At 63.8% G+C, this 115,343-nt stretch carries 112 protein-coding genes, 1 tRNA gene and 2 pseudogenes (1 of these 115 running past the window's edge); 60 read left to right on the plus strand and 55 right to left on the minus strand.

Features of this window, described 5'->3' with window-relative positions:
- Window positions 1–1,530: 1,530 nt before the first annotated feature.
- From CXY80_RS12290 to CXY80_RS19745, 18 genes are all read left to right on the plus strand, one after another.
- Complete coding sequence (locus CXY80_RS12290) at window positions 1,531–2,550, plus strand: hypothetical protein (protein ID WP_233195350.1); 1,020 nt, start codon at window positions 1,531–1,533, stop codon at window positions 2,548–2,550.
- Window positions 2,528–3,556 carry an HAD-IIA family hydrolase gene (locus CXY80_RS12295; RefSeq protein ID WP_092452839.1) on the plus strand — a complete coding sequence of 343 codons (1,029 nt, stop codon included), beginning with the start codon at window positions 2,528–2,530 and terminating at the stop codon, window positions 3,554–3,556. Before CXY80_RS12290 ends, CXY80_RS12295 begins: the two co-directional genes overlap by 23 nt.
- Window positions 3,557–3,565: 9 nt before the next feature.
- Entirely contained in the window at window positions 3,566–3,715 is a 150-nt protein-coding gene (locus CXY80_RS19735) for a hypothetical protein (protein WP_166787561.1), read from the plus strand.
- Between the two features lie 104 nt (window positions 3,716–3,819).
- Window positions 3,820–4,620, plus strand: a complete 801-nt coding sequence (locus CXY80_RS12300; RefSeq protein WP_092452926.1) for a TlyA family RNA methyltransferase — start codon at window positions 3,820–3,822, stop codon at window positions 4,618–4,620.
- Window positions 4,621–4,624: 4 nt separating this feature from the next.
- Window positions 4,625–5,545 (plus strand): NAD kinase, encoded by a 921-nt coding sequence (locus CXY80_RS12305; RefSeq protein WP_104132690.1) that lies wholly within the window; start codon window positions 4,625–4,627, stop codon window positions 5,543–5,545.
- Window positions 5,546–5,549: 4 nt separating this feature from the next.
- Window positions 5,550–7,271: a DNA repair protein RecN gene (gene recN / locus CXY80_RS12310; protein ID WP_092452845.1), complete on the plus strand. Its 1,722-nt coding sequence runs from the start codon at window positions 5,550–5,552 to the stop codon at window positions 7,269–7,271.
- Between the two features lie 29 nt (window positions 7,272–7,300).
- The gene (locus CXY80_RS12315) at window positions 7,301–8,998 is read left to right on the plus strand and encodes a CTP synthase (RefSeq protein WP_170851605.1); all 1,698 of its coding nucleotides are present in this window, start codon (window positions 7,301–7,303) and stop codon (window positions 8,996–8,998) included.
- Window positions 8,991–9,623, plus strand: a complete 633-nt coding sequence (locus CXY80_RS12320; RefSeq protein ID WP_092452848.1) for an NUDIX hydrolase — start codon at window positions 8,991–8,993, stop codon at window positions 9,621–9,623. The genes CXY80_RS12315 and CXY80_RS12320 overlap by 8 nt, the downstream gene beginning before the upstream one ends.
- A gap of 2 nt (window positions 9,624–9,625) precedes the next feature.
- Window positions 9,626–10,570 (plus strand): site-specific tyrosine recombinase XerD, encoded by a 945-nt coding sequence (locus tag CXY80_RS12325; RefSeq protein WP_104132691.1) that lies wholly within the window; start codon window positions 9,626–9,628, stop codon window positions 10,568–10,570.
- 167 nt (window positions 10,571–10,737) lie between these two features.
- On the plus strand, window positions 10,738–11,625 hold the full coding sequence (locus CXY80_RS12330; protein ID WP_233195351.1) for a ParA family protein: 888 nt from the start codon (window positions 10,738–10,740) through the stop codon (window positions 11,623–11,625).
- Entirely contained in the window at window positions 11,609–12,418 is an 810-nt protein-coding gene (locus tag CXY80_RS12335) for a ScpA family protein (RefSeq protein WP_092452857.1), read from the plus strand. Before CXY80_RS12330 ends, CXY80_RS12335 begins: the two co-directional genes overlap by 17 nt.
- Complete coding sequence (locus CXY80_RS12340; protein ID WP_092452860.1) at window positions 12,408–13,085, plus strand: SMC-Scp complex subunit ScpB; 678 nt, start codon at window positions 12,408–12,410, stop codon at window positions 13,083–13,085. The genes CXY80_RS12335 and CXY80_RS12340 overlap by 11 nt, the downstream gene beginning before the upstream one ends.
- A gap of 8 nt (window positions 13,086–13,093) precedes the next feature.
- A complete protein-coding gene (locus CXY80_RS12345) occupies window positions 13,094–13,903 on the plus strand; it encodes a pseudouridine synthase (protein ID WP_092452931.1) in 810 nt (269 codons plus the stop codon).
- Between the two features lie 27 nt (window positions 13,904–13,930).
- Window positions 13,931–15,013, plus strand: coding sequence for a prephenate dehydrogenase (locus CXY80_RS12350; RefSeq protein WP_092452863.1), 1,083 nt, complete (start codon window positions 13,931–13,933; stop codon window positions 15,011–15,013).
- Between the two features lie 3 nt (window positions 15,014–15,016).
- Window positions 15,017–15,706 carry a (d)CMP kinase gene (cmk, locus tag CXY80_RS12355; protein WP_092452865.1) on the plus strand — a complete coding sequence of 230 codons (690 nt, stop codon included), beginning with the start codon at window positions 15,017–15,019 and terminating at the stop codon, window positions 15,704–15,706.
- Window positions 15,703–17,214: a ribosome biogenesis GTPase Der gene (der, locus tag CXY80_RS12360; protein ID WP_092452868.1), complete on the plus strand. Its 1,512-nt coding sequence runs from the start codon at window positions 15,703–15,705 to the stop codon at window positions 17,212–17,214. Before cmk ends, der begins: the two co-directional genes overlap by 4 nt.
- Before the next feature lie 213 nt (window positions 17,215–17,427).
- Window positions 17,428–18,912, plus strand: a complete 1,485-nt coding sequence (locus tag CXY80_RS19740) for a hypothetical protein (protein WP_199182264.1) — start codon at window positions 17,428–17,430, stop codon at window positions 18,910–18,912.
- A 230-nt stretch (window positions 18,913–19,142) separates the two neighbouring features.
- Window positions 19,143–20,471, plus strand: a complete 1,329-nt coding sequence (locus CXY80_RS19745; protein ID WP_199182265.1) for a hypothetical protein — start codon at window positions 19,143–19,145, stop codon at window positions 20,469–20,471.
- Window positions 20,472–20,969: 498 nt separating this feature from the next.
- Here CXY80_RS19745 and CXY80_RS12375 read toward each other — a convergent pair whose 3' ends face one another.
- From CXY80_RS12375 to CXY80_RS12425, 11 genes are all read right to left on the minus strand, one after another.
- Window positions 20,970–21,158 (minus strand): ANTAR domain-containing protein, encoded by a 189-nt coding sequence (locus CXY80_RS12375; protein ID WP_104132692.1) that lies wholly within the window; start codon window positions 21,156–21,158, stop codon window positions 20,970–20,972.
- Complete coding sequence (locus CXY80_RS20775; protein ID WP_369828687.1) at window positions 21,155–21,565, minus strand: GAF domain-containing protein; 411 nt, start codon at window positions 21,563–21,565, stop codon at window positions 21,155–21,157. The genes CXY80_RS12375 and CXY80_RS20775 overlap by 4 nt, the downstream gene beginning before the upstream one ends.
- A gap of 135 nt (window positions 21,566–21,700) precedes the next feature.
- Window positions 21,701–22,795 carry an SDR family oxidoreductase gene (locus tag CXY80_RS12385; RefSeq protein ID WP_104132694.1) on the minus strand — a complete coding sequence of 365 codons (1,095 nt, stop codon included), beginning with the start codon at window positions 22,793–22,795 and terminating at the stop codon, window positions 21,701–21,703.
- 151 nt (window positions 22,796–22,946) lie between these two features.
- Window positions 22,947–23,861, minus strand: a complete 915-nt coding sequence (locus CXY80_RS12390; RefSeq protein ID WP_092452886.1) for a DUF808 domain-containing protein — start codon at window positions 23,859–23,861, stop codon at window positions 22,947–22,949.
- Window positions 23,862–24,084: 223 nt separating this feature from the next.
- On the minus strand, window positions 24,085–25,011 hold the full coding sequence (locus CXY80_RS12395) for a hypothetical protein (protein WP_104132695.1): 927 nt from the start codon (window positions 25,009–25,011) through the stop codon (window positions 24,085–24,087).
- Window positions 25,012–25,033: 22 nt separating this feature from the next.
- Complete coding sequence (locus tag CXY80_RS12400) at window positions 25,034–26,251, minus strand: M23 family metallopeptidase (protein ID WP_092452893.1); 1,218 nt, start codon at window positions 26,249–26,251, stop codon at window positions 25,034–25,036.
- A 34-nt stretch (window positions 26,252–26,285) separates the two neighbouring features.
- Window positions 26,286–27,080 (minus strand): M23 family metallopeptidase, encoded by a 795-nt coding sequence (locus CXY80_RS12405; protein ID WP_104132696.1) that lies wholly within the window; start codon window positions 27,078–27,080, stop codon window positions 26,286–26,288.
- Window positions 27,081–27,275: 195 nt separating this feature from the next.
- Entirely contained in the window at window positions 27,276–27,869 is a 594-nt protein-coding gene (locus tag CXY80_RS12410; protein WP_104132697.1) for a DUF305 domain-containing protein, read from the minus strand.
- Between the two features lie 93 nt (window positions 27,870–27,962).
- Entirely contained in the window at window positions 27,963–28,217 is a 255-nt protein-coding gene (locus CXY80_RS19155) for a hypothetical protein (RefSeq protein ID WP_146070728.1), read from the minus strand.
- Window positions 28,218–28,559: 342 nt separating this feature from the next.
- Complete coding sequence (locus CXY80_RS12420) at window positions 28,560–29,798, minus strand: MFS transporter (RefSeq protein ID WP_104132698.1); 1,239 nt, start codon at window positions 29,796–29,798, stop codon at window positions 28,560–28,562.
- Window positions 29,791–30,201, minus strand: a complete 411-nt coding sequence (locus CXY80_RS12425) for a metalloregulator ArsR/SmtB family transcription factor (protein ID WP_104132699.1) — start codon at window positions 30,199–30,201, stop codon at window positions 29,791–29,793. Before CXY80_RS12425 ends, CXY80_RS12420 begins: the two co-directional genes overlap by 8 nt.
- A gap of 363 nt (window positions 30,202–30,564) precedes the next feature.
- Between CXY80_RS12425 and CXY80_RS20780 the strand changes: the two genes are divergently transcribed.
- Window positions 30,565–30,744, plus strand: a complete 180-nt coding sequence (locus CXY80_RS20780) for a hypothetical protein (protein WP_369828688.1) — start codon at window positions 30,565–30,567, stop codon at window positions 30,742–30,744.
- A gap of 105 nt (window positions 30,745–30,849) precedes the next feature.
- Here CXY80_RS20780 and CXY80_RS12435 read toward each other — a convergent pair whose 3' ends face one another.
- Together CXY80_RS12435 and CXY80_RS12440 are read right to left on the minus strand one after the other, a co-directional pair.
- Entirely contained in the window at window positions 30,850–31,866 is a 1,017-nt protein-coding gene (locus tag CXY80_RS12435) for a hypothetical protein (protein ID WP_369828689.1), read from the minus strand.
- 70 nt (window positions 31,867–31,936) lie between these two features.
- Window positions 31,937–32,911 carry an alpha/beta hydrolase gene (locus tag CXY80_RS12440; protein ID WP_104132700.1) on the minus strand — a complete coding sequence of 325 codons (975 nt, stop codon included), beginning with the start codon at window positions 32,909–32,911 and terminating at the stop codon, window positions 31,937–31,939.
- A gap of 648 nt (window positions 32,912–33,559) precedes the next feature.
- On the opposite strand from CXY80_RS12440, the gene CXY80_RS12445 reads away from it, so the two are divergent.
- Together CXY80_RS12445 and CXY80_RS12450 are read left to right on the plus strand one after the other, a co-directional pair.
- Window positions 33,560–34,129: an RNA polymerase sigma factor gene (locus tag CXY80_RS12445; protein ID WP_104132794.1), complete on the plus strand. Its 570-nt coding sequence runs from the start codon at window positions 33,560–33,562 to the stop codon at window positions 34,127–34,129.
- Window positions 34,116–34,724, plus strand: coding sequence for a hypothetical protein (locus tag CXY80_RS12450; RefSeq protein ID WP_104132701.1), 609 nt, complete (start codon window positions 34,116–34,118; stop codon window positions 34,722–34,724). The genes CXY80_RS12445 and CXY80_RS12450 overlap by 14 nt, the downstream gene beginning before the upstream one ends.
- 783 nt (window positions 34,725–35,507) lie before the next feature.
- Here the strand turns inward: CXY80_RS12450 and CXY80_RS12455 are convergent.
- The 7 genes from CXY80_RS12455 to CXY80_RS12485 are packed head-to-tail and all read right to left on the minus strand — an operon-like array spanning window position 35,508 to window position 43,848.
- Entirely contained in the window at window positions 35,508–36,818 is a 1,311-nt protein-coding gene (locus CXY80_RS12455; protein ID WP_092451396.1) for an MFS transporter, read from the minus strand.
- 33 nt (window positions 36,819–36,851) lie between these two features.
- Window positions 36,852–37,772 (minus strand): 3-hydroxyacyl-CoA dehydrogenase family protein, encoded by a 921-nt coding sequence (locus tag CXY80_RS12460; protein WP_104132702.1) that lies wholly within the window; start codon window positions 37,770–37,772, stop codon window positions 36,852–36,854.
- Window positions 37,769–38,953, minus strand: a complete 1,185-nt coding sequence (locus CXY80_RS12465; protein WP_104132703.1) for a thiolase family protein — start codon at window positions 38,951–38,953, stop codon at window positions 37,769–37,771. Before CXY80_RS12465 ends, CXY80_RS12460 begins: the two co-directional genes overlap by 4 nt.
- Before the next feature lie 45 nt (window positions 38,954–38,998).
- Window positions 38,999–40,042, minus strand: coding sequence for a phosphotransferase family protein (locus CXY80_RS12470; protein WP_233195352.1), 1,044 nt, complete (start codon window positions 40,040–40,042; stop codon window positions 38,999–39,001).
- A gap of 56 nt (window positions 40,043–40,098) precedes the next feature.
- Window positions 40,099–41,382, minus strand: coding sequence for an acyl-CoA dehydrogenase family protein (locus CXY80_RS12475; protein ID WP_092451404.1), 1,284 nt, complete (start codon window positions 41,380–41,382; stop codon window positions 40,099–40,101).
- Between the two features lie 43 nt (window positions 41,383–41,425).
- On the minus strand, window positions 41,426–42,208 hold the full coding sequence (locus tag CXY80_RS12480; RefSeq protein WP_092451406.1) for an SDR family oxidoreductase: 783 nt from the start codon (window positions 42,206–42,208) through the stop codon (window positions 41,426–41,428).
- Window positions 42,205–43,848 (minus strand): class I adenylate-forming enzyme family protein, encoded by a 1,644-nt coding sequence (locus CXY80_RS12485; RefSeq protein WP_104132705.1) that lies wholly within the window; start codon window positions 43,846–43,848, stop codon window positions 42,205–42,207. The genes CXY80_RS12480 and CXY80_RS12485 overlap by 4 nt, the downstream gene beginning before the upstream one ends.
- A gap of 255 nt (window positions 43,849–44,103) precedes the next feature.
- Between CXY80_RS12485 and CXY80_RS12490 the strand changes: the two genes are divergently transcribed.
- Window positions 44,104–44,808 carry a TetR/AcrR family transcriptional regulator gene (locus CXY80_RS12490; protein ID WP_104132706.1) on the plus strand — a complete coding sequence of 235 codons (705 nt, stop codon included), beginning with the start codon at window positions 44,104–44,106 and terminating at the stop codon, window positions 44,806–44,808.
- 421 nt (window positions 44,809–45,229) lie between these two features.
- A complete protein-coding gene (locus CXY80_RS12495) occupies window positions 45,230–46,657 on the plus strand; it encodes an amidase (RefSeq protein WP_092451412.1) in 1,428 nt (475 codons plus the stop codon).
- Window positions 46,658–46,673: 16 nt separating this feature from the next.
- Here the strand turns inward: CXY80_RS12495 and CXY80_RS12500 are convergent, their stop codons facing one another.
- Window positions 46,674–47,633, minus strand: a complete 960-nt coding sequence (locus tag CXY80_RS12500; protein WP_092451414.1) for an Lrp/AsnC family transcriptional regulator — start codon at window positions 47,631–47,633, stop codon at window positions 46,674–46,676.
- 105 nt (window positions 47,634–47,738) lie between these two features.
- On the opposite strand from CXY80_RS12500, the gene CXY80_RS12505 reads away from it, so the two are divergent.
- From CXY80_RS12505 to CXY80_RS12520, 4 genes are read left to right on the plus strand one after another with little or no spacing between them, the layout of a single operon-like run.
- Window positions 47,739–48,494, plus strand: coding sequence for a DUF5058 family protein (locus CXY80_RS12505; RefSeq protein ID WP_092451416.1), 756 nt, complete (start codon window positions 47,739–47,741; stop codon window positions 48,492–48,494).
- Window positions 48,495–48,516: 22 nt separating this feature from the next.
- Complete coding sequence (locus CXY80_RS12510; RefSeq protein WP_092451418.1) at window positions 48,517–49,242, plus strand: hypothetical protein; 726 nt, start codon at window positions 48,517–48,519, stop codon at window positions 49,240–49,242.
- Window positions 49,239–50,477 (plus strand): amidohydrolase, encoded by a 1,239-nt coding sequence (locus CXY80_RS12515; protein ID WP_092451420.1) that lies wholly within the window; start codon window positions 49,239–49,241, stop codon window positions 50,475–50,477. Before CXY80_RS12510 ends, CXY80_RS12515 begins: the two co-directional genes overlap by 4 nt.
- The gene (locus tag CXY80_RS12520; RefSeq protein WP_104132707.1) at window positions 50,474–51,730 is read left to right on the plus strand and encodes a Zn-dependent hydrolase; all 1,257 of its coding nucleotides are present in this window, start codon (window positions 50,474–50,476) and stop codon (window positions 51,728–51,730) included. The genes CXY80_RS12515 and CXY80_RS12520 overlap by 4 nt, the downstream gene beginning before the upstream one ends.
- Window positions 51,731–53,006: 1,276 nt before the next feature.
- On the opposite strand, the gene CXY80_RS12525 is transcribed toward CXY80_RS12520, so the two are convergent.
- Genes CXY80_RS12525 through CXY80_RS12535 form a run of 3 tightly spaced genes read right to left on the minus strand, consistent with a single transcriptional unit; the run spans window position 53,007 to window position 54,045 of the window.
- Entirely contained in the window at window positions 53,007–53,300 is a 294-nt protein-coding gene (locus CXY80_RS12525; protein WP_146070729.1) for a hypothetical protein, read from the minus strand.
- 32 nt (window positions 53,301–53,332) lie between these two features.
- Entirely contained in the window at window positions 53,333–53,515 is a 183-nt protein-coding gene (locus CXY80_RS12530) for a hypothetical protein (RefSeq protein WP_104132709.1), read from the minus strand.
- On the minus strand, window positions 53,512–54,045 hold the full coding sequence (locus CXY80_RS12535; RefSeq protein ID WP_146070730.1) for a hypothetical protein: 534 nt from the start codon (window positions 54,043–54,045) through the stop codon (window positions 53,512–53,514). The genes CXY80_RS12530 and CXY80_RS12535 overlap by 4 nt, the downstream gene beginning before the upstream one ends.
- A 383-nt stretch (window positions 54,046–54,428) precedes the next feature.
- On the opposite strand from CXY80_RS12535, the gene CXY80_RS20785 reads away from it, so the two are divergent.
- The 3 genes and pseudogenes from CXY80_RS20785 to CXY80_RS12550 all read left to right on the plus strand — a co-directional run bounded on the left by CXY80_RS20785 (window position 54,429) and on the right by CXY80_RS12550 (window position 60,668).
- A complete protein-coding gene (locus CXY80_RS20785) occupies window positions 54,429–54,683 on the plus strand; it encodes a DUF4357 domain-containing protein (protein ID WP_104132711.1) in 255 nt (84 codons plus the stop codon).
- A gap of 85 nt (window positions 54,684–54,768) precedes the next feature.
- A pseudogene (locus CXY80_RS19755) lies at window positions 54,769–55,701 on the plus strand (virulence RhuM family protein).
- A 908-nt stretch (window positions 55,702–56,609) separates the two neighbouring features.
- On the plus strand, window positions 56,610–60,668 hold the full coding sequence (locus CXY80_RS12550; protein ID WP_146070731.1) for a helix-turn-helix domain-containing protein: 4,059 nt from the start codon (window positions 56,610–56,612) through the stop codon (window positions 60,666–60,668).
- Window positions 60,669–60,967: 299 nt separating this feature from the next.
- Here the strand turns inward: CXY80_RS12550 and CXY80_RS12555 are convergent, their stop codons facing one another.
- Complete coding sequence (locus CXY80_RS12555) at window positions 60,968–61,324, minus strand: hypothetical protein (RefSeq protein WP_104132713.1); 357 nt, start codon at window positions 61,322–61,324, stop codon at window positions 60,968–60,970.
- A 368-nt stretch (window positions 61,325–61,692) separates the two neighbouring features.
- Here CXY80_RS12555 and CXY80_RS12565 point away from each other — a divergent pair, with 368 nt between their 5' ends.
- A complete protein-coding gene (locus CXY80_RS12565; RefSeq protein ID WP_104132714.1) occupies window positions 61,693–63,633 on the plus strand; it encodes an ABC transporter ATP-binding protein in 1,941 nt (646 codons plus the stop codon).
- Window positions 63,634–63,738: 105 nt separating this feature from the next.
- Here the strand turns inward: CXY80_RS12565 and CXY80_RS12570 are convergent, their stop codons facing one another.
- The 15 genes from CXY80_RS12570 to CXY80_RS12640 form a co-directional block, all read right to left on the minus strand.
- The gene (locus tag CXY80_RS12570) at window positions 63,739–64,206 is read right to left on the minus strand and encodes an SRPBCC family protein (protein WP_104132715.1); all 468 of its coding nucleotides are present in this window, start codon (window positions 64,204–64,206) and stop codon (window positions 63,739–63,741) included.
- Between the two features lie 100 nt (window positions 64,207–64,306).
- A complete protein-coding gene (locus tag CXY80_RS12575; RefSeq protein ID WP_233195353.1) occupies window positions 64,307–64,774 on the minus strand; it encodes a hypothetical protein in 468 nt (155 codons plus the stop codon).
- Window positions 64,775–65,181: 407 nt separating this feature from the next.
- On the minus strand, window positions 65,182–66,087 hold the full coding sequence (locus CXY80_RS12585) for a hypothetical protein (protein WP_146070732.1): 906 nt from the start codon (window positions 66,085–66,087) through the stop codon (window positions 65,182–65,184).
- Between the two features lie 236 nt (window positions 66,088–66,323).
- Window positions 66,324–66,563: a hypothetical protein gene (locus CXY80_RS12590; RefSeq protein ID WP_104132719.1), complete on the minus strand. Its 240-nt coding sequence runs from the start codon at window positions 66,561–66,563 to the stop codon at window positions 66,324–66,326.
- 703 nt (window positions 66,564–67,266) lie between these two features.
- Window positions 67,267–67,401: a hypothetical protein gene (locus CXY80_RS20470; RefSeq protein WP_255411853.1), complete on the minus strand. Its 135-nt coding sequence runs from the start codon at window positions 67,399–67,401 to the stop codon at window positions 67,267–67,269.
- Window positions 67,402–67,887 carry a TOPRIM nucleotidyl transferase/hydrolase domain-containing protein gene (locus tag CXY80_RS12595; protein WP_146070733.1) on the minus strand — a complete coding sequence of 162 codons (486 nt, stop codon included), beginning with the start codon at window positions 67,885–67,887 and terminating at the stop codon, window positions 67,402–67,404.
- A 194-nt stretch (window positions 67,888–68,081) separates the two neighbouring features.
- Window positions 68,082–69,230 (minus strand): SPFH domain-containing protein, encoded by a 1,149-nt coding sequence (locus CXY80_RS12600; protein WP_104132721.1) that lies wholly within the window; start codon window positions 69,228–69,230, stop codon window positions 68,082–68,084.
- A 23-nt stretch (window positions 69,231–69,253) separates the two neighbouring features.
- Entirely contained in the window at window positions 69,254–69,829 is a 576-nt protein-coding gene (locus tag CXY80_RS12605; protein ID WP_146070734.1) for a hypothetical protein, read from the minus strand.
- Between the two features lie 611 nt (window positions 69,830–70,440).
- The gene (locus tag CXY80_RS12610) at window positions 70,441–73,008 is read right to left on the minus strand and encodes a S8 family peptidase (RefSeq protein ID WP_104132723.1); all 2,568 of its coding nucleotides are present in this window, start codon (window positions 73,006–73,008) and stop codon (window positions 70,441–70,443) included.
- A gap of 5 nt (window positions 73,009–73,013) precedes the next feature.
- Window positions 73,014–74,012: an AAA family ATPase gene (locus tag CXY80_RS12615; RefSeq protein WP_104132724.1), complete on the minus strand. Its 999-nt coding sequence runs from the start codon at window positions 74,010–74,012 to the stop codon at window positions 73,014–73,016.
- 704 nt (window positions 74,013–74,716) lie between these two features.
- Window positions 74,717–75,904 carry a tyrosine-type recombinase/integrase gene (locus CXY80_RS12620; protein WP_104132725.1) on the minus strand — a complete coding sequence of 396 codons (1,188 nt, stop codon included), beginning with the start codon at window positions 75,902–75,904 and terminating at the stop codon, window positions 74,717–74,719.
- A gap of 6 nt (window positions 75,905–75,910) precedes the next feature.
- On the minus strand, window positions 75,911–76,168 hold the full coding sequence (locus CXY80_RS12625; RefSeq protein ID WP_233195354.1) for a helix-turn-helix domain-containing protein: 258 nt from the start codon (window positions 76,166–76,168) through the stop codon (window positions 75,911–75,913).
- A 177-nt stretch (window positions 76,169–76,345) separates the two neighbouring features.
- Window positions 76,346–76,422 (minus strand) — tRNA-Pro (locus CXY80_RS12630).
- Window positions 76,423–76,744: 322 nt separating this feature from the next.
- Entirely contained in the window at window positions 76,745–77,434 is a 690-nt protein-coding gene (locus CXY80_RS12635) for a class F sortase (protein WP_104132726.1), read from the minus strand.
- Complete coding sequence (locus tag CXY80_RS12640; RefSeq protein ID WP_146070735.1) at window positions 77,421–78,320, minus strand: hypothetical protein; 900 nt, start codon at window positions 78,318–78,320, stop codon at window positions 77,421–77,423. Before CXY80_RS12640 ends, CXY80_RS12635 begins: the two co-directional genes overlap by 14 nt.
- 81 nt (window positions 78,321–78,401) lie before the next feature.
- On the opposite strand from CXY80_RS12640, the gene CXY80_RS12645 reads away from it, so the two are divergent.
- Window positions 78,402–79,163: an MOSC domain-containing protein gene (locus CXY80_RS12645; RefSeq protein ID WP_146070736.1), complete on the plus strand. Its 762-nt coding sequence runs from the start codon at window positions 78,402–78,404 to the stop codon at window positions 79,161–79,163.
- A 91-nt stretch (window positions 79,164–79,254) separates the two neighbouring features.
- Here CXY80_RS12645 and CXY80_RS12650 read toward each other — a convergent pair whose 3' ends face one another.
- The gene (locus CXY80_RS12650; RefSeq protein WP_233195355.1) at window positions 79,255–80,274 is read right to left on the minus strand and encodes an NYN domain-containing protein; all 1,020 of its coding nucleotides are present in this window, start codon (window positions 80,272–80,274) and stop codon (window positions 79,255–79,257) included.
- Window positions 80,275–80,375: 101 nt separating this feature from the next.
- Here CXY80_RS12650 and CXY80_RS12655 point away from each other — a divergent pair, with 101 nt between their 5' ends.
- Window positions 80,376–81,254 carry a helix-turn-helix transcriptional regulator gene (locus CXY80_RS12655; RefSeq protein ID WP_092451468.1) on the plus strand — a complete coding sequence of 293 codons (879 nt, stop codon included), beginning with the start codon at window positions 80,376–80,378 and terminating at the stop codon, window positions 81,252–81,254.
- A 179-nt stretch (window positions 81,255–81,433) separates the two neighbouring features.
- Here CXY80_RS12655 and CXY80_RS12660 read toward each other — a convergent pair whose 3' ends face one another.
- Window positions 81,434–82,501, minus strand: a complete 1,068-nt coding sequence (locus CXY80_RS12660; protein WP_104132729.1) for an NAD(P)-dependent alcohol dehydrogenase — start codon at window positions 82,499–82,501, stop codon at window positions 81,434–81,436.
- 121 nt (window positions 82,502–82,622) lie between these two features.
- On the opposite strand from CXY80_RS12660, the gene CXY80_RS12665 reads away from it, so the two are divergent.
- The 7 genes from CXY80_RS12665 (at window position 82,623) to rbsD (ending at window position 89,033) form a co-directional block, all read left to right on the plus strand.
- Window positions 82,623–82,823 (plus strand): hypothetical protein, encoded by a 201-nt coding sequence (locus CXY80_RS12665; protein WP_092451472.1) that lies wholly within the window; start codon window positions 82,623–82,625, stop codon window positions 82,821–82,823.
- A 318-nt stretch (window positions 82,824–83,141) separates the two neighbouring features.
- Entirely contained in the window at window positions 83,142–84,170 is a 1,029-nt protein-coding gene (locus CXY80_RS12670) for a LacI family DNA-binding transcriptional regulator (RefSeq protein WP_104132730.1), read from the plus strand.
- Between the two features lies 1 nt (window position 84,171).
- Window positions 84,172–85,686 (plus strand): sugar ABC transporter ATP-binding protein, encoded by a 1,515-nt coding sequence (locus tag CXY80_RS12675; protein ID WP_092451476.1) that lies wholly within the window; start codon window positions 84,172–84,174, stop codon window positions 85,684–85,686.
- 11 nt (window positions 85,687–85,697) lie between these two features.
- Window positions 85,698–86,669 (plus strand): ABC transporter permease, encoded by a 972-nt coding sequence (locus tag CXY80_RS12680; RefSeq protein WP_092451478.1) that lies wholly within the window; start codon window positions 85,698–85,700, stop codon window positions 86,667–86,669.
- Between the two features lie 71 nt (window positions 86,670–86,740).
- Complete coding sequence (locus CXY80_RS12685; protein ID WP_104132731.1) at window positions 86,741–87,682, plus strand: substrate-binding domain-containing protein; 942 nt, start codon at window positions 86,741–86,743, stop codon at window positions 87,680–87,682.
- A complete protein-coding gene (locus CXY80_RS12690) occupies window positions 87,679–88,653 on the plus strand; it encodes a ribokinase (protein WP_233195356.1) in 975 nt (324 codons plus the stop codon). The genes CXY80_RS12685 and CXY80_RS12690 overlap by 4 nt, the downstream gene beginning before the upstream one ends.
- Window positions 88,650–89,033: a D-ribose pyranase gene (gene rbsD, locus CXY80_RS12695; RefSeq protein ID WP_092451482.1), complete on the plus strand. Its 384-nt coding sequence runs from the start codon at window positions 88,650–88,652 to the stop codon at window positions 89,031–89,033. The genes CXY80_RS12690 and rbsD overlap by 4 nt, the downstream gene beginning before the upstream one ends.
- A gap of 151 nt (window positions 89,034–89,184) precedes the next feature.
- Here rbsD and CXY80_RS12700 read toward each other — a convergent pair whose 3' ends face one another.
- Window positions 89,185–89,649: a TM2 domain-containing protein gene (locus CXY80_RS12700; RefSeq protein ID WP_233195357.1), complete on the minus strand. Its 465-nt coding sequence runs from the start codon at window positions 89,647–89,649 to the stop codon at window positions 89,185–89,187.
- 5 nt (window positions 89,650–89,654) lie between these two features.
- On the opposite strand from CXY80_RS12700, the pseudogene CXY80_RS12705 reads away from it, so the two are divergent.
- The 3 genes and pseudogenes from CXY80_RS12705 to CXY80_RS19505 form a co-directional block, all read left to right on the plus strand.
- A pseudogene (locus tag CXY80_RS12705) lies at window positions 89,655–90,482 on the plus strand (DUF3387 domain-containing protein); the annotation flags it as partial.
- A 241-nt stretch (window positions 90,483–90,723) separates the two neighbouring features.
- A complete protein-coding gene (locus CXY80_RS12710) occupies window positions 90,724–91,269 on the plus strand; it encodes a helix-turn-helix domain-containing protein (protein ID WP_092451484.1) in 546 nt (181 codons plus the stop codon).
- Window positions 91,270–91,669: 400 nt separating this feature from the next.
- Entirely contained in the window at window positions 91,670–91,912 is a 243-nt protein-coding gene (locus CXY80_RS19505; RefSeq protein WP_158251645.1) for a helix-turn-helix domain-containing protein, read from the plus strand.
- 131 nt (window positions 91,913–92,043) lie between these two features.
- Here CXY80_RS19505 and CXY80_RS12720 read toward each other — a convergent pair whose 3' ends face one another.
- Complete coding sequence (locus CXY80_RS12720; RefSeq protein WP_104132733.1) at window positions 92,044–92,370, minus strand: hypothetical protein; 327 nt, start codon at window positions 92,368–92,370, stop codon at window positions 92,044–92,046.
- Window positions 92,371–92,377: 7 nt separating this feature from the next.
- On the opposite strand from CXY80_RS12720, the gene CXY80_RS12725 reads away from it, so the two are divergent.
- Complete coding sequence (locus tag CXY80_RS12725) at window positions 92,378–92,602, plus strand: hypothetical protein (RefSeq protein ID WP_146070738.1); 225 nt, start codon at window positions 92,378–92,380, stop codon at window positions 92,600–92,602.
- Here CXY80_RS12725 and CXY80_RS12730 read toward each other — a convergent pair.
- Together CXY80_RS12730 and CXY80_RS19510 are read right to left on the minus strand one after the other, a co-directional pair.
- A complete protein-coding gene (locus CXY80_RS12730; RefSeq protein WP_104132735.1) occupies window positions 92,593–93,090 on the minus strand; it encodes a hypothetical protein in 498 nt (165 codons plus the stop codon). The two genes, CXY80_RS12725 and CXY80_RS12730, sit on opposite strands and share 10 nt — an antisense overlap.
- Before the next feature lie 247 nt (window positions 93,091–93,337).
- Entirely contained in the window at window positions 93,338–93,493 is a 156-nt protein-coding gene (locus tag CXY80_RS19510; RefSeq protein ID WP_158251646.1) for a hypothetical protein, read from the minus strand.
- Between the two features lie 254 nt (window positions 93,494–93,747).
- On the opposite strand from CXY80_RS19510, the gene CXY80_RS12735 reads away from it, so the two are divergent.
- The 5 genes from CXY80_RS12735 to arfB all read left to right on the plus strand — a co-directional run bounded on the left by CXY80_RS12735 (window position 93,748) and on the right by arfB (window position 97,274).
- On the plus strand, window positions 93,748–94,668 hold the full coding sequence (locus CXY80_RS12735; protein ID WP_104132736.1) for a pseudouridine synthase: 921 nt from the start codon (window positions 93,748–93,750) through the stop codon (window positions 94,666–94,668).
- A 136-nt stretch (window positions 94,669–94,804) separates the two neighbouring features.
- Complete coding sequence (locus CXY80_RS12740; RefSeq protein WP_104132737.1) at window positions 94,805–95,512, plus strand: histidine phosphatase family protein; 708 nt, start codon at window positions 94,805–94,807, stop codon at window positions 95,510–95,512.
- 9 nt (window positions 95,513–95,521) lie between these two features.
- Window positions 95,522–96,061, plus strand: coding sequence for a DUF3090 domain-containing protein (locus CXY80_RS12745; protein ID WP_104132738.1), 540 nt, complete (start codon window positions 95,522–95,524; stop codon window positions 96,059–96,061).
- Entirely contained in the window at window positions 96,061–96,828 is a 768-nt protein-coding gene (locus tag CXY80_RS12750) for an SCO1664 family protein (RefSeq protein ID WP_092451494.1), read from the plus strand. The genes CXY80_RS12745 and CXY80_RS12750 overlap by 1 nt, the downstream gene beginning before the upstream one ends.
- Window positions 96,829–96,851: 23 nt before the next feature.
- Window positions 96,852–97,274 (plus strand): alternative ribosome rescue aminoacyl-tRNA hydrolase ArfB, encoded by a 423-nt coding sequence (gene arfB, locus CXY80_RS12755; protein ID WP_092451496.1) that lies wholly within the window; start codon window positions 96,852–96,854, stop codon window positions 97,272–97,274.
- A gap of 89 nt (window positions 97,275–97,363) precedes the next feature.
- Here the strand turns inward: arfB and CXY80_RS12760 are convergent, their stop codons facing one another.
- The gene (locus CXY80_RS12760; RefSeq protein ID WP_104132739.1) at window positions 97,364–99,235 is read right to left on the minus strand and encodes an FAD-binding monooxygenase; all 1,872 of its coding nucleotides are present in this window, start codon (window positions 99,233–99,235) and stop codon (window positions 97,364–97,366) included.
- 518 nt (window positions 99,236–99,753) lie between these two features.
- Here CXY80_RS12760 and CXY80_RS12765 point away from each other — a divergent pair.
- Window positions 99,754–101,022 carry an MFS transporter gene (locus CXY80_RS12765; RefSeq protein WP_104132740.1) on the plus strand — a complete coding sequence of 423 codons (1,269 nt, stop codon included), beginning with the start codon at window positions 99,754–99,756 and terminating at the stop codon, window positions 101,020–101,022.
- Between the two features lie 35 nt (window positions 101,023–101,057).
- Window positions 101,058–101,378, plus strand: coding sequence for a pirin-like C-terminal cupin domain-containing protein (locus tag CXY80_RS12770; protein ID WP_233195358.1), 321 nt, complete (start codon window positions 101,058–101,060; stop codon window positions 101,376–101,378).
- Window positions 101,379–101,456: 78 nt separating this feature from the next.
- On the opposite strand, the gene CXY80_RS19515 is transcribed toward CXY80_RS12770, so the two are convergent.
- The 3 genes from CXY80_RS19515 to CXY80_RS12790 all read right to left on the minus strand — a co-directional run bounded on the left by CXY80_RS19515 (window position 101,457) and on the right by CXY80_RS12790 (window position 103,244).
- A complete protein-coding gene (locus CXY80_RS19515; RefSeq protein ID WP_158251647.1) occupies window positions 101,457–101,942 on the minus strand; it encodes a hypothetical protein in 486 nt (161 codons plus the stop codon).
- Window positions 101,943–102,140: 198 nt separating this feature from the next.
- Window positions 102,141–102,638, minus strand: a complete 498-nt coding sequence (locus CXY80_RS12785) for a nucleoside deaminase (RefSeq protein ID WP_104132743.1) — start codon at window positions 102,636–102,638, stop codon at window positions 102,141–102,143.
- 51 nt (window positions 102,639–102,689) lie between these two features.
- The gene (locus CXY80_RS12790; RefSeq protein WP_174775287.1) at window positions 102,690–103,244 is read right to left on the minus strand and encodes a CGNR zinc finger domain-containing protein; all 555 of its coding nucleotides are present in this window, start codon (window positions 103,242–103,244) and stop codon (window positions 102,690–102,692) included.
- Between the two features lie 73 nt (window positions 103,245–103,317).
- Here CXY80_RS12790 and CXY80_RS12795 point away from each other — a divergent pair, with 73 nt between their 5' ends.
- Window positions 103,318–104,307 carry a DMT family transporter gene (locus tag CXY80_RS12795; protein WP_104132744.1) on the plus strand — a complete coding sequence of 330 codons (990 nt, stop codon included), beginning with the start codon at window positions 103,318–103,320 and terminating at the stop codon, window positions 104,305–104,307.
- A gap of 67 nt (window positions 104,308–104,374) precedes the next feature.
- Complete coding sequence (locus CXY80_RS12800) at window positions 104,375–105,028, plus strand: YigZ family protein (protein ID WP_104132745.1); 654 nt, start codon at window positions 104,375–104,377, stop codon at window positions 105,026–105,028.
- Window positions 105,029–105,068: 40 nt separating this feature from the next.
- Here CXY80_RS12800 and CXY80_RS12805 read toward each other — a convergent pair whose 3' ends face one another.
- Both CXY80_RS12805 and CXY80_RS12810 read right to left on the minus strand, forming a co-directional pair.
- Complete coding sequence (locus CXY80_RS12805) at window positions 105,069–105,725, minus strand: response regulator transcription factor (protein WP_104132798.1); 657 nt, start codon at window positions 105,723–105,725, stop codon at window positions 105,069–105,071.
- Window positions 105,716–106,993 carry a sensor histidine kinase gene (locus CXY80_RS12810; protein WP_104132746.1) on the minus strand — a complete coding sequence of 426 codons (1,278 nt, stop codon included), beginning with the start codon at window positions 106,991–106,993 and terminating at the stop codon, window positions 105,716–105,718. The genes CXY80_RS12805 and CXY80_RS12810 overlap by 10 nt, the downstream gene beginning before the upstream one ends.
- A 492-nt stretch (window positions 106,994–107,485) precedes the next feature.
- Between CXY80_RS12810 and CXY80_RS12815 the strand changes: the two genes are divergently transcribed.
- Window positions 107,486–107,866 carry a hypothetical protein gene (locus CXY80_RS12815; protein WP_233195359.1) on the plus strand — a complete coding sequence of 127 codons (381 nt, stop codon included), beginning with the start codon at window positions 107,486–107,488 and terminating at the stop codon, window positions 107,864–107,866.
- Between the two features lie 35 nt (window positions 107,867–107,901).
- The gene (locus CXY80_RS12820) at window positions 107,902–108,933 is read left to right on the plus strand and encodes an NADPH:quinone reductase (protein ID WP_092451516.1); all 1,032 of its coding nucleotides are present in this window, start codon (window positions 107,902–107,904) and stop codon (window positions 108,931–108,933) included.
- Window positions 108,934–108,986: 53 nt separating this feature from the next.
- Here CXY80_RS12820 and CXY80_RS12825 read toward each other — a convergent pair whose 3' ends face one another.
- Window positions 108,987–110,861, minus strand: coding sequence for a DEAD/DEAH box helicase (locus CXY80_RS12825; RefSeq protein ID WP_092451518.1), 1,875 nt, complete (start codon window positions 110,859–110,861; stop codon window positions 108,987–108,989).
- Between the two features lie 225 nt (window positions 110,862–111,086).
- Between CXY80_RS12825 and CXY80_RS12830 the strand changes: the two genes are divergently transcribed.
- On the plus strand, window positions 111,087–111,518 hold the full coding sequence (locus CXY80_RS12830) for a VOC family protein (RefSeq protein WP_092451521.1): 432 nt from the start codon (window positions 111,087–111,089) through the stop codon (window positions 111,516–111,518).
- A gap of 3 nt (window positions 111,519–111,521) precedes the next feature.
- On the opposite strand, the gene CXY80_RS12835 is transcribed toward CXY80_RS12830, so the two are convergent.
- Window positions 111,522–112,298 (minus strand): alpha/beta fold hydrolase, encoded by a 777-nt coding sequence (locus tag CXY80_RS12835; protein ID WP_092451523.1) that lies wholly within the window; start codon window positions 112,296–112,298, stop codon window positions 111,522–111,524.
- 171 nt (window positions 112,299–112,469) lie between these two features.
- Here CXY80_RS12835 and CXY80_RS12840 point away from each other — a divergent pair, with 171 nt between their 5' ends.
- The 4 genes from CXY80_RS12840 (at window position 112,470) to CXY80_RS12855 (ending at window position 115,113) form a co-directional block, all read left to right on the plus strand.
- Window positions 112,470–113,654, plus strand: a complete 1,185-nt coding sequence (locus CXY80_RS12840) for an ATP-binding protein (protein ID WP_104132747.1) — start codon at window positions 112,470–112,472, stop codon at window positions 113,652–113,654.
- Window positions 113,655–113,819: 165 nt separating this feature from the next.
- Complete coding sequence (locus tag CXY80_RS12845; RefSeq protein ID WP_104132748.1) at window positions 113,820–114,194, plus strand: cupin domain-containing protein; 375 nt, start codon at window positions 113,820–113,822, stop codon at window positions 114,192–114,194.
- A gap of 6 nt (window positions 114,195–114,200) precedes the next feature.
- Window positions 114,201–114,695 carry a phosphoribosyltransferase family protein gene (locus CXY80_RS12850; protein ID WP_104132749.1) on the plus strand — a complete coding sequence of 165 codons (495 nt, stop codon included), beginning with the start codon at window positions 114,201–114,203 and terminating at the stop codon, window positions 114,693–114,695.
- 16 nt (window positions 114,696–114,711) lie between these two features.
- The gene (locus CXY80_RS12855) at window positions 114,712–115,113 is read left to right on the plus strand and encodes an ankyrin repeat domain-containing protein (RefSeq protein ID WP_198415535.1); all 402 of its coding nucleotides are present in this window, start codon (window positions 114,712–114,714) and stop codon (window positions 115,111–115,113) included.
- Window positions 115,114–115,168: 55 nt separating this feature from the next.
- Here the strand turns inward: CXY80_RS12855 and CXY80_RS12860 are convergent, their stop codons facing one another.
- Window positions 115,169–115,343: the end of a hypothetical protein gene (locus tag CXY80_RS12860; protein WP_092451531.1), read on the minus strand. It continues 374 nt past the right edge of the window; the window shows 175 of its 549 coding nt (coding positions 375–549); its start codon lies beyond the right edge, outside the window — the gene reads right to left on this strand; its stop codon occupies window positions 115,169–115,171.

The raw sequence follows: 115,343 nt of genomic DNA on the forward strand, positions 1-115,343 counted from the left end.
GGGACCCTGTGGGAGAGTAAGACACCGCCGGACTTAACTTAGAAACAAACAAAAAGGCCACCCGAAAGGGTGGCCTTTTTGCGTTAACGAGCCAGCCCAGGGTGGCCGTTTCTCGTTAACACCACACCGCAAGCGGTCCCGCTTCGCACTCACCCATCCGTTGGTCGAGCATGCCCCGACCGCCATCGGCACGACCGGGGCCGGCTTCTGGGACGCGACCATGAACTCTTGCGGGGCGTCGGGACACTCGAGCCTCAGCTCAAACACTCGAACTCGTCACCCCGCAAAAATCCCTACGCCCCACCCACATGACCGACACGTGATTGACGTTGGAACCGCATCCACTTGGGTGAGGTTCTCAGCGCGATTTTGCGTGAGGGATTAGGCTTAGTACGTCTGTCGAAATGCCGGACTAATTACACAGGAGATACAGTGAGCCCTTCAGGACCCCGCGACGGCGATTCCCGTAACAACGGTCAGGACGACCGTCGTTCGAACCAGAGCGGCCGACCCTCGAATGGGCGACCTGCCGGCGGACGCGATGTCGCGAAGCCACCGTACCGCGGTAACTCCGACCGCCCGCAGCAGGGTGGCGAGCGACCTCCTTATCGCGGCAATTCCGATCGCCCTGCATACGGCGGCAACGACCGTGCTCCTTACCGTGGTAACTCTGACCGTCCCGCGCAGGGTGAGCGTCCCCCTTACCGTGGTAACTCTGACCGTCCCGCGCAGGGTGAGCGTCCTCCCTACCGTGGTAACTCTGACCGTCCCGCGCAGGGTGAGCGTCCTCCCTACCGTGGTAACTCTGACCGTCCCGCGCAGGGTGAGCGTCCCCCCTACCGGGGCAACTCTGACCGTCCTGCCCGGGGTGAGCGACCTCCGTATCGGGGTAATTCGGATCGTCCGGCTCAGGGGGAGCGTCCCCCCTACCGTGGCAATTCTGACCGGCCTTCCGGCGGGAACGACCGGGCTCCGTACCGGGGTAACTCCGACCGTCCTGCCCAGGGCGAGCGTCCCCCGTACCGTGGCAATTCGGAGCGTCCTTCCGGCGGGAACGACCGGGCTCCGTACCGGGGTAACTCTGACCGCCCCGCGCAGGGTGAGCGTCCTCCCTACCGTGGTAACTCTGACCGTCCCGCGCAGGGTGACCGGGCTCCGTACCGGGGTAACTCTGATCGTCCGGCTCAGGGTGAGCGTCCCCCTTATCGGGGTAATTCGGATCGTCCTGCCCAGGGGGAACGACCTCCCTTCCGTGGCAATTCGGAGCGTCCTTCCGGCGGGAACGACCGGGCTCCGTACCGGGGTAACTCCGATCGTCCGGCTCAGGGTGAGCGTCCCCCGTACCGGGGTAACTCTGACCGGCCCAGCAACGACCGGCCGAGAAGCGACAACGACAGCAAGCCGTGGACCCAGCGCGGCGGTTCGCCGAACCGCGCCGGCGCTCCGCGCGTCGATGCCGGCAAGAAGTTGTGGACCCGCGACGGCGCTCCGGCCCGTAACGATCGCGATGCCCGCGTCGTTGAAGAGGAGATGACCGAAGAGCAGCGCATGCAGCGCGAGCTGCGTTCGGTGCGTCCGCGTCACGACGACCCGGAACTTCCCGACGACATTTCGGCCAATGACCTTGACCGCATCGCCCGCAACGAGCTCAAGACCCTCACCAAGGAGAACGCCGAGACCGTCGGCCGTCACCTGGCGATGGCCGCCCGCGTCATCGACGAGAACCCGCAGCTGGCTCACCAGCATGTGATGAGCGCCGCCCGTCGGGCCGGCCGTATCGGTGTTGTGCGCGAAAGCCTCGCGATCACCGCGTATGCCACCGGTGACTTCGCGCTGGCCCTGCGCGAACTGCGCACCTACCGTCGCATCTCCGGCTCGAACGACCAGCTTCCCCTCATGGTCGACAGTGAACGTGGCGTCGGCCGCCCCGACCGTGCCCTCGAGCTTGGCCGCTCGGTCGATCGCAGCACGCTGTCCCCGTCCGTGCAGGTTGGCCTGGCCATCGCCATGTCCGGCGCACGGCTGGACCTCGGTGAAACGGATGCCGCGCTGGTCGAGCTCGAAATTCCGCAGCTCAACCCGAACACGGCTTTTTCCTACAGCCCCGAGCTGTTCGCCGCCTACGCTGAGGTGCTGAGCGAACTCGGTCGCGAGGACGAAGCGGACGAGTGGCTCCAGCGGGCCTCCCGCGCCGACGCTGCCATCGGGGCCTCCGGTGACGATGACGAGACCGTAGAAATCGAGGAAATGGAAGAGGACGACGACGTCGCCCTCGCCGCCGAAGCCGCCGACGCCGGAGACGAAGACGACGAAGACGACAGAGTGGCCGCCGGCGAAGCGGCTCGTGCCGTTGCCGAAGCCGGGCTCAACGCTGTCGCCGCGCCGATTACCGACGCCGACGACGCCGACGACATCGTCAACGAAGCGGCGGACACCGCCGAAACCGACGTTGAGATCGGCAACGAGGCGGAAACCGACGCTGCGGCATCCGTTTCAATTACGGACGCAGACGACGAGACGGAGCCGAATGCTGCATCGCCGAAAGCCTGAGTCGGTGACGCCGCTGGACGGCGTTGACGTTCTGCTGGCCGACTTGGACGGTGTGGTGTACGCGGGCCCGGCGGCGATTCCGTTCGCCGTCGAGAGCCTGAACCGTGCCGCCGAGACGATTCGCGTTGGCTACATCACCAATAACGCTTCGCGCACCGATCAGTCGGTCGCCGACCACCTCACCGAGCTTGGGCTGAGCGTCGCGGCAACGGATGTCGTCACCTCCCCCCAGGCAGCCGTTCGGCTGCTCGCCGAGCAGGTCGCACCCGGCGCGAGCATCCTCGTGGTCGGTGGCGACGGTCTGGTCGACGAGGTCATCAAAGCTGGATTTGTGGTGACCCGCTCGGCCGACGACAAGCCGGCCGCTGTGATCCAGGGCTTCTCGCCCGAGGTTGGCTGGGTGCACCTCGCCGAAGCGGCCTTCGCGCTCAACGCCGACGGTGTGGGCACGGGCATTCCGTGGATCGCGACCAACACGGACTGGACCATTCCGGTCGCCCGCGGCATCGCTCCGGGTAACGGCACGCTGGTTTCGGCCGTGCACACCGCGGTCGGGCGGCTGCCACTCGTGGCCGGTAAGCCCGAAGCGGCCATCTTTCTGGAAGCTACTCGGCGGTTTGGCGCGCAGAACGCGCTCTTCATCGGCGACCGCCTTGATACCGACATTCTCGGCGCGAACCGGGCCGGCATTCCTGCCGTGCTCGTGCTGACCGGCATCGACCGGGCTAAGCAGGCCCTGGCCGCCGACAAGGATTCGCAGCCAGCATTCATCCTTGACAACCTGCAGCAGCTGCACGAACCGTACCCGGAGACCGTGTTCTCCAAGGACGGCTCGACCGCCACGGTCAACGGGGCCAGCGTGCGCGTGCACGGCAATGACGTTCAGATTCTGAAAGACGGTGACGGCGCAATCAATCTGCTTCGCGCCGCCTGCGCTGCGATCTATCGGTCGGGACGGGCCATTTACGGGCTCAACGTTCCGGAGCGACTGTATCTCGCGCAGTAGCCTAGAGCTGTGAGCCCCGAACCCGTACCGGTCGATCTCGCCGGGCAACTGGCGAAGATCGAGACCCAGCCGCTCGAGGCGCGCGCCGCGGCGTTCGGGGAGCTGCACGAGCAGTTGCGCGAACGGCTCGAAGACGCCGACCAGGCTGGCCAGGCATGACCGGCACCAGCACACCCAACGACCAGGAACCAGACGCACCCGTGCCTGAGAATGACGCCGACCTTCCCGACGAGTTGAACGACACTGACAGCGTTCCAGAACGGATGCCAGCCTCCCGCCTCGACGCCGCCCTCGCGGACCGAGGGCTGGTGCGCTCCCGAACCGTCGCGGCCAAACTCATCGCCGACGGCCTCGTCACGGTAGACGGGCTGCCGGTCGTGAAGGCCAGCACCAAAGTGTCAGCGGATGCTGTTCTCGAGGTGGCCGCGACCGACCACTACGTCAGCCGCGGTGCCCACAAGCTCATCGCCGCCCTCGACGCGTTCAACCTGAGCGTCACCGGGCGCACCGTGCTCGATGCCGGCGCGAGCACCGGCGGTTTCAGCCAGGTGGTGCTCGAACGCGGCGCCGCCCAGGTGATCGCGGCCGATGTCGGCCATGGGCAGCTGGCAGCGCAACTGAAGACCGAGCCGCGTCTGAAACTGGTCGAGGGCTACAATATCCGCTATGCGACACCGGAAACCCTCGCCGGGGCATCCGGAATCGACACCCGACCCGACCTCGTCGTGGCCGACCTGTCGTTCATCTCCCTCACGACCGTGCTGCCGGCCCTTGCGGCCACGGCAGCAGAGGGCGCCGACTTTGTACTGCTGATCAAGCCGCAGTTCGAGGTGGGCCGCGGCGGCATTCGGGAGGGCATCGTGCACGACAAGGGCCTGCGCAGCGACTCGATCGCCGGCGTGCTGTGGGCCGGCTGGGACCTCGGCCTGAAAACCTGCGGCGTGATCGCCTCGCCCATCATCGGGGCGGCCGGAAATCACGAGTATCTGTGCTGGATGAGCGCCACGGCCGGCTCAAATCCGACAGAATGGATGGAACGGATCGAAACCGTGGTGGGGGCGTGACGAGTTGAGCGACACTCCGCGGTACTTTCTCATCGTTGCCCATACCGGTCGCCTCGACTCGGTTGAAGCCGCCTCGACGGTCTGCAAGCAGCTTCTCGCCGCGGGCGCCGTGCCGGTGCTGGCCAGCGACGAACGCGCCGACCTGCTCGCCGCCTGCCCGGAGCTCAACGGGCACATCGCCATTCTCGGCGAGACCGTGACAACCGCCGACCTCGAGCTGGTCATCGTGCTCGGCGGTGACGGCACCATTCTGCGTTCGGCCGAACTCGTGCGTGGTTGTTCGGCCCCGCTGCTCGGTATCAATCTCGGCCACGTCGGTTTTCTCGCCGAGAGCGAGCGGGACGACCTCGGTGAGGCCGTGCGCCGCGCCCTTAAGGGCGACTACGAGGTCGAAGAACGACTCGCCCTGTCGGTGCGGGTCAAGGTCACCAATGAGGTTGTCCACGAAACCTGGGCGCTGAACGAAGTCACCGTCGAAAAGGCCAGCCGCGAACGCATGATCGAGGTTGTCGTCGAGGTTGACGGCCGTCCGCTATCGTCGTTCGGCTGCGATGGCGTCGTGTTCTCCACCCCGACCGGCTCGACCGCGTACTCGTTCTCGGCCGGCGGCCCCATCGTCTGGCCAGGCGTTGAAGCGCTGCTGCTGGTACCGCTCAGCGCGCACGCCCTGTTCGCCCGGCCGCTCGTCGTCGGCCCCGATTCGTCCCTGGCCGTCGAGGTGCTCTCCCGCACCGGAGCCCGCGCCGTGCTGTGCGCCGATGGCCGCCGTACCCAGGACCTTCCGAGCGGCGCCCGCGTGATCGTGCGCCGCTCGAGCGTACCGGTGCGCCTGGCCCGCCTGCACATCGGCCCGTTCACGGACCGCCTGGTCAACAAATTCAACCTGCCGGTCACCGGCTGGCGCGGCCCGGTCGGCCGCGAGTAATCCGATGATCGACGAGCTGTTCATTCGCGACCTCGGCGTCATCGCCGAGGCGACGCTGCCGCTTGGGCCTGGATTCACCGCCGTCACCGGTGAAACCGGCGCCGGAAAAACCATGGTGGTCACCGCGCTCGGCTTGCTACTCGGCGATCGAGCGGATGCCGGCACCGTGCGGCAGGGCCAGCCGCAAAGTTTCGTGCAGGGCCGCTGGGTCATCGACCCCGGCGGTCCCGTCGCCGAACGCGTGCGCGACGCCGGGGGAGACCTCGACGGCCCCGAACTCATTCTCGGACGCTCCGTCTCGAGCGAAGGGCGCAGCCGGGCGACGGTCGGCGGACGCGGCGCTCCGGCGAGCGTACTTGGCGACCTGCGCAACGACCTCGTCGTCGTGCACGGCCAAAGCGACCAGGTGCGCCTGCGCTCCGCCGCCGCCCAGCGCGACGCCCTCGACCGCTTCGCCGGGCCCGACCTCTCCGCAGTGCTCGCCGACTACCAGCTCGCCTTCCACCGCTGGGAGGCCAACCAGACCGACCTGGACCGGCTCGTCACCGAACAGGATTTGCGCTCCCGCGAAGCCGACGACCTGCGGGCCGCCATCGCTGAGATTGAAACGGTCGCCCCGCAACGCGGCGAAGACGCCGAGCTCGGTGAACGGGCCGAACGCCTCGGCAACCTCGAAGAGTTGCGCCTGGCCGGGGAACAGGCCCGCCAGCTCATTTCCGCCGAAGATAACCCCGACGACCTGCCCGACGTTGTCGCGCTGCTCGAAACCGCCCGGCGCGCCCTCGACCGGGTCGCCACCCACGATGTGGCGCTGCCACCGCTCGTCACCGCGATCGCCAACGTCGGTTTCGTCGTCGCGGATATCGCCGCCGAACTCTCCAGCTACCTCGCCGGCCTCGACGCCGACGGTGCCCGCGAACTCGAAATCGTGCAGGAACGCCGCGCCGAACTGAGCATCCTCGCCCGTAAATACCCCGGCGGCCTCGACGAGGCCATCGAATTTCTGGATACTGGCAGCACCCGTCTGCTCGAGCTCGACTCCGACTCCGATCGCATCGAAACCCTCACCGCTGAAACGGATGCCGACCATCTGCTGGTCACCGATCTTGCCACCGCCCTCACCGCGCTCCGTGCAGCGGCAGCCGTGCGTCTCGGTGCCCTGGTCACCGCCGAGCTCGGCGCACTGGCAATGCCGGACGCCGTCCTCCACGTGGAGGTCGAACCGGGGGGCGAATTCACCGTCACCGGCTGCGACCTCGTGCGCCTACTGCTGCAGCCCCACGCCGGGGCCGAGCCGCGATCGCTCGCACGCGGGGCATCCGGTGGCGAGCTGTCTCGGGTCATGCTCGCGATCGAGGTCGTCATCAACGCGACCGACCCGGTGCCCACCTTCGTCTTCGACGAGATCGACGCCGGCGTCGGCGGCGCCGCCGCGATTGAAATCGGACGGCGACTGGCCCGCCTGGCCGAAACCGCCCAGGTGATCGTGGTCACCCACCTCGCCCAGGTCGCCGCGTTCGCCGTGAACCACCTCAGCGTGGTCAAGGACAGCGACGGATCCGTCACCGCCTCGAGCGTGCGCCAGTTGCGCGGCGAGGATCGGGCCGCCGAAATGGCCCGCCTGCTGTCGGGTCTGCCCGACTCGAAGAGCGGTCTCGAACACGCCAGAGAACTGCTCGACCTCGCCCAGTCCACCCCGCCCCAGCCAGCGACAAAAATCAGGTGATAGCATTGAAGCCCGTGGTGGAAAATATAATTGCGGACAGATCAGGACCGAGCAGGTCAAACGGCACAACCAAGCACATCTTCGTGACCGGGGGTGTGGTCTCCTCGCTCGGTAAGGGCTTGACGGCGGCCAGCCTCGGAAACCTACTCACGGCACGCGGCCTGCGGGTCGTCATGCAGAAGCTTGACCCGTATCTCAACGTCGACCCGGGAACAATGAACCCGTTCCAGCACGGCGAGGTCTTCGTGACCGACGACGGTGCAGAGACCGACCTCGACATCGGGCACTACGAACGTTTTCTCGACATCAACCTCGGCCAGTCGGCCAACGTGACGACCGGGCAGATCTACTCGCAGGTGATCGCCAAGGAACGCCGTGGCGAATACCTCGGCGACACCGTGCAGGTCATTCCGCACATCACCGACGAGATCAAACGCCGCATGCGCTTGCAGGCGAGCGATGAGGTGCGCCCCGATGTCATCATCACCGAGGTCGGTGGAACCGTTGGTGACATCGAGTCCCAGCCGTTCCTCGAGGCTGCCCGTCAGGTGCGCCACGAACTCGGCCGCGGCAACGTCTTCTTCGTGCACGTCTCGCTCGTTCCGTTCCTCGGCGCGGCCGGCGAGCAGAAGACCAAGCCCACCCAGCACTCCGTCGCGACACTGCGTTCCATTGGAATTCAGCCGGACGCCCTCGTGCTGCGCAGCGACCGGCCCGTCTCCGAGGCGAACAAGCGCAAAATTGCGCTCATGTGCGACGTTGACGAAGGCGCCGTGGTCAACGCCGTCGACGTCGCGTCGATTTACGAGATCCCGACCATGCTGCACGACCAGGGCCTTGACAAGTACATCGTCAACGCCCTCGGCCTCGTGGCCGACGTCGTCGACTGGTCCGGCTGGGAGAACCTGCTCGAAGCCGTACGCCACCCCAAGCACGAGGTCACGATCGGTCTGGTCGGCAAGTACATCGACCTCCCGGATGCCTACCTCTCGGTCACCGAGGCGCTGCGAGCCGGCGGATTCGCCAACCAGAGCAAGGTCAAGATCGTCTGGATCGGCTCCGACGATTGCGAAACCGACGAGGGAGCCGCGCGTCTGCTCGGCGAACTTGACGGCATTTGCGTGCCCGGCGGCTTCGGCATCCGCGGCATCGAGGGCAAGCTCGGCGCCCTCAAGTTCGCCCGCGAAAACGGCATCCCGGTGCTCGGCCTGTGCCTCGGCCTGCAGTGCATGGTCATCGAATACGCTCGCAACAAGGCCGACCTGCCCGGCGCCTCCTCCAGCGAGTTCGACCCGGAAACAGAGTTTCCGGTCATCGCGACCATGGAAGAACAGGTCGAAATCATCGCCGGCGGCGACCTCGGTGGCACCATGCGCCTCGGCCTCTACCCGGCAACGCTCGCCGAGGGGTCCCTCGTCGCCGAACTGTACGGCGCGAACGAGGCGTCCGAACGTCACCGTCACCGCTACGAGGTCAACAACGCCTTCCGTGACCAGATCGCCCTGGCCGGCCTGTGGTTCTCCGGAACCAGTCCGGACCGCCACCTGGTCGAATACGTCGAGCTCAAGCGCGACGAGCACCCGTTCTACGTCGGAACCCAGGCCCACCCGGAGCTGCGGTCCAGGCCGAACCATGCGCATCCGCTGTTTCGCGGGCTGGTCGCCGCAGCCCTCGACCGCCAGCAGGCCAGCCGGTTGTTCGAGGTGAAGGAAGAGCTCAGTGCCTGAACCACTGCAGGATGACGTGGCTCCGGTCACGGTGACCGCGAGCGAGGTCGTCTTCGACGGCGCCATCTGGAACGTGCGCCGCGACAGCTTCGAGTACAACGGCGCGAGCATCACCCGCGAATACCTCGACCACCCCGGCGCGGTGGCCGTGCTCGCCCTCGACGAGCACGACCGGGTATTGCTGATCAAGCAGTACCGGCACCCGACCGGCCTCCGCGGCTGGGAGCTGCCAGCCGGGCTGCTCGACGTGAGCGGCGAGCATGCCCTGATCGGTGCCCAGCGCGAGCTCGCCGAAGAAGCGGATGTCGTCGCCTCCGACTGGGCGCTGCTCACCGAGTTCTACACCTCGCCCGGCGGCAGCAATGAAGCCATCCGGGTCTACCTGGCGCGCGGCGTCTCGGCGGTTCCCGCCTTCGCACGCACCGAAGAAGAAGCCGATATCGAGTTGCGCTGGGTGTCCCTCGACGACTGCGTCGACGCCGTCCTGGCGCGGCGGGTCGAGAACCCGATCCTGATCGTGGGTATTCTGGCCGCGCACGTGGCCAAGTCACGCGGGTGGAGCACGCTCGCGCCGGCCGACCTGCCGTGGCCGCGGCATCCACTCAACCGGCACGTCACAGCCTAGGCATGACGATCGCCACGGCGGTAGATGGGTATCTGCGGCACGTGGCGGTCGAGCGCGGTCTCGCCGCGAACACCGTCGCTGCTTACCGCCGCGACCTCGGGCTGTACACGGCGTGGCTGGCCGGCCAGCCCGATGCGGACCTCGCCGACGCCCCGGCGCGCCCGATCACGAACCTGCGCGCCATCACCCGGCACCACGTGTCGGCATTTGTGCAATACCTCGGCCTGCGTCCGGAGTCGCCGCTGACCGCCGCATCGATCGCGCGCATCCTCTCGACCGTGCGTGGATTCCACCGGTTTCTGCTCGGTGAGGGCCTGGTCGAAACGGATGTCGCGCACGACAGTAAGCCGCCCAAACTCGTCCTGCGCCTGCCCAAGGCCATCTCGATCGAGCAGGTGGCCGCGCTGCTCGCGGCGACCGACGGCGACGATGTGCAGCGCCTGCGCGACAAGGCCCTGCTCGAATTGCTTTACGCGACCGGCGCGCGGGTGAGTGAGGTGGTCGATCTCAACGTCGACGACGTGCGCCTCGAAGACTTCGACTCGGTGCGGCTCACCGGCAAGGGCGACAAGCAGCGCATCGTTCCGGTTGGCAGCTTCGCCCGCGCCGCCGTCTCTGACTACCTGGTTCGGGCACGGCCGATGTTGTCGGCGCGCGGGCGGTCGACGCCGGCACTGTTTCTCGGGCTGCGCGGGCAGCGAGTGAGTCGGCAAAACGCCTGGCTCATCATTCGCGCGGCTGCCGAACGCGCCGGACTGACCGTGCCCGTATCCCCGCACACCCTGCGGCATTCCTTCGCGACGCACCTGCTCGCCGGCGGCGCCGACGTGCGCGTCGTGCAGGAGCTGCTCGGCCATTCGTCGGTAGCCACCACCCAGATCTACACCCTGGTGACAGCAGACACCCTCCGCGACATGTACACCCTCTCCCACCCAAGAGCCCGCTGATAATTGCGCGAGAGCGCAAAAAGTGCCCGTATGGCGAGTCCAAATGGGCACTTTTTGCGCTCTCGCGAGCAGTGGCAGGGGGTGCGCGGCGATCCTTGCGAAGACCGGGCGATCTAATCGCTAGAATCGACCAAGTGATGGGTGCAGGACAAATCAAGGGCGGGCCAGTGACGCGTAAGTTGAGCGAGCGGATTTCGCTTCCCGGTTTCGATGAGATACCGGTGGGCCCGACGGGACGCGAAAAACACGAATTCGCCGAACCAGAGCCGTTGAAAAGCCACGGTCCGGCCCGCATCATCTCCCTGTGCAACCAGAAGGGTGGCGTCGGCAAGACCACGACGACCATCAACCTCGGTGCCGCCCTGGCCCGCTACGGCCGCCGCGTGCTCGCGATCGACTTCGACCCGCAGGGCGCCCTTTCGGCCGGCCTCGGCGTTCCCACGCACGACGTCACCACCATCTACGACCTGCTGCTCAACGGCAAGGTCGACCCGAAAGACGCTATCCAGCCGACCTCGGTCGAGGGACTCGACGTTATCCCGGCCAACATTGACCTCTCTGCCGCCGAGGTGCACTTGGTCAACGAGGTCGCCCGTGAGCAGATTCTGTCCCGCGTGTTGCGCAAGGTGTCCGGCGACTATGACGTCATTCTCATCGACTGCCAGCCGTCGCTCGGCATTCTCACCGTGAACGCGCTCACCGCGAGCCACGGCGTACTGATTCCACTGGAGTGCGAATTCTTCGCCCTGCGCGGTGTCGCCCTGCTTATCGAAACCATCGACAAGGTGCGCGACCGCCTCAACCCGGCGATCGAACTCGACGGAATTCTCGCCACCATGTACGACTCCCGTACCCTGCACTCTCGCGAGGTACTCGAGCGAGTCGTCGACGCCTTCGGTCACAGCGTGCTCGAAACCGTCATCGGCCGCACCGTCAAATTTCCCGACGCGAGCGTGGCCGGGGTACCCATCACCGACTTCGCGCCAGAGCACGCGGCTGCCAAGGCCTACCTGCAGGTGGCCCGCGAATTGATCCACCGTGGCGCAGTCGCCTAGCGCGGCCGAGAAGCCCGCGTTTTCGGTCGCCCTCGGCGTTTTCGAGGGTCCGTTCGACCTGCTGTTGAAGCTGATCACCCGGCACGAACTCGACATCACCGAGATCTCGCTCAGCCAAGTCACCGACGAGTTCATCTCCTACCTGCGCGGCCTTGACGCGGCGGAAGAACTCGACCAGGCCACCGAATTTCTGGTCGTCGCCGCGACACTGCTGGATCTCAAGGTGGCCGGACTGCTTCCGCAGGGCGAACTCGTCGACGCCGAAGACGTCGCCCTGCTCGAAGCCCGCGACCTGCTGTTCGCCCGCCTGCTGCAGTACCGCGCCTTCAAGGAGGCCGCGACCTGGTTCAGCGGGCAGCTCGAGATTGAGACCCGCCGACACGTGCGCTCGGTGCGCCTCGAAGAGAAGTACCGCCAGAAGACCCCGGAGCTGGTCTGGACGCTCTCCCTCGCCGACTTCGCCGCGCTGGCAGCCGTCGCCCTCGCCCCGCGCGAGCTGCCCAGTGTGGGCCTCGACCACCTGCACGCGCCGCTCGTGAGCATCCGCGAGCAGGCCGCCTACGTCGTCGCCATGCTGCAGCCGGGGGAGCCGGTCTCGTTTCGTGCGCTCATCGCCGGCACCGACGAGAAGGGCGTCATTATCGCCCGCTTTCTCGCGGTGCTCGAGCTGTACCGCCATGGTGCCGTCTCCTTTGACCAAATCGAGCCCCTCGGTGAGCTCACCCTGCGCTGGAGTACCCAGTCCTGGACCGACGAAAACCTCGCCTCGCTCGGGGCCGACTATGACAATTGAAAACCCGACCACCGACACCCGGTCACGCACGCCGCAAACGGATGCTGCAGCATCCGCTTCACCGGCCGCCAGCGAAAAAGACCAAGACCAGAACGCCGCAGACCACTCCCTCGACCGCCAGCTCGAAGCCGTGCTCATGGTCGCTGACGAACCGCAGGGGCTCGTACACCTCGCGACCGCCGTCGGGCGGCCCATCGCCGCGGTGGCGGCATCCGTTGCCCGGCTGGTCGCCGATTTCGACGGCCTGCGCAGCACCGACGGTACCCAAACGGTGCGTCGCGGCTTTGAGCTGCGCGAGGTCGCCGGCGGCTGGCGTATCTACGTGCGCGCCACCCACGACGTACTCGTGACCGACTTCGTGCTCACGCAGAATCCAAGCCGGCTCAGCCAGGCGGCCCTCGAGACGCTCGCTGTGATCGCCTACAAGCAGCCGATCAGCCGCGGCCAGGTTGCGAGCATTCGGGCGGTCAACGTCGACTCCGTCGTGCGCACCCTGCTCGGGCGCGGCTTGGTCACCGAGGCATTCACCGACAGCGAAACCGGCGCGATCAACTACGCCACCACAGACTTGCTGCTTACCCAGCTCGGAATCAACTCGCTCGACGAGTTACCCCACCTATCGCCGTTGCTTGACGGCGGAACCGACGGATTCGAGGATCTGCTTTGACCGACAACATCCCCCAGGACCAGACGCCCCGCGACCCCAACTTCAACCCGGAGGCCGCCGCCGACGGCGTCCGCCTGCAGAAGGTACTGGCCTCGGCCGGCGTCGCCAGCCGCCGCGTCTCCGAAGATCTCATCACCTCCGGTCGCGTGCGGGTGAACGGCAAGGTTGTCACCGAGCTCGGTCGCCGCGTGCACCCTGAAATCGACCAGGTCGCCGTCGACAACGTGGCCGTGCAGCTCGACACCACCCGCCGGTACCTCATGCTCAACAAGCCGGTCGGCGTCGTCTCCTCGATGCAGGACGAGAGCGGCCGCCCCGACCTGCGCGAGTTCACCGACCAGTTCGATGAACGCCTGTTCAACGTGGGCCGGCTCGATGCCCAGACCAGCGGCCTGCTCATTCTCACCAATGACGGCGACCTCGCCCACGTGCTCGCCCACCCCTCCTTCGGTGTCTCCAAGACCTACATCGCCAAGGTGGAGGGCCGCGTCTCGCCGCAGACCATCGGCCAGCTGCAGAGCGGCATCGAACTCGAGGACGGCCCCATTCACGCTGACAAGGCCCGCATTCTGACGAGCCCGCCCGGCGGCGGCTACAGCATGGTCGAGCTGACCCTGCACTCCGGCCGTAACCGCATCGTACGACGGATGCTCGACGCCGTCGGTCACCCCGTGGTTGATCTGGTGCGTCGCCAGTTCGGGCCGCTGAACCTCGGCACCCTGCAGCAGGGCGCCGTGCGGGAACTCACCCGCGAAGAACTGGGCCAGCTGCTCACAGTGTCCCGCCAGGCGCCGAGCGCGCGCCCTGATGCTAACTAACTCCGCGCGAACTAAGGACTGAAATCCATGGCTGAAAGCCGCCTCGTCGGCCCGGTGCGCATCGTCGGCGTCGGCCTGCTCGGAACCAGCGTCGGCCTCGGCCTGCGTAACCGCAAGATCGAAACGATTCTTAGCGATGCGTCGCCGACCAACCTGCGCATCGCGATCGATTACGGCGCCGGCCGGGCCGCCCAGCCAGACGACGAGCCGCAGCTGATCGTGGTCTGCGTGCCGCCCGACGTCACCGCCGACATCGTCGCCCGCGAACTCGCGGCGTACCCCGGCGCGATCGTGACGGATGTCGCAAGCGTCAAGCTTGCCCCACTGGCCGAGCTGCGCGAGCGTGGCGCCGATATCAGCCGCTACATCGGATCGCATCCGCTGGCCGGTCGGGAGAAGGGCGGCCCGCTCTCCGGCCGCGCCGACCTGTTCATCGGCCGTCCCTGGGTCGTTGCCGCACACGACGCGATCAGCTACCAGCAGGCGGGAGCCATTGACGACCTCATCCTCGACCTCGGCGCTATTTTGGTCGAGATGACGCCCGAGGAACATGATCTCGGCGTCGCCCTGGTCTCGCACGTCCCGCAGGTCATCTCGACCCTGATGGCCCGCCGCCTCACCGGTGCCGCGCACTCCTCGCTGAACCTCGCCGGTCAGGGCCTGCGCGACGTGACCCGCGTCGCAGCGAGCGACCCCGATTTGTGGGTGCAGATTCTCGGCGCCAATGCCGGCCCGGTGCGCGATGTGCTGCTGGCCTACCGCGACGACCTCGACCGGTTCATCGATGCACTAGAAGACCCCGCCAAGCCGGGGGCGCAGCGTCAGATCGCTGAAGAACTCGGCGGGGGCAACGCCGGAGTAGCCCGACTGCCCGGAAAACACGGCCAGGACCGGCGTTTCTCCTCGATGGTGGTCATGGTCAACGACCAGCCAGGCCAGATCGCCCGCCTGCTCAACGACATCGGCGACCTCGGAGTTAACCTCGAAGACTTACGCTTGGAACACTCGCCGGGCGCCCAAATCGGCCTAGCCGAAATCTCCGTACTGCCCGAGGCCGTCACTCGCCTCACCGAAGAGCTGGCCGCCCGCGGCTGGCGGATTGCTGGTTAACGCATGGCACGTCACGCCCTCCCCACCCTCGTCGCCATCGACGGACCGGCCGGCAGCGGCAAGTCGAGTGTGAGCCGTGCTGCCGCACGCCGCCTCGGCTTCGCCTACCTCGACACCGGCGCCGCTTACCGGGCGCTGGCCTGGCTGGCTCTCGACCGCAACACCGACAGCAGCCAAGCGGATGCCGTCACCGCGCTCCTGAAAGACTTCGACTACTCGATCGGTACCGACCCCGACGAGTATTTCGTGACGGTGGGGGAGACCGACGTGACCGACGCGATCCGCTCGCCGGAAGTCAGTGCAGCGGTGAGCGCTGTCGCCCGCGTTCCCGAGGTGCGGGGTGCTCTCACCGAGTTGTTTCGCAGCCTCGCTGCAAACGTGGATCGGCCCGGCGTCGTGGTCGAAGGACGCGACATTACGACCATCGTCGCCCCCGAGGCGGAGGTGCGCATTCTACTCACGGCATCCGAGGAGGCTAGAATGACTAGACGCTCTGCGGAAATAACGACCCAGTCGGCTGAAACCGTGGCAGAACAGCTGCGATCGCGTGATCGCGCTGACTCACAGGTTGTCGATTTCATGAGCGCAGCAGACGGTGTGATAACCGTCGACTCCACCCATCTCGACTTCGAGCAGACCATTGAAGCGGTCATCGACGTCATACACACACGCACGAAGCGGACTTTTGAATGAGTAACGAATACGACGACACGAGCACAGCGCTCGATACCGAGCTGGCGGAACGACTCGCCAATCTCGATGAGGAACTCGCCACCCGGCGTTCCGCCGCGCTGCGCACGGACCTCGACAACTACGACCTCGACGAGGAAGACCTCGACGTACTGCGGGCCGTCACGAACGACCCCGACGCCATCCAGTACCTTCCCGCCGTTCCGGTGATCGCTATCGTCGGCCGCCCGAACGTGGGCAAGTCGGCGCTGGTAAATCGAATCCTCGGCCGCCGCGAAGCCGTTGTGGAGGACACTCCCGGTGTCACGCGAGACCGGGTCGCCTACAAGGGCGAGTGGCACGAACGCAAGTTCAGCCTCGTCGACACCGGCGGCTGGGAGCCAGACGCGAAGGGCATCGACGCTTCCGTCGCCGCTCAGGCCGAGATCGCCATCGACCTGTCCGACCTCGTCATGTTCGTCGTCGACTCCAACGTGGGCCCGACCTCGACCGATGAGGCCGTCGTGCGCATGCTGCGCAAGAGCGGCAAGCCGGTCTTCCTGATTGCCAACAAGGTCGACGACGTGCGCCAGGAACCCGAAGCGGCCAGCCTGTGGTCGCTCGGCCTCGGCCAGCCCTGGCCGGTCTCCGCCCTGCACGGTCGTGGTGTTGCCGACCTGCTCGATGCGATCCTGCTCGTTCTGCCCGAAATCTCCAACGTTGCCAAGCAGGAGGTCGGCGGCCCGCGCCGCGTGGCCATCCTCGGCCGCCCAAACGTCGGAAAGTCCAGCCTGCTCAACAAGGTGGTGGGGGAGGAGCGCGTTGTTGTCAACGAGCTTGCCGGCACAACCCGTGACCCGGTGGACGAGCAGGTTGAACTCGGCGGTAAGGTGTGGCGCTTCGTCGATACCGCCGGCATCCGCCGCCGTGTTCACCTCTCGCAGGGCGCCGACTTCTACGCCTCGCTGCGCACCAGCGCCGCCCTCGAAAAGGCCGAGGTCGCCGTCGTGCTGCTCGACGTGACCGAGGTCATCAGCGAGCAGGACGTGCGCGTCATCGACCTCGTGATCGAGTCGGGCCGTGCGCTCGTGCTCGCCTTCAATAAGTGGGACCAGATCGACGACGACCGTCGCCGCTACCTCGAACGTGAAATCGAGCAGGACCTTGCCCACGTGGCGTGGGCGCCGCGCGTGAACATCTCCGCCAAGACCGGTCGCCACATGGAGAAGCTGGTTCCGGCCCTCGAGCTCGCGCTCGAATCCTGGGACACCCGCATCGCCACCGGCAAGTTCAACGCCTTCCTGGCCGAGCTGGCCGCCGCCCACCCGCACCCCGTGCGCAGCGGCAAGCAGCCGCGCATCCTGTTCGGCACCCAGGCCTCGAGCCGTCCGCCGACGTTCGTGGTCTTCACCACCGGATTCCTCGACCCGGGCTACCGTCGCTACATTCAGCGTCGCCTGCGCGAGATCTACGGCTTCGAGGGAAGCCCGATCAACCTCAGCATGCGCGTGCGCGAGAAGCGCAAACGCTAACTTTTTTTGAACGGATGCGGTCGGGCCTGTTTACGCAGGTCCGGCCGCATTTTTCGTATCCGGCGGGCATCGTTATGAAGTTGGAATGTTACGGGTCGATTTGTGTCTTCAGATATTCTGAGCCAAGCTCAAGTCTTACCCTAATGGCTCCCTACAGCCGACCACCTGCACGTACCGAACTTGTGCGCGACCCGGAATATACATAACGAGCCCATGGCATATAAAGAAGCCCGCACGTCCAAAATCAACCACAACTCAACCCGTGCCCCTCAACACCTCGCCGAAAGCAGCTCGCCCCGGGCTCGACGATTGGCTGTTTGGGCGGCACTTGCCGCCTCGACGATCGCCCTTTCGGGGCTCGCTGCTGTTCCGGCTATCGCCGAAGTAGGCGGCTCCGACCGAAGCGGCTCCGACCGAAGCGGCTCCGACCGAAGCGGTGCCGACCCGATGACCCCGTCCATCGTTGTCCCGGCCGGCGAAAGTGTCACCACCCGATTGGGCAATGTACCTACCGGCCTGAGCTCCATCGAGGTGGAATACTCCACATCGAACGATGGAGTGCCCACCCAGGTCGAAATTTCTGTCGGCCCCGAGAATACCCAAACCTATTCATTCACCGCTCCGACCGGCACGAGCGCTACGGCCACCATCACGGTTCCCGTGACGGATAAGACCGACGGCACGATCACCGCGAGCAGTAGCGCCTCGACGGTGTCGCTGAATCTCGCCCTCGTCGGTTTCGAACGCGGCGAGGCTGGTCGCGCGCCAACGCCCAGTCCCGTGCTGGCACCAGCTCCGAAGCCGTCGCCCACGCCGACTCCCGAGCCCACCCCGGCCCCCGAGCCGACTCCGACTCCCGAGCCGACTCCGACGCCGACTCCCACTCCGACGCCGACGCCGGCTCCCGAGCCCACCCCTTCGCGTGGCGGTATGCCCGGTAAGTCCAACACCGGCGTTCCTGCCGGTACCGCGCTCACCGTGCACAACGATGACATCACTGTCACCAAGGCCGGCACAGTGCTCGATGGCCTCGACATTCGTGGTCTGGTCAAAATTGAGGCCGCGAACGTCACCATTAAGAACTCCATCATCCGTGGTCGCGAATTGAACGGCATCGGGGCGCTGATCAATAACCTCGGCGGCTTCAGCAACCTCGTGATTGTCGATACCGAGCTGCGCCCCTCCATCGCGTCGCCCGACGCCATGGGCATCTACGGCTACAACTTCACTGCTACCCGGTTGAACATCAACAATGTCATCGACGGAATCCACGTCACCGGCAGCAACGTCGTGATCAAGGACAGCTGGATCCACGACAACCTGCACTACCGGAACGACCCGAATCACGGCGGTACGCCGAGTCACGACGACTCGATCCAAATCCAGGTCGGCAATAATATCAGCGTCACCGGCAATCGCCTGACCGATGCGTATAGCGCTGCGGTGCAGATCACGCAGGACCGTGGACGGGTCGCCAACTTCTCGTACACGGACAACTACGCTGACGGCGGGCACTGCACCGTGAATATCGCCGAGAAGGACTATGGGCCTCTCCAGGGTACGACGATCACCGACAACGAGTTCGGCCGCGACACCAGTCTGAATAATTGTGCTGTCATCGCGCAGACCTCGACGAAGATCGACTTTGCTCGTAACTACTTCACCGACGGCAGCCCGGTGAAAATTTCCAAGGGGTAATTCTCAAAAATCCTTAAACGGATGCGGCCGGACCTGTTAACGCAGGTCCGGCCGCTTTTTTCTGTCCAAATTTTGCAAATTGTCTACCCCTGAACGGGGGTGAACCTGAGAAAGTGATGTGATCGCTTGTAGCATTGCCCATTGTGGGTAATGCTCATCTTGCTCAACAAGGCCTCCTACAGCCTCTCACTCGCACCTCCCGATTCTGTGCACTAGACGAAATGTGAACCATGTCCTCCACTGCTTTCGCTTCGCGTTCTACCCCTCGACCTTCTCGCCGCCTCGCCCTCATTGCCGCGGCCGGCGCCTTCGCCGTCGCGTTCAGCGGCGTCGCCGTTGTGCCGGCCAGCGCCGCCGTCAACACCGTCACGGTCGCCGTGCCGGCCGGTAGCAAGGTCTCGAGCGACCTCGGTACCATTCCGGCCGACGCCGCTTCCGTTGACGTCATGTTCGACACCACCGCTGCCGCCCGCACGGACATCAAGGTTCTGGTCGGCCCGGAGTACACGCAGCGCTACTACTTCACCGCTCCGGTCGGCGATGGCCCCGAGCGCACCTACACGGTTCCGGTCACCAGCAAGTCAGACGGAACCATTGTCGTCGCCAGCAGCGACGCTAACGTCAAGGTCGAGATGACCGTCGTCGGCTACACCAAAAAGGTCGTTCCTGCACCGACCCCGGCTCCGGCACCCGCCCTGGCTCCCGCCCTGGCTCCCGCCCCGGCTCCGGCACCTGCCCCGGTACCTGCGCCCACTCCGGCACCGGCTCCGACCGCGGTGCCCACCGGCACTATGCTGATCGGCACAAATACCGGTGTTCCCGCCGGCACCGTGCTCAAGGTCGTCAACGGTGACATCAACGTCACCGTCCCCGGTACCGTGCTCAACGGCCTCGATATTCGCGGTCTGGTCAAGATCAACGCCGCCAACGTCACGATCAAGAACTCGATCATTCGTGGTCGTGCCGACAAGCCCGGCGTACTCATCAACAACCTGGGTGGCTTCAGTAACCTGGTCGTGACCGACACTGAAATCTTTCCCACCGTCATGTCGAACAATAACCACGGGATCTACGGTTATAACCTCACCGCGACCCGTCTGAACATTCACAACGTGATCGACGGCATCCACATCACCGGCAGCAACGTGACCGTGCAGAACTCCTGGATCCACGACCATGCACACTACGCGCAGGACCCGAACCACGGCGGAACGCCCAGCCACGACGACGGCATCCAGGTTCAGGTCGGCAACAACATCAAGGTCAACGGCAACCGTCTGACAGGCGCTTACAGCGCCGCCGTGCAGGTCACGCAGGACCGCGGAAAGGTCTCCAACTTCAGCTTCACCAACAACTACGCCGACGGCGGACACTGCACGGTGAACATCGCCCAGAAGACCTACGGCCCCCTGGTCGGCACCGTCATCAAGGACAACACGTTCGGCCGTGACACCGACAACTTCAACTGCGGTATCGTCTCGTCGACCACGACCATCATCGACCACGCCCGCAACTTCTTCACCGACGGCACCGCCGTCACCATCCGCAAGGGTGCCTAAGCCGCAGTACTCCCCACCCAGCTAGCTCCCACCAAGAATTCCCTCGCAGGAAACCAGGCGGGCCCCACGTGCGCAGCACGCGGGGCCCGCTTTTTTGCATGTCCAGCGCGCCGAGTCAGGCGCCGCGCCGCGCCGCGGCGGACCCGGTCCTGGTCCCGCCCGTTCATCGCAGGCCAGCCGCACCACTGCGGGCCTCGCTGACAAACGCGACACCACCTCGAACCCGGCCGCCTCGAACAGCGAGAGTGACCCTTGGTAGAGCTCCGCCGCCGACACCGTGGCCTTCGCCGTCACATCCACCGGGTAGCCTTCGAGCACCCGCGCCCCCAGTGATCGTGCCTGCTCCACGCGCCCACGCGCCCACGCGCCCACGAGCCCATGAGGACGAATGGACCCGGCAGCTGCTCGTGTTCCTGGCGAAGTAGCTGAACCCAGGAGCGCCCGTCACTGACACGTGAAAAGCCCGCGTCGGCTTGCCGATCTCAGGACTTGATTCCTCTAGATCATCACGACGTTGTTGATCACGTTTGCGGCACTCCGGTGCATCGGCTCCTGGTGCGCCCGGGCGTGCTCGCGGAGGCTCTCGAAGGCTTCATCCATATGGATGTTGTTGCGGGCGGCGATGACGCCTTTGGCCTGCTCGATGAAAACCCGGCTGGTGTGTGCACGCTGCAATTGCGCATTCACCGTGGCATTTTTCGAGCCGAGCGTTCGTGAAGGAGACTGATGGTCGCGACGTCTGCCAGTGCCTGCCCGATTGCGGAGTCTTCACTACTCAGGGCGCCTATTCGCGTTCGAAACAGATTCAGTGCTCCGATGGTGTTGGGGCGAAAGCGCAGGGGGATGGCATCCACGGATTGGAAACCCTGCGACAGTGCCGCCTGAAAATTGGGGTACCGACATCCGTCCGCCGCAATATTGCTCAGCGTGATGACGGCGCCGGACCGATACGCGTCGACGCAGGGACCTGCCCCGGCCTGGTGGTGGAGTACCCCCACGAGGTGGCTCTCCTCACTCGTAGCGGTAGACCTGCAGGTTGCCGTTTTAATCAGCCAGTAGAAGGCCGGCCGCGGTGGCGTCGAGCAACACCACACATTGATCGATCAGAGTGCGCGGGAGACGCTGGTGGCAGATTGCACGACCAGAGTGCGGGGCACCAACCGGAGGAGGCTCCGACTTCAAGGCCCACAACGACCGCGAAAGTCGATCGACCTATTCTCCGCAAGAGATCAGGCTGCGGAGCCAGGTATGAGCTTCTCTGCACGATAGCGGTCGAATAGGGACGTGAAGGAGTCGATCGTGCGGTGGTGCGGGGTGAAGCCTGCGAGGCGGCTCTTGGTGATGTCGGTGAACACTTCGATGGTGCGGCCGAGGTCGGCGTCGGTGTGCCACCAGGACGCGATGCGCCCCAGATCGGACTCGACGAGGCCGTGTGCGGTGGCGACGTCGGCCCAGACCGGCTCCATGCCGGCCATCTGCACCTCGAGGGGACGCGGCTCGTTCACAAAACCTTCCGGAATGACGTCAAAGTAGGCGGCGATCTTCGGCCACATTGCGCGCCAGCGAAAGACATCGCCGTTGACGACATTGAATGCTTCGTTGGCCCCGGCATCCGTTGTCGCGGCCCACACCATCTGCTCGGCGAGGATGGTCGCGTCGGTCATGTCGGTGACGCTGTTCCACTGGGTCTCGCTGCCGGGAAACACAAAGGGAATGCTGAGGTGCTTGCACAGGGACGCCTGCGCGGCGAGGGTGAGTCCCATGTTCATGAGGTTGCCGACGGCATGGCCGATCACGGTGTGCGAGCGGTGCACCGACCAGGTAAACCCTTGGCGAGCGGATGCCGCGAACAGCTCGTCTTCCTGCGCGTAGTAGAAGTTCGCCACATTGAGGCGCGGTTCGTCTTCATGAAAGGGGGTGTCGGGCATATTGCCCTGTCCGTAGGCCTCGAACGGGCCGAGGTAGTGCTTGAGCCCGGTGACGAGGGCGACGTGGCGCACCGGCGCGTGGGCGAGTGCGGCGAGGAGGTCCCGCACCATGCCGGCGTTCACCTCGATGTTGAGTTCCTCGGTGTCCTGACGTGACCAGGCGGCGAAGAAGACCTGTTCGGGGTTCTCGTCGGCCAGTGCGCGCTTCAGGTCGGCGGCGGAGCGCAGGTCCGCCTGGATCCAGCGCACCCCGGGTAGGTCGCGGCCGCTGCGGCGGGCCAGGGCGAGAACCTGCCAGCCCTGGGCGGAGAACTGGTCGACGACGGCGGATCCGGTGATGCCGGAAGCCCCGACGACGAGGGCGGTGCGGGTGTGGGGCTCGGGTGAAATAGTCATTATTTTGTGTAACCGTGTGGTGTGGGAGGTATTCCTCACGCCATGGCAGCCCAGTTTGGGGACGACGTTGCCGGACCGGAGGTGGGGCCACGACCGCCGCCGGCGGGCATCCGTTTCTGAGGTGAGGCAGGCAACTACGTCGACGCGTCAACTAGACACGCGGCGCTGGGCGTTCCTCCGCGACGACGTCTGGTCTGTTTCGCTTGAGCAGGCCCGATATTTTGAACACGATCCCGACGATGATCAGGCCAAGGATCAGGCCGAACACGGCCGACATCGCGGTGTCGGTGACCCAGACGACGATGGGGCCGGCAGCTACGATGGCGTTCGTGACGGCGTGCAAGACGTCATAGGGGCCGTGCCAGAAAGTCTCGGCGAGGTTGACGATCACCAAATGGCCGCCAACCCACAGCATTGCGACCGTACCGATGATTCCGATCATTCGGAACGCAGCGGGCATGGAGGCCACGATGCGCGCGCCGGTGCGTCGCACTCGCCGTGCGGGGTTTTTCATCAGTGACAGGCCGATGTCGTCGATCTTGACTAAGAGCGCGACCGCGCCGTAGACGAGCACGGTCATGCCGAGGCCGATCACCACCAACGCGCCGAGCGTCATCCAGATGCCGAAATCGGGGTCGAGGCTGGCCAGCGCGATCAGCATGATCTCGGTGCTGAGGATGAGGTCGGTGCGAATGGCGCCGAAAATGAGTTTGCGCTCATCCCGTGATTCGGCCTCGTCGATGGCGTGATGCGCGCCGAACCATTCGGTGACTTTCTCCGCGCCCTCGAAGCACAGGTAGGTGCCGCCGAGGATGAGCAGCCAGGGCAACACCCAGGGCGCGAATGCGGACAGGAGCAACGCGAGCGGGATGATGATGACGAACTTGTTGAACAGACTGCCGAGGGCGATGCGCCAGACGACGTGCAGCTCGCGCGCGGGTGATAGCCCCTGAACATATTGCGGGGTGACGGCTGCGTCGTCGATGACGACACCGGCAGTCTTCGCGCTCGCTTTGAGAGCGGCGGTGAGTATGTCATCGACGACGGCAAGCAGGCCGACCGACATGTGGTTCTCCTTGGCTGGGGGCGCCCAAGTGAAGGGCGCCGACAATAAAGTCCAGAGTACCGTGGGGGAGGTGGGTGCGAGCCGTGGCAATTCGGCATCCGCTCTTAAAATGGGGATGCTGCTCCGGACGGAGTGACCGTTTCGCACAAGGCCGAGTGGAACCGGCACGTGCTCGCGTTTGAAATCGTTGAATGTGATCCGAACGCGCATGGTGCTGCGCATGCTAACTGGACAGCGATACCAGCGCGGTCCAGGTTTTCCCGAAGTCGTCGCTGGCAGCGATGCCGGTGACGTCTGCGACGAGGATCCAGGGCGAGGAGCCGCCGACGACGGCGAACGCTTCGGGGGCACGTCCGGTCGTTCCGGTTTGCGTCCACGTCTCGCCGTCCAGGCGCCAAACTGCGCCGCTGGGATCCAGACCGACCAATCCTCCGCCTGCGTTGGCGTCGACGGTGTCCAGCAGGAGCAGCACGGGGGCGCCAGGCATCGCGCTGAAGGTGCGACCCACGTCGGTGCTCAGCAGGACGCCTTCGGCGGTCGTGGCGTAGAGCCGTTCGGCCTGAGACGGATCCGCGCTCAGGTCGCGGAGTGCAAGGTTCGCTCCCGCTGTCCAGGTGAGGCCGGAGTCGTCACTGATAGAAACGTTCCCGGCGCCCGCGTCGTACCCGTAGACGCGCAGGGTGCCGTCGTCGAGGGGGACGGCATCCAGATCGTGAAAATCAGTCTTGCCCGCCAGCGACAGGGCCGTCCAGGATGAGGCGCCGTCCGTGCTGGAGATGAGCCCCAGGTTGGGGAGCGCCAGGTCGCTGGGTTCGCTCGGATCTGGGTGACCAGACGCCAACAACTGCCCGGGCGCGGCCACGGTGAAACCCATCGTGTCCTGTGCAAGGCCGGCGATCTGTATCGGCTGGGTCGTGTCGGCTCGTGGCGCTCCGGCCAGATAAGTGTCGGGCAGCATGCCGGTCGGGATGAGCCACACCCCCTGGTGGGTGGCCGCGTAGGTATCTCCGGTCAGGGGATCGGCGCCGAGGCCATGCACGTGCTCGACAGCGTTCGCCGTCGAGTTGGTGCTGGGCGTCGAATCCAGATTATTAGTGGAACACCCCGTAAGGATGATAAGGCCGACGAGCGATACCGACAGGGCCGGCATTCGGCATTGTGATCGGTTGAATTTAACCAAGAGTGACTCCGCGAGTGCTCATGAAGGGTTGTGGATTGACGCGGGCACCATTGACGCGTGTTTCAAAGTGCACGTGACAACCATTGGACGCACCCGTCGTTCCCACGAGAGCGATGGTGGCGCCTGCGGAAACCTGTTGCCCGGTGCTCACGAGCAGAGAGCTGTTGTGCGCATAACCGGTTTGGGTTCCGTCACCGTGGTCGATGAGGACCCAGTTGCCGTAGGAGCCCAGCCAGCCGGCGTAGCTGACTGTTCCAGCCGATGCGGCCGACACATTCTGCCCGCAGCCCGCGGCTATATCGGTTCCATAGTGGAACGCACCGACTCCCGCCACCGGTTTATTGGGTCGAGCCCCATACGCTGAGCTAATCCAGCCTGACACGGGCAAGGTCCAGCCCTGTCCGTTGGGCGTGCTGCTGCCGCCCGCAGGCCTGCTCGCTGCTGCGGCCGCCGAAGCGGCGGCCGCAGCAGCCTGGGCGGCGCGCGCTTTCGCGGCGGCAGCTTCGGCTGCCCGTCGGATTTCTTCGCCCGCAGCGTAGTCGGCTTCCGTCGCGGCGCGATCCTCGGTCAGAACTGCTAGCTGCGCCTGTAGAGTTGCGGCAATTTCCTGCTGGTCGGCCAGTGCCGTCTCCACCCGGATGCTCGCGGCCATCGCGTCGGCCAACGCGGTTTCAGCCGTCTCGGCTAGCGCGCCGAGCGTCTGCTGTGCGACCTGGGCCTGATCCGTGAGCGATCTGGCGGAGTTTGCATCAGCGGCGGCGGACTCATAGACCACGCTCATCCGCTCGGTCAGCTTGCTCATGGAGCCAAGCTGATTCAAAAGGTCGCTGGCGCTAGGCCCGTCTAAAAACAGCGACAACGACAGGTCGCTGTTTCCCGACCGAGCGAGCATGGCCGCCAGCCGGCCGGCCTGTTCGCCCGAAATGGCGGCGTCGGCCGAAGCCGCGTCGGCCTGGTCCCGCAAATTCGTTGCTCGCAAGGTCGCATCGTCGAATGCGTTTTGCGCCGCCTCGTAGGTGGCCGCGCGACGAGATGCTTCGGCACGCGCAGCATCCACTTCGGCGGTGAGGCCTGCGATCAGCCCGGTCAACTCCGTGACCTGCGCTTGTTTACCAGCTTCGGACGAACGTGCGGTTTCCACATCGGACCAGCTTGGGTACTCGGCTGCGCCGGCCGGCACCGCGACCAGAAGGAGCGACAGAACCGTCACTGCTACGAGAGCGAACCGAGCGCCAGCCCTGCGCCTAGCCAAGTGACACCCCTCGGGTGCTCATGAATATTTCCGCGTCGATGCGTTCACCGTCGACGCGGGTTTCGAAGTGCACGTGGCAGCCGCTGGATGCACCTGTTGATCCCACTACGGCGATGATTTCACCGGCCACGACCAGTTGACCGGCGTCGACGAGGAGCTGACTGTTGTGGGCATATCCCGTCTCGACGCCATTGCCGTGGTCGATGAGAATCCAGTTGCCATAGGAACCCTGATAGCCCGAGGTGACAACTTTGCCTCCGGTGGCCGCGAAGACGGGCTGGCCGCAGGGTGCGGCTATGTCGGTTCCGTTGTGGAAGTCGCCGACACCATCAACGGGTTTGTTCGGGCGAGAACCGAAGGGACTCGATATTCGGCCCAGAACTGGTAGAGCCCAGCCTTGGTCGCTGAGCTGGCCCGGACTTAAGCTGGCCCATTCCCCATTGCTGGCGACTTCGGTGTACGAGGCCGGTGCGGGTGCTTCCGTGATGGTGTATCCGTCGCGTTCGATGAGAACGGATGCCGTCCCTTCCGCACTGAGGCTTTGTAGCTCGTCCGCCGGGGCGGCGCTCGCAGCAGCGGCTTGAGGTGATTCTGTGTTGACCGCCAGCGCGGGCAGGGACGTGCTTATTGCGAAGAGAGCGATCATCGCCATGGCGCTTCCGGCCGCAGCGCGCTGGCGCAGCGGGATCGAACGGGGTACAACTTTCGCCGCTGGCGCAGTTTTCCAGGGGTCAGAGCGACCCGCGCGCAGCATGCTCTCCATGGCGCGCAAATCGCGTCGTGACATTGGTGGAATGGCGCCGGGAAGGCGGGGCGCTGTGGCGACGTGACCGGTGTTATCCACGTAGTACCGCCCCCGCGACGCGCAGCAGAGAAAGAATTTGACGGCAATGCATACTTGTGTCCTTGCAGGTCATTCAGAAAACGAACGGTGGGTTCCACCGGCGGGTCCTCCGGAGAAGGACCCGCCGGACGTGCCGCTCTAAAGCGAGGCGAGGAGCTTAGCCATTTTGTCGATTTCGGCCGTCTGCGTCTTGACGATGTTGGCGGCCAGCGCCTGCGCATCCGCATTCTCCCCATCATCAATTTCGAGCTGCGTCATCGCGACAGCGCCCTCATGATGCACCGTCATTTGTTCCAGGAACAGGGTGCTGGCCTCTACCCCAGAGGCATCCTGCAGCGCCATCATGTCGTCGTCGGACATCATCCCGTCAGAGCCGCCGCCCATGCCGCCCATGCCCGACATGCCGTTTTCATCTTCGCCCCATGCCGTCAACCAGTCTTTCAGCTGCGTGATCTCCGGTTCCTGAGCGGCCTTGATCTCCGTCGCGAGGTCGATCACGCTTTCATCAATACCGTCCTTGGCAAGGAGGTCATCGCTCATTTGAACGGCCTGCTCGTGATGGGGGATCATCATCTGCGCAAAGGTCACGTCGGCGGAATTAAATGCCGCTGTGGTTTGGCTGGCGGAGGGGGCTGCTGAATCGGTGGCGGGACTGCCGCCAGCGCATGAGCTGAGGGTGAGAGTGGCCGCGAGGGCCACAGCCACATACAGAAAAGTTCGTGGTTTAAACATTGTTCATCCATTCGTCGTAGGCAGTAGAAACCGAGTGGCCGCAAGCACGGCAAAGCTCCGAAGTCACGTGCTGGCTCGGAACTACATCACGGTCTAAACGCGACAGATGGAGAGAAGAGTGAGGCTGGGGCGCTGAACCGGCAGGACGATGGTGCGCCAGGAGTTCGGGAGGATGCTGCCGGCGTCGAGCAGGCGCCGATAGGTGGCCGGAAGCCGAGTCAGGAACACCAGGGCGACGAGCGTGAGGAGCAGAACGCAGGTCATCGCGAGAAGGGCGCAATCAAGCATCCCGCCCAGGCTCCCCGACGAGATCGAAGCAACGACGGGAGCAGCCATGACAGTACCCATTCCCATCACCGAAGATTGTTGCTCAGACACAGTCGATGAAGCAGCGGGCGGCGTATGCATGGCATGCCCGGTGGCCTCGGAATGAATGGCGAAAACGGCGAAAAGCAGCGCGGCGAGAGCGAGCAAGGCGACGAAAGGCGACAAAGGGGCGGGTGCAAAGATCCGTTGTGCCGCGCGATCCCGTGTCATTTCACCTACTTCATTACCTACAGCCAAGATTGAACTGCCAATGTCTTCCCTCGCAGAATACCCCACGGCGCGCTGTGAATCCTGAATGCCAGTCGCACGCGAGCACGACTGCGGGCGGTGACGGCGCTTTCTGCGGACGGCACGGGCAACGCTTCAGGCAGCCACCGTTGATTCCACCTGTGCCAGAGGTGTCGTCGGAGCGGACCACGTCCGAAGCGCAATGATGCCGGCGAGTATCCCTATGCCGGCGAGCACCCCTGCAGTCGGTGCTAGACCGAGCACGGCACCGAGTATCCCGGCGAGAGGATAGGTGACGATGAAGCAGGCGTGCGAGAGGGAGAACTGTGCGGCAAAGACGGCCGGCCGATTCGTTTCGTCGGACGAGCGGCGCAACAGCCGTGCCGACGGCGTCAGGATAGACGAGGTCGCGGCACCGAGCACGAACCAGATCACGAGGAGGCCAGACCAAGTTAAAGGTGTTGCCGGCGCGACAACAATGCCGGCGAGGGATAGAAGCCCGACGGGCAGCACCGCACAGCCGAGCAGCATGACGTTTCGGTCGTCAAAGCGCTCGAGTACCCGTGGAAGCGCGAGCGCGACGAGCATGGACCCGAATCCGTAGCAGGCCAGAGCGAGGGCGAAGTCAGACTGAGCACGGCCGAAGTGGCTTTGCACGAGTACGACGGTGTTCACAATGACCATGCCGGTCGACGTCGCGACGACCATGTTCATGGCGAGCAACGCGCGCAATTCCGGTGTGCGCCAGAAGACGCGTACGCCGCGGGTGAGGCGGTCCAGAAATGGTGTTGGAGTGGCGACCCGGTGCGTAGGCAGGGTGGTTGTGAGCACGAGCAGGGCAGAACCCACGAATCCGACGACAGTCCCCACGAAGAGAGAATGGTAACTGATCACGGTCAACAGGGCGGCGGCCAGGATGGGGCTTAGAAGCGATTCGAGGTCGTAAGCCAGTCGCGACAGCGACAATGCCCGGGTGTATTCACTTTCATCCGGAAGCACAGCCGGAATCAGCGCTTGGAATGCCGGGGTGAAGGTTGCGGAGGCGGCTTGCAGCACGAAGATGAGCACGTAGATCTGCCAGGCCTCGGTGACGAACGGCAGCGAGAGCGCGACGATCGCGCGCAGCACATCAGCTGACACCAGCAGCATCTTGCGCGGCACGTGCGCCGTCAGGGCGGAGATCACCGGGGCAATACCGACATAGGCGAGCATCTTAATGGTCAGCGCGATGCCGAGCACGATGCCGGCGTCGCCGCCGGCCAGGTCGAAGGCGAGCAGGCCCAATGCCACGGTGAGCAGTCCGGTACCGATCAGCGCCACAATTTGCGCGCTGAACAATCGGCGGTACGTGCGGTTTCGCAGAACCTCAAGCATGAGCGCTCCCGTCGACTGCGTCAGTAGCCCGTTCAAGCGGATGCCGGTGGTGTGCCGGTGTGCCCTCGACGGCATGCTCGGCCTGGAAAATCGCATCCGCAACGAGCTGGCGGGCATGCTCATTGGCCAGACGGTAGAACACCCGCGTGCCCTCGCGGCGGGTCACCACGATGCGCCCGAGCCGCAGCTTTGCGAGGTGCTGGGAGACTGCAGCTTGAGACTTGTCGACTGTTTCGGCGAGCTGGTTGACCGACAGCTCTGTGTCGCGGAGGGCCAGAATGATGCGAATTCGCGTCGCGTCGGCGAGCATGGCGAAGACCTCCACGGCCAGCTCGACGTACTCCCCATCCGAATCAAGCGTGCACGTCTTCTTATCTGCATTTATATGCAGATTATTGCACATGCATCCTGTGTTGCGATTGAGGCGCTGGACCGGGTGAGATCGGTGGTCCAACCCGCGGGCGAGACGCTGGCGGCCAGCTATGGCGTTGGTTGGCGGGCCCGTCGCGGCGCGTGTCAGCGTCATGAAAACGATGGCCCGCAACCCGGTCCTTAACACTTCCCCTACAGGGTCTCTTAGCCTCGATCCACCGGTCGAGTTGAGGTTGTGGCGGCGCGTTAAAGCGAGAATGCCTGTCGGATCAGGAAAAATAAAACTGACTTAGGGTTCAATTCGATCGCTCCGAGAGGCACCTCGTAGATGCAACTTTTCCATACTTCGAACCGTTTGTCGGCCGCAGGGCTGGTCCCGGCGCTGGCTCTGGCGGTGAAAACGGCTCTCGGGGAGCTCGTCGATGCCCGGCTGAGCCTGCCCAGCTACTTCGGCGCGAACGCCGGATTGAAAGTCACCGCGTTGGTCGCGGGGATGCTCGCCGGCGCCGAGGAGAAGGTGATCACGGTCGTTCTCCAGACGGGCATGCTGAGGCTTCGCCCGGCTGCATCCTGAACTTTGCAGTCTGAGTGCACGCCAATGCGGCGGAGGGGTAGCGGAGCTCCTCCGCCGCATTCTCGTCCCGGCGGCATGATCAGCGCTGGGGGAGCGCACCTGGATTCAGTCGAACCGGTTAGTGGCCAAGCGTCGCAGGGCGAGGGCGAGAGCCAGACGCACGCGTCCGCGGGGAGAGCGCGGGTCGAACCCCAGGGCGTCTGCGAAACCAGCCGCCTTGGCCTGGACGGTCGAGTGGTGGAGTCCGACTTCCACAGCGACGGCGCGCAGGCTGTCGGTATCTGCAATTGACTCCAGAATTGCGGCAGCGCGCGGCTGTGACTGCACCAAAGCTTCCAGCGCGATCAGGTCGGGGGAATCATGCGCACGCCCGTCCGTTGCATCGGCGAGAAGTAACATGGCTCCGAGTTCCTCGGCGTTCACGACAGGCTCGCGCTCCGATGAGAGCCGAAGCGCGATCAAAGCGGATGCCCAGGATCGGTCGAGCGCGTCGGGCGGTGTCGAGATCCCGATCCCGGCGCGTTCGGTTGGCTCCACGACTTCCATGATCTCGGTAGCCTGAAGGCCCGCGCGAATGGATCCGAAGTCCGTGCTGAGAACGACGCTGGGCCCACTCAGTATCGTGTCCTCCGGAGTGGCGGAAACCCGGTAGAGCGTGCGGGGCACCAGGCGCAGTCGGTGTGTAGCCTCGAGGCGGGCTTGTGGCGTTGACTCTGAGTCAATGATCACTTGCAGGGCGCGCCGCGTCGCAGCGGCAGGAGATGTTCGCTCCCATGCGATCCCGAGTGCAATGGCCAAACGTTCGAGGATCATGTCGTCGTTCGCGTGAGCTGATCCCTCGCGTTCGATCCAGGCCATGCCGCCGCCGAAGGAATGCGACGGCCATCCATCACGGGTGCAGGGTTCCAAAGCGCGAACCCCCGAAGCGTCGATGCGCAGGACGGCGTCGTCGGAGCTGAAGCCGGCAGCGCATCCGCTTAAAATCGCGGCCCCCCGCAAGATGACCTGTGTGCTGGCGTGGCCGGCGACGAGGGCGTCGAAGTACGCGATGACCTTGATGGTTTCGGTCGCCTCGGCGTCGAGAGCCGTGAGACGACCCACGAGTTCCTGCATCTTCGCCACTCATTTGGGTTAGTCGTTGTGCCCACAATAACAGTCGACGCCGACGGGAAGGGCGGGCACAACGATGTCTTTACGCGCCGAGGATGCGGTGTAACCAGGCGACGCGCGCCGCTCGCGCCTCGAGGGACAGAGCTGCCTGAGGCGCCATCGCGTCGAAGCCGTGGAATCCGCCGGGCCAGACGTGCAACTCCGCAATACCTCCTTGTTCCCAGATTTTCGTCGCATAGGCGACGTCTTCGTCACGGAACACCTCGGCCGTCGCGACGTCGATAAAGGTTGGCGGAAGATTGGTCAGGTCGGTGGCGCGGGCCGGCGCGGCATAGATAGATACGTTTTCGGTCCTGCGTCGATCACCGAGCAGGGAGTCCCAGCCCGTGTCGTTGCTCCCGCGGTCCCAAACACCGAATCCGTCAATCTGGTGGCTCGAAACGGTTTCATTGCGATCGTCGAGCATGGGATAGATCAGCAGCTGACCGGCGAGGGTCGGAGTGCCGAGGTCGCGCGCTTTGAGGGCCACTCCGGCCGCCAGTCCGCCACCAGCGCTGGCACCACCGATGACGATTCGGTCGACGTCGATACCGAGTTCGTCAGCATGATTGGCCATCCAGGCGAGTCCGGCGTACGAGTCATCAACGGGGTAGGGGTCGGGATTCTCCGGCGCCAGACGGTACTCGACCGACACGACGACAGCATCGAACTCCATAACCCAGGCGAGATACTCGTCAGCGCCCGTGAACCGGTCGCCGATAATCATTCCTCCGCCGTGCAGGTGATAGATTCCGGGGCCGCCGGCGACATGATCGGTGCGGGAGAAGATCGATACGGTCAGGTCTGGTGCACCAACCGGGCCGGGAATGGTTCGCTCCTCATGGCGGATCGGACGGTCTCCGATGATCTCGTTGATCGGCGTCCCGAGCAGGCCGCCTTGGCGAAAGGGAACGATGAGTTCCGGGGTGATCGTCGGTGGCAGCATTTCTCCAATGACGGCAAGAACAGCGCCGAGTTCGACATCGAACGGTGGAGCGGGGTGGGTTGCAATTGTCATGTGGACCTCCATTGGTCTCGGTCACGGCTTTGTGGCCTGACCCGAGTATGCCGCCTGTCGCCAAGGCAACGGGACCGCCGTCGATACGCATTTGCGTTCGGTGTACCCGCCATGTGGCGGACCAGACTCGATCGCGTAGAACGGACCGCTCTCCCGGTTGTTTCTCCCCGTCGGGAAATCGAGTCAAGAAGATGAGCAGTCAAATGGAAACGAAAAGTCTCGGCAGATCTTGCGATCTTCAAGGACTTTTGGTGGGCCGTTCGCAAAACCCAGCAGGGCGCGGATCGCGGGGGAATCGGGGAACGATTTTCCTCCGCACGGCGCGCGATTTTCCTCCAGTTCGCAGAAATTAGCACTCACCGCTTCGCGGGGATTCGGATGACCGCAGAGCGTCGCGCAGCCCTGCACGCCCTCATGAACCGCCGGTAATCACCTCGCTGTGCACGGATTGTCATTGAGTGCTGGCAGCAAATTCTCGATGATGCGGCCGTCGACACCGCATCGAGCATCCAGGCCTTTCCCGGCCGCAAGGCCCACGTAGAGGGGCAAAGATTTGGCCCAGGCCGGGAACCGACGGGGTGAAACGGTGCGAGCGTGCCTCGCATGAAATCCTCGCGCCTCTGCCGGACATGCCTCAGTATGAGAGTTGTGACCGACACCCAGCGCGAAAAGCGGATGCGCAACCTCGTTGCGCTCGTCGGCGACCCTGTGCACCGCTACCTGCACCGACGCACCGACGCCGCGACGGCCGACGATGTGATCGGCGACACGCTGCTCGTGTGCTGGCGCCGCCTCGACGAGGTGCCCGACGATGCCCTCCCCTGGGCGATCGTCGTCGCTCGACAGTGCCTCAGCAACGCCCAACGCGCCGAGCGTCGCCGCACCCGTCTCATCGGCCGCATCATCGCGATCGACCCGCCGGCGGCCGTTGCACACGAGAACCCGGCAGCATCCACCGTCGATGAAGGCACTGCCGTGGCGGCCCGCGTGACCGCAGCCCTCGCCGGCCTGCGTCGAGACGATGCCGAGATCCTGCGGCTGTGGGCGTGGGACGAGTTGACGAGCCCGCAGATTGCCGTTGTGCTCGGCGTCAGCGCGAACGCAGCGGCGATCCGGCTGCATCGCGCGAAGGCGCGCCTCAAGCAGGAGCTACTGAAATCGGGCCACCCGACCGGACATGTACCTTACGACGAAGGGAGCGACGATGCACGACGATGACCGTGCGCTGCGCGATCAGCTGCGCGCCGCCGATCCGACCCGCGCGCTGCCCCCTGCCTCGCCGACGTGGCTCGACCACAGAATGGAGCAGATCATGACCGACCAATCCGTCACCACCCCGACTGTCACCCCCGAGACACCGCGACGCGCGTTCCGGCGGTGGATGCCGGTGGCCGGCGTTGCCGCGGGCCTCGCCATCGCCGCCGCTATTGTCGTACCCCTCGTTCTCGGTGGTCCGGAACCCACCGTCGAGGCGCTGCAGCCTCCCATGGGTGGAGGCCTCGCGAGCGGTAGCTGCCTCGTACTCGAGCCGACGACCGTCGCGGCGCAGGAGCAGGCGTTCGCCGCGACGGTGCTGCAGATCCAGGGCAACACCGTTTTGCTGGAGGTCACAGAGCGCTTTGTCGGCGAGGTCGCCGACCGCGTAGAGGTGGCGCAGGTCGACGCGACGACCTCCGATTTCTCGGGCGTGCCCTTCGCGGTCGGCCAGAGCTACCTCGTCGGCGCAGTCGATGGAACGATCACGGGATGCGGCGTGACCGGGGCCGACAGTGCCGAGCTTCGCGCGGTCTACGACGCAGCGTTCCCTGGCTGATCCAGGTCCGCGAGTGCGGCTGGCGGGAAAAGTGCGTGGAATCGTCCCATCTCATATCGGAACGTCACGGCGGTCAGTGCGACCGCTGTGACGTTCCCCAGGAGCACCACGACTCCGGCGGAGTGTAGCTGGGCACAGCGGCTGGTCATTGGAGTTGCGGCGATGACAAAGGACGAAAATAGAGGCTACATTTTTCATACTCTCGCCGGCAAGTGAGGCGGGTCTGACCCAGAATAACCGGCCGACAGCCCACCGCCTCAAATAACTGGCGGACGCTCGCGCAGCATCCCCTCATACCAGAAATCGCTCCTGAGAATCCTCAGGAGCGATTTCTTTTTGTTCCGACCGGGCCGTTTTGCGAACGGACTTTTGGTCGGGCTGACAGGATTCGAACCTGCGACCCCCTGCAGAATCGAAGGGGATTCGAACCTGCGACCCCCTGCAGAATCGAAGGGGATTCTGAACTCGACCGAATGTCTTCGAAACTCGCGGATTCCTTTGATTTTTCAGGGAACCGGGCGGTTCGCTTGATCTGAGTGTACGCGTTCAGGTTGGGTCGGCGACGGTTGATTTAGGTGGGTTAATAGTGCGCATTCAGCCAGGATAAATGTGAAAAGCTGATGCGAAGTGGCGCGAAAGACGTGACTGCGAAATAAAGTAACCGGCGTCGTGCACGGCTAAATAAATGAGCCGAAAATCGATCTTCTCGGGGCGGGAAATTACTGTGGCCGTTAGAGAAAGTGTCGACGGTGGGACACTGCGCCGCACCGCCGACCGCCCATTTTAGGCGTCCTTTAAATCGATGCCCTTGGTTTCCTTCATCATGAAACAGGCCACACCGGTACACGCGCAGAGAATGACGATATAGACGCTGGACAGCCAGCCAATATCCAGGGAGTTGAAGAGAGCGTTTAGATAGGGGGCGGTGCCGCCGAACACGGCCACCGAAATGGAATAGGCGAATCCGATGGCCCTGGTGCGGATTCTGGTCGGAAAATTCTCAGAGAGGATCGCCGAGAGCAAAGCGCCGGGGATAGCGACGATCACCAGGGCGATCGCCGAGGCGAGCAGGAGCGTCCACCCTGCAGAACCAATCATGGCGGTCAGTGGGACGGACAGCGCGATCATAAGAACGGCGAAGATCAGCATCATCGGGCGCCGCCCGACTCGGTCGGAAATCCATCCCCAGAGCGGCAGGGTTGCCAGAGCGATCAACTGGGCCAGCAGGGTCATCCAGAAGGCGGTGCCCGAGTCCATGCCTTTCTGGGTGATCGCGTAGGTGGAGGCGTACGAGGTCCAGGTGTAGTGAGCGGCTGTCACCCCGGAGGTCATGGCGATCATCAGCACGATTGCGCGCGTAACCTGGGCCTTTGGGAGCGGTGCCGGCTTTTCGGTGCCGGCCGTGTGCTCGTCGAATACTTCACTTTCGCCCATGTTGCGACGCATATATAGAGCCGCCAGGGCGAGGAAAGCACCGAGGATGAACGGGATGCGCCATCCCCACTCGGCCACACTGTCGTCGGGCATAATACTGGTCACACCGCCGGCGACACCGTAGGCGAGTACAGATCCGCCGAAGATGGCGATGAACACGGCACTGCCCCAGAGTCCGCGATGCCGCCGAGGCGCAATTTCCGCCACGTAGGTATAGGCGGTCGCGGTTTCTCCGCCGTGAGCAAACCCCTGGATGACCCTGACCATGAGCAGAAGGAGTGACGCCCAGGCGCCGGCATTCTGATACGTCGGCATCAGAGCCATGGCCAGACTTCCGCCAGCCATCATGAGCATTGTGGTGACCAGGACGAATTTGCGCCCGCGCCGGTCGGCGACCATGCCGAAGACGATGCCGCCGAGTGGTCGCATCAGGAAGCCGACGGCGAATACTCCCAGGGTCGAGAGGAGTCCGGAGATGGGATCGTCGGGATTGAACATGGCAGCGGCGATGAACGGCGCAAAGACCGCGTAGGCGCTCCACTCATACCATTCGAGAACGTTGCCGAGAGTGCTGGCGATTAGATCCCGCCGCTTCGACCGTTCGGTCACGCCGCTGGTTGGTCTGGCCGTATCGTTGTTGGTCTCGTCGATCTGGGTCATCAGAAAAGGCTCCTTTGCCTTAAGGTATTCACGTCAGTGCGCCCCAAGCGGGATGTCGATGGGTCGCAGGTCGGACACTTTGTCGTGCGGGTAGAATCCGGCCCCGGTCTTTCGTCCGAGCTGTCCGGCCTCGACCAGCCGACGTAGGTTGTTCGGAACGATGGTGGCCGGGTCTTTGGACTCGGCATAAATGGAGTCGGCCACGTCGCAGACCACGTCAAGCCCAATGAAATCCGACAGCTCCAGCGGCCCGATGGGATGCCCGCAACCGAGTTTCATACCGTCGTCAATGTCTTTCGCGGAGGCATAGCCGGCGTCCAGCATGCGAGCCGCCGAGAGCAGATAGGGGATCAAGAGCCCGTTGACCGCGAAACCCGGTCTGTCATCAATGGTCATCGGTGTTTTGTGCAGGCTCGCGCGCACAAAATGTTCGACGGCCGTCACGGTGTGCGGGTCGGTCAGGACGGTCGGGATGACCTCCACGAGGTTCATCCTGGGAACGGGATTGAAGAAATGCAGCCCAAGGAACCTACCCCTCCGGGTCAGGGCTCCGGCGAGTTTGGTAATGGGAATCGAGGAAGTGTTGGTGGCAATGATGGTCTCGACAGGAACGCATTTCTCCAGCCGTCCCAGCACGGAAAGCTTGATCTCGAGGATTTCCGGCACGGACTCGATGGCCAGGTCACACATCGAGAATTGTGACAGGTCCTCCACCGTGTGCAGTGCGGACAACCAGGATTCGGTGTCCTGACCGCTGCTTTGATGCTTGTCGACCGAGCGTTGCAGCGCCGCCTCAATGTGCGTTCGGGCAGCCCGCAGCGCATCTGTTGAAGTATCATGCAGCAGCACCGTCCTGCCCGCGCGGAGGCAGCTTTCGGCGATTCCGCGGCCCATGGCACCCGAGCCGACAACACCGACCGTTTTGATCCTCGATATTGCCGTTTGAGGCGTCATGCCTCGTACCTCCTGATCAGAGCGGCGAGTGCCTGACCGCCGCCGATGCACAGCGTGACGATGCCATATTCCGTGTCGCTGCGCTGCAAATGCCGGGCGGCACGGAGGGTCAGGATGGCGCCGGTCGCTCCGATGGGGTGGCCCAGAGCGATAGCCCCGCCGTAGGGGTTGGTCTTTTCTGGATCAAGTTTCAGGTCACGGATGACGGCGACGGACTGGGCCGCGAACGCTTCGTTAAGCTCGACGATCTCAATATCTGCCGGACTGAGTCCGGTCTCGTCAAAGAGTTTTCGCAGCGCCAGGGCCGGGGCATAGCCCATCAGCGCCGGATCGATCCCCGCCGTCGCGACATATTCCAGAGTGGCCAGGCCACCGAGTCCTCGTTCGCGGGCCGTGCTGTTCTTCATCAGAATAACGGCCGCGGCGCCATCGTTGATTCCCGATGAGTTGCCGGCGGTCACGCTGCCCCCCGTCTGAAACGCCGGGCGGAGCCCCTGCAGCGTTTCAAGGGTAGTGTCCGGGCGCGGTGCCTCATCGACGGTCACAGTCACCGGCTTTTTCCCGGGAACCAGAACCGGCGTGATTTCCTCGAGAAATACCGCCTGGGCTTCCGCGGTGCCCGCTCTGCGTTGGCTCTCCCAGGCAAACTCATCCTGTTCCCGCCGAGACACCCCGTATTTTTGGGCTACGTTTTCGGCGGTGACACCCATGTGTTTTTCGCTGAACGGGTCGGTGAGCATGGCCAGTGTGCCGTCGACTTGGGTGCGGTCCCCCAGTCGGGCATTGCCGCGGGCGTTGTAATCCAGGAAGGGCATCCGGGACATCGATTCATCGCCGCCGGCCAGGATGACGTCGGCTCCGCCCCAGCGCAGCTGCTGCGCAGCCGACCAGATGGCCTGCAGACCGCTGCCGCAGAGCCTATTCACGGTGAAGGCGGGGGTGCGCTCGGGCACGCCGGCTGCCAGAGCGACGCGGCGGGCGTTGTAGGCATCCGCACCGGCTTGGCCGACGCAGCCCATGATGACCTCGTCGATGTCGGCCGCGGTAACGCCGCTGCGCGCCATTGCCGCGGCCGCAGCAATAGCGCCCAGCTGGTGTGCTGGCACGGCCGCCAGGGCCCCGTTGTATTTCCCGACGGGCGTTCTGGCTCCGTCAACGATAACTATCTTCTGCTCTGACACTGCAATCTCGCTTCTATGACGTGAATGTGCTTGGCGTGAATGGGTTCAGGATGCGACGGTCGAGCCGACGCCGGCAAACTGCCGGGCTCCGTCCAGTAGCCTCGGGATGCCTTCTTCCAGCGAGGGGCCGAAGCCGGTGTCGCCCGGTCGTTCACCCTTGAGCCAGCGGGTGTAAATGGCTTCGCAGAAGATGGATGCCTTCCACAGGGCCAGCGTCTGGTACCAGGGCAGCGCATCCAAATCCAGATGCATTCGCTCGCGGTACCGCGAAATGAGCTGATCACGGGAGAGATATCCGGGTTCGCGGGTCACGCTGGTCAACTCGAGCGGCGTAGGAAAACTTCCGGGTTCCGAATAGGTTGCCGTGAGATAGCCAAGATCTGCCAACGGGTCACCCACCGTGGCCATTTCCCAGTCCAGGATGGCCATCACGCGTGCCGGGGACGACGGTTCAAACATCAGGTTGCCGGCTCGGAAGTCTCCGTGGATCACTGTGGCGGCCTGGCTGGTGGGAATATTGCGTTCCAGCCAACCACCGATGCTGACGACCTCGGGCAGATTCCGGGTGGTGTTCACCTCCCACAGGGCAGAAAAGCGCTCGACCTGTCGCTTCAGGTAGCCTTCCGGACGCCCGAACGTAGCCAGCTCACCGGAATAAACATCCACCTGATGCAGCTGCACCAGGGTGTCGACAACGGCGGTGCTGGTTGCCTCACGCTGCGTCATGGAACCGAGGTAGTTCGGAATGCGATCGGTGATGACGGTGCCGCCCAGGAACGACATGATGTAAAAGGGAACACCGAGAAGCGACTCATCGTCGCAGACAGCGAGGATTTCCGGAACCGGTACTCCCTGCTTTCTGACCAGCTGCTGGATTCGGGCCTCACGGACCATGTCATGGGTGGAACGCGGCAGGGGGGGACGTGGCCCCCGGCGCAACACAAACACCTCGCTGCCACGCTGGAGACGATAGGTGATATTGGATTGCCCATCTCCAATCCGACCCCAGGACAGCCGGCCGGCACCGAGGCCCCTAGCATCCATGAACTCTTCGACTGCGTCCAGAATGAGAAGCGCCGGTGAGCCCAACTGTGCCGCATCGGTGCGGCTGGCGACGACTTCGACGCCGTCGGGAGCGGTGTGCATCAGTGAATTTCCGCCAGCTCGGTGTTGAGATCAGCGGCGCGCAGAATACCACGGTCCGTAGTGGAGCCGTGCACATCGGCCAGGTACGGCTCGCCCGCATCGACGGCCCGCTTCCGCATCGACGAGGCGCGCCGGGAGATGGCCCATTTATGGGTCTCGTTAGCGCCGTCGTAAATTCGGAACGGACGAACCTCGTTCAGGTACGCGGCCAAGGGAAGCGCGTCGGAAACGCCGTCGCCACCGCAGAGCTGGATGGCGCGGTCGACCACCCGGAAGATCGCTTCCGAGCAGTGCACCTTGGCAATGGAGGACATTGCGGATCCGGCCCGTGGATCCGTGTCGAGCAGCGCGGCGGTCTTAGTGATGATGGCGTCAGAGGTTTCAATATCGATCACCGATTGGGCAATCAATTCCTGGGCAAGGCCCAGGTTCTTCATCGGAGAGCCGAACAGCTCACGGCGCTCGATCCGGTCGAGGGCGATGTCCAGCGAGCGCCGCGCCAGGCCAAGCCAGCGCATGCAGTGCGTGAGCCGGGCGGGGCCGAGGCGCACTTGGGCATATCTGAAGCCGAGTCCGACGGCCCCCAGTACCGCGTCATCCGCCACAAAGCAGTCATCGAGATAAATGTGGGGATGACCGCCAGCTATGGCACGGTCCATGGTGTGGATGCTTTCGCCGAGCCGGATGCCTTGGTTGTCGAGATCGACCAGGAACATGGTGGCACCGGTCGGGGCGTCTCCGACGGCCTCGGTGCGGGCCATCACGATGCAGAAGGCTGCGCCGTCGGCGCCGCTTGTGAACCGTTTGTGACCTTTAATGGACCATCCACCGTCGACCTTTGTCGCCACGGTGAGCAGGGCGGCCGGATCTGAACCGGCACCAGGGTGCGGCTCGGTCATTCCGAAGCAGGACCGCGACGTGCCGGCGGCCAGGGGTACAAGGTATCGCTGTTTCTGCGCCTCCGTAGCGATCAGATTTAGCATGTGCATATTGCCTTCGTCCGGCGCCATGCAGTTGAGCGCGGACGCGCCGATCGGGGAATATCCGGCCTCTTGAAAGATTGCGGACCACTGCTGAATGGGGACGCCCTGGCCGCCGAATTCCTTAGGGACGTGCGGGGCAAAGACATTGGCGGCCTTCGCCGCCGCTTGTAGCCGGTCCCGGGTGGCCTGGCCCAGGCGCTCGCCCGGCCTCGGCTCGGCGGGAATGACCGTGCTGCGGATGAATTCGCGGGTGCGGATTCGCAAATCTTCGATGTCGACGGGCAGTGACTCGGTGCTCATTGTTCTATTTCCTTTCGCGGGTGGGGGCCGATGAGTGGGGATGTTAAGCGGTGCCGCCGGCCGCAAGCAGGCCGCCGTCAAGGTTGATGACCTGACCGGTGATCCAGGCCGAATCTGAGGACGCGAGAAAAGCAACGGTGGCGGCGACATCCTCTGGATTGCCGAGGCGGCCCAGAGGATATCTCGCGGCGACTTCTGCTTCCTTACCTTCGTACAGGGCCTGGGCGAATTGCGTCTTGACAACCGCCGGTGCGACCGCGTTCACTCGTATCTTCGGCCCCATTTCGACGGCGAGAGTGCGGGTCAGATGCGCGATGGCCGCCTTGGTCACGCCATAGAAACCGATGCCGGGTGCCGGTGTCTGTCCGGTGACCGAAGACACGTTAATCACGGTGCCGCCGCGGCCGGCGAAATCCAGGGCAACGTGGTGGTAAGCATCCTGAATCCAGGCCAGGGTACCGAAGACGTTCACCTCGGTAATTTTGCGCGCGGCGGACAGATCTAGATCCATCACCGATCCGTAGACGGGGTTGATGCCCGCATTGTTGACGAGGACGTCCAGCTGGCCGAAGGTTTCGGCGACGGCATTGAGAACCTCGAGGCGGTGGTCCGGATCGTGGGCTTTGCCGGCGAGCGGAATTACGGATCCTTTCGGGAATTGGGCGGCCGCATCGTGTAACGCCTCGGTGTTACGGGCGGTGATACAGACCTGAGCGCCCTCCGCCACCAGCCGCAAGGCGATGGCCAGCCCGATACCGCGACTGGCGCCCGTGACGATGGCCGTCTTGCCCTCAAGGCGGTGCGCTTGGACGGGGTGCTCGCTCATAATCTGTCTTTCTGGGACGGTACGCCCTGGGCTGCCGTGTTTTCATCACGGAGCTCCTGGCGGCGAATTTTTCCGGTCTGTGTCTTGGGTAGGTCGTCGATGATGTGCACGATGCGGGGGTACTTGTAAGCTGCGAGGCGCTCTTTGGTGAATGCGATGAGTTCTGCTGGAGTGGCCGATGCACCTGATTTCAGGGACACGAAAGCGACGACGGTTTCGCCGCGGTACTCATCCGCCTGGCCGATCACAGCGGCCTCATGGACTGCGGGATGTTCGTATAGCGTGTCCTCGACCTCGCGGGGCCAGACCTTATACCCGGAGACGTTGATCTGGTCTTTAAGCCGGTCGACCAGATAAACCCAGCCTTGGGTGTCGATGATGGCCACGTCGCCGGTGCGAAACCTGCCTCCGGGCATTGCGTGGGTGGTAGCGTCCGGATTATTCCAGTAACCCGGGATAATTTGGGGTCCAGATAATTCCAGTTCGCCCTGGGTGCCCGGCGGAACGGGTTGACCGTTCTGGTCGATGACTCTGGCTACAACGTGTGGTAGTGGAATGCCGATGGAAAGAGTGCCGCTGGAGGCGTCGACCGGCGCCTCGGCACAGGGCGGGACGGCAATTACACCGGACGTGCTTTCGGTTAATCCATAGGCATTGTGGATGTAGACGCCGAAGCGTTTTTTGAAGCGTTCCACGGTGGCCGGCGGGATTGGCGCCCCGCCGGAATACAGAGTCTTGACGGCGGTAAAATGGCTGGCGCTGGCATGCGGAAGCGCCAAAATCGCGTTGAACACAGTAATCGAGCCGATGGTAAAGCTGACCCTATGCTCGGCGAAGGCCTCCAACACGACATCGGGGTCGAAGCGGCCCGTAAAAACCAAGGTTGTGTCGGTGAACAGTGAGATCGCAGCGTTAATTACGGCGCCAGTAATATGAAATAGTGGGGCCACGGCCATGACGACGTCACCGGGGGCCAGCCGTGCAAAGCGGCCAAACGTCGTGGCGACGGCCAGGACGTTTTCGTGGGTGTTCATGGCGCCCTTAGGCGGCCCGGTCGTTCCAGAGGTATAGGTCAAGAGCGCCACGTCGTCGCGGGTCAGCTCAATGTCAGCGGGTCGCAAGCCGTCGAATTCGCGAATCAGAGCCGCAACGTCCCCGTCAGCCGAAGCTGCCGGGCGTGTTGTCATGTCACAGCTGCGCGGATCGTTCCGCGTCTGAAAGTCACGTGCAGAGGTACTGATGAGCCAGCAAGCGGTGCCTCCGGCAAGCGTTTGACGAGTTTCCGACACAGCCGTATCGGCACAAATAACACCGATGGCACCCGAGTCGTCAACGAGACGGCGCAGCTCTCTACGTTTGTACATGGGGTTCAGCAACAGTGCCGTCGCCCCCAATTTCCAGAGGGCCAGCAGGGCGAGCGCATAATGGGGCGTGTTCTGGAGGTAGATACCTACCCGGGCACCGCGAATTGTGCCGCGGGCCTCGAGCGCTATAGCGAGAGCGTCGGAGGCACGGTCGACTTCGGCGGCAGTCATCCTGCCATCGAAATAGCGAAGTGCGACGCGATCCGGATTGGCGGCGACGCGGGCCTTCCACGCCTCTACGGTGGACTCGTACCGCATCTCTGCACGTACATCCATGCTAAGAACGTCTGGTGCGGTCTGAGAATCCTCTACGGCGTTGATCCCAGAACGACTCTCTACCGAAGAGCCGATCTCACAACGGTTGGTCATAGTTGAACGAGTCACGACAGCCGCCCCCCTCCGGCATCTTCGCCGAAATTGACTTACTTACTCCTACCGAGCGATCGCTCGGTAGGAGTTAGTCTGGAGTAGACGCCATCATCTGTCAAGGCAGACAATAGCAAGCAGGCGTTTACAGTTGAAGGAGTATTCGTGAAAGTTGAGACTGCGAAAAGAGTCGGGAATGCGTGCGTGTGGCGCAAATATTCCGAAAATATTCTGCCACCCCTGCTCCAAGCCGCTTTGGATAGTTTTGTGGAGCACGGCTATCACGGCACAACAATTCGCACTGTGGCCGCTCGGGCCAAGCTCTCCGTACCGGGCCTATATCACCACTACGCCTCCAAGCAGGCACTGCTGGTGGCGATCGTACAGTTTGCGATGGAGGATTTATTGGTCAGGAGCGAAGACGCTATAGCGGAGGCAGGTTCCTCAGTGGAGGAACAGTTTCGCCTGCTGATCGAATGTCTGGCGCTCTTTCACGCTCACCGCAGTGAGCTCGCCTTCATTGCTGCTAGTGAGATCCGAAGTCTGGAAGGCGAGTCGCGAACGGCGCACATCAAATCCCGCGATAAGCAGCAGCAGATGGTGGACAACATCATCAATCAGGGTATGCGGGAGGGGATCTTTGACGCTGAGCACCCCAAAGACACCAGCCGAGCCATCGTGACTATGTGTACCGGTATTGCGCAGTGGTACCGCCATGACGGTGAGCTTTCGCCCGAAGAGCTGGCCATCAGATATGCCAACATCGCCCGAATGACTTTAGGGGTTGGCTCAGGCTCTCAAAGACGGAGTGTCCTCACGGCGCCCACGCCTTTACGAACAGATGCGCGAGGCAGGCCGGACCGCGGCTGACCGTGAGCAGCGACCAGTGAATTTTGGCTATCTCGTCTGGCCGCTGCACGGAGCGACCAGACTGCCCTTAGGTTCGAGGATTCGGGTCACGTCCCGCTGTGTGGTTTCTCGACACCGTGCAGGCGCCAAGGCGACGAATGCGACTCTGAGCGATACGTCATTCCCAAAGGTCCCTACTGTCAGGGTTTCTTTGGTGCCCTACGAACCCGGCTAGCCACCTGCATTCAGTGAAAATGACCGCAACCGCCGCATATTTCACTTTTTTCACAAGCCGCCCCTCCAAGACGAAATCGGCCAAAATCGTGGCTATAACCATTCAAACGAACGTTTTCACGGGCCTCCGCTCACTGTCGCGCCTGCCGACCACGAGACTTCTACCCACCGGAGACATCCGGTCTACCGCCCAAGCAGGAGATGAACTGTGAGCGACCAGATCACCGAGTTGTCAGCATCCGCGCTCGCTCTAGCCATTCGCCGACGCGAGATCTCGGCCAACGAAGCCCTCGACGCGCACCTCGCCCAGATCGACCGGGTGAACCCTCGCATCAACGCCATCGTCACCCAAGATCGTGAAGCGGCCCGCGACCTTGCGGTGGCCGCCGACACCCGCACCCTGAGCGGCGACGATCTGCCTCCACTGCACGGCGTTCCGATCACGCATAAGGACACGCATTCCACCGCCGGCCTGCGCACGACCTTCGGGTCACCAGTGTTCGCTGACCACGTGCCCGATCACGACGATCTGATCATCGAGCGGTTCAAGGCCGCCGGTGTCGTCACCACCGGTAAATCCAACGTGCCGGAGTTCGCGGCCGGGTCGCACACCTTCAACGAGGTCTTCGGAACGACCACCAACCCGTATGACCCCTCTCTCAGCGCGGGCGGCAGTAGCGGAGGGGCCGCCGCAGCTCTGGCCGCACGCATCCAGGCCATTAGCGACGGCAGCGACATGGGCGGCTCGCTGCGCATTCCCGCCTCTTTTTGCAACGTGGTGGGATTCCGGCCGTCGCTCGGCGTGGTCCCCCTGCAGCCGAGCCGTAACGCCTGGAGCTGGCTCTCTCGCAGCGGTCCCTTGGCCCGGGAGGTGACCGATATTGCCCTGGCCATGTCGGTGATTGCGGGACCAGACGCCGCTACACCGTATTTCAACCCGGTGCCGGCACACCGGTTTCTTGAGCCGCTGCAGCGCGATCTCACAGGGCTCGTCATCGGCTGGTCCGACGACTTCGGTCTGGGAATTCCGGTGCAGAAAGAGGTGCTGCGCGTGCTGCATCAGCAGCTGCAGGTGTTCGAAGACCTCGGCGCGACAGTGGAGCAGGCGGCCCCTGATCTGCGTGACGCCGATGAGGTGTTCAGCACAGTGCGCGCGTTCGACTTTGCCTTGTCCTACGGCGATCTTGTGGCCCGGCACGGCGACAAGATTAAACCCGAGGTGCGCTGGAATGTGGAGCGCGGCCTTGCTCTGAACGGAGCCGACGTCGTCTCGGCCGCGCTGGCCCGCACCCGGTTAGCGCAAAAGACTCGTATCTTCTTCGCCCGCTACGACGTTTTCGCGAGTCCGGCCGCCCAGCTGCTTCCCTTCGATGCCGCCCTGCGGTATCCGACCGAGATCGACGGCGTGCCGTTTGAGAACTACCTTGAGTGGATGCGTTCCGCCTGCGTCGTTTCTGCGACCGGGCTTCCCGCGCTTTGCGTGCCAGCGGGTTTCAGCGAGTCCGGTCTGCCGGTCGGATTACAGCTGGTCATGGACCACGGGCAGGATGTCGAGCTGCTGCAGGTGGGGTACAGCTTCGAACAGGCCACCCGCTATGCGTGGCAGGCTCCCGATCTGCGCGACATAGGTAGCTGAGATGCGTCGTCGACGTTCAGATTCGCGCGGGTTGCAGCACTCGTCCGCCTCGTTTGAAAGCCTCGAGCAGCAGACTGACATCAATCGATTTGGTGTGAGCAACCCAAGGCGCGGACGTCACGCAGGCATAGAGGGCAGCTTGGTCCTTCGCCGTGACATTCGCTACGATCTGGTAGTCGCCGGCGACCGCGGCTGCGTACCTCACCAGCGGCGAGGCCGCGAGCTCTCGCCCGACCGCCTCGACGTTCTTCGGGTCGCTGCGGATCCACAAAAACGCTTCGACGGGAAGGCCGACACTCGCCGGTTCAACGACCGCCCGAATGTAAACATGGTTGTTCTGCAGCAGCCATTCCGTGCGGCGGCGGGCCGTGGCGTTGGACACCCCAGTCAGGCGGGCCAACCGTTCGCAGGACACCCGCCCGTCTCGGCAAAGCGCCTCCACGATCTCGTTGTCGACCCGGCTCAGCCGCTGCGGCTCCTGCAGACTCCACGTGTCCGTCGTTACACCGGCCCGCAGGGCATCAGCTTCGACCTCCGTCAGCAAGTCAGGCTGCCAGCCGCGGATGGTGCGGAAGTAGCGCATCACGGGGTAGCTGACTGCGCGCACCAAACCGACCGTACCGGGGATCTCGTCCGTGAGCAGTGCCGGCATCAGCTCGGCCTCGGTCAGCACTTCGACGACACAGTCCACGCCGCCGGTCATCGTGTACGAGAAGGTCGAATCGCGACGCTGCGCCAGTGCGTTCGCGGTAGCGCGCGTGGTGCCCGGCGCGGTCTGAACGCGGATGATCACCGAGGTGGATTGTGGGCGGAGTCCGGCCACCTGCACCAGCCGGGCTTCGATCAGTTCACTGCCCCGGCGGGCGACAGTGCGCTCCGGTTCGCCGAGCACGACGGCGATTTGGCTCCAAGAGCTGCGCCCGTCGAACTGCAGCGCGGCCGCAATCCGCCGCTCCAAGGGATCCAGTAGCCGCACAATCCATCCTTGCTCGTACGCCGTTCCTTGAAAATACAAGGATTTCCTTAGCGCCGAACTTATCATCACTCACTGCCCCACCCGCATTCCAGCACTGGAGCACTTATGATTACATCCCTACCCGGTGACCCTGACTCAACCGACATCCTTGCCATTGCCAACCTGCCAATCCTGTGGATTTTGGCTGTCGGCGTGTTCGCCGCCATCATCCTGCAAACGGTCGTGTACATACGTGCGGCCCGGATCGCCGCGCCGGCGGCCGGCATCAGCTCGGCCGAACTGAAAACCTCGTTCCGCGCCGGCGCCGTGGCCGCAATTGGCCCCTCCCTGGCGGTAGTGCTCGTCAGTGTGGCCCTGCTCAGCCTGTTCGGAACCCCGGCTGTGCTAGTGCGCGTCGGTCTGGTCGGGTCGGCTGCCACCGAGACTGCTTCGGCCAGTATTGCCGCCAGTACCATGGGAGCAGCCCTTGGCGACGCGAGCTACACCCAGAGCGTGTTCGCCGTCGCATTTATGGCGATGAGCCTCTCCGGCGCCATGTGGATGATCGCCACCCTGGTGTTGACCCCGCTGCTTAAACGCGGCGACTCTCGGCTGCGCAGCGTGAACCCCACCCTGATGGCCATCATCCCCGCTGCCGCGCTCCTCGGAGCGTTCGCGAGCCTCGGCATCGGCGAGCTCGGCAAAACCCCCGTGCACATCCTGACCGTTGTCACCTCGGCCGCGGTGATGGGCGCCTGCCTGTTCCTGGCACGCCGCTTCAACTTGGGCTGGCTACGCGAATGGGGGCTCGGCTTCTCCATCGTGATCGGCCTCATCGTCGCATACACCGCCCACACCACCGGCCTCGCACCGGTCGCCTGAACCAACATCGAGAAAGGCCAGCATGTCCTCCACAACAGTGATCACCACGCCGTCCGCCGATTTGGCGACCTTCGACCGCACAACGAGCCGCTGGGGTCGGTCCACCATGATCGCCGCACTGGTCATGTCACTCGCCGCGCCGCTCTACCTGGTGCTTTTCGCCGACCTTGGCATCACGCAGACACAGGTCTGGATCGCGTTCCTCGCCGTTGCCGCCGTGTTCTCGGTGCTGTGGGTGGTCGAACCGATCACCTACTACCCGATCCTTGGTCCCGCGGCAATGTATCAGGCGTTCATGATCGGCAACATCGCCAACAAGCTGCTCCCCTCTGCACTGGTCGCCCAAGCGGCCATCGGCGCTAAGGCTGGCACCAAGCGCGGCGAATTCTCAGCCCTGATGGCCATCTGCGGCGCCGCGATGGTGCACGTGTTCTTCATGCTGGTGTTCGTCGGTCTATTCGGCTCTTGGCTGGTCAACATCGTGCCAGCCGACGTCACCGACGTCGCGCGCCTGTACATCTTCCCCAGCATCATCGGCGGGGTCATCGTGCAGCTCGTGGTGTCATTGAAACAACCTCGCGTCACGCTTATTGCCATCGGCACAGCCGCGTTCGTCTTCTTTGTGCTCGTGCCCGCCGTCCCCAGTGTCGCAAACCTCGCCACCGGAATTACCGTCGTCACCACCGCCGTGCTGGCCTGGTTCCTTCGCAGCAAGCCCCGTTCCGACTCCACGAAAGAGATCTCATGACCGTGACCCTACTTCCGACTGATGACACCACGACCCGCACGATGCAGGAGCTGTACCGGCACCTGCACGCGCATCCGGAACTGTCCATGCAGGAGACCGAGACCTGTGCGTTCCTCACCCGGCGCCTTGACGATCTCGGGCTCGAGACCTTCCGCTGCGGCGGGACCGGCGTCGTCGGTATCCTGCGCAACGGCGCCGGTCCCACGGTCGCCTACCGCGCCGACATCGACGGCCTGCCTATCCAGGAAGAGACCGAACTCGACTACGCGAGCACCGCCCGCGGCACCCTGGCCGACGGCACCGACGTGCCTGCGATGCACGGGTGTGGCCACGACACTCACATGACAGTCGCGTTGACACTGGCCGAGCACCTCGTCACCCACCCGTCCGCTTGGGCAGGCACCGTGGTGTTCATCTTCCAACCCGGGGAAGAGACCGGGGCGGGAGCGGTAGCCATGCTCGCCGACGGGCTGTGGGACCGCGCCCCCCGCCCCGAGATCGTCTTCGGCCAGCACGTATGGCCCGGCCTCGCTGGCACCGTCGACATCAGCAGCGGCGTGGCGATGGCGATGGCTGATTCCTGGAAGGTGACCGTGCACGGCCGTCAGGCCCACGGCTCCCAGCCCGATCAGTCGATCGACCCGATCGTGATCGGCGCTCACATGGTCGTGCGTCTGCAGACCGTCGTGTCGCGAGAGGTGCACCCGATGAAGGCCGCTGTGGTCACGGTCGGCACCTTCCACGGCGGACTCAAGGAAAACATCATCCCCGCCACTGCTGAGTTCACTGTAAACGTGCGCACTTTTGACGTCGAAGTGCGGACCCGCGTACTGGATTCGCTGCGCCGCATCATCGCGGCCGAAGCACAAGCATCCGGAGCCCCCGATCCGATGATCGAGGTGCTCTCCACATTCCCCCGCTGCTACAACGACCCGGCGGCTACCCAACAACTGATCGCTGCGCTCAGCGGCGCCCTCGGAGCGAACGGCGTAAAAGAGGTTCCGCCAGTGATGGGAAGTGAGGACTTCGGACTGCTTGCCGAGGCCATCGGCGTACCCTCGGTGTATTGGATGTTCGGCGGCTATTCCCAGCAAACCATCGACGCAACCGAATCCGTCGCCGGCAACCACTCCCCACATTTCGCCCCCGACTCCGAGCCGGCCTTGGCAGCCGGGCTCACCGCCGCCCTCACCGCCATACTGTCGCGGGTCGGCACGCCGGGCGGCGCCGCATGAACACCTCAACAGCCCGACTCTCGGTCAACGGACCCCGACTGGTCGCTGACCTCAAAGCACTCGGCAGCATCGGATGCGGGCCGGGCGGCGGCCTGGATCGCACTTCCTTCTCGGCAGCGGATAGCGAGGGTCGCGCATGGCTGCTCGGGCGCTGCGCCGAAGCCGGTCTCAGGGCGGAAGTGGACGGCATCGGGAACATCGTCGTATCGCCCGACTACGATGCCCGGACTGCGGCCCAGCCCGCCGTGTGGTCCGGGTCGCACATCGACACCGTGCCAAACGGGGGCGCATTCGACGGGGCGCTCGGTGTGCTCGCCGCGCTGGAATGCCTGCGCCGCATCCAAGAGGAACGCCCAGCCCTAGACCGGCCGGTGCGGGCGGTCATGTTCACAGACGAGGAGGGCAACTACGCCCATCTGTTCGGGTCGAGCGCACTCGCACGAGGATTTTCCCGCACCGAGCTGGAGTCGCTCACCGGTCGAGACGGCGACCGGTTCGCTGACACCTTCGTGGCCACCGGCGGAGACCTCGATGCGGCCACGGCGACCAAGCTGGACCCCGCTACGCTGCACGCCACGGTGGAGTTGCACATCGAGCAGGGACCGACGCTCGAGCAGCTCGGGCACGACATCGGCGTGGTCACCGGCATCGTGGCGCTCGGCGGCGGCGTGGTGTCGTTCCGAGGCCGGGCCGACCATGCCGGCACCACCCCGATGAACCAGCGCCGCGACGCCCTCACTGCCGCCGGCGCGCTGCTCGTGGCGTTGCCCGAAGTGGCCTCAAGCGTTAGCGAGCGTGCCGTCGTCACCTCGGGAATCGTGACGGTCGAGCCGGGAAGCGCCAACGTGATCCCAGGGCTGGCCCGGGTTACGGTGGATTTTCGGGAAGCGGAGACGGATCTGGTTGACGCCCTGCAAACGACCATCGTGGATGTGGCCCGGGAGATTGCGCTGCGCTACGGGGTGCAAGTGGAGTTCGATTTTGAGGTCACGATCCCGCCGGTTCGGCTCGACGCCAGCATTCAGGCGACCATCGAGGCCGCGGCCGCCGCGCGTGAGTTGTTGTACAGCTCGCTGCCGTCCGGGGCTGGCCATGACTCGCAAAACATGGCTCAGCTGGCGCCGACGGGCATGATCTTCGTGCCGAGCATCGACGGACGCAGCCACTGTCCGGAGGAGAACACTGCGTGGATCGACGTGGAGAACGGCGCGAATGTGCTGCTCGACACCCTGCTGAGCCTCGCCCGCGACTGATGGTTCCGCCCCGCGCCTTCAAGGTGGCCAGCGAGAAGTGCTCCCGGGATTCTATCGGCCAACATGTGGTTCTCGAGCTGACCCAGCGCGACGCACCCCAGGAGTACATTTCCGCCGTTCAATAAAAAAAGGCAGTCAAACAGGATTCACGCGTTCCGGAGAAGAAATGGGTGATGCCTCTTTTCGAGATGATGTTTTTCCCTGGAACGTGCCTACGCAGGACCGATCAGAATGCTAGCCGACCATACATGTTCGTGACATTGAGGGGAGTCACATGATTGGACACCAAGGGGCAAGCCACGATTCGCCATCACGTTTGGTTAGGCATTCCGGTGACCATTGATATGTCCCGCAGGTATAGAACGCAGCCTCGGAATCCCGCCTCCGCGCCACGTTCTCGTCGCGGTCGCTGACGTCGTCGTCTGCCTTCGCAGGCGGTTCGGCCGGCCAAGCCGTCTGGCGCGTCGGCCGATCACGCTCCAGCCGCGTCCACCCAGTCGCGGAGGCGCTGGCGGGCGTCACCGAATTCGCGGAGCCATCCGAACGGGGCCGAGCAGTGCTGGGCGGGGTCGTAGGCGCGAGCCCGTGCAGATGCACGGCAGAGAGTTCTCAGACGAGTTAGGAGTCCCGGTGCCAGAACGGCGGCACAACGGATGCCGGCAGCCCGTAGGTGCGTCGAAGACACTTCACGCACGATCCATTCGGCCTCGGCATCTTCGGCGTTGAGGAGGCTTCTGCCAACTTGTTGGGGTGCTGCTAGTGCGTTTGTGCCTCGCCGCAGTCGACCAGTCGACCAGTCGAATAGATTTGTAACTATCCGTGCCGCCGGGGCTCAGCCGGAATCGCGCCCAAAAGAATAGGTGAGCGAGCAGGTAAATCAAATAGAATCCAAAAAGTCCCAGTAAATCTTGCGATCTACCAGCACTTTTTTGTCTCGTCGGGCTGACGTGATTCGAACACGCGACCCCTTGCAGAATCGGGGCGATTCTGGCCGTGACCGAATGTCTCGGGAACTCGCGGATTCCCTTGATCTTGCAGGGAACCGGGCGGTTAACTTCATCTGAGCGTACGCGTCCATGTTCGGTCGGTCACGGTTGATTTAGGTGGGTCAATGGTGGGCATCCCACCATTGATTGGTCCGACCGCGTCGAGCGCTCTCGTCTGGCCATGGAACTCGAATCTCAGTGCCGTTCGATCATTGCATCGGAGGCAGGCACAGCGTGCTGCCGCTAGACCCCTGGGGCAGGATTCGCGACGAGTGACCTGATGAGCGCAGTTAGTCGGTCCGCTGGTACGCCCGAGTGGGCCACGACATGGCTCTGGCGTGCCGAGTCCGCCAGGGCATGCAGGGTTCGAGCGGCGTCGAGTCCGCCAGGGCATGCAGGGTTCGAGCGGCGTCGAGTCTCGTTCGGGATACGGGAGGAGTTCCAATCTTCCAGCCACCGATCTGGTCGACTGGATACTCGAACGCGATCGACAGGAGGTTGTAGAGATCGGTGATGTCCTGGGGCGCGTGGCGTGACTGTGCGGCATAGGCCTTGAAAAGGAGGGCGAGCTCGACCGGGGGCACGCGGACCTCGAAATCAAGCCGCGTTCCGTCCGTCAACAAGACGCCAACATCGAGGACGATCGGATCAACGCGGTGAGCAACAGACTCGCCATGTGGCCGCCGATGATGCGCACATCGCCGATCCGTTTTGTGATCTCGGCAACGTCGGCGAGAGCGCGGAAGGCCGCGTCGTCCACGTTCGATGTAGCGACGGTCTTGATCCGACGCCTGATCACGGGAGCCAACCCGCCAGAACCGCTCGCCGGATTCTCTCGACAGCGTCGGCCGCGTCGGGACCCCCCGTCCGCTGCACATCCCACGCCACGAGGACCGGGTCGGCTATCCAGCCGGACCCCGTCGACGTCCAGGCACGGGCGGTCGACCAGATCGTGGGATCAGCTGGAACCACACATTCAAGGGTGGCGTTCTCTCGCGTGGTTTCGGAAAAACCGAATTGGGCCAGGTCAAGGCCTGTTTGCGCGTAAACGACCGCGCGGCGGCCCATGCGCCACGGAGCTATCAGATCAGCGGCCGGGTCCCCTGACAGGAGGACGTCCAACTCGGCGGCAGCGTCCTGAGCAGCTTGCGCCTGCCGCGTGATGGAGCCCAGCCCCATCCAGTAGCTGGTAATGCCTTGCGGCCCCGGATATTTCGTTAGGAATTGCTCCCACAATGCGTCGGGCCGCAGTGCGTGCCAGCCGCCCGTTTCGCGAGTCACCGCAGTGTCCAGCGCGCGGAGTGCGTTGGAAATGGCTACCTGCGACACGCCGCACTCAGTGGCGAGATCGATCTGGGTTCGCGGTCGCGGCGTCCGAAGGAGCACCCGGAACAGAGCGAACCGCCCCCACGCGACTCGCCCACGTGCCGGCGCAGGTCTACGGGATGGTGCGAGCCCCCTGAGCAGTCCGTATTCCACGCGCTCACCGGCAAGAAAAACGACACGATCCTGCACAGACACGACAGAAACCGTGGGGTCGAGTGAGGCCGCCTCGGCCAATCCTGCAGTCGCCACCACGCGTAGATCAGTCACCCCAACCGATCGAAGCATCACCGGTCTTCACAATTTCTCTGGCTAAGGCAGGAATCACTGCGCAAGCGCGAGAAATTGATGGCGAGTTCACCGTATTGCAGGGTTCAGGGGCCCGGCCGATGTGGGTAGGAAAGCGGCACGGCTATGGGGGATTGCACGCAAAGCTCCTCGGTGACGGGTCTATTGTCGTTGACTCGTCCGGAACGGCGATGTTCACTCGAGACGTGGCTTTCGCGTCGCCGTCGGCCGCCGGGGCCGTGATTACCGGGCGAGCGTGCAACGGTCGCACAGCGTGGCTGAGCACGGAAGCCGGCGAAACATTCGGGCATTGGCAGAGTCGCGGCCTCGGTGATGGGCAGTTAGCCGGTGTCTGAGCCCACGCCCTCGAAGAGCCAGTTTCTTGTCTACCGGGATGAATCCGGCCAGGCGCGCATCGATGTCCGCTTCGATGGAGACACGGTGTGGCTCACGCAGGCGCAGCTTGCCGAGCTTTTCAACACTTCCCAACAAAACGTCAGCCTGCATATCAGGAATATTTACGAAGAGGATGAACTGACCCCAACGGCAACTCACAAGGAATACTTGTCGGTTCGCAGCGAAGGAACCCGCGACGTGTCCCGCAAGCGCGCGCACTACAACCTCGACATGATCATCTCGGTCGGCTACCGGGTGCGGTCGAAGACAGCCACGGCCGTTCGGGTCTGGGCGACCCAGCGGCTGCGTGAGTACATCGTAAAGGGGTTCGTTCTCGACGATGAGCGGTTGAAGAACCCCGATGTCCCCTTTGATTACTTCGATGAGCTGCTGCGGCGTATCCAGGACATCCGAACTTCGGAGCGGCGCTTTTACTAGAAGATCACCGACGTATACGCGACGTCCGTTGACTACGACAACGACGCCGCCGTGACCCAGACGTTCTATGGCACGGTGCAGAACAAATTGCATTGGGCGATCACCGGTCAGACAGCGGCCGAAGTGGTGCAGTCACGGGCGGATGCGACGAAGCCGAACATGGGGCTCGCCAGCTGGCGCAAGCCACGCATTCACAAGTCCGATGTGTCGATCGCGAAGAATTACTACACCGAACCAGAGTTGTCTGCCCTGCAGAACTTGACCGAGCAGTACCTGGTCTTCGCTGCCGGGCAGGCCGAGCGGCGCGTTCCGATGCGCATGGCTGACTGGGTGAGCAAACTCGACGGGTTTCTGACTCTGAATGATCGCGAGATTTTGCGGGATGCAGGTCGGGTCGGGCATGATCTCGCCGTCGCGCACGCAGTACGCGAGTTCGACGCGTTCAAGCGCCTCGACTCTGCCAGTGCGATTTCGGATTTCGACGAGTTCAGCAAGCGGATGATTGAAGGAGGCACGCCGCCGAAAACGGGGGATAGATAGTTGGGGGACAAAACGTGAGCGTCAGGCAGGTCGAAAGAAAAACTCAAGAGCGCGTCGTCGAGCTCTTTCAGGCGCGAGGCTACGAGTGCGCCGGTAATTGGGATCAGCGCGGGGGACCTCTCACATCGATGTTGACTATCTGCAACAGAAAATTCAGTCCCGCGTCTACGACGTGCGTCAGTATTGGCCAAGGTTAAAGCAACGCCGTGAAGACTCCGTTCTTGCGCCATGACGGGAAGCACGCTCGTTCTGGCGGCAAAACCGCTGCGGAACGCACAGTTCGCGTGCGGCGGCGAGTCGCCGGATCCCAGGATTTGAACCTGCGACACTGCGACTCTGGGTCCAATGATCACTCGATCAGCTTGCTGGGATGAATCCAGCGGTTAAACACCTTTTGATCAGGCCAAATATGCGCAATCGACAAATCTGAACGAGGATAAAATGCGCGAATTAGACTCCAAAACTGGGCGAAAATGCCCAAATTCGCGCCCATAAACAATGGGTGAACAATGGCTTTGCAAGTTTTTAAACGAAAAGAGTCCTGATAAACCTAGGTTTATCAGGACTCTTGTGGGGCTGACAGGATTTGAACCTGCGACCCCTTGGAGGTTTTAGCCTAAATTCTGTCATTGCCGAAAGTTCCCGAAAACCCGCGGATTCCCTTGTGTTTACAGGGAACCGGGCGGTTCGCTGCTTCCAATTGTAGTCGGGCTTACCCGGTCATCCAGGGTTCAATCTGATGGGAAAATGATGGGCATCCAAGCACACGGCAAGGCTGCTGTGATCACGATCCGCTACCTCTATTGCGGCGACAGTCGAGCCGACGGCTCTAGGTCTAGTTAGAATTTTATTAAGTGTTCGCACGCAGCAAATACGTATACGTAATCAGTGCGTGTAGCATCGGTATCATGAAATATCCTGCGCTCGCCGCTCTACTGAAGGCTGGTCGCCAAGCTAAGGGTTTGGATCAATCGGCCGTCGCGAAGCATCTCGACCTCGGGCAACAGGCAGTCAGTACTTGGGAGCGTGGGATGTCTCGGCCGCGACCGAATCAGCTTGCACTTCTCGCGGAGTTCCTTGGGCTTGATGCGGCAGCGTTGCGATCTGCCGGATCTTACGACGATCCATTGGCGCCGGCTGGCCAACCACGACTGCGACTGCTGCCCTTCGAGCAGCTGAGTGATGAGGCATTCGAAGCTTTCGTCCGAGATCTAATACGAGGGCTGCACCCGTCCTGGCAGGTCACCCGCAATGGTTCAACGGGTTTCAAGCAGTACGGAGTCGACGTTTTCGCGGACGATGGCAAGAGCCGCATCGGCGTGCAATGTAAGCACGAGCAGACCTTCGGGCCGAGCGACGTACGGGAAGCCGTAGCCGCTGTTCTCCCAAAAGCCAACATCAGCTCGGCCATCTTGGCACTCAGCCGCCCGACCGCAACTCCGAACGCGCGCATCGAAACGGGCAAGCATGACGGATGGGAACTTTGGGACGGAGAGGATTTGGCGTCGAGGGTGCGGGACCTTCCAATGGATCGCCAACTCCGCCTGATCAACGCTTACTTTCCGCGTCTGCGGGAGGACTTCCTCGGGGTGCGTGATCCATCGCCCTGGCAAGAAGTAGCCGACTTCGACATTTCGCTCGCAGGTCGACTCGCCTACGACCGCGACTTCGAGCTGACGGGGCGGGATGAGGAGTTCGCACGGCTCGAGCAACTCGTGAGCGAGCACCAGCCGCTCGTCCTCGTGGTCGGCCGGGGCGGAATAGGTAAGAGTCGATTGCTCGTTGAGATGGCGAGAGCCGAGACAGCACGGGAAGTAAGATTCGCAGCAAAGGGGGGCATCGCTCCTGACTCGTATGAACTCTTGCCGACGGGTGCACCCATCGTGGTGATCGATGATGCCATGGATCCCGACGCACATTTCAACGCAGTGGTAGCCGGCGTTCGGCAGGCACGCCCAGACGCCACAGTGGTTCTCTCTATTCGCCCCAACGCGGCCGAAGCTATGCAGGCTAGCCTCGGACTCGCCCAGGCAGACGCGGAGAAGATCACCGTGGAAGTAGGTGACCTCGCGTCTGAGGCCGCCGAGGATCTCGCACGGACAGCACTCGACGACGATTCCGACGAATCCATCACAGAAGTGCTCGCGGCCATCGGCTACGACTGCCCACTGCTCATCGTTCTCGGCGCCCATCTTGTTCGCGCCGGCAACCTGTCAACTCATGAGCTCACTTCCAATGCAGAACTGAAAAGCCATATCCTCACGCACTTCGCCGACGTCATTGTCGCCGGCCCAGGGGATGCCGTCCGCAATGCATCACTCGTCGCGATCGCGACCGTGCAGCCGGCGCGCCTCGAGGAGCCTGACTTCCTCGAGGCTCTTACCGGGCTCAGCGGCCTGGCACCCCATGAACTGATGCAGACGATCGACGTTCTAGAGGACCTTGGAGTAGTCCTGCGACGCGGACAGTCCGTGCGCGTAGTGCCTGATCTGCTCGGTGAAGCTTTGCTCGAGCGCGCCCTCGTAAGCAGGTCTGGCGCCGACAACAAGTTCGCCGACCACGTCGCCCAGACGGTCCACGGCAACGCCCTCGCAAACGCAATTCGCAGCGTTAGCATGATCGATTTCCATCGACGCACTATTTCTGATTCCCATCTCGCCGAGGTGCTTTGGACCTCGCTGATCGACTCTGCACTCCTCCTTCCGAACTCAGAACGAGTAACGATGGCAAACGGTGTTGAAGCAGTCGCGGCCGTGCATCCAGGTCCGGCACTCGATCTGGCAGAACAGATCATCAACAATCCCGCTGCCGACGAACGTGATCCCTTGAGTGGCCTTTGGGGAGGCGAGAGGTTTCGAACTGCGCACGACACCGAGCGCTCACTTTCCCAGCTCATTCGGAATGCCTGCTACAGCCTCGACCAGATGTCCCGCGGCATGCGATTGCTCCTCAGCATTGGTCTAACCGACGCCCGCCCAGAGAACCAGAATCCATCGCACTCCCTCCGGCTGCTTCGCGAGATGGGGGAATACAGCCCCGACAAACCCCTTGCCTACAACCGTGCGTTTGTTGCGGCCCTCGGCTCGTGGCTTGCTGACGAATCGCTTGCAGCGGCCAGAGGGACGATCATCTCTCTGCTGAAGCCCGCCTTGGCACGTGAAATCACCGTGACACGGTCGAAGCAAATGACTCTTCAGATCACGCGAATGAACGTAAACCTGGATAATACCGCCGACGTTCGCAGTATGGCCATCGAGTTGGCCATCAGGCACATCGAGGACGCCGACCTCAGAGCAGCTATCAGCGCTGTCGGCGTGCTCGAGGAAGCCTTGCGCGCACAGGATCGCGACGACCCGGTGACCGAAGAGTTTGAGCGAGTCTCTCGTGCGCTTCGGGCCGCGTTCTCGAATATTGAAGTATCGCCGACAGTAAGGCTCTCCGCATTTCGCGCACTTAATTGGTATGCCACCTATGGGCGAGGGGATCGACGCGCGTTTGTGCGCGAACTTCGACGTGATGTTGCGATAGACAATGACTATCTTGCGACCAAACTCATCCGAGGTGGCGGATGGGGGCTCGACAATGACGAGGACAACGACTCCTATGAGAAGAACGCCGCAGAGGTCGCGGTGAGCCGCTACGAGCGCTCCCAAGCTATCGCCAAACAAACTATCCAACGCGTGATATCAGCGTGGTCTAAGGGCGGCACGGACCAAGAACTAGTCGATCACCTGTTGGCTCTGATGCGCAGAGAGAGCCACACCACGGGGCGTGTCGAGGCAGCCGACCGCCTCCTCATTGGGCTTTTCGACGCTCGCCCGGGTCTAGCAAGATTTGCGCTTTCGTCGATCTGTCTCGGAGACGAACCCGAAATGATGGTCCAACGGGTCGCGCTGATTACGCTCGTCGCTCACGAAGACCCGGCCGCAGTGGATACAGCGGCAACCCTCATCGCCCTAGGCCCGGACGGCGCCGCAGTAGTGGCTTCTGCGACGATTGCGATTAACGGCACGCTCACTCCTACCGCGCGCTCCGTCATACGCGAGCTCTGTCAACTCGACAATGCACGCGTTAGTGAGCGGCTGCTCACTGCCGCGCGATGGTGGGACCAGACAGAACGCGGGCTCGCACTCGAAGTCATCGAGCAATCGCAAGTCGAATCCAGCCCGGAAGTGGCTGAGGATGTCGCTGAACTGCTCGCAGATGGACGGATCGTAGATTGGACAGCTCTGCAATCCGCCGACCGGCAAGAACTTCTCCGCCGATTCGCTGTTACGCCGAGACTCGCTTCATACGCCTTCGGACGACTGCTCAACGAGCAGATCACAATCGACGCGTTCTCGGTGCTCCGCTTTCTACAATCGCGCATCACGCGGTCCGAGACCGAAGGACGTGACTACGAAGCGATTCCTTTCGATTGGGACGACCGTCTCAACTTCCGTGCTAGCTCAGATTTCGGCGCGGTGTTAAGTGATCTCGCGGAGTGGCTCACGCAACCCGGTTCATGGCAGCGCGTAATGCACGGAACTGCTCTTTTCAAGCAGATTGTGGGCAGGTTCGATGAAGAAGTGCTAACGCTAATCCTGAGCCTGATGAGAAGTGGAACCGACAGAGAAGTTGATCTCGCCGCCAGCCTCCTTGGACAAGCCGAACGCACACTCGTGCTTAGCGAGCCACAGTTCGTAGAGCAGGCATTGACGATCGCCCAAGCGCTCAACTTGGAACTCGCCGAACGGATCATTCAAGCGCTCCACAGGGCGGCCGCGTACGGGTGGGGATCCCGCAAAGTCGGAGTAGACAACCCCGAAGAGCTAGCGCTGATTAGAGGGGCAGAAGCACTCGCGGACAAACTTCCCGCCGGGACCCCGTTGCACGAGTTCTACGTGACAGTGGCAGAATATGCTCGCTCGCGAATGAATTCCGAGCGCGCACGCGACGCACAGCTTTACGAGCGTCGGCGCTGGTGAATACAACCGGTTGCAAGTCCGTCCACGATGGCGATGCTTGACGTGCGCTGTCGGCATACGACTTTAGAGAGTCATAGAAGATGGCTGTCAATTCGGATCAGCCGAACCCGCATTCTCGGCGAACGCAGCTAGGGCGTGTCCCGTAACTGGTCTACCACATTGTGATGGCCCGAAACCCTATGATGGCATCGCTCATCGAGACCCCCGTTCTACTCGGAGGAATTTCCTTCCGTCGATTACTAGCGCGGATCTGTCGTAGGCATTGGAGGTCGCGACCGTCTCCACCGAGCGTCGGATCATCAAGATCCTCCTCGTGCCAGCACGAAATCACGGATCCGTTGAGCAGCCTCATCCGCGTCCGGGCAACCCGTCCGCCTGACATCCCACGCCGCGATGACCGGATCGACGGTCGGCGTGGTGGTTTGTTGTGAACACGAGGCTGCTGTTGCCCAAATCGTTTGGTCGGCCGGCACGGTAAACGTGAGCGTGGCACGCGCAGCAGTGGTTTGCGCGAAGCCAAGCTTGCTCAGGGCGGTGCTGGTCATATTGCCCTGAACCGAAAGCTGGTGGGCGTGACCGTTGGTGTAATCGACCGATAGAAGCAGAAAAGGCCAGCCCTGCAAAGTGCGGAACTGGCCTTTGACCTGATATTTCATCCGTAGGGCTAGTTCCCGAAAACCCGCGGATTCCCTTGTGTTTACAGGGAACCGGGCGGTTCGCTGCTTCCAATTGTACGTCATCATTTTGGGTCATTTAGTGATGAATGTGATGGGTAAATGATGACCTTGTGAACCGCTTTTGGCGGGCGCACAGTCGTGGAATGACCGCGGCCCTGACGCGGTCCATGACGCTGACCGGCGCACCGCGCATCGCCTCGGCAGCCGAGTTGCAAACCCCGCCCACGCGCTCGTTGCCGGCCGAGCCGTTTCATGAAAGAAGCCCTGGTTCGCCGCCACTGGAGAGAACACCGAGCTCGGGCAACACGTTATCTAAACTTGTCCTAGTACGAGCGAAAGGAACCACCATGAGCATGGAAGGCGCGGCCTGGAGCTCGCTGCACAAGATCTCGCGTGCCAGGGACGGCAAGCACGGCTTCTCCCGTGAGTCCGTGAGGCGGATCATGACGTTCGCGGTGCCCTACCGGTCCAAGCTGCTGATCTTCATCACCCTCTCCACCGTGGGAGCTTTCCTCGCGGTCGCGACGCCGGTACTCGCCGGCCAGGTGGTCGACGTCATCGTCGCCCAGGGCGCGGTCAGCACGATTGTGTGGCTCGCCGTCGTCATCGCGCTCGTGGCAGTGGCCGACGCCGCCGTGTCACTCGTGACGCGCTGGTACTCGGCGAGGATCGGCGAAGGCGTGATTTTGGACCTCCGTACCTCCGTCTTCAATCACGTGCAGAAGATGCCGATCGCGTTCTTCACCCGCACACGAACGGGCGCGCTCGTGAGCCGCCTCAACAACGATGTGATCGGCGCTCAGCAGGCCTTCAGCGGCACGCTGTCCGGCGTGGTCACGAACGTCGTGGCGCTGATCCTCACCCTGATCGTCATGCTCAGCACGTCCTGGCTCGTGACGGTTCTCGCCGTGATCATGCTCCCCATCTTCCTGGTACCCGCCCGCCGCATGGGGAGCCGCCTCGCCGCGCTCCGCCGCGAGGCCGCCGATCACAATTCCGCCATGAGCACGCAGATGACCGAGCGCTTCTCAGCGCCCGGCGCCACCCTCGTCAAGCTGTTCGGCCGGCCCGACGAGGAGGCCGAGGAGTTCCGCGTCCGCGCCGCCCGTGTCCGCGACATCGGGGTGCGCGCCGCAATGCTGCAGTTCGTCTTCTACACCGCACTGATGCTCGTCTCCGCTCTCGCCCTCGCGCTCGTGTACGGGCTCGGCGGCGCCCTCGCACTAGCCGGTCAGCTCAATACCGGAGACGTGGTCACCCTGGCGCTTCTCCTCACCCGCCTCTACGCGCCGCTCACCGGCCTCGCAAACGCACGGGTGGAGATCATGAGCGCGGTGGTCAGCTTCGAGCGCGTCTTCGAGGTGCTCGACCTTGACCCGCTCATCAAGGAGAAGCCCGATGCCGTCGCCGTGCCCGAAGGCCCGGTGTCCGTCGAGTTCGACAACGTGCGCTTCGCCTACCCGTCCGCAGACAAGGTATCTCTCGCGTCTCTCGAGGAGGTTTCCACATTGGACACCCGCGGCGGCGAGGAGGTGCTGCACGGCGTGTCCTTCAGGATCGAGCCGGGTCAGACCGTTGCCCTCGTTGGTTCGTCCGGTGCCGGCAAATCCACGATCGCGCAGCTCCTCTCGCGCCTGTACGACGTCGACAGCGGCGCCGTGCGCCTCGCGGGAACGGATGTCCGCGATGTCACGTTCGCCTCCATGCGGCACACCCTGGGCATGGTGACGCAAGACGGCCACCTGTTCCACGAGACCATCCTCTCCAATCTGCGCCTCGCGAGGCCGGAAGCGTCCGACGATGAGGTGTGGGACGCCGTCCGCCGTGCGCGGCTCGAGCCTCTCATTCGGTCCCTGCCCGACCAGCTGAACACCATGGTGGGCGAGCGTGGCTACCGATTGTCCGGGGGTGAGCGCCAGCGGATGACCATCGCGAGGCTCCTGCTCGCCCAGCCGCGCGTCGTTATCCTCGACGAGGCGACGGCGGCGCTGGACTCGACGTCTGAGGCCGCCGTGCAGGCGGCGCTCAGCGAGGCGCTCAAGGGACGGACAGCGATGGTGATCGCACACCGCCTCTCCACCATCCGCAGCGCGGACCTGATCCTCGTGGTTGAGGACGGCTCGATCGTGGAGCGAGGTACGCACGAGGAACTGCTGGCTGTAGGTGGACGATACGAGGAATTGCACCGGACCCAGTTCGCCGTACAGAAGAATGTTGCGGCGGATGCGGATGCGGATGCGGATGCGGAAGCGCTAAGCGGCTCCGGCACACTGCGCGCATCGAGCTGACCCCCTGCAATGCGCGGGGCACTTGCCGGGTGGGAGCCGTGACTGTCACCGCCCGGGCGCTGGTAATCACGGCCGCGTAACCGACTCCGGCCCGGTGGCCTCACGTCAAGCGCGGGCGGAGCGCGACGTGAGTTGGCGAAGGGTGGCTTCGATGCCGGCGGCGTTCTGCCGAGGAAAGCCGAGCAGCTCGTAAACCTTTCCCTGAACGGCTGGGACGGTGCTGTAGTCAAACGTCTCAGTAACGCGCGTAGACGTGGGCGTGAGCGGCGTGAGTTCCCAGCGCCACCGGTGTCCCGCGGGGTGACGCCACTCTACAAGCCGACCGTCTTCGATGCGCGTCACCGTGCTGGTGATGCGATACGGGACGCCGAACTGCTTCATCGCTACCGAGAATTTCGCGCCCTGGGTGAGCCGCCGCGGCCCCGACACCGTACCGCCGACGGTGCCCGAGCCGTCCAGCTCACCGTGACGGTGCGGATCAGCCACCAACGCGAAGACGTCTTCGGCCGAAGCCGGCACCTCAAAAGTGCGCGCGACTTGGCGAGGCCCTTGCTCAACCTGTTCGACCGTCATACTGCTCAGCCTAGGTGGGGGCTGTCTCTTAGACAATGTTTCCGCCCTGACGCGCTGCACGTGGGCCTTTCGGGAGCGGCGTCGATGCAACGAATTGCCGCTACGCGGGGTCGACAAGGGCGCCATCATCCTCGTCGCCCCATGACTCAACAAGCGTGATTCGCCCGCGCGAATCGCGAATCGAAAGCACGAGCGCAATGATCGCGGTCGCGATTCCGATAACGCCCAGGGGGTTCGCGATACCGATAGCGATATCCAACGCAGGCTGTGTGGGTCCGCTGATGATTGTCTGCAAACCGCGAGGTGTTGAATCTGGAAGCGTGAGTCCCAACAAGAGTCCGATAACGCCTGATGCAAGGAAAAACGCGTATGTTATCGCGCGAGTTTCGAACCCTCGACGTGCCGTGCGTCGTACCGCGAGCCCCGTGATCACCAGCAAGGCGGCAAAAATCACACCCAGCGTCGCCGCGTAGATGATGGTGAGGTCGCCACCGATCCCGAAGAGGTGGCGGCCGAAAGAGATCCACGCGGCCACCGCGATACCAGCAACCACGAGCACGCCACCCATGTGCCCTGAGCGCGAGGCACTAGGCGTCGCGCGAACTCGAATTACGCTGTACGTCATCACGCGCTCTCAATCACTGTGCTCGTTACAACCGTAGCCATGGAAGTGCTTGCGCGTGCGCACATCCACAGATGGACAAGCCCGCGAACCGCGAAGTAAATGCGACGCTATCCGACAACACACCCCTACGCCACTTGGGACTGCGGCCGGTTCGATCGACTCATCTAGCCATATTGTTCGCCGGATGATGGCTCCCGCGACGGGGAAGGCGGTCAGCAGCAAGCTGGCCATGTGGCCGCCGACCCGGACATCCTCGAGGTGCTCGGTGATGCGAACCACGTCCTCCAACGCCCGGTAGGCGGCGTCGTCGGTATTGGAGGTCGCAACCGTCTCCACCGAGCGTCGCATCATCAAGATCCTCCTCGTGCAAGCACGAAATCACGGATCCGTTGAACAGCCTCATCCGCGTCCGGGCCACCCGTCCGCCTGACATCCCACGCCGCGATGACCGGATCGACGGTCGGCGTGGTGGTTCGTTGCGAACACGAGGCTGCGGTTGCCCAAATCGTTTGGTCGGCCGGAACGGTAAACGTGAGCGTGGCACGCGCCTTAGTGGTCTGCGCGAAGCCAAGCTTGCTCAGGGCGATCCCCGACGTGGCGTAGATGACAGCACGCGTGGGCACCCGCCACGGCGCCAACTGGTCAGCTGCGGAATCTCCAGAGACTAAAACCTGCACTCCAGCGGATGCGCCGGCGGCCACAACCGCATTCGACTGGTCAGTGACAGCATCCAGCCCGTACCAGTGTGTTGTGATCCCGCCCGGGCCCGCGTACTCAGCCATGAACATATCCCAGAGCGCTAAGCGATCTGTCGCCCTCCAACCAGAAGCCGATCTGACAATAAGACCGCTGAGCGCGCTGTTTGGCTTGAACATCGCAGACTGCGTCACGCCGGCTTCCTTCGCCAGCTCGACTTGGGATCGAGGCTCCCCGTCGAGGAGGTACGCACGCATGATTGCCCAGCGACCCCACGGGTTGCGTCGACGACCAGGCACGGCCTCTGACGCATGCGCCGCCACGATCGCGTCTGGCGAGTGAATCTCCTCGCGGTCCCAGACAAGGAGTCGATCCCTGAGCGATACAACGCCCAACCGCCGATCGCGCTTCGCGGCGTCGATGAGGCCGCGGCTTGCGACGGGCACGACGACCAAGACACGCTCGTGGGCATTCTCAAGCAAATGCAGGGCGTCCCATTCATAGATCGTCTTTTGCCGCAGCTTCACTTGCACGGCGACGGTTTCGCCGTCGCGGCTCACAAGAAGGCCAACGCCCCGACGCTGGTCGGAATGCACGGACATGTCGAAACCGGCCGCGATGAGCAGGTCAACTGCGTCAGATTCAGAAATCGTCGAAGCCGGCACTGTGATCCTCATATTTTTTCTAGTGAGTAATTTCACTAAAACTACTAGTGGGTATTTTCTCTAGACGGAATCCGGCAAGATGCCGCGAGCCTGAATTTTGATCCTTTCCGTGGTCCAGTCCCGCGACGATCTCAGCCTCGACGGCGCCGGCTTGCGCGCTCAGCAGCATTCTGAATGGCGCGGTTCAAGTCGACGATCAAACGCAGTGCGGGAGCCCACTTGTTGTCCAGCAGCAATGTGTCCGAGCGGACCAACCCATTCAGAGCGACGAGGACATTCGCAATCGCCCGGGGTGATCCGCAGACCTGTCGGACGCACTCGGTGATGTCGTGCCCTTCATCGAGGGTCCGAATCATCTCGACCGTCTTCACGACAGTACGGTCAACAATTCGCACGTGAAATGCCTCCGGTTTACGAGCCCGTCTGTCGTCGTACGCTGCTTTGCGGCAGCCGGGTCCACAAAAGACGCGCGGTCGTCCGGTGCCCGCGGCCGGCGGCAGCGCCGCGCCACACGGGACGCACTGGGTCGAGGTCGTTCGTCGGATGTTGAATCTCTGCAGGTCGCTCATACTCAGGAGGAGCGCCAGGCTGCACCGTTTCGTCACCGACGAAACAGCCGGGCCCTCGATCTGCAAGAGGCGTGGCAATTCAATTGGGGGCTTCCAGTGGGGCGTGCGGGATGGTGTTTGCTGCGCAAGCTGATAACGACGATCAAAGCTGCCGGCTTTATGAACTGTGGCCGGTTAACTGTGGATCAAGGTTGAGTCAGCTCAGCTCGGAGTGCGCTTTAAGGATCGGAATATGTCCGGAGGATGGGACGCCTCAACCCGGCTCATTCCGCTCTCGCCGCCAGGGTGTTTTCCTCAATGGTCGCTTTGATTATTGGCGTCCGGTTTCAGTCACAGTAAGTCGGCGATCTCTTTCCCAGGCTGCCGCGCGACTTCGGCAATTGACCCACGGGCTACACGAGGTTGGAACGAACCCCCGAGCCAGCCCGTATCCGCCAGCGGAGCGGCCGACGCGAGCGTGTCACTGCCAACCCGATCATGTCCCACGCCGACGGAGCCGGTCCGGCTAGACCACAAGCTTGAGCGCAAGGGCGACTATCTCCGCCACCTGGCCGCCGGGCGCCGCCGAACAGGTCTCCGTTGCTAGCTGATAAGTGGCCACGTGCTTGCCCGCAGCGGATCCCTCACCCGACCTGATCACTTACTCCATCTGCGTGAGCATCTCGGGCCAGTCTGCTTTGAGCGCAGATTCCAAGGTGTCGGCGACGGCGTACAGCCCGTCTGAAAGTTCTCCTAACGGATAGGCCTCTTCGACGACACCAAAGTACTTGCAGAACTTGATGTTTACGTTCGCAGCGTTGCGCTTGACGCTTTCGTCAATGGTGGCAATCTCCGCCTCTGAAAGGGCAAGTACACGGCCGTTTTTTGCCTTCTTCTTTTCGATCGAGCGCGCCTTCATTTGGCTGTCGTTATCGAAAACGGTAAGAACGGGGATGCCGACCTCGGTGAGTACAGCATGGGTTAGGAAGAGGTCCGTTTTGCCCCCTGCCGAAGCCACTGAGATTCCATTGAGATTGAAGTCCTCGGTAAATCGGCTGGCACCGTTTAGAACAACGGCATCATCTGGTCCCTCGCAGAGGACCACCGCCGATGCAAATAGTGCTTCACGTAAGTCCTTTAGAATCACGTTGGACCAGGTCGAGTTGATGTTCCAAGTCTGGGACTGCTGCCCTGCTCCAGACGCGGCTACGCGTTGGCGTTTCTGGCATTGTTTTCAGCCAGCGTTAGCCGAGGATCGCGTAATACAAGCCGGCACCGATCCTGTAGTGGATCACCGCGGTTGGCCTCGTCGCACAGTTCTGCTCTCTTATTCACAGGTCATCAAAGTCCCATGACCTCCCTCTTTTTCGCGTCGAACTCGTCCTGCGACAAAACCCCGGCGTCGACCAGGTCCTTCAGCTTTTTTAACAACTCGATCTGTTGGTCGATAGTCAGGCCCGTAGCCTGCTCGATGGGCGCAGCAGCAGTCTGCGCGAGAGGAGCGGCAGTCAAGGGGCTGATGGCCTGGGCCAAGTTCATGCCGAAGAGCATGCCGCCTCCATCTCCGAGCCCATGATCCTGAACGCCCTGGGCGACCTTCTGCTGAGCTCCGACGTTCGATGCCCGCTGAGAGATGCCCTCGAACGCAGAGAGGTTCATTTTGTTCGCCGAGTACTGCTTGACCAGCTCACGCGACTCGGGCGAGAGTGCGATGCTTTCGATACCAATCTGAACCACGTCGAGCCCGTACCTAGTGATCCATGAGCCGAGAGCAGAACTGTCGTCAGCGATCAGCTCGGCGACGGCCCCTGTCTGGGAAGGTAACTCGGAAACACGATGGGTCGCTGAAAGCGAGTTGACGGCCACAGTGAACGCCTGCATGAACTCAGAGGAGATCTGCTGCCGAGCTTCCGCACGGTCGAACGCGTAGGAGCGCGTGTTCGCAGGCAGGAAGTTCCGGACAAATGCAACGGCATCGACCACCCTAAGTGAGAAAGTCCCGAACGCCAGGAGCTCCAAGTCGGTTCCATAGAACCGGTCGTGGTAGACCATCGGCCCGCGCGTGCCGAACTTGATCCCGCGAATCTCGCGCAGGTTTACGAAAGCGAGGTACTTCTGGTCCGAGGTCTGCCCCCCGTAGCGAAAGCGGTCAACCGCCTGATTCACTATCGATGCTGTGAAACCGTCACCGCTGAAAACGCTCGGCTGCCCCGCACGGTACTCGTATCCACCTGGTTGAGTGACGACGTCCTCGATGCCGGCTTGGCTGAAGATGACTGCGGCCGTGTTCTCGGGGACGAAGATCTTCGAGCCGTTTGAGATGACGTCGGCTGAACCCCGGAAGTTCGTCCCGCGCCCGTTGTTCGTCTGCTGATAGACCCCCGGCGCGACCACGGAGTACTCGCTGAAGTGGCCAGCGGTAATTATGTCCCTCCACTGGTCCGCAAGGGCCCCGCCAAGCGCGCCGGTGAAGGCCTGAATGATTCCCACTGGTGACTCCCTCTAGTCGACGTTCACAGCTGCTGAGCCGAGCTACAGTACTCGCACGTCACAGTCTGACCCTGGTAGCCCGTCATCGGCGCGCCGCAGGCACGGCACTTGCCCGCACCCTTCATAGGAGCGCCCGACTTGGATCCCAACTTCGACCTGAACACGCTAAGCGTGTCCTTCAACACACCCGCAACTAGCTCGGCACCCGGTAGCGCCATGACCGAAGCCTGCTGCGCGGGGGCGTCCTGGCCCGTGACAACCTGGTTGATCTTGGCGATCCATTCGTTGAGCTTCTTCTTGCCACCGGACTGGAAGCTGAACTTCTCCTGTCCGTTCAGGAAGTAGACCTCAAGCAAGTCCGAGTGGTTGGGCGCCTTGCCGATCGTCGCCTGTGCCTGCTGGTTGTAGACCTTGACCTGGTTGAGCGGAAAGGTATGGACGCCCTTGGAGTTGCCGAAAACGCCCTTCTTGAGCAGCACGAGGTTGAGGTTGGTGAGGATCAACTCATCCGTGTATGACGCCAAAAAGCCGCCATGCATGACGCTCTCGTCCTTGAGTAGCACCACTTCATTCGGATGCAAGTTGTATCGTGCTGCCACCCAGTCCCTGCTTCCCTTTGCGCTGCCGATATCCCCCCGGCGCTGCCGATTCCCCAATCTTAGGGGTACTCAGGGGCGAATCCGCATCCGCGCAAACACCCACAGGTGCAGCGCGGATGATCTCGCCGGGAAGCGACATCCGGGAGCCACGGTGCGCGATGGCTTCGCGGGTTTGATTAGCCGTTCCAACCCTTCAGGAGCGTGGGCGATGTCTCCTCGGAACGAGGGCGACCAGTCCTCCGCCCGGCCGAGAACCCCGACGACCTTCACTGCCTCGATTGCCAGGTAGCTCAGCGCAGGCGCAGCACGTTAGCTAGACGGAGGCTCGCGCTCGCCGGAGAAGGCGCACCGTCATCGGAGTCGGAGTCGGAGTCGGAATCGGAGTCGGAATCGCCGCTGAAAACTCGTGCGCATGAAACACCGCGTCAGCTAGCTGAGCAAGCTCGCCGAAAAGCCCCGTGGCTGGACGCCGCTCAGCCAGCGGGGCGGTCCGATAAGAGCGGTTATGTTCGCAGGTCCGAAACTCGTCATTATCTGACCGGCAGCTCGGGGCACTGCCTGCCGAGCCACGTAAAGCACCGCACGCCGTCCCTCCGAGACCTGCAGCGAGCTCACACCTCGATAACGCTCGCTATCTGCTGCGCAACCGGAGTCCACAGGTCAACCTCGACTTCAGGAGATTCGATACTGACGATGAGGGAGTAGTCGACTCCCTGGCTGCTCTGGTCGAACTGCTGTCGGTTCTTCCACCAGCCGGCTACCGGGTAGACCGCGATGGCTCCCTTGCTCGCGAGGTCCGCGGCAGTGCCTGTCCAGATGTCAGTGTGGAGAGAACCGGGTGACTTCTGCTGGTCGCTTCCGAAAAGCCATCCTTGTTCCGTGCTCAGACTCAGCGGCCTTTCGTCCCCGACACGTGCTCGGGTATTGATCCTCTGTCGGAAAGCATCGGTACTGTCTTCGGGCCGTCGGGTGACGAACCGGAGACCATGGGATGGATAGATGTATCTACCCGTCCAACCCCGGCTGGACGGGTTCGGTTCAATGAAGTAAGACAGAGTTACCCGCATTGAGACAGTAGTCTCACCGAGGTCGTTGAGTTGATCAATCGGCCAAGGCAGCTGGTGCAGGTTCATCTCTCGCACCTTCCCGTCGTTGGAATTGCCTTCGCGCTCGTAAGGATGGATAGACGATTCCGCGATGAGGGTCAGCGCATCGGCGGCACTGTAAATCGCTCGCTCTAGGCTTGGCACACCCATGCCGTACCGTCGAAGCAGGTTTGCCAAGTGAAACTTATTTGCCCTGGGGTCAAATCGTGCCTGCATGGCGTCGGTCCATGTAGCCGAGTGCACCAGCAACGCGCGGACGCTTTCAGGTTTCAGGGTCGGATATGCGGCATAGATGTCGGCAGCAATCGCTGCCACTTGTGCGGTTGCCGCTGAAGTGTCGCGCGTCGTCGTGAAGTAACCCTCTCCGATGCCTTGAAATCGGGTGGTAAGAACCGCTAGATTCGGTGGAGTATCGACGCCGGTACCATCCGGAGTTCTTGCCAAATTGCCGCCACTAACGACAACCTCGGGCTTGAAGGGCCATCGTTTTCGGTCAAAGGACACCGATGTTCGGCTGGCCGGGGAGAGCTCGCCGCGTGCCGAGATTGGGACGTAATTAGCGAAGTCTGCGATCGAACCAGACATGTCGTCGAGTTCGGAATAGGCGCCCACGCTGAGCGCATTCCACGACTGTGCCGGATCCTCAACGGCTTCGGCGTCGCTACGATCGAGGTGATCGTCCTCGGCTCGTACGTCACGGATATTGCCGGCCGAAACGATGAATAAGCGTGGGACGCGCGGCTCGTCGCGGTCGAGGTAGGTGAACTTCGGTGCGGAATCGTCGATCGCACGGCCGTAGGACAAAGCGTCCACCGTCGCAGACCATGACGTCGGCCGTCCGGATTGGTGTGAAGTACGGAAATTCTGTGCCTCGGCGTCAGAGTCCGCGCCGACGATTTTCCCTGCGGTGGCGGTGACAGCAAGCATGAAGACTCGCTTACGGCCTGCCGAGGCGATTTCCGGTCGGTCAACAGCTCGGGCCGTAACTGCTCCGTACAGGTCCGGTTCATTGTCCCCGCGATCTGGCAGCAGCTTCACTGATTCAAGCCTGTGCTGGAGCCGGATGGCATGTGAATCGAGGATGGCCAGTTGCAGATTTCCGAATAGTGCGAGGCCGGCCATTTCGGTGCCGTGTGGCCAAATCACTGGTTCATGGCGCCAACTGGAATCTGCCGCGTGCAAGTCATCATCGGCCAGCGATTCCGACAGGAGCGGATGGCTGGCCTGGACGCCACGATCCAGAATACAGACGACCGGCGCATTGTCCGGGGCGAACTCAACCCGCTGTCTGAGGTCGTCGACCCACTCACGTTGCTCGATCGCGTAGAGCTCGGGCAAAAAGCTCGAGATCTCGTGCGGTTTGCGCAGCTCCGCCAAATCATCAACGGTACCCAAGAGCAGCGCAAGCTGATCGGCCGTCGCCTGAACGATTACGACTGTTCGGTCGCCAAATCCGAGGTAGTGCTCGCTTGTCTTGAGTTGGTGTTTCTTGGCAAAGGCCGTCAGACGGTGTCGTTCTTGCCCGTCGCGTTTACGGAGCCAAACCTCCCACCAGTGAGCAGTCGTCAAGTCCCTGGGGAACTGGTCATCGGGATCAGTCCAAAGCTCACGAAGGGTTGCTTGCCGTACCGATTGAATACCGTCAATGAGCGCAGCATTCTTTTTCTCGCCCCGGGTAGCTGCCTCAACATACGCAGAGAGCTTGTCGAGGAAGTACTGCTTCTTTCCGTCCGGAATGAAGACCGTGGCTTCTTGGACAATCCCGTCGGACCGTTGGACTTCTTTTACGGCGACGAGCTCGGGCTGGTCACCGTTACGCCGAACCTCGAGACTCTCGATCGCAAGTTCGAGGTCCGGGAACGACACGAACGTTATGTACGTGCCGTCGGTCTCGCGTTCAGCGACAGGTGCAGGCCACGCCTCGTGGAAGTTACGGATCAGACGTTGCCCGTGTCCGCCACGGTCTCCAGCGAACTCAGACTGTTCCCCTCCTCCACCGGAGCTCGGAAGAGTAAACGGCTCCTGCTGAGGCTTCGTCGGCACGACGATATGAGGACGATCCCGTTCAGCCATGAAGGTCAGTTGGCTTTATCGCGGTGGCTGCCCGAACGGGGACGTTCCGTGAGCGCCTCGACAAGCTCGTCGGTGCGGATGCGACTGCGGCCGTCGAGGACGGCGCGCTTGGCCGCGTTCTCCGAAGCGGTTGCGATCTCCGCGTGGCTTAGGCCGCGGGCCGCTGGAATTACCCGAGGCCAGCTCAGTGAATTGATTTGGAACGAAGCGAGCCGATTCTTGACGACAGCTTCGACGCTCTTTTCATCAGGGAGGGCAAAGTCCATAACGGTATCGAATCGGCGAAAGAGCGCATTATCGAGTAGCTGCGGATGATTTGTCGCCGCAATGAGGATGCTCTCTGATGTGTCTTCTTCAAGAAATTGGAGGAACGAATTGAGGACGCGTCTGATTTCTCCGACGTCGTTCTGCGCCGCCCTCTCGCCGGCGAGCGCGTCCACTTCGTCAAAAAGGTAAACTCCGCGCGTTACGGCCAAAGCATCGAACACAAGCCGAAGTTTGGCGGCCGTTTCCCCCATGAACTTGGTGAGGATCGTGTCTAGTCGGATCGCGAACATTGGCAGCCCCAATTCTCCGGCGACTACTCTCGCCGTAGAAGTCTTGCCCGTACCAGGGGGACCAGTAAGGAGAAGACGACGCGCAGGCAAAAGCCCATGCTTAGACAAGATGTCCCGTTGTCGTTGTTCAAGCAGAACATGTCGCAGTCTCGCAGCAAGTGCGTCGGGAAGGACGAGATCACCCAGACGTGCGTCCGGGTAGCTAACGCTGAGAAGCGTTCCAAGTTCGCCCTTGGGCTGGACAACGGGAACGATCGAGGCAACGCGAGCGCGGACGTCGGAGCGCTCTCGAAGATCGTCGACGAGGTCGCGCAGTTCTTGGGCGAACCTAGACTGACCAGCCCGTGCTGCCTTGGCGGCAACTTGCATGGCAACCGCGTAGAACTGGGGATCATCGCCGTCAGCGTGACTCTTGACGAGCGCCTTGAGCTGATCATTGGTCGCCATCGCGACCTCCTTTCAGTGCGCTGTCATTTGTCCTAATTCTTCGGACGAGCCTAAGCCTATCGGCGCTCCGCCGGCGTACTGGATGACTCGCGGCCCAGGTCTGAGCGAAACCGAGTGCCACCGCTCCAGCCGTTCATTAACTTTGCCATTGGATGCACTCGCTGAAGCCAGTGGGATCAGGATTAAGGAACCTCCGCCCGCGTCCGCAGGCAGCGGCAACCTCGCGCTCGGCTTGCAAGCTCTCGAGCGGCCTGACTTCCCCCTGTCGATAACACCTCATATGACTTCCCCGCGAGTGTGTGACCAGCCTGGCACGCGTCTCGCGGTAACCGCTTGCCTCGGCGCCAAGTTTGAGGTCCGCGATTCCGGCAGCCCCATACCCGAGTCGACCTGCCGGCCGCCACCGGCTGAACCTGATCGAGGGCCGCGGGGAGAATCGCTGAAAAACGATTGCGCATGCTCAATCGTCGGTGTATACCTGAAAGCAATTCCACATCATGCCCACTCGGTGCAGAGTTGACCTCGATCAAGGGATGCAGAAAAACTCCAGATCAGACGGTGGGGCCACCGTGGCACCACCGCATTCCAGTCGGCAACTCTTACCAAGGCCCGGTCAAGAAGTGCGGCGGCGGTCGGGCAGATTGTGGCATAACTTGCAGAAAAACCCCAGATCAGGCGGTGCTGCCACCGTGGCAGCACCGTGTTCACTTTTCGTCTTTCGCAAACGCGCGGTCGAGCAGCGCGGCGGTGGCGGGGTTCACCAGCTCGTTGCGTTGGATGTAATGCATCACGGTGATCCTCGTGTCCGTGTGGCCAAGCAGCTCCGCGGCGAGTTCAATGCTGGCGTTGGTGTTGACCGCGGTGGCGACCGTGCGGCGGAACATGTGCGGTGTCACTCCGTTGATGCCCGCTCCCTCGAGCACCTGTCGCAACTGACGACGCACGTTCGCGGTCGTCAACGGAGTGCCGTCGCGGGACTGAAACAGCAGCCCATCCAGGCCCAGACTCCCGAATTTGGCAAGCCGCCGGCGCACGGCGTCAGCGGTGAATGTGGGCAGTGCCACAACACGCGTGGACTTCGCGGTTTTGGGATGATCTTGCCGGAAGGTCAGTTCGCCGTTGCGACTGACGATGGTACCGGCCAGGCGAATGGAGGGCACGGCACTGGTGATGTCAATGTCCCGGCGTCGGATGGCGAGAACCTCACCGATCCGGGCCGAGGTGCCGAGCATCACCTCGATGATCGCGCCGAGCTGGCCATCGGGTTTGGGGCCAGAGATATGGTTGACGGCGCTCTCCCATTGCGCGATCGCGGCACGGATGACGTTCACCTCTGGGGCGGTGAGGGCATTGGGCACGTGCGGCTCGCGGTGGAGGCGGGCGACGTGGTCCATCGGGTTGCGGGGGAGAACCTCGTGCCGCACGGCCAGCCCCAATGCCAGCCGCAACACGACCCGAGCCTGTTTGGCTCGGCTGTAAGAGAGCTTCGCGAGTTGCTTGATGAATTTGTCGCACCGGGCCACGCCGATCTCCCGCAGCGCCAAGTTGTCGAAGCTCGGTGAGACCAGGGTGCGCATGTTGCGCTCGTACAGGTTGCGGGTGGTCCGGGAGATGCGATCCTCGAGGTCGATGTCTTCCAGCCAGTACGTCACCAGGTCTTTGAACAGGCTGTCGGGCGTCAACGCCGTGTCGGCGGGTTGGAACAGGTCCCGGTCGGCGAGCTTGGCCTTCAGCGCCCGTTCGGCGGCGTTGGCCGTGGCACCGGAGGCTTGCACCAGGCGCGCGTGGCCATCCCAGTCCCGGTAGCGGGTTCGCGCCGCGTACCGGCCGGTCGGTGTCTGGCGGGTGTTGATGTCACCGAAGGTGCCGATCGCGAGCCTCTGCCGGGCCATCTCAGCTCACCGCCGATCGGTGCGCCTGGGCTCGCTGGAGGAGGGCTCGCGCTGCTGGGCGATCCAGGCTCGCACGTCGGAGATGGCAAACTTCAGGTGCTTGCCGAAGCGGTAGGCCGTGGGGCCTTTCCCGTGCACCCGCCAGTCGTAGACCGTGGAGATGGGGATGCCCAGGTAGGCCGCCAGCTCGGCAACGTCCATCAGGGGTTCGAGCCCCCAGCCGTCGGTGGGAAGGGAGGTTGGCTTGTCGTCGTGGATACTCATGCCCAGAAGGTGTGCACGACAATCCCGAACAATCGGGAGGTACCGAAACCGACGTCGGCGACTCGCAGGAGAAGGCAGAATCACCGGCTCTGGAACGCTGAAAGTGATGACGTAGTGATGACTTAATCAAATCTTTAACCTAAAAAGTCCCGGAAACCCTTGAGTTTCCGGGACTTTTGGTCGGGCTGACAGGATTCGAACCTGCGACCCCTTGACCCCCAGTCAAGTGCGCTACCAAGCTGCGCCACAGCCCGCTGCTTTCACAATGCGATTTCAACGAGCAAAACCTGCGGAAGACAACTGTAAGAGCTTACCGCTTTCTAAGTGGGCCCATGAACACGTCGCCGCCACACCAGCTAATGCCGTCGCCACGTTGCCGGTCGGCGTGGCATCTGGACATGACCCAAGCTCACTGTCGACGGCGGTCGTCAACGCTGCAAGCTGGCCTGATTGCCGGCGATGCAACCCTTTTAGCCGTCATTGCGGTCTGGATCGTTATCCCGCGCTCGGCCCACCCCGACCGTTCATCCCAGTAAGCGGATGCCAGCGGCCGGCTTATTCCCCACCTGACCGGTTTTAACAGCCAGCGTTGGTCTGCGCCTGGTCCAACTGCATGACGACAGCGATGTTCTGCACAGTCGCCTCGTTTGGATTGTAGTCAACAGGGCGGTAGCAGCTGACCAGCACCAGGCGGTTGGGGATGGCGTTGGTGAGCTCGTCGTTGTTCTTGTACTCCGATTTGTTCAGCTGAAGCACCTTCTGCTCGACGTAACACAGCCTGCCGTTCGCCGTGTCAATGCTCGCGACGGCACCGGGTGCCATGTCCTTGAGGTCATTGAAAACTGCGGATCCGACCGCAGAATGCCCATACAGGTAGACGGTGTTGGTCGAGTCTGTGCCGGCGGTCCCGCCGACAATGGTCGTGTCCCAGGCGATGGTGGTGAGTTCGGGCGGATCGAAGCCGTCGTTTTCGTCGATCATGGCCTGCGTGTATTCCGAAACGGCACCATCGAGGGCGATGGAGGGTACTCGAAGTCGCAGCGGCGCTGCAGCGGTGATCGTGACCTCAGCCGCAGGTACCGCCGCGGGCGGAGCGGGCGTCGCCGGTACCGCCCGGTGAATCTTCGGCGTCGGCGTGGCCGTCGCTGCGATAGTGGAGGTCGGCATCGACTTCGAGCCGGTCGGATGGAGAAACAACCACCCGACCGACATCGCGCAAACGAGCGCGCCCGCGCCGACGAGCAGCGCTTTTTTAGTGACGGGCACTGATGCGGCGTGCACCGATGGCTGCAGCTGTTAGCACGGCCAGCAGCAGTGCCCCGACCCCGAGAAGGAGAGGCGAGCCGCCGTCATCGGTGGCGGGAACGAACCCGTCGGTCTTAGAATCGTGCAAAGTGTTTTTCGCGATCGGTGTTGGTGTCGTCGCCGAGGCGAGAGAGTTGTTTGTCAACGAGGCAGTGCAGGTGACGACGGATCCACCGCCGTTGGCCGTGCCGTTGCACTGGTTGATCGACACCGGCAGAAGCGCGCTGGTCGTGGATGGGGTCACCGTGCAGGTGACCCGGTCGGAGGCGCCGCCGCCGTTGGTTGATCCGTTGCACTGCGTTATGGTGGCGTCGGTGGTGCTGGCGGGGAACGGGTCGCAATTCAAAGTCGGCCCGGTGCCTTCCGCACCGGATCCGTTGCATTGATTGACCGTCGCATCGGTCACGTCAGTGGATGTCGACCCGGTCACGTTGTTCGTCACCATCACGTTGCAGACGACGCTGGAGCCTCCGCCATTCGCTGCATCGTTGCACTGGTTCACCGATGTGGTGAGCGAGTCGTACGACGTGGTCGCGGTGGTGCAGGTAGGAGCAGTATTCGCGGCCGCGTGACACTCCGTGACGGTAACCGTGGAGCTTTTCACGCCGGTGGCGACATCAAGGTTATTGGTGACGGTGACTTCACAGTTGAGACCCAAACCACCGGTGTTTGCCACACCGTTGCACTGGGCGATCGTCTCCGCGGCAGAGGCGGATCCGCCGGAAGGAGCGAAAGTCAGGCCCAGGATGGCGAGAAGCATTGCCGTGGCGAGCACGAACACGCGCATCAGCGGCCGACCAATTGACATTGCGTAGGTGGGACCGGGGATGTTGGTAACTGTACTCAAAACGCTCCTCAAGTAGATTCTGAGACTAACACGCCCCCGTCCCGGGGGAGGGTGTGGTACTTCGGTAGGGTGATCAGCATCATGCAAATCCGAGAGATCGGCATTTCTCCCGTCAAGGGTGGCTGCCACCAGCCACGTGAGACCGTTTCGCTCGCGGTCGACGGTCCCATCGGTGACCGCGAATTCGCCGTCGTCGATCGAAACACCGGCACCATTCTAAAGACGGTTGAGCATCCGCTTCTGGTGAGGTGCGAGGCTCGCTGGGCTGACGGCGTGCTAGCCGTCGCGTTCGAGAGCCGCCGAGTTGCGGCGGAACCCGAAATGACGGACGAGTATCTCGACCTGGACTACTGGGGTCGATTCACCGCCATGCAGGTGATCGAGGGGCCGTGGGCCACTGAATTCTCCCGGCTGCTGGGGCGCAGCGTCACCCTCGCGCGGAGCACTGTCACGGGATCCGTGGTGTACGGCGACTCCGTCACGATCACCACGTCGAGTTCCCTGGCCCGGTTGGCCGGCGAATCGCAAACAGCGGTCGATACGCGCCGATTCCGCGGCACTTTCACGATTGACACCGGCGACGCCGACGCGCACGTCGAAGACTCCTGGGCTGGCCACGAACTCGAGCTCGGGGGAGCCCTGCTCCTCGTGAAAGGCGGCATTCCCCGGTGCGCGGTCATCGACATCGACCCCGACACCGGCGCTCGCGGCACCCACCTGTTGAAAACACTCGCCAACTACCGGCTGCAGGCGAGCGACATCATGTTTGGCGTTTATGCCGAGGTGATCCGTCCGGGAACCGTGTCGGTCGGCGACCACGTGCGGGTCGTGCCACCCCACTGAGCAGACCCGCTGGTCAGGTCCTTGCGACGCCGGGAGACTGCCGGCCCCAGCCTCCGGTTGACTTCCGGAGGCTGGTCGGGGAGGGCGTGGCTCAGCGTTGGATTTCTGCGTCGGGACGCAGCCGGATTAGCCGCTGCGGGCCATCCTCTTTCAGCTCGGCCAGGTCGCTGCGCGACGAGAGAAAATCGGTGAAGGAACGAAAACCGAGCGGCTTCTCGTTGAAAGACGGGTCCATGCGGCGCATCTGGTTCTTGACGGTGCCCGTGTTGAGCCATTCGTCGTCGTCGCCCTTGGCGTGACCGATCTGCAGCGCACGCACGAGGAGCTCGGTGGCCAGGGTCTGCGGGTCGATGTCTTCGGCTTCGGGCTCGTCGAATTGTGCGTCATCGGTGTGCGAGAACATGGGAATCGTGGTGAACTTGCGGGCCTCGGTGGGGGCCGGGTCGGGTGCAATTTCGGCGGGTTCGGGCGCCCGCCTGCTGGACTTAGGCCTCTCCACAGCTGTCGCGGTGGCTTTGCCGATTCCGGGCAGCGAGTCGTAGTCTTCAAACTCGTCGCACGCCGCCGCCAGCGAGGTGCTCGTCGAGCCCGCGACGCCGATGCCCACCACGAAGCGACCCAGCCGCTTCGACTTCTGGGCGAGCGCGATGTAGTCGGAATCGCCGGCGATGATGATCACATGGGTCAGATCGGGCAGCCGAAAGAGGTCTTCAACCACATCCACGGCCAAACGGATGTCTGCACCGTTCTTGGTTCCGCGGGTGGTCGTGGTGAACAGCTGGGTCAGGTCCACCGCTCGGGACATGAGCTGGCGCTGGTAGCTTGCATTGACCGGAACCGACCAGTCGGCGTAGGCACGATTGACGACTAAAGTTCCGAAAGACGCCGCAAAGTCGATGATGGCGTTGAAGTCAACGGTCGCGGCCGCGAGCCGTGCGGCGATCTCGGGGTCGGCATCCGCTGAAGACTTGTTGAAATCGCGGATGCCGTCGCGCTGAAAGGCATTGCGCCCGTGCAACTGCTGATAGCGCGAGATGACGATGTTGTCGAAGTCGATATAAAGGCCGACGCGGGCGTCGTTCGGTTCAGTGATGGTGAGCTCCTTAGCCACAGGCGGAAGACTCAGTTGCGATCCGGTAGGTATAGTCTGCGCTGCGCTGCGGGTAGAGGGCAACTCGGTGCGCGGTCAAGCAGTCGCGAGATACTGGAGGGATGGACGACAAAGATACCCTCGCTGATTTTTTGCGCTCAGCCAGAGCTCGGCTAACGCCCGCCGATGTCGGGCTTCCTATTAACCCGCTTGCGGCGGCCCGGCGAGTGCCCGGACTGCGCCGTGATGAAGTGGCTGAGCTCGCCGGCGTGAGCGTTGACTACTACGCGCGCATGGAACAGGGCCGGGTGACGCAGGCATCCGATGCGGTTGTCAATGCGCTCGGCGAGGTACTGCACCTGAATGAGGCGGAGCGCACCTATCTGTTCTCGCTGTTGTCGGCGTCGACCGGTGGACGCACACAGCAACGGCGGCGCTCCAACACGATTCGGCCGTCAGTGCGCACCATCATGGACTCGTTCCCCGCGCAGCCGGCGTTCGTGCTCGGCGTTGGCATGGACGTGCTGGCCATGAACGACCTCGCCAAGCTGTTGCTGAAGGACTTCACGCAGGGCGTGGGACTCGGGCGCAGCATGGCAAGATGGACATTCCTCGACCCGGCGGCACGCACCCTGTACCTGGACTGGGACATTGTGGCCCGCGACGTGGCGGCCATGCTCCGCCACGACGCGCGATCTCACCCGAACGACCGGGCACTCAACGAGCTGATCGGCGAGTTGACCGTCAAGAGCGACGAATTTCGCGCCTGGTGGAGTCAACACCGGGTGTGGGAGTGCACGTTCGGAGTCAAGCGTTTCATACACCCGATCGTTGGTCGGGTCGACGTGGACTACGAAACCTTCCCGGTTCCGGGCGAACCCGACCAACAACTCTTCGTATACAGCACGCAACCCAGGTCCGCCTCGAACGACGCCCTGCGCATTTTGGCCTCGTGGCGCACCGATCAAACGGATGCCGCCGCGCTCAAGTCCCTTCGCTGACGCTTTTAGCACCCCTCGGGCAGTCGCGGCAAGTACGGTGCCTCGAGACGGGTGCGCTCCTTGGCGCTAAGTCCTTTAATGACGGATGCCCCGGGCCGCGTTGAAATCTGTGGCCCGGGGCGGTTCGTGCCTGGGTTTTCTATCGACCTGCGAGGCTTATGCCGCGCCGGTCAGTGCGCCTACGCGTCGACGCGGGTCTCGTTCGCAAACGTGGCAACGTCGATAACGAAACGGTAGCGCACGTCGCTGCGGATAACGCGCTCGTATGCTTCGTTCACCTGATCGACCGAGATGATCTCAATGTCGGCGCCGATTCCGTGGACGGCACAGAAGTCGAGCATTTCCTGGGTCTGGCGGATGCCACCGATCTTGGAGGCGGCGATGGAGCGACGCTGGGCGGCGAGCCAAACCATCTTCACGCTGTCAGGCTCGGTGGGGATTCCGACGTGCACGAGCGTGCCGTTGAGGGCGAGCAGCTTGAGGTAGCCCTCCAGGTCGAGGTTTGCGGCCACGGTGTTCACGATGAGGTCGAAGTGGTTCTCGAGCTCGGTGAAGGTGGTCGGGTCGCTCGTGGCGTAGTAGTGGTCTGCGCCGAAACGCAGGCCGTCTTCCTTCTTGCTCAGGGTCTGGCTGAGCACGGTGACCTCGGCGCCGAGCGCGTGGGCGATCTTCACGCCCATGTGTCCGAGGCCGCCCATGCCGAGGATGGCAACCTTCTTGCCGGGGCCGGCCTTCCAGTTCGTGAGGGGGGAGAAGAGCGTGATGCCGGCGCAGAGCAGGGGAGCGGCCTCGGAGAGCTCGATGCCGTCTGGGATGCCGAGCACGTAGTTCTCGTCGACGACGATCGCGGTGCTGTAGCCGCCGTTGGTGGGAGTGCCGTCGTGATTGCGGTCGTTGTACGTGCCGACCTCGCCCTTCAGGCAGTACTGCTCTTCGCCGGCGAGGCAGTTGGCACACTCGCGGCAGGAGTCAACGAAGCAGCCAACGCCGACGCGGTCGCCCACCTGGTATCGGGTGACGCCGCTGCCGATGGCTGAGACGATGCCGGCGATCTCGTGGCCGGGAACCATCGGGAACAGTCCGGTATCCCACTCGTCGCGTGCCTGGTGGATATCGGAGTGGCAGATGCCGGCGAACTTGATGTCGATCGCGACGTCGTGAGCGCCGGGGGTGCGCAACTCGATGGTGGTGCGAGCGAGGGGCTGGTTGGCCGCGGGGGCGGCGAGGGCAGGAACGGTGGTCGTCATAAAAAACGTCTTTCGGTACCGGTGGTGGAATGCGGGGGAACCCCGTGCCGTGGCACGTGTCGGCGGTGACATCCGCTCGTGCAACATTACGCCGCTCCACCGACACCGTCGAGGCCGCAGCATGGCACTGTCTGACCTACCCAGGGCATCCGCTTTCGCGACGCCTTCACAGTGCATCGGCCGGGAATATCTCGCCATCGACGGGTTCGGCGGTGGAATCAATGCTGGCCACCCCGAGAAGGTCCCGGCAAAACTGACCGAACACCTCTGGAACCTGCACACCAAGCGCGACCAGTTCCGCCTACAGATCAGCGCCGACTGACCGCCGTCAAATTGACTTGAGCGACCGCGAGCACGTCGCGGCACGTGTTTGAGAAGCCCGCCCGTGTTTACACACGGGCGGGCTTCTCAGTTGAGCGCCGCAACGAGGTCGCGTGGCACTAGCCCGCAGCGACCCATTTTTCTTGACGTGGCTCAGGGACCCGTGCATGCATCGCACACCCCCACGACGCCGGTGCGATCCGAAGCCCGCTTGACGAGCGAGTCCAATCGGCTGATCGCGTTGACATTCGTTCGTCCCACGACCTAAAATGGAATCGATTCCATGGAATCGATTCCACGAACACGATGAGGTGAACAGATGGCCGAGGTCACAATCAAAGACGTGGCAGCGCTCGCCGGCGTTTCTGCGGCGACGACGTCCCGCGTGCTCTCCGGCAACCCGGCCACCTCCTCGCAGGCGCGCGTCAAGGTCGCCGCGGCAGTCAAGGAGCTGGACTATCGGCCCAATGCCCAGGCCAGGGCCCTGCGGTCGACCCGCAGTGACTCGATCGGCCTGCTGGTGCCGGACGTGCGTAACCCGTTCTTCGCCGACCTCGCCCACACCGTCGAACAAGCGGCGCTCTCGCAGGGCTACGTCACGCTGCTCGGCAACGCCAATGAGAAGAAGGTGCAGCAGGACAGGTACCTCGACACCCTGATTTCTCGGCGCGTGGATGGCATCATCGTGGCGCCACTCGGTGACGGCGGTGGCAGCGTCCACGCCTTGATCGAGCGCGAGATTCCCACCGTGTTCGTGGACCGCACGGTTGACGGTATCGACGTTCCGAGCGTGACCACCGACAGCAAAGTCGGCATTCGCCAGACCGTCAAACACCTCGCCGCCCTCGGTCATACCCGGATTGGCTACATCTCCGGCCCCCAGGCAACCTCAACGGGCCGCGACCGATTCGCCGCCTTCACGGCCGTCGTGGCCGACGCCGGTCTCAGCCAGGACTCCGATTTGGTCTACTTCGGTGACTTCCAAGCGGGGAGTGGCTCGGCTGGTGTGCACGCCCTGCTGCAACTGGATGACCCGCCCACGGCCCTGCTCGCCGCCGACAGCCTGATGGCCGTCGGTGCGATCGCGATTCTGCACAAGCTGGGACTGGGCATCGGCACAGACATCGCGCTGGTCGCCTTCGACGATATCGAGTGGTTCGCCCTGCTCAACCCGGCCCTCAGCGTCATCTCCCACAGCGTCGAGGACATGGGCCGAATCGCTGTCGGCCTGCTCCTTCAGGTCATCGCCGGGGAAAGCCCGCAATCGGTGGTTCTGCCCAGTGAACTCGTCATCCGGGCGTCGTCGATGTCGCCCATCCTGCCTGCAGCCAGCCGAAGGAAGAACTGACATGACACAACAACCGCTGCTCACCCTGCAAAACGTGGGGAAGGTCTTCGGCCCGGTCACGGTCATCGACGATGTCACGGTCAGCGTCTACCCGGGCCAGGTGCAGGTGCTGCTCGGGGAGAACGGTGCCGGCAAGTCCACCCTAATTAAGATGATGGCCGGGGTTTACCAGCCAGATTCCGGCCACATCGTGGTGGATGGTACAACGGTCACCCTGCCGAACACCCGAGCGGCCGAGGCGCTGGGCATCGCCACGATCCATCAGGAACTGAACCTGGTTGCCACCATGAGTATTGCCGAGAACGTCATGCTCGGGCGGATGCCGACCCGGCACGGTCTCGTGGACCGTCGCGCCATGCGACGGCAGGCCCGTGCCGCGCTCGACCTGATCGGACTCGATATCGACGTGGACACCCTGGTGGGGGACTTGGGCATCGCCCGGCAGCAACTGGTCGAAATCGCCAAGGCCTTGAGCGTCGACGCCCGTATCCTCATCCTGGACGAACCCACCGCGGCGCTTACCCGACACGAAACCGAAAGCCTGTTTGCCGTCATGGCCGATCTGCGACGGCAGGGCGTGGGCATGCTGTTCATCAGCCATCACCTCGACGAGATCGCCGAGGTGGGCGACACCGTCACGGTGCTACGCGACGGGGAATACATCGCGGAGGTTCCCGCTTCGACACCCGAAGACGAGCTCGTGAAGCTGATGGTCGGCCGCGGCATCGACGACCAGTTTCCCCGGGACTCCGCAGACCTGAGCCAGGCCGCAGAAATCCTCACCGTGGAGAAGCTCACGTCAACAGGGCGGTTTAGCGACATCAGCTTCACCGTCAAAGCCGGCGAGGTGCTCGGAATCGCGGGTCTGGTCGGTGCCGGTCGCACCGAACTGATCCGGGCGATCGCGGGCGCCGACCGGTACACCTCCGGCACAGTCACCGTTCGCGGACAAAGCCTGCCCAACGGAAATATCAAGGCTGCCATCGCTGCTGGTATCGGGCATGTTCCGGAGGACCGCAAGGCGCAGGGACTGGTGCTCGACGCCTCCGTCAATAACAACCTGGGCTACGCAACCCTCGCCTCCACCGCGAAACTGGGGCTGGTGGACTTCGCCGGCCAGCGCCGTCGGGCCGCCGCCGTTGCGAAAAAACTGCGCATCCGCATGCACACCATCGATCAACCGATCGGTGCCCTCTCCGGCGGCAACCAGCAGAAAGCCGTGTTCGGCCGCTGGATCATCGCTGCCTCCACGGTCTTGCTGCTCGATGAACCCACCCGCGGTGTTGACGTGGGTGCCAAGGTCGAAATCTACGAATTGATGAACACAATCACGGCGGCCGGGGGAGCGATCCTCATGGTCTCCAGCGAACTGCCCGAGGTGCTCGGCATGAGCGACCGCATTCTGGTGATGCGTGACGGCCGACTCGCCGGTGAGCTCACGGCCGCGGAGGCCACTCAAGACGCAGTCATGACACTCGCCGCCCGCGATGTCGACGAGAAGCACGAACAGAGATAGGGAAGAACCTCATGTCCACCACCACCCTGCCGACGCCGCGCCGCGGCCTCGACTACAAGAAGTTCCTCGCCAACAACGGTGCCCTGGTCGGCCTCGTCGCGCTCTGCCTCGCCCTGTTCATCGCCACCCCCGACTTTCTGACCGGGCCGAACCTGCTGAACATCGGCATCCAGGTCTCCACCGTGGCCGTGTTGGCCTTCGGTATGACCTTCGTAATCGTTGCCGGGGGGATCGACCTGTCGGTCGGCAGCGTGGCTGCACTGTCGGCCATGTCCTCGGGCTGGATGTTCGCCAGCGCCGGGCTTCCGGGGTGGCTCGCCCTAGTGGGAGGCCTGCTCGTCGGAGCCCTGGCCGGTGCCATCAACGGTATGGCGAACGCCTACGGAAAGCTTCCCTCCTTCATCGCCACCCTCGCCATGCTCAGCGTGGCCCGGGGACTGACCCTGGTCATCTCCGACGGCCGCCCGATCAAGACCGCGCCCGAGGTTTCCTTTCTCGGCGGTAATCTGGGACCGGTTCCGATGCCGATCGTCATTCTCGTCATCGCCGCCCTGGTCGCCTCGTTCATCCTCAACCGCACCGTGATCGGCCGTTCGATGTATGCCGTCGGCGGCAACGCCGAAGCGGCGCGGCTATCGGGACTGCCGGTCAAGCGCATCCTGGTCACCGTCTTCACGCTGGCCGGCCTGTTCGCGGCCCTCGCCGGGCTGCTGCTCGCCGGCCGGCTTGACTCCGCGCAGCCTCAGGCAGCTGCCGGCTACGAACTCGACGCCATTGCGGCCGTCGTGATCGGCGGCGCCTCCCTGGCCGGCGGACTCGGCAGGATCTCCGGCACCCTGGTTGGAGCCCTGGTTTTGGTCGTCATTCGCAACGGCTTGAACCTGCTCAATGTCACGTCGTTCTGGCAACAGGTCGTCATCGGCCTCGTGATCGCCCTGGCCGTGGGCATCGACGTGCTGCGCCGCAAAACGCGCAGCAGCTGACTCGACGCTGCCAGCATCCACCAATCTTTCACCGCTCCCCGTTCGTTCCATCCCCACCCAAAGGAAAAACAATGAAGTCATCCTCGTTCCTCAAAATCGCGGCACTGACCGCGACAGCGGCCTTGATCCTCGCGGGCACCACCGCCTGTGGCCGAGGCGGCGCTGAGGCGTCCGGCGATAAAATGGTGCTCGCGATTTCCACCCTGAACAACCCGTTCTTCGTGGAACTGCGCGACGGAGCAGAAGCTGCCGCCGCCGAGGCCGGAGTGGAACTGAGCATCGTCGATGCCCAGAACGACTCCGCCACCCAGGCCAATCAGCTCGCCACCGCTGCGTCCAGCGGTGCCCAGGCCGTCATCATCAACCCGGTCGACTCGGATGCCGCGGCCTCAGCCGTTGGCGATTTGATCACGGCCGGTATTCCGGTTATCGGCGTTGACCGCACCGTCACCGGAGTCGACCTCGCCTCACTCGTCGCCAGCGACAACGTAGCCGGCGGGCGCCAGGCGGCCGACGAACTCGCCAAGGCCATGGGCGAAGCGGGCACCGTCATTCACCTGCAGGGTGTGGCCGGAACGTCGGCCAGCCGCGAGCGCGGTGCCGGCTTCGAGGAAGGCATGTTGGCCTACCCCGGCATCACCGTGGTCGCCACGCAGACCGCCAACTTCGACCGCGCCGCCGCGCTCGATGTGACGACCAACCTGTTGCAGTCCAACCCGGGTGTCACTGGTCTCTTCGCGGAGAACGACGAGATGGCGCTCGGCGCCATTCAGGCGCTCGGCGCCAAGGCCGGCACCGAGGTCTTCGTCGTCGGCTTTGACGGCACCGCTGATGGACTCGCCGCAATTGAAGCGGGCACCCTGGTGGCTACCATTGCCCAGCAGCCGGCCGAACTCGGCAAGCTCGCCATCGAATTCGCCGTCAAGGCCATCAAGGGCGAAACGATCGAGACGACCGTGCCGGTCGAGGTCGTCTCCGTCACCAAGACGAATGTCGGCGATTTCACCAAGTGATTCATCTGGCCAGTAGTGCGCTCGTTCCACCGATCGGCATCGTCGAGCGCGGTTCGGTTGTTGTCGTCGGTTCCATCAACGTCGACCAGCTGATCCGTGTGCACCGCCACCCGCAGCCGGGGGAGACCCTCATCGGAACGTCGATGGAGTTTCTGCCGGGCGGTAAGGGGGCCAACCAGGCGGTGGCCGCGGCCCAACTCGGTGCGAGCGTACTTCTGGTCGGCGCCGTGGGCCGGGATGCACAGGCCCACGTCGCCACCGCGATTCTGACTCGCGCCGGTGTCGACCAGTCGGCCGTGCGTACGGTCGACGCCCCCACCGGGCTGGCGTTGGTCAGCGTGGCCGACGATGGCGAGAACACCATCGTGGTCGTCCCCGGTGCCAATGCCCTGATGGGTGCAGAGGTCGTTCAGGCCTGCGCCGACATCATCGCGGCCGCAGCCGTCGTGGTGCTCCAGGGCGAGATCCCCGCGGCGGGAATCGCCTTGGCGGCGCGGCTGGCAACGGGACGCGTGGTGTTGAATCTGGCGCCCGTGATCGAATTGGATCCCGCCGCTATCCGGCGCGCCGACCCGCTGGTCGTCAACGAGCACGAGGCTGCCCTCGTGCTCGCTCAACTGGCTCCGCAGCGCTCCGTTCCGGCCGAGGACGCCGACTTGGTTGCCCGACTGCTGGAGTGGGGCGTCGCATCCGTTGTACTGACCCGTGGTGCCAGCGGGGCGATCTGCGGCGACCGCGAGGGCACCCATTCCGTGGCTTCGCCGACGGTCGTCGCCGTGGACAGCTCGGGAGCCGGTGATGCCTTCGTCGGCGCGCTGAGCGCGCAGCTGGCCGCCGGGACGAGTCTGCTTGAGGCCGTTCGCCTGGCCGTGCGGGTGGGCGCGTTCGCGGTGCAGAGCCGGGGAACCCAGCCCTCCTATCCGACCCTGGCCGACGAGCTGCCGACGGTGAAAGCCCAGGTTCACGCATGAAGAAGCGGGGAATTTTGAACGCCGAGCTGTCGGGAGCACTCGCCCGGCTGGGTCACACGGATATCATTCTGCTCGCGGACTGCGGCATGCCGATTCCGCCCGGGGTTCCCGTGATCGACCTCGCTCTGGTGCACGGTATCCCGCGGTTCGAACAGGTTCTCGACGCCCTGCTCGACGAGATGGTGTTTCAGGGCTGCGTGGCGGCGGAGGAGGCCAAGACCGCCCCCGCGGGGGCCTGGCTGGCCGAACGCTTCAAAGACATCGAGTACATCAACCACGCGGAGTTGAAGTCCTTCTCCGCGACGGCCAAGCTCTTCATACGCACGGGCGAGGCGACGCCGTTCGCCAACGCGGCGCTGGTGTGCGGAGTGTCGTTTTAAGCAAGTCAGCCGCTGGCGCGTTCCCAGGCAGTCACGCCGTTTAACTACAAAAACGTCGTCGCACGGTTCTGCCACGCCGATCAGGAGAAGTGGTCGCGCCTCGTGGTACGTGTTCGAGAAGCCGGCACCGGTTCGAACCAGTGCCAGGGGATCAAACACGTGCCACGAGGCAGCCAGCGGCGGCCGGCGCCACAGCGGCCGGACTCTCACTCGGCCTATTACCCGCGTTGATACCGGACACGATCATCGACATCACGGTCACCGCGCCGGTGACAATCCAGGCGACCTTCTTGAACTGGCCGTAGCCGGCGAGTGTGAGGCCGTGCTTGTCGCGCTGGGCACCGACCAGCACGAGGATGAGGTCGACGAGCCACCAGATCCCCAACCCACCGAAGGTCACCAGCTTCAAGAGGCCGGTACCGATCTTGCCGAGGTAGAAACGGTCAACGGCGAAGATGCCGAGCAGCCAAGAAAACAGCCAGGTGGCCACGAACGATTTCTGCGAGATCGGCGGGTTGGGCATGGTGACCGCCTGAATCGGGGGAGCGGGAAGCAGAAATTGTTCCTGCTGGGTGGTCGGTACGCCGGTCGGAGCGGGGCGCTGGCTGGTAGTCATTCTGACGCCCTTACTCGGGGCAGCTCTCGCGGGCCTGGGCGCTGTGCTCGGGATCGCAGAACCTGGCTTTTTTGCGACCAGAAGTGCAGATCTATGAGGAGATCAGAGTGTGGATGGCCAAAGCGGATGCCCTCGACCGGCAGTCCCGCGGCGAGCCGATCCCCGAGGAGATCCAGCGGTTGTTGGGGGAGCTGATCGCGTCCGCGACGTCGTCGGGTGAGGTGCTGGACATCTACGAGGCGGCCGGCATGCCGAAGCCGTCGCTGAGCGATCTGACGCCAGAGTTCGTCGCTAAGACGCAGCAGGCGCGCAACCCGCATCTGGCGATTGAAGCGTTGCGCAAGTTACTGACCGAGGAGGCCGTGGCATCCACTCGCAACAATATGGTGCGGCAGCGGGCGTTCTCGGAGCGCATCACCGAGCTGATGAACAAGTACACCAACCAGCAGCTGACCTCGGCCGAGGTTATTGCCGCGCTCGTGGAGATGTCGCGGGAGGTCGCGGCCGAGTCGCAGCGCGGTTTGCACTTCAAGCCGGCGCTGACCAGTGATGAACTGGCGTTCTATGACGCGGTGGCGCAGAACGAGTCCGCCGTGGATCTGCAGGGCGAGGGCAAGCTGGCCGACATCGCGCGCGGTCTCGTGCAGGTGATGCGCCGCGACGTGCGCACCGACTGGACCGTGCGCGACGATGTGCGTGCCAAGCTGCGCTCGTCGATCAAGCGGTTGCTCGTGGTGAACGGCTACCCGCCCGACCAGCAGCCCGCCGCCATCAAGCTCGTGATGGAGCAAATGGAGTCGATGGCACTGCGGTTTGCCGCGGACCGGACATGACGAAGGTCGGCCTGAGGCCATGCTGAAGGCGTGGTCGGCCGCATGATGACGCCGTTCACGGCCGCTCCGGGGAAGTGTTGCCGCGGGAAACCGCGGCTTGGGGTCCCATCGCCCTGGCCACAAATGTCGAATGCCTCGCGGGGCTTGTCGTCGCTCGAATAACTCGGTGACGGGGCAGCCATTAAATTCTCAGTCGAAATCTACACAAATATGTTACGTTTCTTTCGAATAGGGAGAAGTGATGAGCAACGCGGTGGCATTGAGTCAACAGACATACGTCTGCAACGATCTGGCTGGTGTCGCCCGCGTGCACGATTTTCTTGCGGCACATGAAGCGGCCGATCGAGAGGCCCCACTTCCGCATTACTTCCTCGCCGGCGCCGCAACGGGTGACCAAGTGGAAATTCCAGAGGAGATCCATAGGGTTCTCCTGCAAGTAATTGAATCCATGCAGCGAGGGCTCGCTGTCAGTATCTTGCCGCAGTCGAAGACGCTCACCACTCAGCAGGCAGCGGACCTCCTCGGTATCAGCAGGCCAACGCTGGTGAAACTCCTTGACGAGCAGAAGCTTCCCTTTGAACGAGTCGGTACCCATCGGCGCGTGCTCCTTGTCGATGTGATGGCTTTTCGGGATCGACGGCGCCAAGAACAATACGACGCTCTCGAGGCGATGCGGTCGACTCTTGATGACGAGACAACTGTTGACGAGATCCTAACGAAGGCGCGCCAGACTCGCCGAGCTCTCGGCGCCCAGCGGCGGGCCAGGGCGGGGGCGCTGGCAGGCTAGGCGAGTGTTTACTGCCCTGTTGGACACAGCTGCGTGGCTCGACGTATTAGCGAGCGCGGTGTGCGCAAGCTCATCGAACGAGGGCGCATCCCCGCGAGCAGGAAGCCGGGGAGCAAGGCGTGGGTCGTTTAAGACTCGTCGGCGACTCGACACACGCCGTCGCGCCGCCCGCTCGCGCCGCGTTCGCAGGATGCCTTTATTCATTTCTTTCGCACCAACTCCCTTGAAGGGCTCGACTCGAGGACCAGGGAACGCACAGCGCATCCGCTTTCTGCGTGGCAGCGATGCGCCAGCTGCGGTGCTCGCGGATTGGTTCAATGGCCAGCCGCCTGCCGGCTTGAATGCGGGGTGCAATCTCATTGCCCATGCGGTGGCCGGCAATGATGCCAGGGTGCGGCAGATGCTCCAACGCAGACATGCCGCGTACCTCCGCGAACGAGTCGACCTGGCCCAGCGGGTCAGTGATGAACGCGCTATTCGCGGCCTGAGCCGAGCCGACCTCGCCGCGGCCGCCGACGTGGACCTGACTATTCTGTCAGCCATCGAGCGCGGCAGACTTGTCACGAGCATCGCTGCGATTCGCCGAGTCCTGCGCGCTCTGCACATCGAACCCTCGGCTATCCCCGCACCAGGTGTTCGATGACGAGCGGACTCGATGCCTACCTCGAGGGCCAGCGCGTTGGCCAGTTCGCTCGGAATGCCCACGGAACGACGGCCTTCACGTACACGACGCGCTGAACCCCGGCGCGTCACAGCTCCTGTGCGTGCCCGGGCCTACTGGACGGCGGTCACCCACCCCAAGAACCGACCTGGGCTCGCGTAGTGAACAACGCCCTCGCGGAATCGGTACGCGGAGTCATAGCCGACCATTTCCGAGCTCACGGCGAACGGGCTCGTTTCTACGTATCCGTCAGCTATCAAGTCCGTCTTCACGGTCTGCCATGCTGCGGTGTCGCGCTCCCAGTTCGCGTACGCGACAATGATGTCTGTTTGCGGGATTCCCCACCGGCATCGCAGGCCATCGTTGCCGACCAGGTCGTGCAATTCTTGGTTTTGCTCGACCCCGAGCACGAGGCCGTCCTCCGCGAATTGCACGAGCATTTCGCTGGTGAATGCGGTGTCGCAGGTGATGGGAATCCGCGTCGGTGTCGGCGTCGCTGACGGCGTGACCGTGACCGTGGGCGGCGGTGTCGCGGCCTCCGGCGCGGCAGGCGTCGAGCAACCGACGAACCCAACCGCCAGGCACGCCGTTACAAAAACTAAACTCGCTTTCCCCCGAATGCTCATTCTCGCAACCGATCGTGCAGCGTTAGGCTACGCGCATCATGCCTGAGGAGAAGGATTCCAATCCTCTTCGGTATAGACGACCTCTTTGTATTTCCACGGCGGGGCAATGGCGAATGCAATCAGTCCATAGCCGGCCGACAGAATTGCCAGAAGAGGCCACCCGCCGATGTCCGGTTCTCCACTCGAACCGGCGGCCACCTGCACGCCCGCTGTGATCAACCAGGTGCTGCACGCCAACCCGGCGACAAGGCCGGAAGCCAGAAGAATCGGTCTGCGATTGGGGCCAGCAGCGTACGGAAGCGCGAAGAGCCCTCCTGTTGCCGCCGCCAGTGTCAACAACCCTGTTCCGCCGATCATGATCCAGGTAGGGATAGTCGAGGCGACGCCTTCAGCGTCATACTGCCGGGGCAGATCCAGCGGGAGGGACTGCCGCCACGTGAGCCACGTTACGGCCACCAGGAGAAAGGGGATCCACAGCGTTGCGACGGCGATGATCCGCCTACGCGGACTCTGTGGATTGCGATGTTCTGGCATGTAATATCCCCCCCATTGACGGCAATTCTGTGAAAGCCAGCGCATCCGGCTTCCCTCGGCCGTCGTTCCTGGGCCGTTCGTTGGCCACTGCGCCAGCAATGGCGAACTCGACCTTCCTAATCACCCTATTGGCGACAATCAGATGAAACAAACCATTCGATTAGTTTGTTTTTTGATGCGGCTGGGGTTTGAGTGACACCCGATGCAGCAGTTGCCTTGCAAGATGCAAAGCCGCACGCCTCAGGGCCTAGCGCCCCCCCTCGGTCTCAAGCTCGTGCTCGCGCTGTCGGAAGATGTCGAGCTGGCGGCGCCGATAGTCAGGTCCGGCGCTGGTCGTGGCATTCCGGTTGCGCTGCTCGGAGTGTTCGGCGGTGGTCGTGGGGGAAGAAATCTCGTAAGTCATGGCTGTCCAATGTTCGGCTGAAGGCGAGGGTGCCCTGGCCGCGAGTGACGCGGGGGGAGGTGTCGATCAGGCAGCCGTGCGGGCAAGAGTGCCGCCGAGGGTGCCGGTCGAAGGCCGCACGAGGCCGAAGGCCTGTTGCCCGATGAAGCTGCGGGATGCGCTGATGCGAATCCGGAGCTTTCACGAGGAAGCTATTGGATTCTCCCGATGATGTCAACGAAAAATTATGCAGCCATGCGACGTACGATCAGTGAATGCCGCCGCGCTCGCCACTTCCGCAACGTCACGGCCTCGAGGCCGCGTGGGTCTGCACCCCGGAACGGGCGCAGCATCCGCTTTGGGACACGATGGGCGCCTGGCTGGATGAGCGTTTGTCGGAGTTCGTGGACGTAGCCGGCTTTCTGGCTCAGGGGCGATTGGTCTATGAGTCGGGCACCGCGGTAGCCGGTCTCGACCCATACCGGCCGCACACCTTTGTTTGGTTTCACCGCGATCTGGCCGCCGAGACTTTTGTTCCGGGGCCCATCCACCTGATCTATCGCGACGATCGCCTCGTCGTGATCGACAAGCCCGCCTTCCTCTCGACCATTCCCCGCGGGCGCCACGTCGTGCAGAGCGTGGTGGTGCGGCTGCGCGCCGAACTCGGGCTTCCGGAGCTCTCGCCGCTGCATCGGCTGGATCGCGTGACGTCGGGGCTGGTGGTGCTGGCAACCGAGCGGCGGTGGCGCGGGGCATATCAGTCGATGTTCCAACGGCAGGAGGTCGCCAAGACCTATCGGGCGCTGGCACCGCTGCTGCCGAGCCTCGACCTGCCTGTGACGGTGCGCAACCACCTCACGACCCGCCGTGGTCAGTGGCAGGCCGAGGTACTGCCGGACGCGCCGGCCAACGCTGAGTCGTTGATCGAACTCGACTCGGTGATCGACGGCCTGGGCGTCTACAGACTGACGCCGCGCACCGGCCGCACCCACCAATTGCGCATGCACATGCTCGGCCTCGGGATTCCGATCAATGAGGACCCGATCTATCCGGTCGTGCGAGAGATCGCGATCGACGATTTCACCCGCCCCCTGCAGTTGCTGGCAAACGAGGTGCGCTTCACCGACCCGATCGACGGTCGCCCGCGGCAGTTTGCCAGCGTGCGAACGCTCCCGTTGCGCAGTGAGGTCGGCTGAGCCTGGGTGTCGCGCATCGCGACACGCGGTTGAGAAGCTGACAGGTGTTCAAACCAGGGCGAACTTCTCAAACACATGCCGCGAGCCTTGATGGTGCGCGTTCAAAGCTCGCCAAACGGATGCCTAGGCTAGACCCATGGCCACAGTCATTCTCGTGCGGCACGGCCGCACCACCGCAAACACCGCCGGAATACTCGCCGGGCGGGCCGCCGGCGTGCGACTCGACCAGATCGGGCAGGACCAGGCGGCGCTGACCGGAAAACGCCTCGCGGTGGTGCCCCTGGTCGCCGTGGTCTCCAGCCCCCTGGAACGCTGCCAGCAGACCGCGCAGCTCATTCTCGACCACCAGAGTGGTTCCCCGGTCATGCCGATTGACGACGATCTCACCGAGTGTGATTACGGCCAGTGGCAGGGCCGGACCATCAGCGACCTGGCCACAGAAGCCCTCTGGTCGGTGGTGCAGACGCAACCCTCAGCCGTGGTCTTTCCCGGCGGCGAGTCGATGGCGGCGATGCAGGCGCGATCAGTGGCCGCGATTCGACGCCACGACGCCGCCTTCGAGGCGCAGCACGGGCCCGGTGCCGTGTGGGTCGCGGTCAGCCACGGCGACGTTATCAAGTCCATTCTGGCTGACGCGCTCGGCATGCACCTGGACCTGTTCCAACGTATCAACGTCGGGCCCGCGTCGGTATCGATCGTGCAATACGGCCCCAAAAGGCCGAGCGTGCACGCGACCAACACCGACGGCGGCGATCTGTCCTGGCTGGCTGGCAGCATCCACCCAACGGATGCGCCGGTCGGCGGTGGGGCCGGTCATCAGCCAGCGCGCACCTCGACCGCGTAAAATATTCACATGCCCACAATCGTCCATGAGTTCGACTGGCCCGACCGGGTAGTCGTCGGTACCGTCGGCCTGCCTGGGTCGCGCACATTTTACTTGCAGGTGCGCAGCGGCACCCGCATCGTGAGCATCGCGCTGGAGAAACAGCAGTCGGCGCTTCTCGGCGAAAAGATCGACGAGATTCTCGACCAGTTGATCACCTTAGAGGGCAATCCCTTCAGCATTCCGACCACGACCCCCATCGAGCTCGTCGACAACGACCCGCTCGAACAGCCCGTCGCCGAGGAATTTCGCACCGGGGCGATGAGCCTGGGCTGGGACCCTTCGACGGTGCAGGTCGTGATCGAGGCCTACCCGATCACCGACGATGATGAGGAATTGCTCGATCCGGCAGACGTGGCTGAAATGATGCTGGTGCGCATCCCCGTCGGCACGGCGCGAGCATTCGCGAAACGCACGCGCGAGGTCGTCGGCGCCGGCAGGCCCATGTGCCCCCTCTGCGGTTACCCTGTCGACGCCGATGGGCACACCTGCACCCTGCCCGAAGCCTGATGCCCATTCCCGACCTGATCAACGGTGAGCTGAAGCTCACCGGCCGCATCACGACGGCCTCGAATGCAACGTTCTTGGGGAGCATCGACGGCGCGGTGGTCGTCTACAAACCGGTGGCGGGGGAGCATCCGCTGTGGGATTTTCCGGGCGGCCACCTGGCCAATCGCGAGGTGGCGGCCTACTTGGTGTCGCAGGTCTTCGGCTGGAACGTCGTGCCGCACACCTGGCTGCGCGAGGGCCCGATGGGCGAAGGCATGGTGCAGCTGTGGCAGGAGTCTGACCCCGCGCAGGCCGCCGTCGACCTCGTGGCCTCCGATGCCGTGCCGGATACCGGGTGGCGACACGTTCTCGATGGGCGAGACGAGCACGAACGGATGGTCACCCTCATCCACGAAGACAGCGCGGCGCTACGCCGCATGGCCGTGTTCGACATCGTCGTGAACAATGCCGATCGCAAGGGCGACCACATTCTCGCCATGCCCGACGGTCACCGGCACGGCGTCGACCATGGGCTCACCTTTCATATCGAGCACAAGCTGCGCACCGTGCTGTGGGGCTGGCTCGGCGATGCGCTCACCGACGAGGAACTCGAGGGCATAGACCGGGTGCAGGCCGACCTGAATGGTGCGCTGGGCGCGACCCTTGCTGGCCTTCTGAGCGCCGAAGAAGTTGCTGCGCTCGCGGAACGCTGCGGTCGGTTGCGGTCAGAGGGGGAGTTCCCCGCCCCGAGCGGCGATATGCCCGCGGTGCCCTGGCCCCTGTTCTGAGCCATCTGTGCCACGCTTGATGCATGGATCTTGAGGTATCGCCGGCGCTAACCATTCCCGAGCGCGAACTCGGCTGGCGGTTTTCGCGTTCGTCCGGGCCCGGCGGCCAGCACGTCAACACCTCAGACAGCCGGGTCGAGCTGTCCTGGAACGTCGCCGACTCGACGGTGCTTTCCGATGATGAGCGGATGCTGCTGCTCACCCGCCTGAGTCACCGTCTCGTTTCCGGGGTGGTCACCATCGCCGCGAGCGAGCAGCGCTCCCAGCTGCGCAATCGCGAGATCGCCCTGCGCAAACTCGCCGATCTGGTGATCGCCGGGCTGGCGGCTGAGCCGCCCGCCCGCCGCGCAACCAAACCCACGAAGGGCTCGGGGCGGCGGCACCTCGCCGCCAAACAGCAGCGCTCAGCCACGAAGCAGAACCGCCAGCGTCCCGCTGCCGATTAGGGGCGGCCCACCGGTATCCGCTCGCCGAGAAGGCAACGGACTCCCGGGACGGTGCGACTTGACCGGTCGGCATCCGCTCGCCGCGGCAGCTACCGCACGAGCAGCATCTGCCGAAAATACGCCGCGAGCTCGTCGGTCGCCGTCAGCGGCAGCACGTTCGCGACGTACTGGTCGGGTCGCACGACCACGATGGCACCGTCGCGGCTGATTCCGCGCAGGGAGAAGATGTCGTGCTTAGGGTCGGTGGCGTAGAGCTTTTCGTAGTCGATCAACCCGAACGGGCCGGTTTTGGGCAGAAACACGTCGTCGACCCGGCTGATATCGACCTCGGCGTGGGCCTGCTGGTAGACCACCTTGACGTCGAAGATGCTGTCGATGTCACTCCCGTCCGGGGTGTGGGCGAGCAGCGGCGAGTCGCCAGAGGTGCGCATCCACTCTGCCCAGGTGGCCAGTTCAACGGATGCGGCGTCGGCAAACGCGTAGACGCGCCAGCGGCCGTCGGCGCGGTGGTGGTGGCCGAGTTCGATCGGGTTGGCGTCACCGACCCGCACCACCGGGGCCGACTTGAAGCGCTTACCGATCGGGAACCCGGTCGCGAGCGACTGGTGGGTCGCCTCGCCGATCAGCATCGACGGCGGATACTGGGTCATGAAGCCGGCCGGAAACTCCGCGGTCTGCGTGTAGAACTCCTCGAGCGGTACCTTGAGGTCCTCCGGCTTGGCGGCCATCAGTGACGACCACTCCTTGTCGAAGTCGATCAGGTTCTTGGCGATGACCTGGCGTTCGGCCGAATAGGTGCCGAGCAGGCTGTCGGGGCTGCGCCCGTCGATCACGTAACCGAGCTTCCAGCCCAGGTTGAAGCCGTCCTGCATCGAGACGTTCATGCCCTGGCCGGCCTTGGCGCTGTGCGTGTGGCAGGCGTCACCGAGAATGAAAACACGCGGCGAGCGGATGCCGATCTCCGCCGGCAGCACGTCGTCGAAGCGGTCGGTGAGGCGGTGGGCAACCTCGTACACGCTGTGCCAGGCGACGTTTTTCACGTCGAGGGTGTACGGGTGCAGAATGGCGTTCGCCTTCGCGATGATCTGCTCCATCGAGGTCTGGCGCACCGCGCCCTTGTCGTCGGGAGCGACTTCGCCGAGGTCAACGTACATGCGAAACAGGTAGCCGCCCTCGCGCGGAATGTGCAGGATGCTTCCGCCGGTTCCGGACTGGATGGCGCATTTGGTGCGAATGTCGGGAAAATCGGTGACGGCGAGAACGTCCATGACGCCCCAGGCGTGGAAGGCCGCGTCACCGGCGAGGGTGCAGCCGATCGAGTCACGCACAGCGCTGCGGGCACCGTCGGCGCCGACGACGTATTTGGCGTGCACGATGCGTTCCTGGCCTTTGTAGGCGCCGGTGGTGTGCACGAGCGTCACCGTGAGGGGGTGCTCGCCCTCATTCGTGTTCACGAGGCTGTGAAATTCGAAACCGAAATCCGGGGTCATGCGGGTGGGCGCATTGGCCATCACCTCGGCGAAATAATCCAGGACGCGGGCCTGATTGACGATGAGGTGCGGAAACTCGCTGATGCCGGTCGGGTCGTCGATGGCGCGGGCGGTGCGGATGATGTTGGCCGGGTTGGTGGGGTCGGGCTTCCAGAACGCCATCTCGGTGATGCGGTAGGCCTCGGCGATGATGCGTTCGGCGAAACCGAAGGCCTGAAAGGTTTCGACGCTGCGGGCCTGGATGCCGTCGGCCTGCCCGATCGCCAGGCGGTCGCCGCGGCGTTCGACGATGCGGGTCGTGATGTTCGGAAACTGGGAGAGCTGGGCGGCCGTGATCATGCCGGCCGGGCCCGTGCCGACGATGAGAACGTCGACGGTGTCGGGAAGTTCGTCGGGGCGATCGATGCCGACCCCGGCGGCGTCCTGAACGCGGGGATCGGTGGACACGTATCCGTGGTGGTGAAACTGCACGGCTTCCTCACTTCTCTGTGTGGTTCCTCGGTGTGGTCTCGCACGGCGATCAGTCACCGTTCGATAATAGAACACTGTGTTCTATTATCGTTTTCTGAATCATATACGACATTGGGTGATCTACAGGGGCCGGCGGTGTATCCGGCCGAGCATCCCACGCGCGCCTGAGTCTGGTGGAACGCCCGCCACCGCGGTCAACCGACCTTGAGCCAGGCGCGAGTGGTGGGCGCTACTCATCATTCGCGACTCGGTGCCGGGGCGCTAAACCGACGTCAAACTCGAGCTTCCGGGCGTCCGTCAAATAATTGGTTGCGGCAGATGAGAAGTACTGGTGCTGGCTCGCCGTTGAGAAGGAGACACGGGCTAGTGCACGCCTGCCAGGGTAGACGCGTCCAAGCCAGATCGCGCGCCCGATATTGTGACCGGGGGCCTGCCACGAATAGCTGGCTAGCCATCCGCTCTTCGTGGGTTGATGATTAGTCTGTGATGGAAGATGCGGAGTCTGCGGGGTTCGGGTTGTGAACCCGGCGGCCCGGCGGGTGCAGCGCGTCTACCTGACCCTGATGCTTGGGAACACGCTCGCGGCGTCGTTCATCTGGGGCATCAACACCCTGTTTCTGCTCGACGCTGGACTGTCGAACTTCGAGGCCTTCGCCGCCAACGCGTTCTTCACCGTGGGCATGGTGATCTTCGAGATTCCGACCGGGGTAGTCGCCGACACCGTCGGGCGTAAGGCGTCCTATCTGCTCGGCACCATCACGCTGGTGGTCACGACCGGGCTGTACTGGATGCTCTGGCTCTGGCACGCGCCATTCGTCTGGTGGGCGATCGTGTCGGTGCTGCTCGGACTCGGCTTCACCTTCTTCTCCGGCGCCGTCGAAGCCTGGCTGGTCGATGCCCTCGCCGCGACCGGCTACACCGGCAGCCTCGAGGCCGTGTTCGGCCGCGGCCTCGTGGTGACCGGAATCGCCATGTTCTCCGGCTCCGTGCTCGGCGGGGTGATCGCCCAGGTCACTGACCTCGGGGTGCCGTTCCTGGTGCGTGCCGGGGTGCTCATGCTGATGTTTGTCTTCGCGTACATCGTTATGAAAGACCTCGGCTTCAACCCGGATCGCTCCGCCGGCCCGCTGAAAGCGACCCGCAACGTGCTGACCCAATCGATCGAGCACGGCCTGAAAAAGCGCTCGGTGCGCTACGTGATCTTTTCGGCGCCCTTCGCCGGCGGGGTCGGAATCTATGCGTTCTACGCGCTGCAGCCCTATCTGCTCGAGCTGTACGGCGACCCGACCGCGTATTCCATTGCCGGGCTGGCCGCGGCCGTGCTGTCCCTGGCGCAGGTGGCCGGCGGACTGCTCGCGCCGCGCATCCGCTCACTGTTTAGAAAACGCACCAGCATGGTGTTGGTGACGTCGCTCGTCAGCGTCGGTATCCTGGTCGCGCTCGGCCTGAACAGCCTGTTCTGGCTGGCCGTCTTGCTGTTGGTCGTCTGGGGCTTCGTGTTCGCCGTCGCCGGGCCGGTACGGCAGGCGTATCTCAACGACATGATCCCGTCGAAACAGCGCGCAACCGTGCTGTCGTTCGACTCGCTGTTCGGCAGCCTCGGTGGCGTGTTCATCCAGCCGGCCCTCGGTCGCGCGGCCGACCTGCAGGGCTACGGCACCTCGCTTGTGATCGGCGCCGTCGTCGAGCTCATCGGTCTGCCGTTCCTTCTGGCCAGCCGCCGCCAGCAGGATCCAGCTGACGCCCGCACCATCCAAGCGGATGCGCCGCCGCCCGCCGGCGCTTAGCTCCCGTCGCGCACGTCTTGGAGGAAATTGCGCACGTGCTCGCCCAGGATCACCTCGCCTATTTGCCGGTTGGTCGGTCCTCGCTCACCCTGGACGCAGGGGCCGATCCCGTGCGCCTGCTGCTCGTCGGTGGTGAACCACTCGGTGAACAAAATCTGAGGTGGTGGAACTTCGTCGGCCGCAGCGACGAAGAAATCGTCAGCTACCGAGCCCAGTGGCAGACCGAGATCGGTGCGGCCGACGATGACGCCTGCTTCGACAGGGACGAGCTGCGCTTTGGCGCCTTTCCTGACGGCGAGCCCGTCCTGATCCCCGCGCCGCCACTGCCCACGGTGCGCCTCCGTTTCCGCAGTTAGCGGCATGGTCCCTGGTCAAGACCACCATCTCGTGGTTGTCGACAGTGCTGGCTTCGGGAGTGCCGAGTAGGGGAACGCCTAGTTTTGGTAATCGTCGTGCGGGTGACCCGGTGTCGGGTCGTCCCCTCTGCGGTGGTCGAGCTGGTCGAGACCGGCATCCCGCGACTCGCCGCCGTCTACGGGACCAGCCACGGGCGGGCACAGCGTCGGCGGGTCGTCCTTCACGCTCTGCGCCCAGGCGGCTCCTTCTGGGTCGACGAACCGCACCCCGCCGCGACGCGGGCTGGTCAGCGCGTCGTAGGTTGCCATCCACATTTCCCCCTGCTCCGGCGGAAACAGCGCATGCAGGGTCACCATGCCGTCGGCCCGCCGCCACAGCGACCAGGTGGTGTCGTCGCGAGCCTGCTTCTCCCGCGCCAGAATGCCCGCCGCGTCGAGGTCGTCCCGCATGCGCCTGGCCCGTTTGTAGGCCTGCTCGGTGTTCATCCCCGGCGCCGCAACGAGCAGCACGCGAAGCGCTGCGGCAAGTTTCTCGGCTGCGAATTCGCGGGGCTGGTCGAGCAAGTCGGGGTTGGCGTCACATCATTCACGGTCGACCAAAGGGTTTTCGGCTACAACGGCGTGAAATTCGGCGGCCACGCTGAGTACCTGACCATTGCCGAAGGCGGTCTCGTGGCCGAGATTCCGGCCTCAACGTCGTAGACCAGACCTGCTGTTTCTGAAAAAGATCGGCAACGTCGTCATTCACGTGCAGGACGAGATTTAATTACGCGCGTCCCAGAAACCAGCGTGCACTTCGGCAGCCTCGGCGAGAAGGGCCGGACCGGCCACGGTCACGCTGTTGCCGCCACGGGCGAACACCTCGCGGCAGGGCAGATCCATGGTGGCCTCGCCGTCTTGCAGCGGAACCATCGTCGCGAGCTGTTCTTCGGGCAGCGCATAGACAACGCGGCCGATGCCAGCCCAATAGATCGCTCCCGAACACATGGCGCACGGTTCGGTGCTCGTATACAGGGTGCTCGAGCGCAGAGCGTCCCGGGCGAGCAGCGTCGCCGCGATGCGCACCAGGTTCATCTCGGCGTGCCCGGTCGGATCGCCAAGCGTCACGACGGTGTTCTGACCCTCGATGATGATGTCTTCGCTCGTGACGAGGATCGCTCCGAAGGGGTGGTTGCCCACTTCACGGGAGGCGCGGGCGACTTCGATCGCGTGGCGCAGATGCGCTTCGTCGGAACTGGATACCGTGCTGAGGTCAGTCATGAGAGTCACTTTCTCAATGGGGGAAAGATTCAAGCCTAATCACCCTCGCAGCTACTTTTCGGCGGACTGACGCTCGCGGAAGGCGATCATGTTCATGCGGTTGCCGCAGCGCACACTGCAGAAACGCTTGGACCCGTTGCGGGACAGGTCGAGAACCAGGCCGGTGCAGGCATCCGCTTCGCAGATGCGCAAGCGACCCATTTCGTCGCTGCGGATCACATCGATCAACGCCAGGGCCGCCTCGACGCGCATGCGCTCGCCGAGCGGTGCTTCGGGCACGGTCGCGTGCAGATGCCAGTCCGACACATCGTGACGCGCGAGCTGGGGGAGCGCGCGAGCCTCGCGCAGCATGCGATTGACCTCGATCACCGCGTCATCGCGGCCCAGGGTCCACACCCGACGGAGTAGGGCTCGAGTCTGCCGTACATCGCGCAGTTCGGCGCCATCCCCGTCGATGCGCCCGGTGAACGGAATCGGGGCGAGCAGCGCGGCGAGATCGGCGAGCGTTTCGAGCTCGTCTCGACCGCTGCGGGAGGCCCCTGCGTCGGTATCGCAGAGCATGACCACGAACTCGAGAGCCTCCTCGGTGTCAGGGGCAAAATGCAAGTTGACTCCTAATGCACTCGGTCGTACTGTCAGTGGTGTAAAGCAGTTTAGACCATGACAGAAGGGCGCCTCCGTGAAGCTGACGTCGATCCCCGGCGGCCTCGCCGTCGCGGTGCTCTCGGCCGTCTCGTTCGGCACCTCCGGCGCGCTCGTCAAGCCCCTGCTCGAGGCCGGATGGTCGCCGGCCGCCGCCGTCACGGTTCGCGCCTTCACCGCCGGACTCGTGCTGCTGCCCCTGGCCGTCATGGCTTTGCGGGGGCGCTGGGCCGCCCTATGGCTCGGGCGTTGGAGGGTACTCGGCATGGGCATCGTCGGCGTGGCGTGCACCCAACTCGCCTACTTCGCCGCCATTTCGACCATCCCGGTCTCGACCGCGCTGCTCATCGAATTTCTAGCCCCGCTCATTCTGGTCGGCGTCGCCTGGGCCGTTTCCAAGCGGATGCCCCGCCCGGCCGTGTTCCTCGGCTCGGCCCTCGCAGTCGGCGGCCTTGTGCTGGTGATCGGGCCCGGAGCGATCCAGACGGTCGATCCGATCGGCCTGACCTTCGCGTTTCTCGCCGCAATTGGCTGCGCCGCCTACTTCTTCATTGCCGCGCGCCCGGACCGCGACCTGCCGGCCGTCGCGCTCGCGGCCTTCGGCCTGATCGTTGGCGGCTTCATTCTCGGTCTGCTCGGGGTTACCGGCTTGCTGCCGATCACGGCAACCTTTGGCGACCTGCCGCTGTTCGGCGCGCTGGCGCCGTGGTGGGTGCCGCTGGTGCTGCTCGTGCTCGTCAGCACCGCCGTCGCGTATAGCACCGGAATCACTGCGGCCGGCGTGCTCGGCTCCCGGCTCGCGTCCTTCGTCGGACTGCTCGAGGTCGTCTTCGCCTCGCTGTTCGCGTGGCTGCTGCTCGGCGAGCAGCTCAGCCCGCTGCAGTTACTCGGCGGGCTGCTGATCCTCGGTGGAATCGCTGCGGTGCGGTCCGAGCGCGCCGAGGCCCTGCCATCAATAGCGCCGCTCCATCACGACACCGCGGCCGCCGCCTCCGGGGAGGCGACGGCCGCGGCATCCACTCACTGAGTCGTTAGTCGCCGAACGCGACGAGGTGGCGCTCGGAACCGTACCGGACATGCGGGAGACTGGACCCATGTCCGATCTCACCCTGCGCGGCGGCGTCGGCAGCCGCATTGACAGCGAGATCGAGGTTAAACGGTCCCGGTTCCTGTGCCGTCTGGTGCGCACCGAAACCGAGGACGGCGCGCACGCTGCCGTCGACGAAGCCCGCTCGGAGCACTGGAAGGCTCGCCACCACTGCTCGGCGTTGGTGCTTGGTCCGGGCGGTGCTCCCGACCAGATACGCCGCTCGAATGATGACGGTGAGCCGTCGGGAACGGCGGGCCGGCCCATGCTCGAGGCGCTGGCGGGGCGTGGCTTCGTCGACTGTGTGGCCGTTGTCACGCGCTATTTCGGCGGCACCCTGCTCGGTGCCGGCGGCCTCGTGCGCGCCTACTCCGAAGCCGTTCTGACCACGATCGACTCGGCGCACTCCCGGGGGCTCGTCGTGGGGCGTGATCGCCGCGAACTGTTCACGCTTGCGCTGTCCCATGCGGATGCCGGTCGTATCGAGGCCGAGCTGCGCCAGCGGGGCGTGCTCGTGCTCGGCACAGACTACGGTCGCGAAGCGGTGCTCCGGCTGGCCGATGATGACCCCGAACGGCTCGCCGCGGTCGTGGCGGGGGTGACGGCCGGAAGCGCCGAACTCGAGTCGGTCGGCCACGAATGGGTCGACGTCCCGGCATGACCATGCCATTCGATCCGGCTTGCGGCCGGGACTGCTGGCGTCAGGCGAGGCCGGCGTCGTGGATGCAACGGGCGATGTGCACCCGGTTGGCCGAGTCCAGTTTCGTGAACAGATGACCGACGTGGGTCTTAACCGTCGCGACGCCCATGAACAGCTCGGCGGCGATCTCGGCGTTGGACAGCCCACGCCCGATCGCGATCGCCACCTCGGTTTCGCGTTCGGTGCGTCGACCGAGCAAGGCTTGGGCGCGCTGCTGCCGGTCGTCCGGCGCACGAATCACCCTCGCGATGAGCTGTGCAGTGACGCTCGGGGAAAGCATCGGGTCCCCGTTTGCTACCCGGCGTATGGCGGCGACGAGCTCGGCCGGTGGCGTGTCCTTCAGAAGAAAACCCGCTGCACCGTGCCGCAGCGCGGTGAGCACCATATCGTCCGTGTCGAAGGTCGTCAGCACGATCACCCTGGCCGGATCGCCGCGCTCCTGCAGGGCACGGGTGGCCGCAAGACCATCCATCCGTGGCATACGGATATCCATGAGTACCACGTCGGGCGCCTCTCGGCCGATGAGTTCCAGCGCCGCGAGCCCGTCACCGGCCTCCCCGACGATCTCGATCGCCGGGTCTCCGCCGAGGATCAGGCGCAGGCCGGTTCGCACCAAGGCGTCGTCGTCGGCGAGCACAATACGCACGGTCAGGTCCATGGCAACCATGCTTGCAGAAGAAACGAGCCATCCGGTTCGATGCCGTGCCTTATCCGGCCGCCAGCGAGTTCGGCGCGTTCCTGCAAACCGATCAGGCCGACGCCGCTCCCGGTTGCGTCGGTCCAGCGTGACCGAATGCTGGGGGTGGCGACCTCATTGCGCACTTCGAGGTGCAGCAGGTCTTCGACGCGCTCGAGCCGGAGGGTGACCGGCTGACCCGGCGCGTGTTTACGCGAGTTGGTGAGTGCCTCCTGCACGAAGCGATAGGCGGTGCGGGACACGGTTTGAGACGGCCCCGGCGTTACCTGGTCTGAACCGGCCAAACCGGGGGCATCCGTTTCATCGAGTGTCACCCTTGTGCCAGCCTCGCGCGCCTCGGCCAGCAGTGCAGGAAGGTCAGCCAGCGTCGGCTGGGCCGGTTCGGGTTGCCCCGCCACAGTAGTGGCTTGCCCGCCGCGCAACACGCCGAGCACCTGCCGCAGCTCGGTCAGGGCGAGGTGGGCGTTGTCCTGGATGATGCCGGCTGCCTGCGCCGTCTCCTCCCGGGTGAGGTCGGTTCGATACGTCAATGCGCCAGCGTGCAGGGCGACGAGGGAAATGCGGTGCGCGAGTACGTCGTGCATTTCGCGGGCGATGCGAGTGCGCTCGGCGTCGCGGGCTGACGCGGCGCGAAGTGTCTGCTCTCGTTCGGCGTTTAGGGCACGCTCGCGGAGGGTGGCCAGCAGGTCGCGGCGCGCTCCGATGTAGAACCCGGTGGCCACGCAAATGGCGTAGATGGCGATCGCCAGACCACCGGATGCCCACGGCACCGGATACAGAGTGAGATCGGCCAGGCTCGCCCGCACGATCACCTCGTAGAAGACGGTGGCCAGGCCCCAGATTACGCCGACGACAATGACGCCTTTCCAGCGGCGCCGGGTGCTCATCGAAATTGCAGCCCAGATGGCCGCCGCGAACGAGGACGCCGACACGGCCGACAGCGCAGCGGTCACGGCGGCGATCAATACCGGGTGCCGGCGACGCAGCGGGAGCAGGCACAGCGCGACTGCGCCGAGGACGAAGTCCAGAAGGATCAGACCGCCGAGCAGATTTTCCGACACCTGGGCGTCGGAGAATGCCCCCGAATAGTCGGCGCACACCAGAACCAGGATGACAAAGGAAGCCAGGGCGGTCGCGAGGTACCGCCAGATGCGCGACCAGGGCCGCAGTCGCGGAGCCTGTCCGGAGTCGATCGCGTTGGTTTCGGTGGGAGGAGGCCGGGGGATCATTCTCCCCAGCGTACGGTCGTGCTTCCAGCCCGGCCTCCACCCGTGGTCTGCTTCGCCTGCAACTAAAAGTGGAGACGACGAAGGCCCCGGGGCTGATCCGCCCGTGCGGGGCCACCGCAACCATGGAGGAATGATCAACGCAGAACAAACTCGCGAAGCCCTGGAACGGAGTATGTCATGATCCTGGGAATTATGGTCGTCTGTGAAATTGGGTTCTGGACTGTCATCGTGCTCGGATTGTTCACCCGCTACATCCTGAAAACACCGCGCGTCTAAAACACCGCGCGTCTAAAACTCCGTGCTTCGGTCTCGCCCTGCTCTCGATGGCTCCCGTCATCGACCTCGTGCTCCTGATCACGACCGCCGTGCATCTTCGGTCGGGGGCCGAGGCGGAGTGGGCCACCGACCGCGGAAATACTGGAATTAGCTCGACCACGGTACACATTCGCCTCGCGCCGCGTAACGTTGGACAGCCCACCAGAAAGCCGCACGATGACGCACAGCCCGACGCACAGCCCGACGAACACCCCCGACACCGGCCTGAGCGCCGCGAGCACCGAGGCCCTGAGCGTGCGCGCCCTGTACGAAATTCTCGAACAGCGATTCAACGGCAAGACCTGGTCGCTGAACGAAATGGCGATCGGATACACCAACGATGTCGGCTACATCGGCCGCCTGCTGCTCGCCCACGACGGAACCTGGCCGATCGACGGAGACGCGACCGCCGAACTGACGCACAAGCTGGCGGAATCGCTCTGGTGGACCTTCGTGCCGGCCAGCAAGCTCGACATTGATATCGACCAGGCGTTCAGTGAGACCATGAGCACTATTCGCACCAACCTGGAAGCCACGATCGAACGAACCGCGCTTTAGGGAAACATTCCTGCGCCTCAAGCGTTGGGTTTCACATGAAGACGATTGTGTATAGCGAAACCGGTGACCCGTCCGTGCTCCACTTGGTTGATCGGCCGGTGAGTGAGCCCGGAGCCGGCGAAGTGCGCGTGCGAATCGCGGTGGGCGGGGTGAATCCGACCGACTGGAAGTCGCGCCGTGGCGCGCGCCCGGGGGAATCCCTCGCGTTCCCTGACGTGGTCCCGAACCAGGACGGTTCCGGGCTCGTCGACGCGGTCGGCTCCGGTGTCTCGAATGTGGCCGTCGGCGATCGCGTCTGGCTCGCCCTCGCCGCCTACCAGCGGGCCGCCGGCGGAACCGCCCAGGAGTACGCCGTGCTCCCGGCAGAACGCGTCTTTCTGCTGCCCTCCTCGGCGAGTTTTGACCAGGGCGCGTGCCTTGGTGTGCCAGCGATCACCGCTTACCGGGCGCTCACTGTCGCCGAGGATGGACCGCGGCGGCTGCATCCCGGCGCGCTCGACGGCAGGATCGTGCTCGTCGCGGGTGGTGCAGGCGCCGTCGGCCATGCCGCCATCCAGCTCGCCCGCTGGGCAGGAGCGACCGTGATCACGACGGTGAGCGGGCCGCCCAAGGCAGAGCTCGCGGCGGCAGCCGGCGCACACCATGTGCTTACCTACACCGCCCCCGATGTCGCCGCTGAAATCCGAGCCATCGCACCCGACGGCGTCGACCTCATCGTCGAGGTAGCCCCGGCCCAGAACTCCGAACTCGATCTGGCGGTCATCCGCAACCGCGGATCGATCGCCGTCTACGCCAACAACGGCGGCGACCAGATGACCCTCGACGTGCGTAAACACTTCAGTCTCAACGTGCGCTACCAGTTCGTCCTGCTCTACACAGTGGGCATCGAGGTCGTGCAGCAGGCCGCTGCCGCCATCAACGAAGCCCTCGTTGACGGCGCTTTGCCCGTCGGATCGGATGCGGGACTGCCGCTGCACCGCTTCGAACTGGCCCACACCGCGGATGCCCACGCCCTCGTCGAAAGCGGGGTCACCGGAAAGGTGCTCATCGACGTATCGCGGGCCTGACAGCGCGAAAGCCCCCTCGCCGCGAACGGTGAGGGGGCTTTCGAGTTCAGACTCTAGTACTCGCGGCGCGGAGCGCGCGGCGGGCGGTCGCCCTGCTCGGCGGAGCGTGAGGCTCCGCCCTTGTCGGCACGCAGCTCGATCAGCTTGCCGCTGATGCGGGTGTTCTCCAGCTTGGAGAACACGTCGCCCGCGAGGTCAGCGGGAAGCTCGACCAGGGAGAACTCCGGCAGAATCTTGATGTGGCCGAAGTCGTCGCGGCTCAGGCCACCCTCGTTGGCGAGGGCGCCGACGATCTGACGCGGCTCCACCTTGTGACGCTTGCCGACCTCGATGCGGTACTGGGCCATCGGCTTGCCGCTGGAGCGAATCGGGCGTTCGCTGCGCACCGGACGATCGTCGCGGGCGCCGTAGCTGCCCCGATCGTCCCGGCCGCCACGGTCGTCGCGACCAAAACGGTCTGAGCGGTCGGGTCGGTCCGACCGACCGCCACGCTCGGGACGATCGCCGCGCTGCTCGGAGCGTTCGACCCGCTCGTCGCGTTCGAGGCGCTGCTGGGCGCGAACATCCTCGGCTGAGAGCAGCAGGGGCGTCTCGCCCTGTCCGACGACGGCGAGGGCCGCAGCCACATCGACCTCGGGCACGTCGTGGTGCGACACGTAGTGCGCGATGATGTCGCGGAACTTGCTGATCCGGTCGGTCTCGTCGAGCGCCGCGGTGATGGCGTCGTCGAAGCGCGTCAGGCGCGTCACGTTGACGTCCTCAACGCTCGGCAGCTGCATCTGGGTCAGCGGCTGGCGGGTGGCCTTCTCGATCGCGGAGAGCAGGCGACGTTCGCGCGGCGTGACGAAGCTGATCGCTGCGCCCGAGCGGCCAGCACGGCCGGTACGGCCGATGCGGTGCACATACGACTCGGTGTCAATCGGAATGTCGTAGTTGACCACGTGGCTGATGCGCTCGACGTCGAGGCCGCGAGCGGCGACATCCGTTGCGACGAGAATGTCGAGCTTGCCGCTCTTGAGCTGGTTGATGGTGCGTTCGCGCTGCACCTGCTGCACGTCACCGTTGATCGCCATGGCGGAATAACCGCGCGCACGCAGCTTCTCGGCCAGCAACTCGGTCTCGTTCTTGGTGCGGGCGAAGATGATCATGCCCTCGAAGTTCTCAACCTCGAGAATGCGGGTGAGCGCATCGAGCTTCTGCGGGTACGACACCATCAGGTAGCGCTGGGTGGTGTTCGCGCTGGTCGTGGTCTTGCTCTTGACCGTGATCTCTTCGGGATCGTGCAGGTACTTCTTGGAAATGCGGCGAATCTGAGCCGGCATCGTGGCCGAGAACAGTGCGACCTGCTTGTCGTCCGGGGTATCGGCGAGAATCGTCTCGATGTCCTCGACGAAGCCCATGTTCAGCATCTCGTCGGCCTCATCGAGCACCAAGAACTTCAGCTCTGAGAGGTCGAGGGTGCCCTTGGCGAGGTGGTCCATGATGCGACCGGGAGTACCGACGACGATGTGCACCCCACGGCGCAGGGCCGACAGCTGCTGGCCGTAGCCCTGTCCGCCGTAGACCGGCAGCACGTGCACGCCGCGCATGTGGGCGGCGTACTTCTCGAACGCCTCACAGACCTGCAGCGCGAGCTCACGCGTGGGCGCAAGCACGAGGGCCTGCGGGTTCTTTTGGGACAGGTCGAGCCGGTTCAGAATCGGCAGCGCGAACGCGGCCGTCTTGCCGGTGCCGGTCTGGGCGAGTCCGACAACGTCGCGGCCCTCCAGCAGTGGGGGAATAGTGGCGGCCTGAATGGCCGAGGGGGTTTCGTAGCCGACGGCTTTGAGCGCCTTGAGCATGGCGTCATTGAGTCCGAGATCGGCAAATGTCTTGGTTGCAGTGGCAGTTTCTGCCTCGTTCTGCGCTGTGGTGTCTGGTGCGGTCATGGTACCAACGGTAGTCGAAGACAGGGCCCCCGGTGTAAAGGCTCGTCGACGACCCTTAAAGCGGATGCCCGGGGCCGCACCATCCGCTTTCTTCCGCCGACGTCTGCTCGTCTGGGCCATCCGGACCGCGGCCAACGGGGTCGGTATCGGACCGGTCTGGAAACGGTCGACGGCGGTCACCCCGGGGCTAGTTCACAGCACGGGCGCCTCTGTGAGACTGGACCCATGGAACAACGCGTGAACTTCATTACCCTGGCCACGAGCGACCTCGAGGCCGTACGCACGTTTTATCGCGACGGCCTCGGCTGGACGCCGCTCGTGGACGTTCCCGGTGAGATCGTGTTCTTCCAGGTCGGACCCGGCCTGATGCTTGGGCTCTTCGATGCCGAGAAATTCGACGCAGACCTGCAACGCGAACACACGACCACCGGCGCGACCGGCGTCACCCTCTCGCACAACCTCGACAGCCGGGACGAAGTCACCACAACGGTTGCGGCGATGGCGGCCGCCGGCGGTACCGTACTGAAACCCGCTCAGGACGGCGCGTTCGGCGGCATCTTCCACGGCCACGTCGCCGACCCGAACGGCGTCATCTGGGAGATCGCGCACAACCCCGGCTGGCACGTCGACGACGATGGAACCGTCTCGTTCGGCTAGGGCCTAAGCCTTCAGGAACGCGATTGCCGCCTCGCGGAAGGCGCGTGACGTTGGCGCGTTGAAGTGATTGCGGCCCGGAATCTCAAAGAAGCCACCGTTCGGCGTCACCTCGGCCAGCGCGCGCGACGCATCGAGAATGCTGTCTTCGCTTCCGGTCGCAAACAGCAGTGACTGCTCTGGGGCGTTCGCGGCTCCGGGCTGCGGGCCGCCGCGCATACCCTCGACGAGGGCGACGAGGGCCGCGAGATCGTTGCCCGGCAACGCCTTCGCCATCGTGAGGTAGGCGCCGGTGAGCCGGTCGGTGACGTCGACTCCGTGTTCGAGGTGGGCGCGGGCATCCGCTATCTGAAAGCGTTTGAGCGGGTCACCGTCGGGGATGCCGCCAAGAACGGCGTGCGTGATGCGGCCGCCGAGATCGCGGGCGGCCTGCCAGCCGACCCGTGCACCGAGTGAGTAGCCGACGTAGCGCACCTCGGTGAGCAGGTACGCGTCGAGTACGGCTTCGACGTCGGCGACGAGCAGCTCCATCGTGTACGCGTCGGGGGAGTGCGGCTTGTCGCTGGCGCCGTGGCCGCGCTGGTCGATGCCGATCACGTGAAAGCCAGCCCGGGTCAGGTCACGGGTCCATCCCGTGGCGTGCCAGTTGGCGATCGCACTCGAGGCGAAGCCGTGCACGACGAACACGGTCGGGTGCTCCGGGTCGCCGAGCTCGTAGGTGGCGAGCTGCACGCCGTCCGGCGACAGAACGAAAAGGTGCTCGGGGGCGGTTCGGTGCGACATTCCCCCATTTCACCACGGATGCCGCGGCCCTGGTTCCCCAGAGCCGCCCGGACTAGTGAGTTCTCGCCGACGTCCCATCGATCCAGACTCGTACCCGCGCGTCACGCATATTCTAATAAATAATATAGATAAGTAAACAATACGTTTACTCAAAAATATATTGTTTTAGTTATGGACCTTTCTGCGAATCCCTTTAGGCCTGGTGCTGGAAGAGTTCCGCCGGTACTTGCTGGTCGGGCCGCCCTCCTAAGCGAATTCCGAACCCGGCTCTACCAGGCGCGAGAATCCGGCGAGGGGGAACGACCTTGGATTCTCTCCGGGCTCCGCGGAGTGGGTAAGACCGTTTTGCTCAATCAGCTGGGACGTGATGCGGCCGATCTCAAGCTCATCTTCGTTAAGGTTGAAGCCTCGAGGAGTCAACCCTTGGCCGCCGCATTGGCCAAGGAACTGTACTTGGCTCTGCGCCGTCTCCTCTTGACTTCAGACCGTGCTCGGGCGCTGTGGTCGAGAGCTGCAAGTGTTCTGCGTTCGTTCCAAGTGCGGGTTGACCCGTCTGGCACCTACTCCTTCGCATTCGACATCGAACCCGAGCGCGGTGTTGCCGACAGCGGAGATTTGGCCGTTGACCTGCAGGAGCTGTTGGAAACTGTCGGACTGGCCGCCCGTGAAGCAAACTCGGTTCTCATTTTGGCAGTCGATGAACTTCAAGAAGCATCAACCGAGGACCTCGCCGCGCTGAATGTTGCCCTGCACAACCTCGGGCAGGATGTATTTCCCGTCCCGGTCGTCTTTGTCGGAGCCCGGCTACCTTCCCTCCCCGCGGTGCTCGCCGATGCGACGAGCTACGCGGAGCGGCTCTACGATTACCGACAGATCGGACTGCTGGACACGGCCGCAACCATGGACGCGCTCACTGGCCCCGCACGCGCTCACGGAGTCGCGTGGGATGTCGATGCCCTGGACTCCGCGGTGACAGCCACCGGTGGGTACCCCTATTTCATCCAAGCGTGCGGAAGTCATGTGTGGTCCGTTCGGGCAACAGACATTATCAGCCTGGACGATGCCCGAATCGGCATTGAGGCGGCACGAATTGAGGTAGAACAGGGGCTCTACCAATCGAGATGGGGACGAGCGACCCCCACCCAGCGTGCCTTTATGTCGGCGATGGCAGTCGATGACGATGCCCCCTCGTCCATGGCCGAACTCGTCACCAGGCTTCAAAAAAAGCGCACCACCGATCTTTCCGTCAACCGTCGAGACCTGATCCGAAGTGGGCACATTTACACGCCCGAACGGGGTTATGTCGCCTTTACAGTGCCCGGCATGTCCGGTTTCATCGTCCGACAAAGCGACTAACCGTTTCGTTGATGCCGGCGCGCCGGTTCCCCGGATTCGCTCGAACTGCCCTATTCGCAGTGGTGCGCGAAGACTATTCTGGGCGACAAACAGGCCGTCCACGCCCGGTGGGTCGCGTGCTGCGGAACGCCCTGCCACTGGCCCTCCAGCATCAAGGACAAGCCCATGTCTATCACCATGAATGCGCTGCAAATCAAGTCGTTCGATACCCCGGACGAACGGCGCGCGCCGGAGAAGACCGTTCTGGGAGTGAACCACTTCAGGCCGTATACGATCGGCCGCATGACGATGCAGCCTGGCTGGAGTTGGTCCGAGTGCATCCAACCCGTGGTGCACACCGATTCCTGCCAGCTGGTCCACGTCGGCTATGCCATTTCGGGAACGCTCGAGACCGTGCTCGATGACGGCACCACGGCCACCATCACGGCCGGTGACGCCTATCCGATCCCGTCGGGACACAACGCGCGGGTAGTCGGTGACGAGCCGTTCATTGGCATCGAGTTTGAGTGCGCCGGGGTGTTTGGCGTGCCAACGAGCTGACCCAGCGTGTTCACCGATCGAGCGGATGCCGGGCGCCAGCTGGCCGCCCGGCTCGAGTACCTGCGACCCAGCGACCCCGTCGTCGTCGGCTTGCCGCGCGGGGGAGTGCCAGTGGCGTTCGAAGTGGCGGGGGCGCTGCACGCTCCGTTGGACGTCATCGTGGTGCGCAAGCTCGGCGCCCCGATGGATCCTGAGGTGGCCATGGGCGCCATCGGCGAGGACGGTGTGCGGGTGCTCAACGACGACGTCCTCCGGCAGGTTGGCGTGAGGGCGGCAGCCCTGAGCACGGTCGAACAGCGGGAACGGGCACAACTCGAAGCCAGGGAAACCCTGTTTCGTGGCGGTCGGGAGCGGGTCGCGCTCCAGGGTCGGGTGGTGATCATCGTGGATGACGGCATCGCAACGGGTGCCACCGCGCGAGTCGCCTGTCAGGTGGCTCGACGGCTCGGCGCTCGCCGGGTGGTGGTGGCAGCCCCCGGTTATGCTGGAGACACATTTTAGCGAGCGGGAGCACTCAGTGAACGAGAACACATCCGGGCCCAGCCCGCAGGTCATTGAGGGCGTTTTCGACCTCGCCCGCGACGGCCTGACCGGTCCGCTGGGTGAAATGCTCGACGCCGGGGTGCCCATCAATATGGTCAACCCGCGCGGAGACACGCTGTTGATCGTCGCGGCCTATCAGCAGCACCCCGAGACCGTCGCTGACCTGCTTCGCCGCGGGGCGGACGCATCCGCAATTAATGCGATGGGCCAAACCGCCATCTCGTGCGCGGTCTTTCGCAACAATGAGGCGATTCTGCGATTGCTCCTGGAAGCGGATGCCGACCCTCGCCTCGGCACACACAGTGGCGTCGCCATCGCCGACCAGTTCGGGCTGCCGCGCATGCGCGAGATCATCGAGTCGTACCCGCGCGACTGAAAGCCAGGAAGGGCGCCTCCCGAAGGGGAGACGCCCTGGCTGCTAAGCGGTTTGGTTAGCGGCCGAGTCCGAGATCGCCGAGAACGTCGTTGACGATCGAGTCGACCGAGCCGTCGATGTCACCGCTGTCGATGTCGCCGCCATCAACGCCATCGATGTCGGTGCCGTTACCGGCGTCGACCGGAGCCTCGATCGGTGCTACCACGTCGGTGCCGTTCCCGACGGATGCG

The organism is Cryobacterium sp. M91 (assembly GCF_002929615.1).
GTDB lineage: Bacteria > Actinomycetota > Actinomycetes > Actinomycetales > Microbacteriaceae > Cryobacterium > Cryobacterium levicorallinum.

Coding starts and splice junctions, on each gene's coding strand:
- CXY80_RS12745 (WP_104132738.1), top strand. CDS start 95,522: ATGCCCACAATCGTCCATGAGTTCGACTGGCCCGACCGGGTAGTCGTC.
- CXY80_RS12410 (WP_104132697.1), bottom strand. CDS start 27,869: ATGTTTAAACCACGAACTTTTCTGTATGTGGCTGTGGCCCTCGCGGCC.
- CXY80_RS12460 (WP_104132702.1), bottom strand. CDS start 37,772: ATGACGCCTCAAACGGCAATATCGAGGATCAAAACGGTCGGTGTTGTC.
- CXY80_RS19505 (WP_158251645.1), top strand. CDS start 91,670: ATGCTCCAACGCAGACATGCCGCGTACCTCCGCGAACGAGTCGACCTG.
- CXY80_RS12810 (WP_104132746.1), bottom strand. CDS start 106,993: ATGATCCCCCGGCCTCCTCCCACCGAAACCAACGCGATCGACTCCGGA.
- CXY80_RS19510 (WP_158251646.1), bottom strand. CDS start 93,493: ATGACTTACGAGATTTCTTCCCCCACGACCACCGCCGAACACTCCGAG.
- CXY80_RS12350 (WP_092452863.1), top strand. CDS start 13,931: ATGGCTGAAAGCCGCCTCGTCGGCCCGGTGCGCATCGTCGGCGTCGGC.
- CXY80_RS12645 (WP_146070736.1), top strand. CDS start 78,402: ATGCAAATCCGAGAGATCGGCATTTCTCCCGTCAAGGGTGGCTGCCAC.
- CXY80_RS19155 (WP_146070728.1), bottom strand. CDS start 28,217: ATGGGTACTGTCATGGCTGCTCCCGTCGTTGCTTCGATCTCGTCGGGG.
- CXY80_RS19745 (WP_199182265.1), top strand. CDS start 19,143: ATGTCCTCCACTGCTTTCGCTTCGCGTTCTACCCCTCGACCTTCTCGC.
- CXY80_RS12610 (WP_104132723.1), bottom strand. CDS start 73,008: ATGGCTGAACGGGATCGTCCTCATATCGTCGTGCCGACGAAGCCTCAG.
- CXY80_RS12390 (WP_092452886.1), bottom strand. CDS start 23,861: ATGTCGGTCGGCCTGCTTGCCGTCGTCGATGACATACTCACCGCCGCT.
- CXY80_RS12625 (WP_233195354.1), bottom strand. CDS start 76,168: ATGAGTATCCACGACGACAAGCCAACCTCCCTTCCCACCGACGGCTGG.
- CXY80_RS12825 (WP_092451518.1), bottom strand. CDS start 110,861: ATGACCGCACCAGACACCACAGCGCAGAACGAGGCAGAAACTGCCACT.
- CXY80_RS12845 (WP_104132748.1), top strand. CDS start 113,820: ATGTCTATCACCATGAATGCGCTGCAAATCAAGTCGTTCGATACCCCG.
- CXY80_RS12515 (WP_092451420.1), top strand. CDS start 49,239: ATGACCGTGACCCTACTTCCGACTGATGACACCACGACCCGCACGATG.
- CXY80_RS12450 (WP_104132701.1), top strand. CDS start 34,116: ATGCACGACGATGACCGTGCGCTGCGCGATCAGCTGCGCGCCGCCGAT.
- CXY80_RS12800 (WP_104132745.1), top strand. CDS start 104,375: ATGTCCGATCTCACCCTGCGCGGCGGCGTCGGCAGCCGCATTGACAGC.
- rbsD (WP_092451482.1), top strand. CDS start 88,650: ATGAAGAAGCGGGGAATTTTGAACGCCGAGCTGTCGGGAGCACTCGCC.
- CXY80_RS12555 (WP_104132713.1), bottom strand. CDS start 61,324: ATGAAATATCAGGTCAAAGGCCAGTTCCGCACTTTGCAGGGCTGGCCT.
- CXY80_RS12420 (WP_104132698.1), bottom strand. CDS start 29,798: ATGCTTGAGGTTCTGCGAAACCGCACGTACCGCCGATTGTTCAGCGCG.
- CXY80_RS12820 (WP_092451516.1), top strand. CDS start 107,902: ATGAAGACGATTGTGTATAGCGAAACCGGTGACCCGTCCGTGCTCCAC.
- CXY80_RS12665 (WP_092451472.1), top strand. CDS start 82,623: ATGGCACTGTCTGACCTACCCAGGGCATCCGCTTTCGCGACGCCTTCA.
- CXY80_RS12750 (WP_092451494.1), top strand. CDS start 96,061: ATGCCCATTCCCGACCTGATCAACGGTGAGCTGAAGCTCACCGGCCGC.
- CXY80_RS12475 (WP_092451404.1), bottom strand. CDS start 41,382: ATGAGCACCGAGTCACTGCCCGTCGACATCGAAGATTTGCGAATCCGC.
- CXY80_RS12675 (WP_092451476.1), top strand. CDS start 84,172: ATGACACAACAACCGCTGCTCACCCTGCAAAACGTGGGGAAGGTCTTC.
- CXY80_RS20785 (WP_104132711.1), top strand. CDS start 54,429: ATGTGGGTAGGAAAGCGGCACGGCTATGGGGGATTGCACGCAAAGCTC.
- CXY80_RS12295 (WP_092452839.1), top strand. CDS start 2,528: ATGCTGCATCGCCGAAAGCCTGAGTCGGTGACGCCGCTGGACGGCGTT.
- CXY80_RS12570 (WP_104132715.1), bottom strand. CDS start 64,206: ATGACGGTCGAACAGGTTGAGCAAGGGCCTCGCCAAGTCGCGCGCACT.
- CXY80_RS12565 (WP_104132714.1), top strand. CDS start 61,693: ATGAGCATGGAAGGCGCGGCCTGGAGCTCGCTGCACAAGATCTCGCGT.
- cmk (WP_092452865.1), top strand. CDS start 15,017: ATGGCACGTCACGCCCTCCCCACCCTCGTCGCCATCGACGGACCGGCC.
- CXY80_RS12385 (WP_104132694.1), bottom strand. CDS start 22,795: ATGACTATTTCACCCGAGCCCCACACCCGCACCGCCCTCGTCGTCGGG.
- CXY80_RS12290 (WP_233195350.1), top strand. CDS start 1,531: ATGACCGAAGAGCAGCGCATGCAGCGCGAGCTGCGTTCGGTGCGTCCG.
- CXY80_RS12740 (WP_104132737.1), top strand. CDS start 94,805: ATGGCCACAGTCATTCTCGTGCGGCACGGCCGCACCACCGCAAACACC.
- CXY80_RS12680 (WP_092451478.1), top strand. CDS start 85,698: ATGTCCACCACCACCCTGCCGACGCCGCGCCGCGGCCTCGACTACAAG.
- CXY80_RS12835 (WP_092451523.1), bottom strand. CDS start 112,298: ATGTCGCACCGAACCGCCCCCGAGCACCTTTTCGTTCTGTCGCCGGAC.
- recN (WP_092452845.1), top strand. CDS start 5,550: ATGATCGACGAGCTGTTCATTCGCGACCTCGGCGTCATCGCCGAGGCG.
- CXY80_RS12830 (WP_092451521.1), top strand. CDS start 111,087: ATGGAACAACGCGTGAACTTCATTACCCTGGCCACGAGCGACCTCGAG.
- CXY80_RS12480 (WP_092451406.1), bottom strand. CDS start 42,208: ATGAGCGAGCACCCCGTCCAAGCGCACCGCCTTGAGGGCAAGACGGCC.
- CXY80_RS12785 (WP_104132743.1), bottom strand. CDS start 102,638: ATGACTGACCTCAGCACGGTATCCAGTTCCGACGAAGCGCATCTGCGC.
- arfB (WP_092451496.1), top strand. CDS start 96,852: ATGGATCTTGAGGTATCGCCGGCGCTAACCATTCCCGAGCGCGAACTC.
- CXY80_RS12670 (WP_104132730.1), top strand. CDS start 83,142: ATGGCCGAGGTCACAATCAAAGACGTGGCAGCGCTCGCCGGCGTTTCT.
- CXY80_RS12730 (WP_104132735.1), bottom strand. CDS start 93,090: ATGCCAGAACATCGCAATCCACAGAGTCCGCGTAGGCGGATCATCGCC.
- CXY80_RS12700 (WP_233195357.1), bottom strand. CDS start 89,649: ATGACTACCAGCCAGCGCCCCGCTCCGACCGGCGTACCGACCACCCAG.
- CXY80_RS12325 (WP_104132691.1), top strand. CDS start 9,626: ATGACGATCGCCACGGCGGTAGATGGGTATCTGCGGCACGTGGCGGTC.
- CXY80_RS12425 (WP_104132699.1), bottom strand. CDS start 30,201: ATGTGCAATAATCTGCATATAAATGCAGATAAGAAGACGTGCACGCTT.
- CXY80_RS19740 (WP_199182264.1), top strand. CDS start 17,428: ATGGCATATAAAGAAGCCCGCACGTCCAAAATCAACCACAACTCAACC.
- CXY80_RS12485 (WP_104132705.1), bottom strand. CDS start 43,848: ATGGATGTACGTGCAGAGATGCGGTACGAGTCCACCGTAGAGGCGTGG.
- CXY80_RS12340 (WP_092452860.1), top strand. CDS start 12,408: ATGACAATTGAAAACCCGACCACCGACACCCGGTCACGCACGCCGCAA.
- CXY80_RS12685 (WP_104132731.1), top strand. CDS start 86,741: ATGAAGTCATCCTCGTTCCTCAAAATCGCGGCACTGACCGCGACAGCG.
- CXY80_RS12720 (WP_104132733.1), bottom strand. CDS start 92,370: ATGCTCGTGCAATTCGCGGAGGACGGCCTCGTGCTCGGGGTCGAGCAA.
- CXY80_RS12510 (WP_092451418.1), top strand. CDS start 48,517: ATGTCCTCCACAACAGTGATCACCACGCCGTCCGCCGATTTGGCGACC.
- CXY80_RS12520 (WP_104132707.1), top strand. CDS start 50,474: ATGAACACCTCAACAGCCCGACTCTCGGTCAACGGACCCCGACTGGTC.
- CXY80_RS12300 (WP_092452926.1), top strand. CDS start 3,820: ATGCCAGCCTCCCGCCTCGACGCCGCCCTCGCGGACCGAGGGCTGGTG.
- CXY80_RS12840 (WP_104132747.1), top strand. CDS start 112,470: ATGGACCTTTCTGCGAATCCCTTTAGGCCTGGTGCTGGAAGAGTTCCG.
- CXY80_RS12550 (WP_146070731.1), top strand. CDS start 56,610: ATGAAATATCCTGCGCTCGCCGCTCTACTGAAGGCTGGTCGCCAAGCT.
- CXY80_RS12440 (WP_104132700.1), bottom strand. CDS start 32,911: ATGACAATTGCAACCCACCCCGCTCCACCGTTCGATGTCGAACTCGGC.
- CXY80_RS12455 (WP_092451396.1), bottom strand. CDS start 36,818: ATGACCCAGATCGACGAGACCAACAACGATACGGCCAGACCAACCAGC.
- CXY80_RS12735 (WP_104132736.1), top strand. CDS start 93,748: ATGCCGCCGCGCTCGCCACTTCCGCAACGTCACGGCCTCGAGGCCGCG.
- CXY80_RS12575 (WP_233195353.1), bottom strand. CDS start 64,774: ATGGGTGGCGTGCTCGTGGTTGCTGGTATCGCGGTGGCCGCGTGGATC.
- CXY80_RS12615 (WP_104132724.1), bottom strand. CDS start 74,012: ATGGCGACCAATGATCAGCTCAAGGCGCTCGTCAAGAGTCACGCTGAC.
- CXY80_RS12620 (WP_104132725.1), bottom strand. CDS start 75,904: ATGGCCCGGCAGAGGCTCGCGATCGGCACCTTCGGTGACATCAACACC.
- der (WP_092452868.1), top strand. CDS start 15,703: ATGAGTAACGAATACGACGACACGAGCACAGCGCTCGATACCGAGCTG.
- CXY80_RS12395 (WP_104132695.1), bottom strand. CDS start 25,011: ATGCCGGCCCTGTCGGTATCGCTCGTCGGCCTTATCATCCTTACGGGG.
- CXY80_RS12710 (WP_092451484.1), top strand. CDS start 90,724: ATGAGCAACGCGGTGGCATTGAGTCAACAGACATACGTCTGCAACGAT.
- CXY80_RS12655 (WP_092451468.1), top strand. CDS start 80,376: ATGGACGACAAAGATACCCTCGCTGATTTTTTGCGCTCAGCCAGAGCT.
- CXY80_RS12505 (WP_092451416.1), top strand. CDS start 47,739: ATGATTACATCCCTACCCGGTGACCCTGACTCAACCGACATCCTTGCC.
- CXY80_RS12815 (WP_233195359.1), top strand. CDS start 107,486: ATGACGCACAGCCCGACGCACAGCCCGACGAACACCCCCGACACCGGC.
- CXY80_RS12405 (WP_104132696.1), bottom strand. CDS start 27,080: ATGTCACGACGCGATTTGCGCGCCATGGAGAGCATGCTGCGCGCGGGT.
- CXY80_RS12660 (WP_104132729.1), bottom strand. CDS start 82,501: ATGACGACCACCGTTCCTGCCCTCGCCGCCCCCGCGGCCAACCAGCCC.
- CXY80_RS12805 (WP_104132798.1), bottom strand. CDS start 105,725: ATGGACCTGACCGTGCGTATTGTGCTCGCCGACGACGACGCCTTGGTG.